Origin of the sequence: Acinetobacter sp. Ac_3412, from assembly GCF_013072675.1 — a bacterium.
GTDB classification, from domain to species: domain Bacteria; phylum Pseudomonadota; class Gammaproteobacteria; order Pseudomonadales; family Moraxellaceae; genus Acinetobacter; species Acinetobacter higginsii.
In genome coordinates, this window is record NZ_LXUJ01000009.1 from 646554 (window position 1) to 761896 (window position 115343).

Here is a 115343-nt window from a genome sequence, read left to right on the forward strand (position 1 = left end):
GTCTTCTAAAATCCATTGGGCTAAGTCACGCGCCAAAGCAGGCAGGGCAACAGCACCTTTTTCAACTGCAAAAGCTGGCGAGAACCATACTGTACTCACTTTATCTTGCAACTGGAATTGTTCAAGTTGTTGTTTCGACCACTCATAGTCCGCACGATTACAGATCACAAATTTAATCTGATCATGTGGCGTTAAATAGTCAAGATTGCTGTATAGGTTCCGATGATCTTCTTTAGAGGTCGGTGTTTTTAAATCCAGTACTTTGGAAACACGTGGATCAACTTTAGACACATCTAAGGCACCACTGGTTTCTAGAGATACTTCAAAACCGAGGTCACATAGGCGCTGTAATAAAATCAGGCAATTCGGCTGAGCAAGTGGCTCGCCTCCTGTGACGCAAATATAGGGTGTTTTATGTTGGCTTGCAGTTTCGATAATTTGTTCAAGCGATAAACGCTCACCACCTTCAAAGGAGTAGGTCGTATCACAATAACTACAGCGTAAAGGGCAACCTGTTAAACGAATAAAAACGGTCGGTAGACCAAAGGTATTCGCTTCGCCTTGCAAAGAGTAAAAGATCTCCGTGATGCGTAAACCCGCCGCAGGATCGGAGACAGGAATTGCAGAAGAACGTAAGGAAGCCATAAACAGTTACCACAAACAGTTGCTACACAAGCAGCATGCTACATAAAAAACAAAATCTCTACGACCATGACTGATCGTAGAGATGGGGAACGATCAAGTTCCGCAATAAATATTACAAATTAGTCTTCGCGTAATAAATCGTTCAAGCTGGTTTTAGCGCGAGTTTTCGCATCTACTTTTTTCACGATGATTGCAGCGTAAAGGCTGTAAGTACCGCATTTAGATGGAAGGCTACCCGCAACAACCACAGAACCTGCTGGTACGCGGCCATAATGAACTTCACCAGTCTCACGATCGAAGATCTTGGTTGATTGACCAATGAAAACGCCCATTGAGATGACAGAACCTTCTTCAACAATCACACCTTCAACGATTTCAGAACGTGCACCGATGAAGCAGTTGTCTTCAATAATGGTTGGGTTTGCTTGTAATGGTTCTAAAACACCACCGATACCAACGCCACCAGATAAGTGAACATTTTTACCGATTTGCGCACATGAACCTACAGTAGCCCATGTATCAACCATCGTACCTTCGTCTACATAAGCACCGATGTTGACATATGAAGGCATCAAAATCACATTTTTCGCTTGGAAACTACCACGACGAGCTACAGCAGGCGGTACAACACGTACACCCGCAGCTTTGAACTGTTCTTCAGTCCAACCTGCGTATTTAGTATCTACTTTGTCATAGAAACGAAGATCACAAGCTTCAATTGGCTTGTTGTCATTGAGTTTGAATGACAGTAAAACTGCTTTTTTTAACCATTGGTGAACAACCCACTCACCATCGATTTTTTCCGCTACACGAAGTGTACCGTTGTCTAAAGCAGTCAATGCTTCTTCTACAGCTTGACGGATTTCTGTTGGGCAGTCCGTTGCGCTATAGTTGGCACGGTCTTCAAATGCTTGCTCAATGATTGTAGAAAGCTGAGACATGATCTTCGTTCTTCCAAAAAAATTTTGAAGATTTTACACTAATTTTGTAGGGTCTGTTGCCATTTTATAAATAGGTTGCGTTATAAGCTAAAATTTTATCAGACGAGGCATGAAACGCAGGGAATGGCTATTCCCTTGCCAAGTTTCATAACGAAGTATGAGGAAATTTTAGCTATAACCCTTTGGGACAAGAAGTTTTTTTGTCGCTACATCGTTATGTCTTGTTCATTTAGAAAGCCTAAACTTCACAAGCCATGCCTTGTATCGCCTAAAAAATCTTGCGCCGTATACGGCTCATGTCGCAACCATAGATAAAGTGGCAGCAGACCCTCAGAATCTTTGAAAAAAGTAGTTACAATATATTGTTTTAAATTTAAGCAACAAAACTGTAATAAAAATGGAGACCATTGTTTTTTATCTATAATTTAGGAATACATAATTCATTCGAATTTGTATCAAAAAATAACAAAAAGTAATCAGTTTCTGTATAAAAAGTTAGCGATCATTCTTTTATGCTTATTCCACAAGCAACAATTATACATTTATTTAAATAAAAGCGTTTTTTTGAGGAGACTTCAATGAAAGCTTTGCGTGTTATGTTAGCAGCAGGTGCATTAACAGCGATTGCAGGTACTGCATTTGCAGCAGATGAACAAGTGGTGAAGGAATCAGTTTATGCATTCCCTTCATACTTAGATCCAGTTTCTGTTCGTGCTGAGGTAGGTACTACAGGCTACGGTGGTGCAATTTCATATAAAGTCAACCCATACGTGAGCTTAAGCCTTGGTTATAATGGTGGCGATATTTCTTGGTCAGACAGTTTGAAAATTGATGGCACGAAATATGATATGGACATGGACAATAAAACAGCATATTTAAATGCTGAAATTTATCCATGGGGTACTAACCAAAATGCATTTGCTCGTGCACTTTATGTAGCGGCAGGTGTTGGTTATCTTGATAATAGTTATGATTTGAAAAAATCTGTTTCTAATACAAACGATACAATCAAAATTGATGGTTCAAACTACTACGCTCCTGGCGGAAAGGGTTCGGTTAAAGGCCATTTAAATTATGATAACCAAATTGCTCCATACGTAGGCTTAGGTTTAAATAGTCCTGTTTATAAAAACTTTGGTGTATTTGGTGAAGTCGGTGCGTACTATACTGGTAATCCTGAAGTTGATTTAAAGTCTGAAGGTTTAATTAAAGTAGGTGGTACCGAGTCAGGTCAAGCTGCGGCTGATCGTGATGCTGATAAAATCGCGAATAAGAGCAGATATGAGTGGATGCCAGTTGCAAAAGTGGGTGTGAGCTTCAAGTTCTAATCCATGCATTCAGCATAAAAAAACGAGCTCAATGCTCGTTTTTTTATGCGCTTTAATAAGCAAAACAAAAGGCTCATATGAGCCTTTTGTTTTTTTGGATAATTTATTCTTCTGGATAAGCTACTTTTTTCAGTGCTTTAATATCTGTTTCTGGTGAGCAGAGCGAAATAAATTCATAACCATAGCCACGGAGCAGATGCCCTTTTCGTACCGCAATCCAAGTGGTATTAACACCAAATATATCTGTTTTAATTTGTTGTAAACGATAATCACGCTCCGCATCATAAGCGACATCGTTGACAATCCCGACCCCCATATTCAGTTCGACATAGGTTTTGATGACATCGGCATCGAGGGCTGACATTACAATGTCGGCATGCAATTGTGCATCTTCAAAGGCTTTGTCAATTTTAGAACGGCCTGTAAAACCGCCATGATAGGTAATCAACGGATATTCGGCTAAGACGTCCAAACTGATTTTATCTAGTTTCGCTAGAGGGTGGTCTTTTGGGGTGATTATGCTATGGTGCCATTCATAATAAGGTACGCTGGCCAAATTATCTTCTGTTGTTAATGATTCGGTTGCAATACCAATATCTGCTTCACCTTGTAGCAGCATTTCTGCAATTTCAACTGGGCTGGCCTGTTGTAAAACCAAATGGACTTTTGGAAATAATTTTTTAAACTGATTCACAATTGGTGGTAGCACATAACGTGCCTGAGTATGCGTGGTTGCGATGGTCAGAGTGCCTTCATCCACTTTATTAAAATCATCGGCTAGACGTTTAATATTGTCAGCATCGACCAACATGCGCTCTACAATGCTTAATAAGGATTGTCCTGGTTCGGTGAGGCCTAATAAGCGTTTACCTTTACGTACAAAAAGTTGTACACCTAATTCATCTTCTAAATCTTTAATGTGTTTACTGACACCAGATTGGGAGGTATAAAGTGCCGCAGATGCTTCAGTTAAATTAAAGTTTTGGCGAACAGTTTCTCGAATAATTCTGAGTTGTTGGAAGTTCATAAAAGTTTTTCCTCATAAGAGGATGGGGCGTGTTTTACCCCATCAATATTATTTTAAGCAACTTGCGTTGTTTGATCTGCGAATAAATGAAGTTGAGCTGCACTGATCCAAACGGTTTGATTTGGTTTGAATTGATGTAAGTTCGCTTCTTCTACACTTAATAAAATTTCGATAGTACGTCCACTACGATCTTGTAATTCCGCCACAACTCTACCTGCAATCCACACTTCACGTAAGAACGTTGCCTCAAGGGTATTGGCTTGAGGTTGGGTATGAATATGTAATTCATTTGGTCGTGCAAATGCAATGACTTTCCCTTGTGGCGCATCTAATAGAGTCGGTAGCTGAATACGGTCATCGCCGATACGGATAATACCGCCAGTATGCTCACCTTCAAAACGATTTGCTTGACCAAGGAAATCAAAAACAAATGGGGTAGCAGGTTTTTCATACACTTCACGTGGTGAACCAATCTGTTCAACGTCACCTTTGTTCATCACGATGATCTGGTCAGCCACTTCTAAAGCTTCTTCTTGATCGTGAGTCACGAAGATCGAAGTAATATGCAGCTCATCATGTAAGGTACGTAACCAACGGCGTAATTCTTTACGTACTTTGGCATCAAGTGCACCAAAAGGCTCATCTAAGAGTAAAACACGTGGTTCAACTGCGAGGGCACGGGCTAGTGCAATACGTTGGCGTTGACCGCCAGAAAGCTGAGCTGGATAGCGATCCGCCAAGAAACCCAGTTGTACCAAATCCAGTAAGCGAGTCACACGTTTTTTGATTTCAGCTTCTGAAGGACGTGTTGCACGTGGGCGAACGCGTAAACCAAAGGCAATATTGTCAAAAACAGTCATGTGGCGGAATAGGGCATAATGTTGGAAAACAAAACCAACCTGACGCTCACGTACATGGATGTCCGTTGCATCTTCACCTTCAAGTAAAACCTGACCACCATCTGCAGATTCTAAGCCTGCAATAATACGTAATAAGGTTGTTTTTCCACAGCCTGAAGGACCGAGTAGGGCAACCAATTCACCTTCAGGAAAGTCTAAAGAGATATTTTTTAGCGCATGGAATGCACCAAAGTGTTTTTCAATATTTTTAACTTGAATACTCATGTGTTTATTCCTTAGTGATTCGGCTGATGCTTATTTGCTTGCTCTTGACGTATTTCTAGCCATGTTTTCAAAATCAAAGTGATAATCGCTAAAAATGCCAGTAATGAAGACACAGCAAATGCAGCACTAAAGGTATATTCGTTATAAAGAATCTCGACGTGTAACGGTAAGGTATTGGTTTGACCACGAATATGACCTGAAACCACGGATACCGCACCGAACTCACCCATTGCACGGGCATTACACAGAATCACGCCGTAAATCAGACCCCATTTGATATTAGGTAACGTCACTCTCCAGAAGGTTTGCCAACCTGAAGCACCGAGTACAATCGCAGCTTCTTCTTCCTCAGTCCCTTGTGCTTCCATTAACGGAATTAACTCACGCGCAACGAATGGAACAGTAATGAAAATGGTGGCGAGTACAATGGCTGGTACGGCATACAAGATTTTGATGTCATGATCCATTAACCAACTGCCCATCCAGCCTTGTGTACCAAAAATCAGGACCAACATTAAACCTGCAATGACTGGCGATACCGAAAAAGGCATATCAATAATGGTGGTTAAAATGGCTTTTCCTCGAAACTGGAATTTTGCAACCGCCCATGCTGCTGCAACACCAAACACCACATTAATGGGTACTGCAATCGCGGCAGTGAGTAAGGTCAGTTTGACGGCAGATAAAGTATCTGAATCGGTTAAAGCATTGATATAAACGGTCAAACCTTGTTTAAATGCTTCAACAAAAACCAAAATCAGCGGTAGGATTAAGCAGCTCAGGAAAAAAATCAGAGCAACACCAATTAAGGTATAACGGACCCAAGTTGGTTCTCTGGTTGCATCTCTGGCTTGTAATTTAACTGCTAAAGCATTGCTATTGGTATTTAAGCTCATTGTGCAACTCTCCCTGTACGACGGCTAGCCCATGCTTGCACCAAGTTAATTAAAAATAAGATGCCGAAAGAGAGGACGAGCATAACCACAGCGATGGTGGTTGCGCCTGCATAATCATATTCTTCTAAACGAGAAATAATCATGAGTGGTGCGATTTCTGTTTTATATGGTTGGTTGCCTGCAATGAAAATAACAGAGCCATACTCGCCAACGCCACGTGCAAATGCTAAGGCAAAACCTGTTAGCAAAGCAGGAAACAAAATCGGCAAAATGATTTTGGTAATGGTTTGCCAGCGATTGGCACCTAGTGCAGATGCAGCTTCTTCTAGTTCAGTTTCAATGTCACTGAGTACAGGTTGTACAGTACGAACCACGAAGGGGAGACCAATGAAGATTAAAGCAAGTGTGATCCCAATCGGGGTATAAGCCACTTCAATCCCAAGTGGAGAAAGGTATTGTCCAATCCAGCCTGTTGGGGCATATAAAGAGGTTAATGCAATACCTGCAACAGCAGTCGGCAGGGCAAAGGGTAAATCCACCAAAGCATCGACAATGCGTTTGCCTGGGAAGTTATAACGCACCAGACACCAAGCCAATAACAAACCAAAAATAACGTTAACTAAAGCGGCAATCAATGCGGCACTAAAGCTAAGCTGTAAGGATTTTAAAATTCGTTCTGAGGTTAAGATTTCCCATAAGCCATCCCACCCAATCCCTAAAGATTTGATAAATACAGCAGATAAAGGAATAAGCACAATCAAAGACACGTAAGCGAGGGTGAAGCCTAATGAGAGACCAAACCCAGGCAGCACTCGGGAACGCTGCGACATGATATTTCCTCAAAGAGAAATGTTTGCTAAAACAAGCAAATAAATAATGCGAATACTAGAATTACGGAAAGCTGGGGTTAGGCAAATTTCAAATTAAAATTTGCCTGACTCATTCGGACGATAGGCTGCATCTTTTTTTCAGGTAGCAGGTAGTTCAGGATCTCAGGGAAAGGACCAAATCCAGAAACAACATTGATATGACCAACTGGACCTAAATTGATTGGTGTTAATTTCCATGCTTGCGCGAGTTGCAGTGCATCGACATAACCTAACCAAGGGTCATTTTCACTAATCAATAACGTGGTTGGCACTTCGATTTTCAGCTGCTGAAAATACTGTTTATAGTCAGTCAAGCTATGACGCGCAAAACCTGCTTCACCAAATCGTGCAGGGTTCGCAGGTGCAACCAAAATCAGATTTTTAACTTTTGCTCTGAGTTCTGGGTGTTCAGCCAGCGCAGCAACACTGGTTAAACAGCCAAAGCTATGTGCAACGATCTGAACAGGCGCTGGAGCGGCTGAAACAGTTTTAACAAATTGAGCAACCCATTCACTTAATACAGGTCGATCCCAATGTTGCTGTTGAACGCGAGAGCTAGACACGAGTTGCTGTTGTAACCAAGATTGCCAATGCTGCGTTTCGCTACCACCTACACCTGGAACAATTACGGTATGAATCATGTCCGCTCTCCCTATTTACCCGTTGAGTAAATTATTTCGTTGTGCTGTTGATCTTGACGATTTGGTCAAAGATACCGCCGTTATCAAAGTGTGTTTTTTGTACTTTGGTCCAGCCACCAAATTCTTGATCAATCGTTACCAATTTAAGTGGTTTAAACACGTTGCTGTATTTCTTTAATACCGCGGCATTACGTGGACGGTAGAAGTTACGTGCAGCAATCTCTTGTCCTGCTGGTGAATACAGGTAGTTCAAGTAACCACGAGCGATTTGCAAGTTGCCTTTTTTCTCAGCATTCTTTTCTACAACAGCCACTGGTGGTTCAGCGAGAATCGATAGAGAAGGGGTAACGATTTCGAATTTGCCCGGTTGTTCACGTACGGCTAGGTAGGCTTCATTTTCCCAAGCCAGTAATACATCACCAATACCGCGTTCAGCAAATGTTGTGGTTGCACCACGTGCACCTGAATCAAGTACTTTGGTTTGTTTATAAATTTGACGAACAAATTCTTGAGCTTTAGCGTCGTTACCACCTTTTTGATGTTTTGCCCAAGCCCAAGCACCTAAGTAGTTCCAACGTGCACCACCCGATGTTTTTGGGTTTGGTGTAATGATTTCCACACCTGGTTTAACCAGATCACCCCAATCTTTGATTTGTTTTGGGTTGCCTTTACGAACAAGGAATACAATTGTTGAGGTATATGGCGTAGAGTTGTTCGGTAATTTCTTTTGCCAGTCTGCTGGAAGTAGTTTTGCATTTTCAGCAATTTCATCGATATCTGCTGCAAGTGCAAGTGTGACTACATCTGCATTTAAGCCATCAATCACGGCGCGGGCTTGTTTACCTGAACCGCCGTGTGATTGTTTAAAGTCGATGTCTTGGCCAGTACGTTGTTTCCAGAACGTACCGAATTGTTTATTGAAATCTGTATACAGCTCACGCGTTGGGTCATAAGAAACGTTTAAGAATTCTTGTGCCGCGAATGAAGAAACTGAGAGTAATGCGGCAATGACGCCGACTTTAACTTGAGAAAAACGCATGGAAAACCCCTTAAAAACTAAATCACTGTTTGGAATATGTACGCAGCATAACGCCAGTTTTTTTGCAAAAAAAATAATTAAAATCGAATTTGTTATGAAAAAAATAGAAATAGATAAAACAGATAAGCTTTGCTGAATTATTGATATATAAGTGATTTTTAATTTTAGGTTTTAATTGTTATACTTATTTAAAATCAATGGCTTATTGGTTTTGGTGGTGCTGACTTAATAAAGTGGAAAGGTATCTAGATTATGCAGTGTTATAAAAATGGACAATTAATTGACTCCATCCCTTTATTAGACCGAGCTTTTCATTATGGCGATGGCTGCTTTACCACAGCACGTATTTTTCACGGAATTTTTGAACTAAAAGAACTACACTTTGCACGTTTAAAATTGGCATGTCAGTCATTACAGCTGGATGCAGATTTATCTTGTGTAGAAAAGTCACTTGTACAATTACAGCAGCAATATTCAAATCTCAATGGCACATTAAAAGTCGTGATTAGCCGTGGTGAAGGCGATCGTGGTTATAGTCTGCCATTACATGCGGCTGATGTGTATGTCTGGTATTACCCAAGAGTGACACAGGCTTTTCAGCCTGAGTGGATTGAAAGTGGCATGTTAAATCATGCTTTGGGTTTGAATATGCCGCATTTAGTAGGTTTAAAAACGCTGAATAGATTAGAACAGGTCTTACTCAAGCAAGAAGCTGATCAGCGTGGTTGGTTAGAAGCCCTTGTTAGTGATGTACAAGGTTATATTGTTGAAGGGGTGAGCAGTAATTGTTTTATTCGTATAAATGATCGATGGATTACGCCTGAACTTCGTTATAATGGCGTCCACGGTGTGATGAGAGCCAAAATCTTGTCGAGAATGCAGCAATATCAGATTGAATGTGAGCAGCGGTGTATCGATATGAATGAGATTGGCCATATCCAAAGTTTATTTTTTTGCAATGCGTTACATCCAATGAAAGCGGTTGTTCGATTTAATGATCAGGCCTTAGCGCAGCAACCCTATCTTGATTTATTTGAAACTTTAAAACTTAGCCAGATTGATTAATATGCCAAAGCCGCCAAATTCCAGCAAAAGTAAGAAAAAGCCCAAAGCGAAACCGAAATCTAGATTTTCTTTTTTTAAAGCCTTTTTGATCGCCATTGTTATTTTTGTATTGGCGATCTTTGGCATTGTATGGTCGAGTTTATTTAAAAATTACCCTGTAGACAGTAAAAAACAGCTTTTGGTGATTTCTTCTGGTGATACCTATTCACGCTTTATTGATCGTTTAGCCAAAGAAAATAAGGTGAATTTTCCAATAGTTTTAAAGCTGTATCAGAAGTTTATGATTCATGACACCATGAAAGCGGGCGTTTATGAAATTACAGAAGGCATGAGTATTCGTCAGGTGATGGATATGTTGTCTGATGCAGATAATGCACAGATGAACCGTATTCTAGTGATTGAAGGAACAACTTTTTCACAGTTGATTCAGAGTCTAAGAAAAGACCCAAATGTCACCAATACTTTGCTTGATCTTCCGCACAGTGAATTATTAAAACAATTAAATATCTCATATACGCACCCAGAAGGCCTATTTGCGCCTGATACTTACTTCTTTGCCAAAGGCGAGACCGATAAAAAAATCTTAACCGATTTGTATCGCCGTCAAATGAAATCGCTGGATGAGGCTTGGGCCAAGAAAGCACCGAACTTACCGTATAAAGATAAGTATGAAGCGTTGATCATGGCTTCGATTATTGAGAAAGAAACTAGCCTTGATAGCGAGTTAGAACAAGTTTCAGGTGTATTTGTCCGTCGTTTGAAAATGGGTATGCGCTTACAAACAGATCCAACTGTGATTTATGGTATGGGCGATAACTATAAAGGCAATATCACCCGTAATGACCTGCGTACGCCAACGGCTTATAACACCTATACCATTAATGGTTTGCCACCAACGCCAATTGCTTTGCCAAGTAAGAAAGCAATTCAAGCAGCGATGCATCCTGATGATGCCAAAAATATTTACTTCGTTGCCACGGGCAATGGTGGGCATAAATTTACCGCGTCTTTAGAAGACCATAATCGTGCAGTGCAAGAATATTTAACTGTGCTACGTTCAAAGAAAAAGCAGGGCGAATAATGTTTATTAGTTTTGAAGGGACGGAAGGTGTAGGAAAAACTACGCTGATTCGTAAAATTCATCAGTACTTTGAACAGCAAGGTAAAGAAGTGGTGTTGACCCGTGAACCAGGTGGAACACCATTGGCGGAACAGATTCGCTCCTTATTATTGGCGGTGAATCATGAAGAGCAAATGAGTCATGATACCGAGCTGTTATTAATTTATGCAGCGCGTGCACAGCATTTACAGCAAGTGATTTTACCTGCATTAGAGGCGGGCAAGATTGTGTTGAGTGATCGTTTTACCGATGCCAGCTTTGCTTATCAGTGTTCTGGACGTGGTTTAAGTCAGGAAAAGTTGCAACTGTTAAATCAAACCTTTGTGGCGAAAATGCCGAATATCACCTTTTGGCTGGATGCCCCAATTGAATTGGGCATGACCCGTGCGCGAGAGCGTGGAGCATTGGACCGTTTTGAGCAGGAGAAATTAAGTTTCTTTGCTAAGGTGCGTGCAGGTTATGAGACCTTATGGCAAGCAGAACCTGAAAGGATGAAGCGTTTGGATGCAACACAGAATACAGATGTTGTGTTTGAAGAAGCTTTGCAATATTTGAAATAAAAGCAGCTATATACTCAATCTGTATCATCTAAAAAGTTTGTGTGATGCTTTGGTTTTATTTCTTATGCCTTACTTTTCAGGGATGAAAAGTAACAAAAATCCTTTGTTGAGCTGACGGTACATCCTTGATACCGCAGCTCAACGGGCGACATCTCTGTCGCCTACCGCGATAGTAAATATTAACTAAGAGTCTTCTTTGAAAGTATCACTCATTCACCAACGGCTGTTCCACTTTAAAATTAGGTGGTGTTAACACTGTTTTACGAATCTCATTTGAAAGTTCAGGATAATCTAGCGTGTAATGTAAACCACGTGATTCCTTGCGTTCCATTGCACAACGTACAATCATTTCCGAAACTAGAACTAGATTACGCAATTCAATTAGATTCTTACTGACACGATAATCCTGATAATACTCAGTGATTTCACGTTTCAACATTTCAATACGGTGCAAGGCACGTTGTAAGCGTTTGGTGGTACGGACAATACCCACATAGTTCCACATGGTAGAACGAAGCTCATCCCAGTTTTGTAGGATCACGACATCTTCATCTGCATCTGTAACTTGCGTTTCATCCCATGTTGGAACATCAGGGAATTGAAACTCAGCATCAAATTTCTGTTCGATATCTTCTGCTGCACTCATGCCATAAACGAAACATTCAAGTAGTGAGTTACTCGCCATACGATTAGCGCCGTGTAGACCTGTATAAGAGGTCTCACCAATGGCATATAAACCGTCTAAATCAGTTTGGCTATGTTCATCTACCACCACACCGCCGCAGGTGTAATGTGCTGCTGGAACAACAGGGATCATATCTTTAGTGATATCAATGCCGAGTTCAAGTAAGCGCGCATATAGTGTCGGGAAGTGTTCAGTAATAAATTCGGGTGATTTATGGGTGATGTCTAACCAGACATGACGAATACCTAAGCGCTTGATTTCATGGTCGATGGTACGTGCCACAATATCACGTGGAGCAAGTTCAGCGCGTTCATCAAAACGCAGCATAAAACGTTCGCCATCTGGTAAGCGTAAATAAGCACCTTCACCACGCATCGCTTCGGTGATCAAGAACGAACGCGCTTTCGGATGATATAAACAGGTTGGATGGAATTGGTTAAATTCCATATTCGCCACGCGACAACCTGCACGATAAGCCATGGCAATACCATCACCTGTGGCAATATCAGGGTTTGATGTGTAGAGATAAGCTTTCATTGCACCGCCACAAGCCAGTGCAGTAAATGGCGCGAGGAAAGTATGCACCTGTTCATTAGCTTCATCTAAAGCATAAAGACCAATTGAACGATTGGTTTGATTTAGATGCCCAAGCTTGTGTAGGGTAATCAGATCAATTGCAATATAATTTTCAAAAATCGTAATGTTATTTCGTTCTTTAGCACGTTCAACCAAGGTGGTTGAAATGGCTTTGCCGGTTGCATCGGCAGAGTGAATGATACGACGTTGTGAATGGCCACCTTCACGGGTGAGGTGCAATTGTTCATCATCATCTAGCGTAAATTGCACGCCTTGCTTGAGCAGGAAATCAACGGAAGGTTTACCACCTTCGACGGTGTGTTTGACGGCATCTAATTCACAAAGATGACCACCTGCAATCATAGTGTCATTAATATGTTGTTGAATAGAATCTGTTTCGTCTAATACTGCAGCAACACCGCCTTGCGCATAGAAGGTACTGGCTTCCGTCAGCGCCGCCTTAGCTAAAATTGCAATGTTGTAATGACTTGGTAAAGAGAGTGCAAGACTTAAACCTGCACCGCCACTGCCCACAATAATCACATCAAAATGGTGAATTGTTTTTAAATCAGGCATGTCAATCTGCTTCAGTTTTAAACGTTCGCTAATGACACCGCTTTTTTATCAAAAAGGCAAGGGCTAATCTGCCTAGAATTGAGTGAATTTTTAGCGAATGCGATTTATTGCCGATTATTTTTTGCCTGATCTATATGAATGAGAAAATGATTACGTTTCAGTACATTGTTTTAATCTATCGTTAAGCTCTCCAAGATAAAACCATTTCTATCGGGTAAATTATGGTGTGTTTCTCCATAGTTTATTCACATTTCATCATTCTAGATCGTTGTATGCATTGAAAATATAAACATATTTTTACGAAAAGAATGATGGGTGTGTGCTAGAAATATAGACCTAAATTTCATTTTAATTATCAGTATGTAGGTTCTTGCTTCATGAAAAGTCGCTATTTACAACAAGGAATGTATGCTGCGGTATTTACGATAGCAGCATCTCAAGTCAATGCTGCATCGCCAGTAGATTTTTCAAATCTCGTTGAGCAGGTCAGTCCTGCGGTCGTGAGTGTCAATGTTGTTAAGAAAATGACTCAGGAAGAGTTATTACAGCAACAAGTCCCAGAAATTCTACGTCGTTTTTTTGGTAACCAAGTGATTATCCCTCAACAGCAGGGACCTCAAGAAAAAACGGCATATGGTAGTGCCTTCTTTATCGGGAAAGATGGCTACTTACTCACGAACCGTCATGTAATTGCAGATGCTTCACGTATCAGTATTACCTTAAATGATCGTCGTGAATTGGATGCGACACTTGTAGGAAGTGATGAGCGTACCGATATTGCATTGCTTAAAGTGAATGGCAATAATTTTCCAGAATTAAGAATTGGTAATGTAGATCAACTCCGAGTAGGCGAACCTGTACTCGCAATTGGTTCACCATTTGGTTTTGATTATTCCGCTTCGGCAGGGATCGTCAGTGCAAAATCAAGAAATATGAGTGGAGAAACTTCGGTTCCATTTATTCAAACTGATGCGGCTTTGAACCCAGGTAACTCAGGTGGTCCATTGTTCAACCAACGTGGTGAAGTGGTTGGGGTTAACTCACGTATCTTCAGTGGTACGGGGGGGTATATGGGCTTATCATTCTCGATTCCAATTGATGTAGCGATGGATGTCGTACAACAATTGAAAACGACTGGTAAAGTGACTCGCTCATATCTCGGTATTATGATGCAAGATATTGATCGTAATTTGGCAGAAGCCTATAAGCTACCGAAGCCAGAAGGCTCATTGATTACTCAAGTTGCGCCGAAATCGCCAGCTGAAAAAGCAGGTTTAAAATCAGGTGATGTGATTTTGAAAGCCAATGGTGCTCCAATTTCGCGTACCAGTGATTTATTGTATTCACTAAACCGGATTGCGCCGAACCAAACTGTTCAACTGGAAATTCTACGTGATGATAAAACACGTACAATTTCTGCAACATTGGGTACTGCACCAGATGACACTGCTGCTGATGCTGAGAAAAATAACCCAACCAGTGGTTTAGGCATGAGTATCCGTGATCTAACTGCAGCTGAGCAAGCGCGTTTAGATGTGCGTGGTGGTATCTTGATACAAGATGTGAAGCGTGGTGGTACTGCGTCGTTATCAAATCTGGTTGCGGGTGATGTGATAGTACAGGTGAATGGTACAGCGATTACCAATAGCCAACAGTTTGCAAAAACTGTTTCTGCCTTACCAAAAAATAGTGTTGCGCGTGTAACGATTATTCGCCAAGGTCAACGTGCAATCCTTGGATTACGTTTACCTTAATGATGGCATGAAGGTTATGTTGCTAAAACCACTCTAGATTAGGGTGGTTTTTATTTTGAAATACTTTCGTGTTTAGACTAGTGTAGCTAGCGGCACATTGTTTGATGAAGTATACAAAATTATGAGTACGATTTTTGATTTAAAAATACAAGTCCAGCCCAAGCATATCGATGTATTGGGTCATGTGAACAATGTGATGTACATCCAGTGGATGCAAGACGTTGCTTCAGCGCACATCGAAGCATTGGGTTTAGGTTTGGCACAATATTTAGAACTGAAACACGCTATGGTCGCGGTTGAACATCATGTTCAATACCGTAAGGCTGCACTGGAAGGTGAAGAAGTCATCTTGCGGACATGGCTAGATGATATTAATGCACTCTATTCATTCCGCCAGTATGCTTTCTATCGTCCTAAAGATCAGAGCATCTTATTTGTTGGTAATACCAAATGGGCATGTATTGAAATTGAGACAGGTCGTCCAAAGCGAATGTCGCCGAGTTTTACCCAAGCTTATCAGCCAATTGCAACCAGTTTAAATCCAATGGACTTTAGTGTGACCTATTTTGAATAGAAAGCATTAAGTTTCGACCAGATGAGAGAGTATTTGATGCAACCATTGAAGACTTTAGCAACAGAACGTTTGATTTTAAATAGCCTACATTTAGATGATACTGCATTCGTTCTCGATATGTTTTCAAATGCTCAAGTACTCGAATTTTATGATTTAGATGCTTTCTCTGAGATTGAACAGGCGGAAGCGCTGATTCATCGAATGCATCATCGTTATTGTTCAGCATCGGGCTTTCGTTATGCGATACGTTTAAAGACCGGCGAAATGATAGGTGGTTGTGGTGTTAATCGTATTGTTGAGGAGGAGGGTGATCATCGTGCGATTATTGGTTATGACTTACATCCGAACTATTGGGGAAATGGTTATATGTTTGAGGCGATTACAGCGATGTTAAATTTGATTCGAACCGAGTTGTTGTTTGATCGAAAAATTCGCCATGTAGATGCACAAGTCATGCAGCAAAACCTTAAATCACAACGACTGTTACAGAAATTAGAATTTCATCAAATTGAACCTGTGGTCGAAATGGGGCGAACTTTCTTGCAATTCCGATTGTCGTTATTTTGATATTGAGCTATTTGAGCCTAATGCTATACCGCATAAAACGTCTAGGCATAAATTTCTTTCGTCTTCATACCGAGCTTCTGTTATAATCGCGGGCAATTTTATTAAACCATTTGGCTCACTACTTTTTGAAAGTATAGGGCGTTCTATTTTGTTAAGGTAACCCATGGCGCAAGCTAAAAAATCCGTAGATATCAAAAATATACGCAATTTCTCGATCATTGCTCATATTGACCATGGTAAGTCGACTTTGGCGGACCGTTTTATTCAAATGTGCGGCGGTTTACAAGATCGTGAGATGCAGGCTCAAGTATTAGACTCTATGGAGCTTGAGCGTGAGCGTGGGATTACCATTAAAGCTGCATCGGTAACCTTGTATTACACACATCCAAATGGTCAAGAATATCAATTGAACTTCATTGATACTCCAGGGCACGTTGACTTTTCTTATGAGGTATCGCGCTCTCTAGCTGCCTGTGAAGGTGCGCTGTTGGTGGTTGATGCTGCTCAAGGTGTAGAAGCACAGTCAGTTGCAAACTGTTATACCGCGATTGAGCAGGGCTTAGAAGTTTTACCAATCTTGAACAAGATTGATTTACCCCAAGCAGAGCCTGAGCGTGTCATTCACGAGATTGAAGAAATTATCGGGATTGAAGCGACAGATGCACCTACTTGTTCTGCCAAAACTGGTTTAGGTGTTGAAGGTGTTCTAGAGCGTCTGGTTGACGTGATTCCTGCACCAGAAGGTGATCGTGATGCACCGTTACAAGCCTTAATTATTGACTCATGGTTCGATAACTACCTTGGTGTGGTATCGCTTGTTCGTATTAAACAAGGTCGTATCCGCAAGGGCGACAAGATGTTGGTGAAATCAACCGGCCAAACACATCCTGTGACTTCAGTTGGTGTGTTCAATCCAAAGCATACAGAAACTGACATCCTCGAAGCAGGTGAAGTTGGCTTTGTAATTGCAGGGATTAAAGACATTTTTGGTGCGCCAGTCGGTGATACCATTACACTTTCGAATACACCTGATGTTGCGACTTTACCAGGTTTTAAAAAGGTTAAACCACAGGTCTATGCAGGTCTGTTCCCGATTGACTCAAGTGACTTTGAACCATTCCGTGAAGCGCTGCAAAAACTACAGATCAATGACTCTGCTTTATTCTTTGAACCTGAGAGTTCAGATGCGTTAGGCTTTGGTTTTCGTTGTGGCTTCTTGGGTATGCTGCACATGGAAATCGTGCAAGAGCGTTTAGAGCGTGAGTATGATCTTGATTTGATCAGTTCTGCACCGACTGTTATTTACGAAGCATTAACCAAGAAAGGCGATATCATTTATATCGACAGCCCTTCAAAAATGCCAGATGGCTCAACAGTTGAAGATTTACGTGAACCGATTGCTGAATGTCATATCCTTGTACCGCAAGAGTATTTAGGCAATGTCATGACCTTATGTATCGAACGTCGTGGTATTCAAAAAGATATGAAATTCTTGGGTAACCAAGTATCAATCACGTTTGAAATTCCAATGGCTGAAGTGGTCATGGATTTCTTTGATAAATTAAAATCATGTTCGCGCGGTTTTGCTTCACTGGATTATAACTTCGTTCGTTTCGAGAGTTCAGCGCTGGTTAAGGTTGATGTTCTAATTAATAGCGAAAAGGTTGATGCCTTGGCAATGATCTGTCACCGTCAAGATGCACGTCATCGTGGTATTGCATTGGTTGAGAAGATGAAAGATCTGATTCCTCGCCAAATGTATGATGTTGCGATTCAAGCTGCGATTGGTGCCCAAATCATTGCACGTTCTACTGTAAAAGCGATGCGTAAAAACGTATTGGCAAAATGTTATGGTGGTGACGTTTCGCGTAAGAAGAAACTTCTTTCGAAACAAAAAGAAGGTAAGAAACGTATGAAGCAAGTGGGAAGTGTTGAGATTCCACAAGAAGCGTTCTTAGCTGTATTGAAAGTTGATCGATAAAAAAGATCAGGCTGGGGAAGCATGCCGCTTTACCCAGTCGAATGACGGGCAGTGAAACTGCAAGAGAGGGTTTGTGGATTTTGATTTTAACTTGATTCTGGTACCAGCAACACTAATTTTCTTTTTAGTGTGGTTACTGGATAAGTTGGTATTGAAACAGCGTGCAACACGTGGGCGTAATCAAGAGAACTTTGTCATTACTTGGGCATATGACTTTTGGCCTGTGTTGGCTGTTGTGCTGGTGCTACGTTCTTTCTTATATGAACCATTTAATATTCCATCAGATTCTATGGTTCCGACCTTGGAAACAGGTGATTTTATCTTGGTGAATAAGTTTGATTATGGTGTACGTTTACCAATCGTAAATACTAAAATCATTGATGTCGGTGAGCCAAAACGGGGTGAAGTGATTGTATTCCGTTATCCGCCACAACCAACCATTAGCTATATTAAACGTGTCGTTGGTGTACCAGGTGACCATGTTCAATTTAGAAATGGTCAATTAATGATTAATGGCCAGCAAGTTGCAAAGGTAGAGACTCAATACTCGCGTGAGAAAGATCAGCAAGATACGCCTACAGCGCTTTATTTCAAAGAAACTTTAGGTGAACATCAGCATTTAATCCGCTACTTGGAAGGACGCAATCCGCTTGTTGAGCAATTCCAGTTTGCGCAATTGAGAGGTGCTGAGGCTTTGGTGCCATTTGTCGCAAAAGAGAATGATGTATTTATCCAAAGTAACGGTCAAGATTGGGAAGTAACAGTGCCAAAGGGACAATACTTCGCAATGGGTGATAACCGCGATCAAAGTGCAGATAGTCGTTTTTGGGGCTTTGTACCTGAAGCGAACCTAACAGGTCGTGCTTTTTATGTATGGATGCATAAAGAACCTGGTTTTAATCTTCCAAGTTTCAACCGAAATGGTAAGATTGACTAATAAAAATATATAGGAAATAGACAGATGCGTAAATCTCAACAAGGGACTTCGTATATTGCAATTTTATTTGGGGTGGTCTTATTTGCAGTTGCTGTGAAAGCAGCAATTGCGATTTGGCCAGCATACTGGGATGACAAACTGATTAATACTCAAATTGAGGGGCTATTAAAAGATAGTCCTGCAAATATTACACCGAGTAAGTTTGCATCTCAGATGGATCAACGTTTTGATATGAACGGGATTCGCGATCTACATTTTAAAGATATTGCGCAAGTGACTTATAAAGATGATCTTGTGGTGATGAAGAAGTATGAAATACGTAAGCCTTTCATGCTGAATATCAGTTTAGTGATGACCTTTGAGAAGACTTTTGACCAAAAATCTGCAAAACAAGCTCAATGATACACGGCTGCAAGGGCGAATAGGTCACCAGTTTAAACAGTTTGACTTGTTAAAACTGGCTTTGACCCATCGCTCAGTCAGCCATAAACATAATTATGAACGCCTAGAATTTCTAGGCGATGCATTATTAGGGATGATCGTTGCAAATTATTTGTACAATGCCTACCCCCTAGAAAATGAAGGTCGCTTAACACGTATGCGTGCGACTTTGGTTCGACAGGAAGCATTGGGGAAAATTGCAAATGACTTACAATTGAGTCGGTCATTAATTTTAAGCACAGGCGAGTTAAAATCGGGTGGACATCATCGTGAATCGATTTTGGCTGATACGGTTGAAGCCATTATTGGTGCTATTTATTTAGACAGTAATGATCTCAACTTGCTAGAGCGCATTGTGTTAAAATGGTATGAACCATATCTTGATCATATCGAACCGACAGATCAACTGAAAGACCCTAAATCACGTTTGCAAGAGTATTTACAAGCACGTAAAAAACCTCTCCCAGTTTACGAGGTTGTAGATATTCAGGGTGATGCCCCGAATCAACATTTCAAAGTGGAATGTGATGTAGCGGGATTGCCAAAAATTATAGGCGAGGGCTCAAGTCGTCGTTTTGCCGAACAAACGGCAGCGGCAGAGATTTTAAAATTATTGGAGCAATAACCTGATGTCTCATTCAGAAGAAAATAAGCCAGAAGCAACTGAACAGCAAGATGGCAATAATGTAGTTGATCAATTTTTTAGTTCTCAAGGAAGCACAATTCCTTCAGATTTCAAAAGCGGTTTTGTTGCGATCGTTGGCCGTCCAAACGTGGGCAAGTCAACTTTGATGAACCATATCTTGGGTCAGAAGCTATCCATTACCTCACGTAAGCCACAAACCACACGTCATAAGATCGTGGGGATTGATTCACGTGAGAAATCACAGGCGGTATTCGTAGATACACCTGGGATGCATAAAAAAGAAGTACGTGCCATCAATAAGATGATGAACCGTGCTGCACACTCAGCATTGCGCGATGTGAATCTGGTTTTATTTGTGGTTGATGCACAAAAGTGGACTCAAAACGATGAATTGGTTTTGGAAAAGCTTAAAAATGCAGATATGCCTGTGATCCTTGTGATCAATAAGCTAGATACCTTCGAAAATAAAAATGAAGCTTTGCCGCTGATTCGAGAGCGTGCCAAGTTAATGAACTTTGCTGAGATTGTTCCAGTATCAGCGTTGCGTGGTGCGAACCTAGATCATTTACGTGACACGATTGAAAAATATCTGCCGTATCAACCACCTTTGTATTCATTAGATCAGATTACCGATCGTTCTGAACGTTTCCTTGCGAGTGAAATCATTCGTGAGAAAATTATGCGTCAGTTGGGTGAAGAGCTTCCGTACGATTTAACAGTTCAGATTGAATCATTCAAAACGGAAGAAGCGGCAGTAAATGAAAAAACAGGTCGTTTAAAGCCACCTTGTACCTATATTGATGCGACCATCTTTGTGGAACGTCAAGGCCAAAAAGCCATTGTAATTGGCGACAAAGGCGCGAAGCTGAAAAGTATTGGTATGGATGCACGCGCAGACATGGAAAAGATGTTTGAACAAAAAATTATGCTGACGCTTTGGGTGAAAGTCAAAGGTGGCTGGTCTGATGATGAGCGTGCACTTAAAAGCTTAGGTTATAGCGATATTTAACTGTCTTGTTGACAATGGAAACAGGTATGAAAATAACAATCCGTTTACTCGCAATCGTGACATGTGTATTCATGTTGCAGGGCTGTATTCATAAGCTTGTAACTGTACCTGTGAAAGTTGCCTATAAGACCACTAAAGGTGTTGTTAAAGGGACGGCTGCGGTTGTAGGTGCAGTCATTCCTGATGGCGATGATGAAGAAAAGGATGAGAAAAAGAAGGACTAGTATCGTTCTATGATGCGTAATGAAGTCCTGCATGGCTATTTGATTCATCATCGTAAATATCGTGAAAAAAGCCATATTGTGCATTTATTTACACAAGAATATGGTCGGGTGGATGGGATTTTAAGACAGGTCCCACCGCCACAATACCAACCTATTCGTCTGCAAGCTTCTGGTAAGTCAGAACTTAAAAATTTCACAAAATTAGAAATCCTGAATCAACCTGTGTTCTTTCACGGGGATGCTTTTTTTGCTGGTTTTTATTTAAATGAAATTCTATTGCGACTGTGTCCTTTAGAAGAGATGATGCCGCAAACCTTCGAACAATATCAGTTGATTCTCGCGCTGTTACAGCAATTGGCTACACATGAGCAAGCGGCTTTGTTTCTTCGACAAATTTTACGTCAATTTGAGCATGTATTATTACCTGAACTTGGTTATGCCATTGATTTCTCAGTAGATGCGAGCCAAAAAGACATTCAGGTTACTCAGCACTATCAATTTCAGCTCAATGATGGCTTTTTACCAGTTTCACAAGCTTCGCGTTCAACACTTGATGGTGCATTGATTACATCCATGCAAAGTTACGAAGATGGGCAGGATTTTTCTCACGAACAATTGCAATTATTGGGTAAACTATACCGTCAAATGATTAGCTCTTTGTTGGGTGATCGGCCGCTGAAAAGCCGGCAACTTTGGATTCAAAGTACACAAAATTGATATTCCTGATGTATTGAAAATAATGATTCAGGGCTAAACCGATAGGATATTTTTATGGCTGCAATCTTGGGTGTAAACATTGATCATGTTGCGACGTTAAGACAGGCACGTGGTACAACTTACCCTGATCCAGTTCAGGCGGCTCTGGTCTGTGAACAGGCAGGTGCTGAGGGCATTACTTTGCACTTACGTGAAGATCGCCGCCATATACAAGATGATGATGTACGTCGCATGCGTCCATTGTTAAAAACACGTATGAATCTTGAATTGGCTGTGACTGATGAAATGGTTGCATTTGCCAAAGAGATTCAGCCGCAACATGTGTGCTTTGTACCTGAACGTCGTCAAGAAGTGACAACCGAAGGTGGCTTGGATGTAGTTGGTCATTTTGAAAAAGTTAAAGCAGCGACCCAAGCACTCAAAGCCATTGGTAGTGATGTGTCTTTATTTATCGATGCAGATTTGGCACAAATTGATGCTGCTGTCGCATGTGGCGCACCCACCATTGAGATCCATACGGGTGCTTATGCAGATGCGGAAACGGATGAGCAACAGCAAGCTGAATTAGCTCGTATTATCAAAGGTGCTGAATATGCAGCGGCAAAAGGTTTGGTTGTGAATGCTGGGCATGGATTGAATTTGGATAATGTTGCCGCGATTGCAGCAATTCCACAAATTCATGAATTAAACATCGGACACTCAATTATTGCTGATAGCGTATTCGTTGGTTTGGCTCAAGCAGTAACAGATATGAAAGCAGCGATTCAGGCTGCTGCGAGATAAGTTGATGAGTAGTGTAAATTATGATGAGTTAATGCAACCTGTCATCGCATTTTTGGGTTGTACGACTCCTCAGGCGTGGTTAGATGAAGCCATTAATAATCTGGACATCTTAATGCAAGACCATGCTAACTGTGAGAAAAAAGCAGCGAGTACAGCAATGAACTTGATGTTCCGCTATAGTTTCTTTACGGACCTGCAAGTGAAATTGGCACAATTAGTGCGTGAAGAAATGCTGCATTATGAGCAGGTTTTGGAATTCATGAACAAACGCGGCCAAGAATGGAAGGGTTTGAGTGCAGGGCGCTATGCAGGCGGATTACGTAAAGAGATTCGTACTTATGAGCCTGAGGCTCTAATTGATGTGATGATTATTGGTGCATTTGTCGAAGCACGCTCGTGTGAGCGTTTCTATGCGCTAGCACCGATTGTGGACGATGAGCTGGGGCGTTACTACCGCTACTTGCTTAAGTCTGAATCTCGTCATTTTGAGGACTATCTGGCTTTAGCTTTGGATGTTGCAAAAACGGCGAAACTTAAAGATCCAGAAGAGACGATCCAGCAACGCATCGAGCATATTCGTGAAGTGGAAAAAAATCTGATTTTAAGTCCAGATGATACGTTCCGCTTTCATAGTGGCGTGCCAGCAGAAGTTGCTGCTTAGTTTAAAGTAGAAGCGGAAGGGCCTGTGTTCATCACGGGTCTTTTTTATTGGGTATTTTATTAATTACGGAATAAAAAAAAGCCCTGATCAATGATCAGGGCTTTTTAGAATCTTGGCTCTCCCACCTGGGCTCGAACCAGGGACCTGCGGATTAACAGTCCGTCGCTCTACCGACTGAGCTATGGGAGATTAGTAGATTGGCTCTCCAACCTGGGCTCGAACCAGGGACCTGCGGATTAACAGTCCGTCGCTCTACCGACTGAGCTATTGGAGAATCTGATGCGCATTTTAGGCATGAAAAGCAGATGCGTCAACAACAATGGTAAATAAAATTAATCGTTTGCTTGATTAATAATCTTTTTGGCGTATAGATAAGCGAATCTGTACATAAAAGACTTAATTTACTTAAAAATTAATCAGTTATTGTGCAACTCTTTAAATTTTGCTAGTGCTTCAATGCGATACTGAATCAGCATTTCACCAATTTCTGGACCAGTCACATGCTCAGGTAAATCCTGAGCACGAATATTGCGTACGATTTGCATCGCATCTAACATGTATTGTGCTTGTGGGTATGGGCGTTGCTCTAAGCCTAAACGGCCTTTAGCATCACACTCACAGGCTTGAACAAAAGCTTCAACTTTTTCAGGTCGACGCAATACATCTAAGCGTTGTAAAAGACGCCATAAAGTGCCTGGTTTCAGATTCTTGACTTGATGGCACTTCAAATGTTCTTTACACACAATTAAAGCTAAGCTTTTTAAATGGGTGGGTACTCTTAAACGATCACACAGATCCGTTACAGGCTGAAGACCACGTTCTTCATGCATGATATGGCGTGGTAGTTCGTCCACAGGGGTGAGTGCCTTGCCAAGATCATGCACAAGCACAGCAAAACGCACATCAAGCGCATATTTTGCTAAACAGGCTTGTTTAAGCGCCATGAGGGTGTGAATACCACAATCAATCTCAGGATGATATTCAGGACGCTGTGGTACACCAAATAACGCATCAATCTCTGGAAACAAGATTTTCAAGGCATCACACGCTTTGAGTGTTTGAAAGTAGACATCAGCATGATCTTCCAGCAATGCACGTGAAGTTTCTTTCCAGACACGTTCAGGCGTTAATGCATCAAGCTCACCAGATTTGGCAATTTCCTGCATTAATTCTAGGGTTTCATCTGCGATTTTAAAGCCATAATTTGCATAACGAGCAGCAAAACGCGCTACACGAAGTACGCGCAGAGGATCTTCGGTAAATGCATCTGAAACATGGCGTAGAATTTTTTGATCTAAATCATCCTGCCCACCATAGGGGTCATAGATGGTACCTGCATCATCCATTGCCATTGCATTAATGGTTAAATCACGGCGGATCAGATCTTCTTCTAACTTAACCGTGGTATCGGTAAAAAATTGAAACCCGTGATAACCCACACCAGATTTACGTTCAGTACGTGCAAGTGCATATTCTTCTTTTGTTATTGGATGTAGAAATACCGGGAAATCTTTTCCCACGGGTTGATAGCCTTCGGCGAGTAATTGCTCGGGCGTTGCTCCAACCACCACATAATCTTTTTCGTGATAGGGATGGCCGAGTAAATGATCTCGAACAGCACCGCCTACTAAATAAACTTGCATGAAAAAACCTCTATTCTTCACACAATCATGCTACAGAATAGAGGTTTTCTCAAGGGTTAAGCGAAGCTTTTCAAGAAAAGCAGGGCTTAAGTGAACTTAGTTTTGACTTTGCTGAATTTCGGCAACCGTTAATGCAGTCATATTCACCAAACGACGCGTCGTTGCTGTAGGTGTCAGAATATGAACAGGTTTTGCAGCACCTAATAAAATAGGACCAATGGTCACATTATTACCTGAAGTTGCTTTTAACAAGTTGAATGAAATATTGGCTGAATCTAAGTTAGGCATAATCAACAAGTTTGCTGAACCTTTGAAGCGTGAGTTCGGGAATGCAAAATGACGAATATTTTCATCCAACGCCGCATCACCATGCATTTCCCCTTCAACTTCTAGCTCAGGTGCTTGCTCTGAAAGTAGGCGATAGACTTCACGCATTTTTTGAGCGCTTGCATCGGTTTGGTCACTACCGAAGCTTGAATGAGAAAGCAGCGCTACGCGTGGCGTAATACCAAAACGACGAACTTCTTCGGCCGCTAAAATCGTCATTTCAGCAAGTTGAGTCGCAGTTGGATTGGTATTTACATAAGTATCTGCAATAAATAAATTGCGATCTTCAAGCATCAATGCATTCAGCGTAAAGAACGTGCTGCGACCTTCTTTTAAGCCAATGACGTTTTTCACGAAATCTAAATGAATGTCATAGCTTGAGTAGGTACCACATAACATACCATCGGCTTTGCCAAATTTAACCAACATTGCTGCGATGAGTGTTGAGCGGCGACGTGCTTCACGTTGTGCATATTCAACTGTTACACCTTTGCGTTGCATGATTTGATGGTATTCTTTCCAGAAATCATCATACGAAGGATTCTTTTCCTGATCGACGATCTCAATGTTCACGCCATGCTGTAAGCGTAAACCTAATTTTCGAATATTGTCTTCAATCACGGCAGTACGACCAATTAGAATTGGTTTCGCTAAGCCTTCATCAACAACAATTTGAACAGCACGTAATACACGTTGATCTTCACCTTCAGCATACGCAATACGCTTCGGATCAGTCTTCGCTTGAGAGAAGATTGGTTTCATCAAGAATGCTGAGTTATACACAAACTCAGAAAGACGTTGACGGTATGCAGAGAAATCTTCAATTGGACGTGTCGCAACGCCAGAGTCCATTGCTGCTTTGGCAACAGCTGGTGCGATTTCCAAAATCAAGCGTTGATCGAGTGGACGAGGGATCAAATAGTCGCGACCAAATGATGCAGATTTTTCACCATAGGTTGCAGCATCCGCTTCAACGTGTGCCATACGTGCAATTGCATGCACACAAGCAATCTTCATTTCTTCATTAATGGTGGTTGCACCAACATCCAATGCACCACGGAAGATATAAGGGAAGCAAAGTGCGTTGTTCACTTGGTTAGGATAGTCTGAACGACCCGTTGCCATGATTGCATCTGGACGTACTTCGTGCGCATGTTCAGGTAGAATTTCAGGATCTGGGTTTGCAAGTGCAAAAATAATTGGATTTTCAGCCATTTCCTTAACCATTTCTTTGGTTAAGATACCTGCTGCTGAAAGACCCAAGAACATGTCTGCACCAGCCATTACTTCATGTAATTGTGTTGCTTGAATGTCTTGTACATAACGCTTTTTCGATTCATCTAGACCTTCACGTGATGTAGTGAGCAGACCGCGAGAATCGGCAACAACGATATTGGCTTTATTCACGCCTAAAGCGCAAAGCAAGTCTAAGCACGAAAGTGCTGCTGCACCGGCACCTGATGCAACGATTTTAATTTCGTCAATTTTTTTATTTACCAGTTGCAAAGCATTCAGCAATGCTGAACCGACAATAATACTAGTCCCATGTTGGTCATCATGGAATACAGGAATTTTCATGCGTTCGCGAAGTTTCTTCTCGATGTAGAAACATTCTGGCGCCTTGATATCTTCTAAGTTGATACCACCAAAAGTCGGCTCTAATGCAGCAACGATATCTACGATCTTGTCTGGATCATTTTCATCAATCTCGATATCAAAGACATCAACACCAGCGAACTTTTTGAATAGAACGCCTTTACCTTCCATTACAGGTTTAGACGCGAGCGGACCAATATTTCCTAAACCAAGCACGGCTGTACCATTACTCACGACGGCAACCAGATTACCACGCGCTGTATATTTGGCAGCGGCAGAAGGGTCACGTTCGATTTCCAAACATGGCGCAGCAACACCAGGTGAGTAGGCAAGCGCTAAATCTCGTTGGTTAACGAGCTGCTTGCTAGGTGTCACACTGATTTTTCCTGGGGTTGGAAATTCATGGTAATACAAAGCGGCTTGTTTTAAAGATTGATCGTCCATCTGAGTCTCGTTTGTTCCGATAATAATCAGACATATAGCTGTCTAATTACGATATTAAGATAAGTGCACAAGAATATAGCACTAGTTCATGCTTTCGCACAGTCAAAAAAGCTTATTTTCACTGAACTGCATACCTATTGACAGTTGCTATTCCGTGAAAAATAAACAGCAAAAAAGGTTAAAATTCACGTTTAAATGGAATATCTTGCAGTTGACTGCTGCTTTTGTTTTTGCAGATATTCTGTCGCATGGGCGGCAGTAAGCGGTTGTGAAAATAAGTAACCCTGTAATATGTCGCAATTTTGTCGTTTCAAATACTCATATTGCTGTTCTGTTTCAACACCTTCTGCCACAACTTTTAGGCCAATGGTTTTGCCCATGGCAATCATGGCATTAACGATCGCATCTTGTTTGGCATTACCAATTTTCGAGATAAAAGCACGATCAATTTTTAAAATGTCAATTGGATATTCGGTGAGGTAGGCAAGAGAAGAGTAGCCTGTACCGAAGTCATCCAGTGCGATTGAAATCTGACGTTCTTTAATGGCATACAACACGGTTTTGACACTGTCGGTGTTTTCAATAAAGGCCGATTCAGTAATTTCGAGTTCGAGATTTTTTCCTGAGATCTCATACGTATTTAACACAGCATCAATATCATGCAGTAGTTGGCCGCGTAAAATTTGCTGTGCCACGATATTGACTGCAATATTGATATTGTTAAAACCAAGCTTTTGCCATGTTTGCAGTTGCTTAGCCGCTTCATGTAAAACTAGCTGTCCAATATCAGAAATCAGACTGGTACTTTCCGCTAAAGGAATGAAAATGCTAGGCATGATTAGACCTTTCGTTGGATGCTTCCAACGGATTAGGGCTTCAAAACCATTAATTTGGTGATTATGTGCATTAATTTTTGGCTGATAGTACACAACCAGCTCGTTATTCTGAATGGCTTTTCTGAGATCAAGTTCTAGATCAGTGTATTTGGCTACAAAATTGGCTCTTTCATTGGAGTAGTAGCGAATGGTGTTGCCACCTAAGCGCTTGGCTTCGGTCAATGCCTGTTCTGCATGGGTATTTAAATTATCGACTTGGCGGCCATGTTCTGGATAAATGGCGACACCGATCGAGATACTGACAAAGTATTCTTGATCTGCCAGATAAAAAGGTTTGCTAAAGGCTTCAACGATATTGTTACACAATTGATGAATCGGTGGATGTAGTGGTGAAATTTCATAAATAATCGCAAAGTCATCTGCACTTAAATGAGCGACCAGTAGGGCATCAATATTACTGATACGTAAGCGTTGTGCCACCTGTTTGAGGAGTTCATTACCTGCTTGATTGCTAATGATTTCATTCAAGGCACGGAAGCGGTCGATATTTAAACGGATGACAGCCAGATGCTGAATCGACGCTTCATTGACCAAATATTGATGCAACTGCTGTTGATAATAAAAGCGGTTAGGGAGATCGGTGAGCGTATCGTAATTGGTCAGATAGGATAAACGTTGCTCTTGATGCTTACGTTCAGTCTGATCTGAAACAATACCGATATAGTTGATGACTCGTTCTTGTTCGTCTTTCACCGCATTGATATGAATCCACAAAAAACAAGATTTTTCAGAAGTATAAGTTTCTTGAAATTCACCCTCGTATTCCTGTTCTTCACGCAGTGTATCAAGAATTGATAAATGAAAATTATGATGATGTTGTTTGTTTTGTTTGGTAATTTCAAATAACTGTTTACTTACGATTGCTTGTTTATCAAGGCCTGTGAGCTGTTCATATTTAGGATTGACTTCAACATAGTTAAAGTTTTCATCTAAAATGAAAATACCTTCTGAGGCCTGCTCAAATACGCTGGCAGCAAGCTTTAAACGTTCTTGATCTTTCTTTTCCTGATTAATATCACGGTGAATACCGACCATTCGTAAAGGGGTGTCATCTTTTGGATCCCTTAAAATCACCTGACCAACATCATGAATCCAGGTCCATTCACCATTATGGCGTTTAATTCTGAAGGTTTCTTCATAACGCTTGGTTTGGCCACATAAATGATTATATAAGGTGTTTTTTACCCGCTCGATATCATCTGGATGGATGATTTTATGCAGGAGGGTGTAATGGTTTTCAGAATTGCGCGTGACTGCTTGACTATGTGCATTGGTGACTCCAACGGTATGGCTTTCAAGATTCCAGTCCCAAGGGCGAATGCCTGCGGTTTCATGGGCAAAACTTAAGTTCTGACGATGTTCTTCTAAGCTTTCATTCATTTGCGTCAAGTCGAATGTACGCTCACGCACTTTTTGTTCTAATAGGTGATTATTGAATTGCAGTTGCGCTTCAATATCTTTGGATTTATTCACTTCACGCTGTAATTGCTGACACAATTCTTCAGTCCATTGGTTGTGCTGCTCAGCGACATCAATCAGTTGTTTATTTTTATCTAAAACCAAAGCCAAGCGTTTGTGAATTTTATAGGTAACTTGAGCACAGAGTACGGTTGCGAAAAATGAAGAGTAATATGCAAGGTAGAATAGGGTGTGATCATGATCTCGATGTAAAATTTGAGATGCGATTAAAGGTGCAATACTTGGAATAAAAAATAAGAAGAAATAGCGAATATGTTGGGTTAAAAAGGTCAGTGCAATGATATGAGATGCAGTGAGTAGTAACGCAGTTAGGGTCAAAATATGTGACCCAATCAAATGAGGAATATCGACAGCCAAGTAATGATTAATGACAATTGTATTGACTCCGATCAATAAACCAGTAAAAAAACAGATCCCTTGAAAAATGATGTTGGTCTGGTTGCTATAACGAACGGAAGAGTAGCGTTTGAGTAAAAAATGACAGATACAGGTAAAGCTAAATAAAAGGATGAGGGTAATGCTCATCCAAGTCGTGAAAATATTTGATTCAAATGAATAAAAAATACCAAATAGGGCGTAATCTAAAAGACAAATGCAGAAGACACTTAATACAAATAAGCGTACATGATTTGGATAATCGATTTGATCTGTGTAGATAAACTGTGGCAAATTTTTTTCCTGAGCCCCTAACATACAAAGAATAATCCTTTTCATTTTTTATCTATATTCACAGTCTTTGTTTTTTTGTAAACACAGCAACGTTTTATTTTAAATTAACGCTAAACATAGCAGAAAGCAATGTCACGACATTACTTCTATGCAAAGTGATAATTTAAAATAGATAAAGCAACTACTGGGGCTGTTTCAGTTCTTAGAACACGGTCTCCGATACACCAATTTTTAAATTGATGTTGATTGGCAGTATTAATTTCTGCTTCACTCAGGCCACCTTCTGGACCTATCAGTAGGGCAATGTCTGGTAGGCTGTTAAGTAGGACATTCGTTTGGTCTTTGTTTGGAGCCAGCACAAAGCGTGATGACGGTAACTCCGAGTTTAGCCACTCAGTTAAGCTGATGGGTGGCAAAACTTGAGGAACTCGATTCATGCCACATTGCTCACAGGCGGCGATTGCCACAGATTGCCAATGGTCTAATTTTTTCTGGTCACGATCGTATTTTAAACGCATTTCACAGCGTTCACTGGTCAAGAGTTGAATCGTTGTAACACCAAGTTCAGTGGCTTTTTGAATCGCATAATCCATGCGATCACCTTTACTCATCACTTGACCTAAAACAACGTTGAAAGGTGCTGTACGATCGGCTGGATCAAATTGATCAACAGAAACCAAGGCATTTTTCTTATTGATTTGAGTCAGTGTTACGATATATTCGCCACCTTTTCCATTGAAAAAGATGGCTTGTTCTTGTTCTTTTGCACGTAGCACACGTACCCAGTGATGAAATACCGATTCGGTTAATTCAACGGCGTTGCCAGTATTTAATTCGGTTTCGATATAAAAACGATTCATGCTTGGGTTGTGCTCGTACAAATTAGTTTAAACCAAGATCGACAACCAGTTGTCGAGTCGGTTCAGTTTGGTTCATTGAATAAAAATGCAGCGTTGGTGCGCCACCTGCGATCAGGCGTTCACAAAGTTTCACGATCACTTCGTGACCGAATGCTTTGATACTTGCACTGTCATCGCCATAAGCTGCGAGTTGTTTACGGATCCAACGTGGAATTTCTGCACCTGTTCCGTCAGCAAAGCGGATCAGGTTGCTTGCATTGGTAATCGGCATGATACCTGGTGCAACTGGAATATTCACGCCAGCTTTGGTAATACGTTCAATAAAATAGAAATAGGCATCTGGATTGAAGAAAAATTGGGTAATGCCTGCATTCGCGCCTGCATTTACTTTTTCAACAAAACGTTGAATATCACCATCAAAGGTATCAGCTTGTGGATGCATTTCAGGATAGGCTGCCACTTCAATGTGGAAATGATCGCCTGAATGCTCGCGAATAAAGCGGACTAAGTCCTGCGCATAAGGCAGTTCACCCAGACCAACCTGACCTGAAGGTAAATCGCCACGTAAAGCGACAATACGATCAATCCCTTGAGATTTATATAAATCTAAGAGCTCAGCAATACGTGCTTTGTCATCACCAATACAAGAGAGGTGAGGCGCAACTGGTGTACCTTTGCCGTTAAAGTCACTAATCGCAGCTAAAGTACGTTCACGCGTAGAGCCACCCGCACCATAGGTAATCGAGAAAAACTCTGGATTTAATTGTTGTAATTCTTGATGAACAGTTTTTAATTTTTCCGCGCCCGCATCAGTTTTTGGTGGGAAAAATTCAAAAGAAATAGGAACACGTTTTGTCATTTCAAATCCTTTTTAAAATCGCTTGGAATTTTAGAAAAAAGGGCAGTCCGTAAAACGTCTGCCCTGATTTTCTTAGTATTTATAAGCGTCAGATTTGAACGGACCTTCTACAGGAACGCCAAGGTAATCTGCTTGTACTTGCGTTAATTGTGTTAACACACCACCAAAGCCAAGGACCATTGCAGCAGCCACTTCTTCATCTAATTTTTTAGGAAGAACTTCTACGCGAATCGCTGCTTGTTTTTGCTCAGCAGGTAAGTCAGCAAATTTTTCAGCAAATAAATGCATTTGACCTAACACTTGGTTAGCGAAAGAACCGTCCATCACACGTGATGGGTGGCCTGTTGCATTACCAAGATTCACTAAACGACCTTCAGAAAGAAGGATGAGGTAGTTGTTTTCGTCTTCTGAACGATACACTTGGTGTACTTGTGGCTTCACTTCAACCCACTTGTAACCACGTAAGTATGCAGTGTCGATCTCTGTATCAAAGTGACCGATGTTACACACTACAGCACCCGCTTTTAAGCTATCTAACATTGCAGAATCACATACATGGTAGTTACCAGTTGTCGTGACAACAAGATCAGTATTGCCCAATAAGTCTTGGTTAATATCTTCTTTTTTGCCAGTTTGTACGCCATTTTTATATGGAGATACAACTTCGTATCCATCCATACATGCTTGCATTGCACAGATTGGATCAACTTCAGTTACACGAACGATCATGCCTTCTTGACGTAAAGATTGCGCAGAACCTTTACCAACATCGCCATAACCAATGACTAGTGCACGACGGCCAGAAAGTAACATGTCAGTTGCACGTTTGATGGCATCATTTAATGAATGGCGGCAACCGTATTTGTTGTCATTTTTCGATTTAGTGATCGAATCGTTAACGTTGATCGCTGGTACTTTAAGCGAACCGTCTTTCCACATTTCCAACAGACGTTGTACACCTGTTGTGGTTTCTTCAGTAATACCGTGGATACGTTCTAAAAGCGCAGGGTATTTGTCATGAACAAGAGCAGTTAAGTCACCGCCATCGTCCAAGATCATGTTGGCATCCCAAGGCTGACCGTTGACATTGATTTGCTGTTCTAAGCACCACACATATTCTTCTTCAGTTTCGCCTTTCCACGCGAACACAGGAACACCGCTTGCAGCAATTGCAGCAGCAGCATGGTCTTGAGTAGAGAAGATATTGCAAGAAGTCCAACGTACCTCTGCACCGAGTTCAACCAAAGTTTCGATTAAAACAGCGGTTTGGATTGTCATGTGAATACAACCCAAAATTTTTGCGCCAGCAAGTGGTTTAGCTGCTGAATAACGTTTACGTAAACCGATCAAAGCTGGCATTTCTGCTTCAGCAAGTTTGATCTCTTTACGACCATAGTCAGCAAGGGAAATATCAGCAACTTTATAATCTGTAAATGAAGCATTCACCGCGTTCATCAGGATCTCCTAGAAAAAATAGTATGGATCATTCTGTTCGCGGATGCCGTTGTTGGTTAAAACGAGTGTCTAACCGATCGTCGAGCCTGGCAAATTGATCTTTAGTGCCGATCAATTGTCGCAGCATCCCTCGACTGGGCATAATGATACTTGGAAATTGCGTTTGTTCCAATGAAATTTTGTTTGAAATGGTTAGAAAATGAAGGATTAAATGAGAGATACGTTTTAATTATTTTTATGAGCATCAATCAAGGATTCCAAATCCCTTTGAAACCCTGATATCTAGGGAAATTTGCCATTAGGCTTTTAAATGATCTTCAAACTCTTCACCCAGTTGCATTGCTAAAGCATTGCCAGATAAATCGCCTGTGACTAAACCATATTCTTTTTTGAAGCTAAATGTGAAACCGCGGTTATCTGTCAGATTTTTAACCGAATATCCTAATTTTTCTAACCAAATACGGAAAGCCAATACGTTTTTTGCTTTAACAACTCTGTTTTTCATGACAGATCTCCTTGTGAACATGCATTTATTAATAAGGGTCAGTTAAATTTTTTTAAAGGGGGATTGCATAGATTTATTTTTCCACATGTAAGTAATGTAAATTTAGCGTAATTTTTATAGAGAGAATCTTATCTGTGTTTTTGTTAGTTTATTGAATTTACTATAAAAAATATTTTTCATAAATGTGGTGAAAATCAATTTTTAGGGAAAATATTCTTGAAGCAAATGTAAAAAATAATTTCATTTTCTACTTTGCTGTGAAAGTAGAAAATGAATCAGTCGAAGCGATGGGATTTAATTAAAATTGATCTTTCAGACTACGAATTCGGGCAAACTCTTCTGCACTTTCAGTCCGCAGGAAGGGATTGGTTTCAAGCTCTAATTCGATCGTACTTGGAAGGGTAATTTGATCTGCCTCTCTTAGCGCTTTGACTTGTTGCATGCGCTCTTGTAGCGCGACATTATTTGGTTCAACAGTTAGGGCGAATTCAGCATTGGCAAGTGTGTATTCATGGGTGCAGTATACTTTGGTCTGAATAGGTAACGCAGCCAACCGATTCAATGAGTGATACATTTGCTCCGCTGTACCTTCAAATAGACGACCACAGCCCATTGCAAATAAGGTGTCACCGCTAAACAGCGTCTCAATTTTTTCAATAAAATAAGTAATATGGCCAAGGGTATGACCAGGCGTCGCAATAATTTCAACTTTGAGGTCATTAAAATGAAAATGATCGTCATTTTGCAAAGGGTTGGAGATGAGTGAAATTTTACTCAATTCATCGCGTGGACCGTAGACCATTATATTCTGATCGGCGAGTAAACCTTCAACACCGCCAGTGTGATCACGGTGCCAATGCGTCAGCCAGATTTGTTTAAGTTGAAGACCATGTTGCTCGCAGAAATCTGTAACTAAACCAGCTTCTGTTGGGTCAATGGCAACAACTTCTTGTGTATCTGTATCTTCCAATAACCAAATATAGTTTTTTAAGGCATTTTTTACGTCAATTGCATGAATCTTATAATGCATAGCCGAATCCTAAAGCTTTGTTTCGTGAGGTTATTGCGGTTTGGGTACTTATATGAGTGCCTACTTGTAGTGTAAGTGCAAATACAGTCCAGTGCAAAATTCCTACTGATTTATAGCCCTGAATAATGACTTTATCGGGCAGATTTTGACAGCCACTTTCAATAGATATCTTAATCGTTGACAAGTGTTATATTTTCAATAAAGATGAGATAAAAGTTTTATAAGTTAATGATTTATCTTTAGTCGTATAAAAATATTGAAGTAAAGCTAAATAATTTCAATGATTAAATTTAAAAAGAGAAATAAAGATCTTTTACGATGGGTGAAAAGTGATAAATCTGAAGAATAAGAGGGGGCGTTATGTCTGAGCTGATCGATCATGAAGTGGTCGTTATCTTTAAAAAGTATTTATATCCGCTCTCTGCCAAACTTACAGAAATGCTGAATGAGCATTTTAGTCATCAGACTGAACGTCGGGGGTGCGGTTATACGCAGGCGACGCGTGTTATTGCAGAGTTTGTTTCTCAAGTTCGGGATCCAATCGGGTTTCAGGATTTGCGTATTTTTGAAGAATACGAGACCAAAGCTTTGCGTAATATTCTTAATCAAAGCTCATCTTATGGTTTAGAGTTAGAAACATGGCGTAATTTGGATACCAATTTAAACGTCCAACAATGCTTGCAGCGTATAAACCCACAAGAAAGTTTTGCACAGAGCTTACAGCAGGAAGTTGAGTTTCAAGCCAAACTCAGAAATATTCATCAATATGCCCAACTTGAAGAAAGCAAACTGATTTGCCAGTTACTTAGCGATATTATCCTACCGCAAGATGCCAAAAACCTTGAAATGATTGAATGTCGAGCTTTAGAGGAAAAACCTAAAGTAGGCTCTTGCCCGATGGCAGAGAAATTCTTCTTGCGTATTGCACACCACCGTTTATTAAGACAAGGTGAAATCAATATTTTTGTGGATGAGCATGATCAACCTATCATGATGGAAAAGTTAAATATGGGGGATAATCACTCTTGCATCAGCTTAGTTCCCTTGATGATGAATGGTGTTTGTTTACCTGCGGGAAGTTTGTTTTCAACACATTATGAAATCGAGCAGCTCGAAAAACATAAAAATAAGCAATATAAAGGCTATGTGATCCCGATTGCCGAGATGAATGGTTTTTGGTTTTTACGTTTAACTACCTTGGCTGTGTCACCTGAAAATCGTGCGCGTGCCTTTGGTTATCACTTTAAACAACAGGTCGATAATGGATTATTTAGACCGGATACAACCGAATTGAGTCAGCTGATGGAAATTGCGCATGATCAGATTTACGTAGGACATCCATGCTAAAAGCCTGTTACTCTCCACGCTATTTTGCACGAACGCATACCAATAGTATGGAAAAACTCACTGCTGTTGCGGATGTATTACGTGCTCAACAGATGGCTGAATTGATAGACCCAGGCAGCATTGATGTTGAGCTGTTAAAGAAATTGCACAATCCACAGTATGTGGAGGCGTTTTTATCTGGACAGTCTGCCTTTGCCACCATACAAGGCTTTAAGCCATGGAATGAACAACTGAGAGATGCGATTTTATCGGTTCAGGCTGGACAGTTAGTTGGAGCTGAAATTGCTTTGCAAGAGGGGATTGCTGCAAATATTGCCCAAGGATTTCACCATGCCAGTTATGAATCTGGTGCAGCCTATTGTACCTTTAATGGCTTAGCGCTGGTTGCTAAGCAATATCCTGAAAAACGAATCTTTGTTTTGGATTGTGATCAACATGGTGGAGATGGCACAGCTATTTTCACCAATCGTATGACCAATCTGATTAATTTTGGAATTTTTGGAATCCGTTTTGGCTGTAAGGCCAGTGAGCGCAGTTTGACCCGTTATATTCACCCCAAGCAAGGTAATTTCGATTTATATCGTGAAGCGATCTTTGAGGCATTCCAATATGCTTCGCGGTGGGATACAGATTTAATTATTTATCAAGCAGGTATGGACTGCCATCAACATGATAAATACGGCTCTAAATGGTTTAGTACTGAATTGTTATTCGAGCGTGATCGCATTGTCTTTGAAATGGCGAAAAAAATGAAAATCCCAATGTTGTTTGTGTTGGCGGGGGGGTATCAGGCACTGGATGATTTGGTGCCTTTGCATGTAAATACCTTTAAGGCGGCGAATGAAGTTTACTTTCCATAAGCTGATTTAGTGTTGGCCCAAAACCAGAAATAGGCCCAAAGAAATAAAGATTAAACCGCCCAATATAGACATAGTTTTTTGGATACTTTGGGATTTATTCATTTTTCTCATGACGAATTCAGCCAGAAAAACGCATACAAGATCTGCAGAAATAAAAATTGTATTAACGATTAAACCTAAAAGGATAAATTGTAGCCAGACCGGTGATTGAGAAGCACTATTGATAAATTGAGGTAAAAATGCGAGATAAAAAATCGCAGTTTTAGGATTTAATACTTCGACCAAGATACTTTCTTTGAGTGTTCTTCCTGCAATTTCTTCTTGAGCAGTGTTTAGCGTGTTGGATGTTGGCGTTTCTTTAATGAGTTTAATACCTAACCAGATCAACCAACATGCACCAAGGACTTTAATGACGGTATATAGAACTGGAAATAGATGAAACAGTGTCGTGAGCCCGACTGCGGCGGCTATGATATGAGCACATCCTCCTATAAAAAGTCCTAAAGTTGCCATGAAACCAGATTTTTGCCCTTTTGCTAAAGTTTGTGCGGCGGTATATAGCATTGCTGGGCCAGGAATATAAGCAAAAATAAACGTTGTAATTAAGAAAGTAGTTAGTATTTCAAGCGATGCCATATTGTGCTCTTGCTGGATTTTTTACTATTATTTTAATAGAGCATTATTTTATATCATTTGGTCAGTTTTTGAGAAAAATAAAAGGAATATATTGAGTTTTCAATATATTCCTTAATAAGATATAGAATGAAAATTAGCGTAATTTAGCTAACCAATCTCCAAGCATTTGTACCATTTGAACCAATAGCAATAAAACAATCACGGTTAAAATCACCACGCTGGTATCGAAACGTTGGTAACCATAAGAAATCGCCAAGTCACCAATACCACCCGCACCAACAGCACCTGCCATTGCAGTCGCACCAATCAGGGAAATCGTCCCTGTGGTTAAATTAAGGATTAGAGAGCTACGTGCTTCAGGGATAATAAATTTAAAGATAATTTGCCAAGGTGATGCACCCATTGCCTGAGCGGATTCAACAATGCCTTCATTCACTTCAAGTAACGAAGTTTCAATTAAACGACCTAAATATGGGCCGACATAAATGGTTAAAGGTACAATCGCAGCCCAAGTCCCAATTGATGTTCCAACTAACATTTTGGTCAGTGGAATAACAGCAATCAGTAAGATAATGAAGGGAAGAGAACGCAGTGCATTCACAATCGGATTGAGGAAATAATAAATCGCGCGATTTTGTAAAATACCACCCGTACGGGTAACCACTAAGGTAATGCCTTGGATAAGTCCCCAAATACAGCCAAACAGCAGCGAGAAGAACACCATTTGGAAGGTTTCTTGTAGTGCTGTAACAAATTGGTCGATGGATAAGGAACTATGCCAAAATGGAGCGGTAACTTGGGTCAACCATTGTACGATTAAATCTCTCATTGGCTAACCACTCCAGACTGTTCAACTTTCACGCCTTGAAGCTCAAGAAATTTAACAGTTTCTTGAATGGTCAGCGGATCACCTAAGAGTTGGATGAACATTTGTCCAATCACGGTGCCATTAATTTCTGTCATGTTCGCGAAAAGAATATTTAGACTGATATCAAATTGCTTAATCGCAGCCTGAATCACGGTTTCTTGTGCTGATGTACCTAAGAACTGCAAGCTGTAAATACTATTATGATGCTTATGCTCAAGATTATTCAGAATATTGATCGGCAACTGTTGTTGCAATACCGTTTGAATAAAGGTCTTGGTGGTTGGATGCTGTGGCTGACTGAAAATATCCAATGTCGGACCAGTTTCAATCACATGACCAGCTTCCATCACAGCAACATAATCACAAACCGATTCAATCACATCCATTTCATGGGTCACCATGACAATGGTAATGTTTTGTTCTTGATTGATCTTTTTTAATAAAGCCAAAACTGATTTAGTGGTTTGTGGATCAAGGGCAGAGGTTGCTTCATCACAGAGTAAAATCTTAGGATGATTTGCAAGTGCACGTGCAATCCCGACACGTTGTTTTTGACCACCTGAAAGTTCATCAGGGTAGGCATCTTTTTTATGTTTGAGATCAATGAAATCAAGTAATTCAGCGAGGCGTTTTTCTCGTTCTGCTTTGCTATGACCTAATAATTTCAGCGGTATTTCAATATTTTCAGACACGGTTTTAGTCTGAAGTAAATTGAAATGCTGAAAGATCATGCCGATATTTGCACGTTCTTGACGAAGTGTACGCGCATCCATTGCGGTAAAATCTTTTTGATTAATGATCACTTGTCCCTGAGTCGGGCGCTCAAGTAAATTAATCATACGGATAAGCGTACTTTTACCTGCACCACTGTAGCCAATAATGCCAAAGATACTACCGTCGGGGATCTCTAAATTAATCTGATCCAGCGCGTTAATCGTTTGACCTTTTAACTGATAGTGTTTCGAAATGTTTTTAAATTGGATCATGTTCGTCAATACTATGCAAAAAAGAAAAAACAGGCAAAATCACTTTGCCTGTTTTATTTGAGGGTATTATATTACGAATTCGCTTCTGTGAGGTAGCTTGTTGGTTTATTTACGTCAACTTTCGTACCAGCAAAGTGTTCTTGTACATACTGCTTCACAGCTTCAGTATGGTAAAGCGCGCCAACTTTTTGGAGCACGGCATCATCTTTACGTGATTCTGCTGTTGCCAATACATTGACATTTAATTTGGTACTTTGATCAACTGGTTCATAGTAGATTGCATCTTTAAGAACGTTTAAACCACCTTCCATTGCAAGTGTATTACCCAACAAAATCGCATCAACTTCGTCTTTAACACGTACAGCTGTCGCCATTTGGATAGGTTTAATCACGATTTTCTTGCTGTTTTCGATAATGTCAGCAGGTGTGCCTTTTACAGGGTCGAAATCAGCTTTTAATTTGATTAAGCCAGCACTTTGTAAAAGTAATAAAGCACGTGATTCATTGGCACCGTCATTTGGAATCGCAATGGTTGCGCCTTCAGCAAACTCTTCAACTTTCTTTACTTTGCTTGAGTAGATACCCATTGGTTCTAAGTAAGTGGTTGAAACAGGCGCAATCTTGTCTTTATTTGCAGCATTGAATGCGACAAGGTAAGCGTAAGATTGGAATGCGTTCAAATCAACTTCTTTATTCGCGGCCGCAGTGTTCATTGCAACGTAGTCTGTGAAGTTCTTGATTTCGAGTTTAAGTCCAGCGGCTTTAGTTTCTGGTAATGTTGCGATATAACGCCAAATATCAGCGTCTGAACCTGTAGAAGCGATTACAACGGTTTGTAATGCAGCAGCATCACCTTTTTGTTCAGTAGATGCGGTATCTTGTTGTTTACTGCAGGCTGCAAGTAATAACACAGATACACTTAAAAAAAGACTAATCAGCTTTTTCATGTATAAATCCTAATCGGAAAATGTCGAGAAAATCATCATTTCTCTAGCATTAATGATTGCAATAGGTTTGTATGTTGTAAATTGACATCGCACTCAAAACAATCCCTGAATTATTCTTAAAGTTTGAACAAGTGTGATAGATCTACAACATCCGAAAAGTAGATGAATATTCATGTTCCAATTCAGTATATACAGATAGGAACCAACTGTTCATCTCATTTTCAAATCAAATTTGGATTTAGCTGCAATTTGTTTTGTTAGGTTCAATATTCTAGACATTTAAAAATAATGAAAAAGAATATACAGTTAACATAAAAACAACATCTAAAATTTCGGCAATCATAGCAACAATTTATGGGCGGTTATAGTGGAACAGCTTGTACTTTGAAACTTAACAACCTGCTTATTTGAAGAAAATCATGGTCTAAGTAAATATAAATAAATGATAGTTTTATAAATTTTTCCAAAAACATAAAGAGAGGAATCAGTTGAATAATAAATATATATTTTTCTGAATTTTATATTTAAATAATGAATATAGAATTCATATTTATGCAGTTTATGGAATAAAAAAGCCTTCCGAAGAAGGCTTTTTCTGCTCAACAAAGCTTATTCAGCTTTTTCACGAGCAATTGCGCGGTAACCGATGTCACTGCGGTATTGCATACCTGTAAAGGTTACTTGACCGCATACTTCTAAGGCATTAATTTGCGCTTCAAGTACGGTATCACCCAGTGCAGTCACACACAGTACGCGACCACCAGCAGTAATCACATGTCCATCAGCACTCATCGCCGTGCCTGCATGGAAAATCTTGGTGTCTTCTGGAGATTGACCAAGACCTGAAATCACATCACCGTTACGTACGGTTTCTGGATAACCTTCCGCTGCGAGTACGATACCAATTGACTTACGTTCATCCCATTCAGCTTCGCTTGGCAAGCTACCTGCGATACCTGCTTCAACTAAATCAACTAAAGATGATTTTAAACGCATCATAATCGGTTGAGTTTCAGGATCGCCAAAGCGGCAGTTGAACTCGATCACACGTGGCTGACCTTGTTCATCAATCATCAAGCCAGCATATAAGAAGCCAGTGTAAACATGACCATCTGCTGCCATACCGTCAACAGTAGGACGCATCACTTCGTTCATGACACGTTCAAAGACTTCTGCCGTTACCACAGGAGCAGGAGAGTAAGCACCCATACCACCAGTGTTTGGGCCTTCATCGCCTTCAAAAATACGTTTGTGATCTTGTGAAGTGGCCATTGGTAAAATGTTGTTGCCATCGATCATACAAATGAAGCTTGCTTCTTCACCAGCAAGGAACTGCTCGATGACAACACGTGAACCTGCATCACCAAACTTGTTACCCGCAAGCATATCGTCAATCGCAGCAAAAGCTTCTTCGTTGGTCATTGCCACGATTACGCCTTTACCTGCAGCTAGACCGTCTGCTTTAATCACAATAGGTGCGCCATTTTTTTCAACGTAGGCTTTCGCCGCATCCACTTCAGTGAAAACGTCATAAAAAGCGGTAGGAATGTTGTGGCGTTTTAAGAAATGTTTGGCAAATGCTTTCGAACCTTCAAGCTGTGCAGCGTACTGGGTTGGGCCCCAGATTTTTAAACCTGCTTCACGTGCTGCATCTACCACACCATTGACTAATGGTGCTTCTGGACCAACAATCACCAATGCAATATCATTTGCTTTTGCAAATGCGATGATTGCTGGATTGTCTAGAATATTAAGCTCTACGTTTGTACATTTGTCTTCTGTTGCCGTGCCTGCATTACCCGGTGCAACGAACACTTGAGTGACTTTTGCATCTTGTGCGATTTTCCATGCAAGTGCATGTTCACGGCCACCGCTACCCAAAACTAAAATATTCATTATTAAGTTATTTCCCTTTTTCAGTATCTAAGAATATACCTGTTCAGAATAAAAAAGTCCCTCTTAACCTCTCCCTTGCGGAACTACAATCGTTCCTCATCTCCTAAGAGGAGAGGGAACCCATATTGATATTGGTGTAGTCTCCCTCCTTTTAGGAGGGAGATTTAGAGGGAGGTAAATAAGACGGAATTTTTAAAGTAGTATTAGTGACGGAAGTGACGCATGCCTGTGAACACCATGGCAATACCAGCTTCATCCGCTGCTGCAATGGTTTCTTCGTCGCGCATTGAACCGCCTGGTTGGATAATACATTTAATACCAGCCTTAGCCGCATTATCAATACCATCACGGAAAGGGAAGAATGCATCGGATGCCATTACAGCTCCTTCAACCACTAAACCTGCATGTTCAGCTTTAATCGCTGCAATACGTGCTGAGTTGACGCGGCTCATTTGACCTGCACCTACACCAATGGTTTGACGATTTTTTGCATAAACAATTGCATTTGATTTCACATATTTCGCTACTTTCCAAGCAAAGATCAAATCATCAATTTCTTGTTCAGTTGGCGCACGTTTGGTCACAACTTTAAGATCATCTTTGGTGATCATGCCTAGATCTTGGTCTTGAACCAATAAGCCGCCATTCACACGCTTATAGTCAAGTTGTGCTGCACGAGCGTCAATTGCTGGGAGCTCACCACACACCAACACACGTACATTCTTTTTCGCACCTGTGATTTCAAGTACGCCATCCGCAATGCTTGGTGCAATAATCACTTCAACGAATTGACGATCTACAATCGCTTGTGCAGTCGCAGTGTCCAATTCACGGTTGAATGCAATGATGCCACCGAAAGCAGATTCAGGATCGGTTGCATAAGCAAGATCATAAGCTACTTTGATACCATCCAATGAAACAGCAACGCCACAAGGGTTCGCATGTTTAACGATCACACAGGCAGGCTTCGCAAATGATTTCACACATTCAAGTGCTGCATCGGTATCTGCAATATTGTTATAAGAAAGTTCTTTGCCTTGTAATTGCTTCGCAGTAGAAACAGATGCTTCTTGAGCTGTTGCTTCAACATAAAAAGCCGCATTTTGATGAGGGTTTTCACCATAACGTAAATCTTGTGCTTTATTCAGTTGGGTATTGAAGGTACGCGGGAACAGATCCGCTTCGCCTTCAGTTTTGCCAACGCGCGCGCCTAAATAAGAGGCGATCATGCCATCGTATTGTGCAGTGTGCTCAAATGCTTTTACCGCTAAGTCGAAACGAGTTTCGTAAGAAAGCGCACCATTTGCTTTTAATTCAGCAACGACTGTGTCGTAGTCAGCTGCATTCACGATAATGCCTACTGAAGCATGGTTCTTCGCAGCGGCACGAACCATCGTTGGACCACCGATGTCGATATTCTCGATTGCATCTGCAAGTGAACAGTTTGGTTTTGCTACTGTGGCTGCAAATGGATACAGGTTTACAATCACTAGATCAATCGGATCGATGTTGTGTTCTTGCATCACTGCTTCGTCCAGACCACGACGCGCTAAGATGCCTCCATGAATTTTAGGATGTAATGTTTTTACACGACCATCCATCATTTCAGGAAAACCTGTATGTTCAGAAACCTCTACTACGGTGATATTGTTGTCTTTAAGCAACTTATATGTACCGCCCGTAGATAAAATTTCTACCCCTAGAGCTACAAGATTTTGAGCGAATTCAACGATTCCGGTTTTATCAGATACAGAGATTAAAGCACGTTTGATAGTCATGATTTTAGTCAACAGTTTGAAGTCTACAGATTAAAAATAAAAGGCAAAAAAAATGCCCACGAGAACGTGAGCATTTTATCAATTATTCACTCATTAAACCGTGAGCTTTTAACTTTTTGCGTAAAGTTCCGCGGTTAAGGCCTAAAATCTCAGCGGCACGTGTTTGATTACCGCGAGTATATTCTAAGACCACAGATAAAAGAGGTTTCTCCATTTCTGCTAAAACCATGTCATAAACTTGAGATGGTTGCTCACCTTGCAATTGTGCAAAATAATGACGAACTGCGCGATCTACATGGATGCGAAGAGCGACATCAGATTGAGCCGTAAAAATAGGAGATTTGCTATTCATGCGTGTTAATCCGAAATATCAAAATATCACTTGGGTAAAGTGATATAAATGTGGTCTAAATTACTGAGCCCCGTTTTAGATCCTAAAACAGTGACTCTAAAACAAAAGGACTATTAGCTTGCCACAAATCCTCGAGCTGTGTAAAAAATAAGCGTAACAATAGTTAAATATTTGTTACCGCCTACTTTTAAAAACAAAAAAACCAACAATGCGCTTATTGGGTAAAAGCACAGTTCGTTTAACGATTTTATTGTCTATAAATTACGAGGAGTAAGTAGGTCAAGCATTCGTGGCGCGTATCATACCACTGTCAGCGAAAAAGTGAGCAAATTAACTGCACTTTTTTTTGTTTTTTTGTCACTTTTTTGAGCTTTTAGGGCTGTACAAATTCTAAACTATAGTCATTGAAGCTATTTTTACTTTTTGGAAGGGTAAATTCGAAGCGAAAAGGGCTGTTGGTTGGAATGCGTTGAATCGTTTTTAAACTGTCAACTAAATAATCTTGTGGTTTGAGCATTACGTTAAAAACGGCTTCGTCGTTTTGTTTGAGCACGACTTTAATAGGAGGCAGTGCCACGCTGTTCTCATTATGATTTAGAAGCACACCTGAAAAAACAGTAGCATCTTTTTCTCCACGCTTAATTTTTACTTTTTCAAAACTAAGATATTTATATTGTTCATCACTGGTTTTGCACGAAAAAATGCCGCAAGCATAATTAAACATCTGATTCAAGGCTGGGCTTTCATGCATCAGTTTTGGGTTGAACCATAAAATCTGAAAAGCAAATACTAAAATTAAAGCAATATTACCGAGCCCCCAAAGCGTGTAATACAGCCAACCATGTTGTTTATCATTATTCTCATGGTCAATTTGTAAAGTATCTTCAGACAGATTTAAATTAGGTAAGGCAGTAACAGGCTCGGTATTGAAATAATTGAGGTTGTTGAGATAGGTCAATAAATCAATATTTGAGTTTTCAATTTTCTGATCAAAGATGCTCAAAATCTGCATTTGTTTTTCTGCAAACGAGCTGTCAGGTTGAATTGAAGAAAAAAGTGAGCGATTGACAGGTGTCGGAATCGCTTCACTATCTGTTTCTAATAAGTTGGTTAATGCATTAAAGTTAATGACACATTTCGGACAACAAACCATACCCTGTGCAACACTGAGTTGTGAAAGGGTCACTTTGTACACAGTTGAACATTTAGGGCAGCGGGTTTGTTTTTCACTCATAAGTAACAATGTTCTCAAATTGTTGTTTTACGTTTTCCTGAAATGCGACACCAGTTTTCTTCACGCTTTTCGATCTCTAATATATCAAAAAACTGTGAGTAAACACTAGAAACATCAGCAACTTGCTCTTCGATTACACCTGCAAGTGCGAACTCGCCCTCATTTTTTATTAAAGTTGAGAATTCAGGCGCAAGTGCCATTAATGGTGCCGCTAAAATATTGGCGACAAGGACATCTGCTTGTTGTGGTTTAAATTCTTGATCGAACTCTTCGGGTAATCCTACAGAAAGACGATCCAGTACACCATTTAATTCTGCATTTTGTTTGGTCGCAAGTACCGCTTGTGGATCAATATCAGTCGCATAAACTTTTTTAGCGCCGAGTAATAAAGCCGCAACACCTAAGATGCCTGAGCCACAACCATAGTCGATCACAACTTTGTCTTTAACATCAGTTTTACCTAGCCATTGTAAGCATAAGAAGGTACTTGCATGGTTTCCAGTACCGAAGGCAAGGCCTGGATCTAACTTAATATTGGTTGCATCAGCTTCAGGTGGTTCTAACCATTCTGGTACGATCCAGTATTTTTCACCAATTTGAATCGGTTCATAATAATCCATCCAAGCACGTTCCCACACTTGGTTTTCCAAGTATTCATGGCGCATTGGTACATCTGGAAGTTGTGCTTTTAAAAAGGCTTCTAAAGTATCGACATCAATTGGGTCATCTTCTTCTTGTTGATAAATCCCCGTGACGATGACTTTATTCCAAAGAGGTGTTTCACCTGGCAATGGTTCAAGTAAGGCTTGGTCTTCAGCATCATCTAAAGTTACGCTCACCGCGCCTAATGACAGGAGTAATGTTTCGGTCAGTTCGACTTGGTTTTGATCAACAGTAATATGAATTTGTAGCCAGTTCACAGGAAAACCTAAATAAATGTATTTGTGCTTATTGTAATGGATTCGTGCTTGTTAAAGGGATTATAAAGTAGACAGATTACAATTTTAAGATGAAATATTTTGTCCTAATGCAGTCTATTATATTGTTTTTATATAAAAGAAGGCCTAATTAGGCCTTCTTTTATATCATTTATGCATTAAGGTGCAGTTTGTTCGACATCAGGTGCTACTGGTGGTGCAGGAGCGATAGCGGGTGCTTCCATGGGTGCAGTGCTATTGTCTACTGGTGCACTACTGACTGGGCGAGGTGCCGATTGCGTTTCTGAAAGACGACTTTGAGTCTCAACGGCAGCATTCGATGCAGGTGTTGGTGGTTGGAATGCTAACTTACCAGCTTCATTATGCTCACATGAACCATTGAAAACAACGCCTTTAAATGCAAATGAAACTGGATCACCTTGTTTTTTGCCTTTACAGACCTGTTGATATTTCTTGGCCTGTTGGTCTTGGCTTGCTTTGGTATCTGCATGCGCAGCTACGCTAAAACATAGACTACAAATTAGAGATGAAAATAAAAGCTTTGTGTTCATATCATTGTCCTAAAGTATTTTTTATACACTTTTTAGGATAAGAAACTGGGCAGATAAAACAGTGGTGTTCAAGTTAATAGTGATGAATCGCTGTGTGCAGTCTAAGAGGAAAATGCAACATAAGGTTTCTTTTTGTATGTTCTGTAGTCAGAACAGGGGCTTGCAATCCTCAACAATCTTGACTGTTTTTGGCAATTTAATGCAAAACTCCTGTATAATGCTCTGTCATTTTTTGAATACACATTTACCACTATGCACTATCCTAAAGTTTACGACGTTATCGTAATTGGCGGCGGTCACGCTGGTACGGAAGCAGCGCTTGCTGCGGCACGTATGGGAAGACAAACATTATTGTTAACGCATAACATTGAAACTTTGGGACAGATGAGCTGTAACCCAGCGATTGGTGGTATTGGTAAATCACATCTTGTCCGCGAGATTGATGCACTCGGTGGTGCAATGGCACTCGCAGCGGATAAAGGTGGTATTCAATTCCGTATTCTAAATTCTCGTAAAGGTGCAGCTGTACGCGCAACACGTGCGCAAGCGGACCGTGTACGTTATAAAGCAGCGATTCGCGATACTTTAGAAAATCAAGCAAACTTGGATATTTTCCAGCAAGCTGCAGACGACTTAATTGTTGAAGGCGATACTGTTAAAGGTGTTGTGACCCAAATGGGGATCCGTTTTGATACCAAGACGGTGGTATTGACGACAGGAACTTTCTTGGGTGGGGTGATTCATGTCGGCTTACAAAATTCAAGTGGTGGTCGTGCAGGTGATCCACCATCGATTGCTTTAGCACATCGTTTACGTGAACTTAAATTACCCGTTGGACGTTTAAAGACGGGTACTCCGCCTCGTATTGATGCACGCACAGTTGATTTTTCTGTCATGACGCCACAACCGGGTGATTTCCCATCGCCAGTGATGTCGTTTATGGGTGATGCATCTATGCACCCTGAACAAGTCAATTGCTATATCACGCATACCAGTGAAAAAACCCATGAAATTATTCGTGGCGGTTTAGATCGCTCACCAATGTATACTGGTGTGATCGAAGGTGTTGGTCCACGTTATTGCCCATCAATCGAAGATAAGATCCACCGCTTTGCTGATAAAGATTCACATCAAGTGTTCTTGGAGCCTGAAGGCTTAGATACCCATGAGCTTTATCCAAACGGCATTTCGACTTCATTGCCATTTGACGTACAGTTCAATTTGGTTCGTTCGATCCGTGGTATGGAAAATGCGCATATCTTGCGTCCAGGCTATGCGATTGAATATGATTATTTCAATCCACAAGCGTTGAAATTCACACTTGAAACCAAGGCGATTCAAAATCTGTACTTTGCGGGTCAAATCAACGGTACCACGGGTTATGAAGAGGCGGGTGCACAGGGCTTGCTCGCAGGTTTGAATGCTGCACGCCGTGCGTGGGAACAAGAAGAATGGACACCAAAACGTGACCAAGCTTATATGGGTGTTTTGGTCGATGACTTGATTACACTCGGTACCAAAGAACCGTATCGTATGTTTACTTCACGTGCGGAATACCGTTTGATGTTACGTGAAGACAATGCCGATCAGCGTTTAACATCAATTGGTCGTGAACTTGGTTTAGTTGACGATGAGCGTTGGGCTGCATATAGCGAAAAAATGGAAGCGGTTGAGCGTGAAACTTCTCGTTTACAACATTTGTGGGCTGCACCAAATAACCCAATGGGTAAAAAGTTCGTTGAAATGACAGGTGCAGATCTCAGTAAAGAATGTAGTGCGATCGATTTACTGAAACGTCCAAATATCAATTTTAGCCAAATTGCTGAATTAACAGGTTCAGAAGTGTCTGAGCATGTGGGTGAGCAGATTGAAATCGCGGTGAAATACGAAGGCTATATTAATCGTCAGCATGAAGATGTTGCACAATTAAAACGTCTTGAAGAAACCCGAATCCCTGCTGATTTTGAATATGAGGGTATTTCAGGTTTGTCACGTGAGATCACATTAAAGCTAAACACGGTTCGCCCTGAAACATTAGCACAAGCAAGTCGTATCCCAGGGGTAACACCAGCTGCGGTACAGTTACTGATGATTACGATCCGTAAAAACAATATGGCGAAGAAATCGGCTTAATTGCCTGCTTCGTCTATTGTCGTAAATGTTAAAAACACCCTTCTACAAAGGGTGTTTTTTTCTGCTAAGCAAATTCTGTTTAATTGAAGGGGATGAGTAAATGAACAATTGGATAATTTTATTCATTGCGATTACTGCGGAAGTGATTGCAACCTCTGCCTTAAAAAGTAGTGAAGGTTTTACCAAACCAGTTGCTTCCATCGTGGTTGTAGTGGGTTATCTGATTGCATTCTATTGCTTGTCTCTAACCTTAAAAACGATTCCTGTAGGCGTTGCTTATGCGATTTGGTCTGGTGTTGGGATCGTTTTGATTACGACCGTGGCTTGGTTTGTATTTGACCAAAAACTAGATATTTGGGGAATTATTGGGATTGTCTTGATTATGAGTGGTGTGTTGATTCTCAATTTACTGTCTAAAACCAGCTCGCATTAACTTTGTCACAAAAAAACCGAGTCATGTATATACTCGGTTTCTTGTCTGATCTGCACGCTAGCTATAAGCTAATTTCAATCCCTTGTTTTAAATTCTGCTGATCAAATTGCGTATTGATATCAATTTGAGCATAAGCTTTCGGTAATAAACGACGTGCTGTTTGATTTACTCTTTTTTCCAACCACTTCGGCATGTTAATCGCCAATGGATTAGTTTCTGTGACCGATACATTGGTCATCACACGAGTTCCCATAATGTAATCAAACCATGGTTTAGTCACACACCAATTGGCATTTTGATTGCTGGTCATGTGATGATCATAATGCCAAGGAATTCGTTTTTTAGCGAACTCTGGATCGAGGTGTGATTTGGCATGCACCTTCCAATAATTCCAAATGCCATAGTACAAACCTGCGGTAAAGAACGGTGCAACCGGTAGAAAAATAGTGGATGCAGCCGCTAGGCCGATAAGTGCTGATTTTTCATTGTACATCTCAGAATTTTTAAACATCGACTCCGCATAGCCTTCATCATGAAAGCCATTTAAGCGAGCACGCTTGTGATGCGCAATATGAGTAAAGAACGGACTGTTTCTATTCTTGCTTGGGAATTCGTGTAACCAGACTTTGTGGAAATACCACTCCATACCATTTGCGACAAAAACGCCTACTGGAAAACCGATCATGCTTGGATTACCTCGTTTAACATAGATCGGATTTTAAAAAGAGAAGAGTAAAAAGTTTTGACTGATCTGACAGTTTTAAGCTGCCTATCCAATCAATTTAAGTCTGCTTACGTTGTCGATATGCAGTAGGTGTCTCTCCAGTCCAGCGTTTAAATGCTCTGGAAAATGCTGAAGGTTCAGAAAAACCCGTCAGATAAACAATCTGGTCGATGCTTTCTTCGGTTTGAGAAAGTAAGCGACGCGCAAGACGTTCACGGTAATGGGCAATGACTTTTTCGTAGCTGGTATTTAACAGTTGTAAATCCGCTCTTAAACTCCGAGCGCTACGTCCTAAATGCTCGGCAATGATGTTCTGGTCAAATTCACCAGACTCTAATAAACCACTGGCCAAGATTTTTTCGATTTCGTTTATAAGCTGGTGTTTGTTTAATAGCTCAAGCTGTGAGGCAGCATGATGTTCATGTACTTTTAACAGTTCAGGTTCATGAGCAGCAGAGGGTGTCGTTAATTGTGCTGAATCAAAGCAAATATAGCCATTTTCTTGCCCGAGTTTGACAGGACATCCCCAGATTTTCTGATATTCCTCTTGATCTGCTCCATCTGGATATGGCAAGCCGATTTCAAGTGCTATAAATGTTTCATCACTAATGTATTTAAAGAAATTAAGCAAAATACCAATCGCACATTCCAAATAGTGTCGAACAGGATGATTGAGCCCTGAAATCATCACCCTATGTTCATTTATCATTTCTAAGTTAAATGACATGGCATCAGTGAGTAAGGCCTGATATCGAATGGTTCGTTTGAGGCCTTCACCAAATGTTGCACTACTGAGAAAAAGATATTCAATCACTTGTCCACGAAAGGGGGGAACATTGTGACCGACATGTAAACCAATATCGGGATCATGACTAATTTGTTCTGCGGCTTGCCAAAAGCGTTGCTGTGTGGCGTTGTCACGACGGACAAATTTATCAGGTGGCTGATCGGGTAAATGAACACGAGCAAATATGGCAGCGGCATCTAAATTCATCTTTTGCATGGTTTGATAAACCATCCATAAAAAGATGCCTGCATCACTGGTTTTTTTTGAAGTCATAAAACAGGGCAAATACGAGTTTTAAAACAATATACGCTGTTATTTTTTAGATAGAAATGGATTGCAACTAAATCAAAAGGGGAAAGGTACTTATACGCTGATAAGTACCTTAGTCAAAAGGTTTATTCAGTCACTTCAACGGTCACGCTGTAAGTATAAGATTGCGCGATGGGTGGTTTGGTGTTGTCAGTATTCGCTTCAGGATAAGCGGTGGTAATCAGGTAAATACCAGCTTCACTAAATTTCACTTCAACCTCACCTTTGGTGTTGGTTTTTACATGCGGTTGTTCGCGTTTGGCATTGGGTTGATAACTGCTAGCGCCTTTAAACACATCCACTTCCAGATTTGGAACAGGCTTACCATCCATGAGCACTTGTGCTTTAAAAGATTCACCAGCAAACAACTCATTTGGATGAGTGAGGAACTTAAACTCGAAACCTTTGTTGCTCACAGCAGGCACAGCACTTGGTTTGCCTTTAGTGATAAAACTTTCAGCAATATAGGTATTGCTAGTTTGTGCTGTTTTTGCGTTGGCAGGAATTTGGTCTTCAGCAATAAAACGTGGCGGTTGATTGGCTGGTGCTTGGGGCGCTTTTTGCTCTGCATTATTACCTTGTGGCTGCATCGGGTTTGCATTAGCAGGGCGTTGAGGGCGAACACGTAACCAACGACCATCAATCAATGCATATTTGGTTGGGTTGCCTGCCGCATTTTCAGTACGAAGACGATAGGTGCCATCCGTGGTTAAATTGACTTCAGCGATATTGAATTTTTTTAATTCTGCTGCTGCTTTAATGGTTTCGGTTTTTCCTTCTGGTGTTGTCACCTGATAATCAGTTTTAAAGTTACGACTTGCTACAAAGAATTTTTCAACGGTAATTCCACTTTGGAAGCTAACGCTATCCGCTTTACTGTCGAACACTTCTGGCAATAAAAAAGGGCTTGCTGTATGAGCAAAGCTCAGAGTTGGAAGCGCAGAAAATAGAGCAACAGTGAGTAGGTGACGCATGAAGAATTCCTTAAAAGAGAAATAAACAAAAATGCAAAAGATTTGCTACAATCTACTTGATAACGAGTATCAGTTGCAATATTATTTCGATAAATTTTTAATCGTTTTTATGCCATTGGGCAGACAAAGATTAAGAAGCTTTTTATCTCCCAAATGCGTGTCGCAAATGAATCAAATGTTTTTGATTTTATTCAGAATAAAATCATTTCATTTTCATGTTCTTTTGGCTGTAATTCATGTGAGAGGCCGAGCGATTGACTGTGCATAAAGTCAGTAGGTTGGCCGAGTTAAATCTTAGAAAATGGAAGCTTAACGATGTCATCAACGCAACAAATTTTTCGCCCCGTTCAACTCATATTTCGTTTATCGCCGTTGATGGCAGCTATCGCTGTATTCATGTCGCCAATTACAGCAACTCAGGCCAATGAAAATGCTATAAAAGACCCTCAGACATTACAAGCACCCGTTCAGACGCCAAGTTATAGTTTTCACCAAGATCATATTTTGGGTACTTCTTTAGATGTTGTTGTAACTACTGCACATCAAAAAGATGCAGAAAAGGCATTACAGACAATCCAGAATGAAGTGGCACGTTTGGACAAGATTTTATCGGTATGGCGTGATGACAGTGAAATCAGTCAACTCAATCGTGAGCAACAGATCGAAGCTTCTTCTGAACTTTATGAGGTAATTGCTGCTTGTGAACAATGGCGCAGTGCGACCTGTGGTGGCTTTGATGCACGGTTAGGCCAATTGATTCAGCTATGGGAACAAAGTCATCAGGTAAAAAATTTGGATGATCAAACGCAAGAAGCTTTGCTAAGCCAATTAAAAACCCAAAGTATTGAGTTAAATCCAAAAACCAAACAGATTAAGCTTGATTCAGCCGTCAAAATTGCACCAGATGCCTATGCAAAAGGTTATGTAATTGATCGGGCGTTGATTGCAGCTAAACAAGCCGTGCCACATTTACAGGGGATTTTGATCGATATTGGTGGCGATATGCGGGTGTGGGGTCAATCACCACAACAAGCAAGCTGGAAGATCGGTATTCAAGATCCAAATGAACGCTTTGATAATACAGTGCCAACACAAGTTTTAAATATTAAAGATCAAGCTGTTGCTTTTAGTGGGCAAGGCTATCGTTCGTTGGCAGGCCAATCGCATTTGCTTAATCCGCAAACAGGTATGCCAATTCAAACCGTAGAGCAATGTGTCGTGGTCGGGCAGTGCGCTGCAGATGCGGATGCTTTGGCAACTGCTTTAACCGCAATGTCACCCTATGAAGGCATGCAGCTGATTGAACAATTGGTTGGTTTTGAAGCCCAGTTGGTTGCGAGTGATGGCAGCAGCTATCAAAGTTCAGGTTGGTCTACGCTTTTAGATGCCAATCAACCTGCGATCATGCGACATGTGGCTGCTAATGGTGCAGCAACGGCTTGGCCTAAAGGTTATCAGGCTCAAATTGAAGTGAATATTCCAAAACTTGCCGTTGATAATTATCGTGCACCTTATGTTTCCGTTTGGGTGACAGACAGCGAGAAAAAATTAGTTCGTACGCTTGCTGTTTGGGGCAAAGATGAGAAGTGGCTGAACTCAAACTACGTATGGTGGCGCCGTTATGGTCGTCAAATGCCAAACTTGGATGCAGTAGCTAAGCCATCACGTCAACCAGGGCAGTACCGTTTAGCTTGGGATGGTAAGGATGAAGCTGGTAAAGCTGTCGATGCAGGTAAATATTTAATCCATATTGAAACCTCTCGCGAGCATGGCGATCATTCTTATCAAAGCTTCGAGTTAGAAGTAGGGCCAAAAGCGGTAACAAAAACACTTCCTGCACAGGCAGAAATTGGTACGCTGAAATTAAACTTCCAACGTGGTGCTTAATTAAAAGCCCTACTTATTTACGAGGCTTGTCACTTGTATCAACGTCGTGATTTTTACCGCCATGCACGCTATGTGCATGGCTGGCTCTCTGCATTTGCTTTCATCGCACTGATTTTTTTTGCTGCAACAGGATTGCTACTCAATAACCCAGATTGGTTTAAATCATCCAATGATGAGCAAATCGTAAAACTCACTTTGCCAACTGCTTTTGTGAGTGCTATCCAAAAACAAGAGAATCCAACTCAGGCGATTCTGGATTTTGTTCGCGATAAGCAGCCACTGATTGGACGCTATAAAAGCAGCGAAGTCATGGATGGGGAGGTGATGATCCGTTTGGAGAGTCCAGCAGGTTCAACAGATCTATGGGTGTTGATGGATCAAGGCGAAGTCGAAATTACTCAAAAACCAGCAACTACCGTTTCATTGCTCAATGATCTACATCGCGGTAAAAATGTCGGTGAAACATGGCATTGGCTTATTGATATCAGTGCGATCATTATTATTGTATTGTCCTTGGCGGGCTATATTTTATTTCTCACCATTAAAACCCGTTTAATTACGCATTTGCTGCTCACAGCAACTAGTTTAGCGGCAATTATTTTACTCATTTGGTTTGCCATTTAAGGTGACATCATGACTCAGGCTGTGCTGATCGTTATTGCTATATTGGCAATATTATTGAGTCTGCATCTTTTTGTGATTGTGTGGCTATATTGGCAGCAAAGAAATTCAAAATCATCCCCGCAATCTCATCCTTCATATTTGGTGGTCTATGCCAGTCAGTCTGGACATGCCGAAATATGGGGGAGACATACGGCTGAGCAATTGCGTTTAGTTGATGATCAGATTGTGGTCAGAAATATTCAAGATCTGAGTATCAATGATTTAACTGGGCAACAGCGAATTCTATGGGTGGTCAGTACCTATGGTGAAGGGGATGCACCGGATAGTGCACAATCTTTTATCAATAAAGCTTTTACTCAAGGCTTGGATTTATCTCATTTATCTTTTGCAATATTGGCATTGGGGGATCGACGCTATGCTAATTTCTGTCAGTTTGGGCAGCGATTAGAACAATGGTTAGTTCAACAACAGGCACATGCTCTATTTGATACTGTTTTGGTAGACCAGCTGAATAGCCGTGATTTGGAGCAATGGTTGAATGGATTAGAACAGCTGACTTCAATGCAGTTCAGTGATTTAGCCCATTCACAACAAATGCTGCAATTAAAGTTTGCGCATCGGCAGTGTTTAAATAAAGGCAGTATCGGTGAACCCATTTATAAAGTTCAATTGATTGGCGATGAAGACTTGGTTTGGTCATCAGGTGATATTTTAGAGATTCAATGCGAAAACAATTTGGATGATATCGAGGCGTTTTTGCAATCACAGCAACAGCCCATCAATGCTAAGTTGATCGCTCAATTAAGCACGCTGAATTTAAGAAAATTACCGAGCAAAGCAGAGCAGTCTTTTCAGCAATGGTTAACACAATTTGAGCGCTTACCTAAGCGTGAGTATTCGATAGCCAGCTTGGCTGAAAACGGCTTTATTGAATTGGTGGTCAGACAGCAACGTACGGCAACAGGTTTAGGCTTGGGTTCGGGCTGGTTGACACAAGGCTTGCAGCAAGACCAAATCTTACAAGCTCATATTCGTCATAATCCAAGTTTTCATTTGCCGCATGATGCACGACCTTTGATCTTGATTGGCAATGGTACTGGGATTGCGGGTTTGCTGGTACATCTACGTCAGAGAGAGCATTGGGGTTATAAGCAAAACTGGCTGATTTTTGGTGAAAGACAGCAGCAATTCGATCATCTTTATCAGATGGAAATTTACTATTGGCAGCAACATGGCTTTCTCGATCAGGTTGATTATGCATTTTCCCGTGATCAAGCCGAAAAAATCTATGTACAAGATTGTTTAAAAGCACAATCCACTCGATTACAGACTTGGGTTGCGCAAGGTGCAGCAATTTATGTTTGTGGTAGCCTTAAGGGTATGGCGGGTGGCGTTGATCATGCCTTAAAAGAGATTTTAGGTCTTGATTTGCTGGAGCAGCTTAAACAACAACAGCGTTATCAACGCGATGTGTATTAATCGGATTCAGCTAAAACCAGTGCTTTAATCTTGCTGGCTTTTTCAAAATGATCCAGTCGATGCTCCATGATCCACCATTCAGCAGCCTCCATGAGAAGTTCAGGATCATCATTTTTATTGGCAAAGAAAGCATAAAATGAAAGTCCTACATTGTTGCCTTTCTTGGCTATTTTTTCATCGCAGATATGAACGATCTTCGCTTTTAATTCGGTTTTCATTTTGTTTTAAGTGGTTAATCATAGTTAGGTGCAGATCATAGCACTCTAAACCTAAGTGGTTGCCATCATTTAGTCTTAATATTTGTTTTGAAATTAAAAAAGTCAGCTTGAGATAAGCTGACTTTTGGTGCTTCAATCATTTAAAAGCGGAAGCGAATTAGAATTTTTTCTCAAGACTAAATTGTAATGAAGGAATGCTTTCATTGGTTCTCGCTTGATATAAGCTGCCATCTGTTTGGTTGGTGAGGCGTTCCTTGTAATTGGTACTCAAGACGTTATTGAGATTAAGACTGGCTGCCCAGCCATGACTAAAGCGTTTGGTTGCGCTCAAATCTAAGCTAAAACGCTCATTGGTGGTGCGATCATAGGGTTGAGCGTCTAAGGAGCGGGTAAATTCAGGCGTGTAACTGATGTTCACGCTGGTTGAGAGTTGCCATGGTTTATAGCTATAGGATAAGCCCGCACTGGTATTATAAGGCGCAACATCACTGGCTAAGCGTTCACGGTGTTGCCCATCTTCAATTTTAGCGCGAACTGTTGATAGCTGCCCATTGAGCATAAATGAATGCCCAGCTTCGGTTTGTTTGAGTGCATAGCGTCCAGACAACTCAACGCCATAGGTGGTCGCTTGATCTTGGTTTTGTGGGCGCTCCACATAACGTGTGCCTTCAAGTGCGATGACTTTCTCGATGTAATCTTTAATTTCACGATGATACGCTGTGACACTCACACCACCACTAGCAGAATCATAGGCAAGGGTGGATTCAGCTGCACGGATTTTTTCTGGTTTTAAATTTGGATTGCCGCCACGATCGGGATTATTCAAGCTACCTGCATCACTGTCTGTAGAGACAGTCACATTCGGAACCAGTCGATCGGTATTTGGGCTTTTAAATGCTTGGCTCAAGTTAGTTTGAATCGACCATTGCTCAGTGAGGTCAAAGCGATAAGCCAAAACAGGGCTTAAATGTTGGTCTTGATAATCAACCAAGCCTGAACGATTCAGCCATTCCTGACGCGCACCTAAAGTCACCGTTTGGCGGTCTGTAAAACGCCAGCTACCCTCACCATAAACAGCATAACGTTGCTCATCCAGACTTTTGCTCACATTGCTATCGAGTTCATTACTGCGAGTATCAAAACCAAATTTAATTTGACGGTCTTTATCTAATTTACGGACCCCATCATAGGCAAGCCCGTATTCATTTACTGTTTCATCGGTATAAATTGTATTTTGTGGCGAGCGGGTGAGCTGTGTTTCTGTCTGACGTTCGACTGATAGGCGGATTTTATCACTCAGGTCTTTGTCTTTACGTTCATAACGCGTGTTTAAGCGAATACTATCGTTCTTGTCATCTTGAGTTTGATTGGATGAATAGCCATCCATTTTGATATTTCGGTAGAACAATTCTGCGATCAACTTTTGCTGATCATCCAGATCGTATTGCAAACGTGGGGAGAACATCTGCATGGTACGGTTGGTGGTACGAAGTTGTTCGCGTGTTCCCGTTGCTGTTTCAGTTTTTGTGATTGAGGTGTTGTCTATCCACATTTGATTGGCTGAAACGCTATATGACCACTGGTTTTCACGACCGTCTGCTTGAATGTTGATTTGCTTGCGTTCAGATTGTTGTTCACCGCTATCGCGTAAGCCATAGCCGAGCTTCACTGAGCCATTTAAGCGGGTATCTAGAGGTTCTTTTAAAATGATATTGATTACCGCTGAGGATGCAACAGAGGCTTGGGCAACGCTGGGTTGTTTGACCACTTCAATACGTTCAATCATTTCAGGTGTAATGGTATCAATAACCGACATACCACCACGTGGGCCACCTTGCACGGGCTCGCCATTGACCAAAAATGTGGGTGCGCCGCCACCACGAAAACGCATGCCCGAAGCGCCACCACCGCCGCGTGGTCCTTGGCCAAAACTTGGTATCTGGAAACCAGCAGCACGACGCAAAGCATCCATAACCGACTGGTCGCCATATTGCAGCATTTCTTCTTGAGTAATGATGGTTTTAGGTACAGCACTAATATCATCATCTTTGGCTTTTTGAGGTTCTGCTGAAGCTTTGAATGAAAGGGTAGGTAGAACCTGAGTACTTGATTCAGATACCGTGGAAGCGGGAGTCTCACTTTGGGGTTCGGCAGCATAAATTGATGCACTTATACTGAGTAAAGCTGAGCTGAGTACACTCAGTTTTCCATAACACGTAGAAATTTTCATTATCAAACCCCAAAAATGATCAAATTATTTTCTGTGTAGCCTAATGTAAAATTGTGTAGAAAAATGGAATTTATTCCTAAGAACTCAAAGATTTAAAAAATATTTTTAGGATTGGATTTAAGATGAAAATGAAGCATAAATTTTAAATGAATAATAAATGGCCTGTTTAGTCAAAAATTAATGCAAAAAATGATGAAAATGAGAATGATTTTTATTAAAATTGTAGCGTTTTTTTGTTTTTAATATTTTTTTAATTTTTGTCTGAGTTTTTTTGAGAAATTTTATGCGTTCTTTACCCTTAAATATGCATCACAAGCCTATTTTCAAATTTAGCTTGTTAACCATGATGCTGTTGCAAGCACAGTATGCTTTTGCCAATGAGGCTCCAGCACCAACAGCAGTGATGCCAACTATTAAGATCGAAGCAATGAGCGAGCTTGATCCGATCAAAAGTTATATCGATTATGATCAGGCAAGTGTGACCCGAAATGGTCTTAAGAAAAAAGATATTCCACAGACCATCGATACCATTGATGTGCAAAAATATAAAATTTATGGCGCCAATGATCTGAGTGTCATGCTACAGGGGACACCAGGTGTATCAACCAGTTATGACATGCGCGGTGACGGGATTAACTTAAGAGGATTTAATGCAGATACAGGCGATATTTATCGTGATGGTATTCGTGAAAGCGGTCAGGTTCGCCGTAGCACAGCAAATATCGAACGTATTGAAATCTTAAAAGGCCCTGCGTCGGTTCTATATGGTCGTAGTTCGGGTGGTGGAGTGATCAATATGGTGAGTAAATTCGCCAATTTTGATTCAAAAAGCTCGGTGGGTATCTACGGTGGTTCATATGATAACTATGGAACAACAGTAGATTTCAATCAAGTGCTCACAGATAACGTTGCTGTACGTTTAACTGGAGAATATGGAGAGTCAGATAGTTTCCGTTCAGGCATTGAAAATAAAATCGAAATGCTTTCACCAAGTTTTACTTATAAAAATGATGAGGGTTTAACTTGGACCATGCAATATACCTACGATAAATTACATCGTGTGCCGGATCGTGGACCATCTTATACAGCACTTCCGAAGGGAACCTCGATTAAAACAGGTTTTGCCCAAGATGGAGACTATGTAAATGATGTTTTACAAGTTGCGCGTTCTGACCTGAATTACGAGTTTGCACCAAATTGGAATTTTCATTGGGCACTAAGTTATCGTCAAGCAGAGCAAAACTTTGATCACTTTTATGCGGGTGGATTATGTGCGACAGAAAGTACAACGGTAACTAATGCTGGAACATGTAAAGGCCATGTCGGTGATATCTCACAAATTTATTATTGGCAGAAAACCGATAATAAAACCACTAGCAATACTTTTGATATCCGTGGTGAGTTTGATACAGGCAGTATTAAACATAATTTATTGGTTGGTGCAGACTGGACTTATGAACAACGTGAGCCGCTTTTAGCCAATAAGAAAGATGGTGGTGCTATCTATGGCTATGTAAATCCGTTAACTGGTGAGCGCAGCAGTTCTAGAGGTTCGGGTAACTTAATATTAAATACACATAACTATAACCAAGGTGAAGGTTATGGTGTATTCATCCAAGACCTCATTAGTTTTAATGATTATTTTAAAGTCATGTTGGGTGGTCGTTATGACTATTATCAATCTGAAACCACCAACCGTTTAAAATCACGTGAGTCTCTGGACTATCATCGTCGTATTGATGGTGAGAGCTTTAGCCCAAATATAGGTTTTATTTGGCAACCTGTAGAAAGTCAGAGCTTTTATGCCTCTTATAGTAAAAGCTTCGCGCCATTTGGTGGGCGAGTGGGAGTAAGTGTTGTTTCAGCAAATACAGATGTAGATACATTTGATGCTAAACCACAATACAATGAACAATACGAAGTTGGTATAAAAAGTGATTGGCTGAATGATCGTTTAAATACCCAGCTTTCTGTATTTGACATCCGTAAGAACAATATCCGTTACCAGCCAAACCCAGATGAGCCAGAAAAGTGGGCTGTTGGTGCGCAGCACCAGTCCAAGGGGATTGAATTTAGCTTTATTGGACGTGCTTTAGATAATCTGTTTGTACGTGGTGGTTATAGCTATATGGACACGGAGGTTTCTAAAGATCCCAAGCCACAAAATGTTGGAAAAGAGTTAAATAATACGCCTCACCATACTGGTAATCTCTTTGTTCGTTATCTACCAACAGATAAGATTTATGGTGAAGTGGGGGCAACTTATGTCGGTGATGCCAAAATTTATCCAAACGGAAACCTAGATAGAGAACCAACTGACTTTGCTGGGTTTACTCGACTAGATGCTGCGATTGGCTATAGTGCAGATCCTTGGAACATTACATTCGCTGTCAATAATGTGACCAATAAAGAATATTGGCGTTCAGAGTCAATGCCAGGTACACCACGCAACTTCTTGGTGCGTTTGAACTACCAGTTCTAATCTAAACACGTTAATGTGACTTTAAGCACTTTTGTCTAGACAAAAGTGCTTTCTTGTTTTTAGCTGCTGAAAATGAACAGTTTTTTCTGTTATAAAGATATAGTTTATATCTATCTTATTGAATTATATAAAATGTCATTGCTAAAAAAACTGGAATATTCTAATATTTGATTGAGTGAAAATTAAGCAAAAAACTTATTAGAATAACTGTATAATTGTGATGTGGTTATCATTTGTGATTTTAATATGCGTTTTTGTTCTCCTTTTCAGTCTTTTTTGTTAGCATTAAAGAAAACTTTATAATAGAGATAATAATAATGAAGATTAAGATTGCGATCGCTTTGGCTTTTTCTGTATTTATTTTGGGTTATGTCACCTATGTTGATGCCCAAACCAAGAAACGCCAAGAGCTAATGAAAATTGTTCAAGATGCCGAAAACAGCTTGAATACGATACAGCATAATCAACATACGCATTTATCCTCTTATCAGCGTAATCAGTAGTTTTATGTGCCAATAAAGAGCATTGCTGATTCAATCATCTGAGTTTGATCGTGAAATACGCTTTTTTTGTATTGTGATACTCAAGTTTTGAGTAGAATCTGTTAAAATATTTACCATTAAATAAAAAGCTGCATGTTGATATGCGGCTTTTTACGTTTTGATATCGGAATCGAATTTATACATATCTTCTGTGTAACAAGCGCAAAGCTGGCATATAGATTGCTTTTAGCCTTGTATACCTTTTTGTGTACATTCAAAAAAGATTGCAAACACAAACGTATAGATTTCATATTCTACGATCTTAGATTTCAACAGGTGCTATGTTATGACAACGCCTAATGCTTCGGCTGGTTTGTTAGAACGCTTATTTAAGCTGAGCGAAAACAAAACCAACTTTAGAACGGAAGTTCTAGCAGGTGTAACTACATTCTTGACGATGTGTTACATCATCATTGTAAACCCACTCATTCTTTCTGAAACTGGCATGGATCATGGTGCTGTGTTTGTTGCAACCTGTTTGGCTGCGGCAATTGGGTGTTTGGTCATGGGGATTATTGCGAACTATCCAATCGCACTTGCACCTGGAATGGGCTTAAATGCTTATTTTACCTATTCTGTTTGTTTAGGCATGGGCGTGCCTTGGCAAACTGCTTTAGCTGCAGTTTTTGTGTCAGGGTTGGTTTTCCTTGCAATTAGCTTCTTTAAAATTCGTGAAGCAATTGTCAATGCAATTCCAATGTCTCTGAAATTTGCAATTGGTGGTGGTATTGGTTTATTCCTTGCTTTAATTGCACTGAAAAATGCAGGCATTATTGTTGATAATCCAGCGACCTTGGTTGGTCTAGGCGATATCAAACAGCCAACAGTCTTATTGGCCTTATTTGGTTTTTTAATGATTGTAGTTTTGCATCAGTTTAAAGTACGTGGTGCGATCATTCTTAGTATTCTGGTTGTGACTGCGATTGCAACTGCAATGGGCTTGAATGAGTTCAAGGGTGTTGTCGGTCAAGTTCCTTCTCTAGCACCTACCTTTATGCAAATGGACTTCGAAGGTCTATTTACTGCCAGTATGGTTGGGGTGATTTTCGTCTTCTTTATTGTCGATTTATTTGACAGTACAGGTACCTTAGTTGGTGTGTCACATCGCGCAGGCCTGCTTCAAGATGGTAAATTACCACGTTTGAAGAAGGCATTATTTGCAGATTCAACTGCAATCGTAGCGGGTGCTGCTTTAGGTACATCGTCAACTACACCTTATATTGAATCAGCTTCAGGTGTTGCGGCAGGTGGACGTACGGGTTTAACCGCAGTCGTTGTTGCATTCCTATTCATTGGTTGCTTGTTCTTGGCACCATTGGCTCAATCAGTTCCAGGTTTTGCAACAGCACCCGCATTGTTATTTATTGGTGTGTTGATGATCCAAGGGATCACACATATCGATTGGGATGATATTACTGAAGCTGTTCCTGCCTTTTTAACCATCGTATTTATGCCATTTACCTATTCAATTGCAGATGGTATCGCGATGGGCTTTATCAGCTATGCATTGGTGAAACTACTGACAGGAAAAGCAAAGACAGTTCCTTATATGGTTTGGATTATTGCGGCACTGTGGGTGTTTAAATTTGTTGCATTTGGCGGCTAAGCAAATCGTTATTATTATTTTATCATTCTCTTTGTGAGCTGTTTGAATAACAGCTCTTTCTGTGAAGAGAGCCTAAAAGGGCGTTATTTCGATAACACCCTTTTTTCTTTAGACGTGGAGTTAATATGAATCAAATCGAGCTGATTCGTGCTTTACCCAAAGCCGAATTGCATGTGCATATTGAAGGGACTTTTGAACCAGAACTGATGTTTGCAATTGCACAGCGTAATCAGATTCAGATTCCCTATCAGTCGGTTGAAGAAGTGAAGCAAGCGTATAACTTCCATAATCTTCAATCTTTCTTAGATATTTATTATGCGGGCGCAAATGTGCTGGTGCTTGAACAAGATTTTTATGATCTTGCTTGGGCATATTTCGAGAAATGTGCTGAAGATCGTGTGGTACATACCGAAATGTTCTTCGACCCACAAACGCATACTGAACGTGGGGTTGAATTTGCAACTGTGTTGGCTGGCTTAAAACGTGCCTGTGCAGATGCAAAAGAAAAGTTAGGAATTAGTTCTCAGTTGATCATGTGTTTCTTGCGTCATTTAAGTGAAGAAAAAGCATTTGAAACGCTTGAGCAAGCATTGCCATTCAAAGATGACATTATTGCGATCGGTTTAGACTCAAGCGAAGTTGGACATCCTCCAGCAAAATTTGAGCGTGTATTTGCTAAAGCCCGTGAAGCTGGTTTCTTGATCGTGGCACATGCGGGTGAAGAAGGCCCACCAGAATATATTTGGGAAGCTTTAGACTTGTTAAAAGTAAACCGTATTGATCATGGTGTGCGTTCTGAAGAAGATGAGCGCTTAATGGCGCGTTTAATCGCTGAGAAAATGCCTTTAACAGTTTGTCCTTTAAGTAACTTAAAGCTTTGTGTTGTAAAAGACATGGGTGAGCACAACATCCGCCGTTTATTGCAGCAGGGCGTACATGTTACTGTGAACTCAGATGATCCTTCATATTTCGGTGGTTATATGAATGATAACTTTGTGGCGATTCAGCAAGCTTTGGATTTAAGCAATGATGAATTAAAGCAACTGGCAATCAACTCTTTTGAAGCTTCATTCATTTCGGATGAAGAAAAGCAAAAGTGGATTGCAGAAGTGAAAAAGATCTAAATTAAAAAACCGCGTAAAGCGGTTTTTTTATATCTGAAGAATTATTTGGGCTGACGTAGCATACTGAGCAAGACATTATCTTTATCAATCAGATGATGTTTAATTGCAGCCAAAGCATGTCCAGCAACGAGTAGGCCAGCGAACCATGAAAGATAAATATGTAGCGGTTTAACAATTGCCAGTAATTCTGGATTGTCTTGTACCAAGCGTGGAATTTCGAATAAATATAAAACTGGTGCAGGGTGTCCAGCACTCCAACTAAATAAGCAGCCAGTAATTGGCAGCGCTAATAGCATTAAATAAAGGAATAAATGTCCAACATGCGCCAACATTTTCATTGTTGGTGACATGGTGTCTGGTAATTCTGGTGCAGGGTGGGTATAGCGCCAAAAAATACGGATAACCACTAAGAAAATAATAGTGGTGGCTATATTTTTATGTAGGGTAATCACAGTTCCCTTGAAGCTTCCATCAACCTCATAGCTGAGAAAGTTGCCACTATAGAAACCAATCAACCAGGCAGCAATGAAGATCGCAGCCATGAGCCAATGAATAACTTGTGCCGTACGCGTGTAATATTGTGCTGAGGTTGACATTGCAACATCCTGGCTTTGTTATAGGTAATTATTTTTAATAATAGATAGCGCTTTTTCATTCTCCTACAGTGTAAATGTAACAGAGCGTTTTATGAGTAGAACGGTGTAGTGCTTATAAGTGCCGTGTGATTGTTATATTATGTAAGTATGGCGCTGAGTCATATCATAACGCGTGTCATTTAGGCACAATACGCCTGCCAAAAATTAGATACAGGTTAGAAATCATGAAAAAGTTGGTACTTATTGTAGCTCCTGCTGTTTTAGCTTTAACAGGCTGTGTTACTCCAGATGGAAATAACTCAGTGGGTACAACTTCACAACAGTTAGGCATGGCTGCATTGAAAGTTGCTGTAAATGCGAAATGTATTAATGAAATTAATACGCTGCCAGCGTGGAAAACAGCGACACGTGTAATGACCGCAGAACAACGTGAAAATATTCAAACTGAAGTTTGTGGCTGTGTTAGTGAAAAAGCACCAAATAGCGTAACAGCAGTAGAATTGGCTACCGCAGCTATTGATCCAACAGCACGCGCGACGATTGTGACTCAAGTGGTTTCTCAAACTGTAAATGCATGTGTGGCTGAAACTTTCAAGAAAGCGGGTTAATAAGATAAGGCTGAGTAATCGGCCTTTAGAGATTTTATATGAGAGTTGCTGGTGTAGATGAGGCAGGGCGAGGACCTTTAGTGGGTTCTGTTGTTGCTGCCGCAGTCATTTTAGATCCAAATAATCCGATTAAGGGTTTAAATGATTCTAAAAAGTTAACCGAAAAAAAACGAGAAAAGCTGTTCTTGGAGATTCAAGAAAAAGCTTTAGCTTGGTCAATTGCTGAAGCAAGCCATGCTGAAATTGATGAATTGAATATTTTGCAAGCCACTTTTCTTGCAATGCGTCGTGCAGTAGAGGGATTAGCGGCTTCTCCTGCAAAAGTAATTGTGGATGGTAACCAGATTCCAAAAGGAATTACGATTCCGTGTGAGGCGATTGTGGGGGGGGATGCTAGCCATGCAGAAATTAGTGCGGCAAGTATTCTAGCGAAAGTGACCCGTGACCGTCAGATGCATGAGTTAGATCAGCAATATCCTGACTATGGCTTTGCTAAACACAAAGGTTATCCAACTAAAGCACATTTTGAAGCGATTGCGGCTCATGGTGTCATTGATCAACACCGCCGTAGTTATGCGCCTGTCAAGAAAGTTTTAGGGCTGTAAAAACAATTAAAGCGACTAATTTTAGTCGCTTTAATCATTCGAGAAGAATGCGGCATATTAACGATTGAAGTTATTATGTTGAGAAAAATCATTATTCTCTTCTTCATAAGAATGTTGATAATCTTGATCAAGATGTTGCAGATGCTCATGCATGGCACGTTCATGTTGGATACGTTGGTAAATTTCCTCACGATGCACAGAAACTTCTTTTGGAGCATTTACACCAATACGCACCTGATTGCCTTTTACGCCAAGCACAGTAACACTGACTTGATCCCCAATCATTAATGTTTCTCCGACACGACGGGTCAGAATCAGCATGTTTATCTCCTTGCTAAACGCTTAAACTTGCGACAGGGAATTCATTGTTTGAAAGCACAGCCTAATATACAGAAAACTCTAACAGAAATATGTAAAAAACATTTTTTTTCGTAAGTTCTGTGAGAGTCTTTTTAAAAACCTCAAGGCTAATATAACAGAGCCACTATAAGAAAAACTATAGTGGCTCTGTTTTTTTTCTTATTTACTTGCGAGTAAATATGTTTAAGCAGCTATTAATTAAGCACGTGCACTGCTTTCGCCGTGTTCACGATCTAGGCCAAAAGCTGTATGTAAACAACGAACTGCCAATTCTAAATAGTTTTCTTCGATGATCACAGAAACTTTGATTTCTGATGTAGAAATCATGAGAATATTAATGCTTTCTTCAGCTAATGCAGTAAACATTTTGCTCGCTACACCTGCGTGAGAACGCATACCAACACCTACGATTGACACTTTTACGATGTCATCACGCGTCACAACTTCACAACCTTCGATGCTGTTTGCAGTTTGTTCTAAAATTGCTTTTGCTTTCGCCAAGTCGTTACGATTCACGGTAAAAGTAAAATCTGTTGTACCGTCTTCTTCAACATTCTGGATAATCATATCCACTTCGATGTTGGCATTGCTGATCGGTGATAAGATTTTAGATGCGATACCTGGTTCGTCAGGAACACCTAAAATAGTGAGTTTTGCTTCGTCACGGTTAAATGCAATACCTGCGATGATTGGTTGTTCCATATCGTCTTCCGCCTCAGTCGTAATTAGTGTACCTACGTTTTGTTTGAAATCTTCATCAAATGCGCCATCATTATCGTTATCAAAGCTTGATAATACACGTAATGGCACCTGATATTTGCCTGCGAATTCAACAGAGCGAATTTGTAAAACTTTCGAACCTAAAGATGCCATTTCTAGCATTTCTTCAAAAGAAATACGGTCAACTTTCTTCGCTTTAGGCGCTACACGAGGGTCAGTGGTATAAACACCATCTACATCGGTATAAATCTGACATTCATCTGCTTTTAGTGCTGCTGCAAGTGCAACGCCTGAAGTATCTGAACCACCACGACCTAAAGTTGTGATATTGCCATTGGCATCATAACCTTGGAAACCGGCAACGACGATGACACGACCAGCATCTAGATCAGCGGTCATTACATCAGTATCAATGGATTCAATACGTGCTTTGGTAAACGCGCTGTCAGTTTTGATACCAACTTGACGACCTGTATATGATTTAGCTTCTACACCAATTGAATTAAGTGCCATAGCTAACATGGAAATCGTTACTTGTTCACCCGTTGACACCATTTGATCTAATTCGCGTGGGTCAGGGGTGCTAGTAATGGCTTTGGCAAGCGCAAGTAAGCGGTTAGTTTCACCACTCATTGCTGATACAACCACGACCACCTTGTGACCATGATCATGCCAACGCTTGACACGATGAGCAACATTTAAAATGCGCTCAGGAGTACCCATAGAGGTACCGCCATATTTTTGAACGATTAAAGCCATAGTTGTTCCATATAAGCCATGACCCTGAGAGGCATCAGGGTCAGTTACACAAAAGTGAAGTCTTTATTATTGCGCAAGCCAAGCAGGTAATGCTGCGATGACTTGATCAAACTTCTCGTTAAGTGGCGCGCCACCTTGTGCTAAGTCAGGTTTACCACCACCTTTACCACCCAGCTCTTGAGCCAAGTGTTTGATGATGTCACCTGCTTTTAGAGTTGCAGCGTATTGTTTAGCGACGGAAGCGATTAAACTCACTTTATCACCTTCAACACCAGCTAAAATAATGACTGCATCTTCTAATTTTGATTTTACGCTGTCATGAAGATTGCGTAATGATTTGGCATCTAAACCTTTTACCGATGTGATAAGCGTTTGACGACCCGCAATTTCTTTCACTTGATCTAAAAGCTCAGCCGCTTGGAAGCTGGCTAACTTTTGATTCAATTGTTCGATTTGCTTTTGTAGGCTAGAAGCAGTTTCAACAATTGCTTCAACTTTCTCTACAGTTTGGTCTTTTTGCGCTTTCAATAAACCGTTAATGATTTGGATATCTGTTTCTGCTTTTTGAACCACTTCAAGCGCTTTGGTGCCAGTCACGGCTTCAATACGACGAACGCCAGCAGCAACACCACCTTCAGAAGTGATTTTAAATAGACCAATATCACCTGTACGCTTAACGTGAATACCACCACAAAGTTCGATAGAGAAGTTTTTCTCTTCAATAATAGAACCCATAGACAGCACGCGAACTTCTTCGCCATACTTCTCACCGAATAGCATCATTGCGCCTTTGGCTTTTGCTGATTCAATATCAAGTAATTCAGTTGTTACAGGACTGTTCGCAATGACTTCAGCATTGACTAAACGCTCAATCTGTTGCAATTGTTCAAACGAAACAGGTTGGTCATTGGCAAAGTCAAAACGTAAAATATCGCTGGCAACCAAAGAACCTTTTTGTTGTACATGCTCACCAAGAATCTGACGTAAAGCCGCATGTAGAAGGTGAGTCGCTGAGTGATTACGCGCTGTTGCTGCACGAATGTCTGCTTTAACCGTTGCTTCAACATTTTGAGTGGCTTTGAGGCTACCCATGGTCACGATACCTTGATGGACAAATGCGCCACCAGATTTTTTGGTATCTTGAACTTCGAAAATACCTGTATCGTTTTTGAAGATACCTGTGTCACCGATTTGACCACCGCTTTCTGCATAGAAAGGGGTTTGGTTCAATACGATAAGCGCTTCATCACCTTCGTTGATTTCATCAACTTGAATGCCATCTTTATAGATTGCAACAATTTGACCTTGGCCTTGAGTTGCATCATAGCCGTCAAATTGAGTTTCACCTTCAACTTTAACAATGCTGTTGTAGTCAACTGCAAACTTACCTGCATCACGTGCACGTTGACGCTGAGCAGCCATTTCAACTTCGAAGCCAGCTTCGTCAATAGTAAGATCACGTTCACGTGCGATATCAGCTGTTAAATCTGTTGGGAAGCCGTAAGTATCGTAAAGTTTAAATACGGTTTCACCAGCAATCACATTGCCTTTCAGTTGTGCTAATTCACCTTCTAACAACTTCAAGCCTTGCTCAAGTGTTTTCGCGAATTGCTCTTCTTCTTTAAGAAGCTGTGCTTCGATGCGTGCTTGCTGCGCTGCAAGTTCAGGATAGGCATCGCCCATCACTTCAATTAGCGGTTGTAACATCTTATAGAAGAATGAACCTGTTGCACCTAACTTGTTACCATGACGCACGGCACGACGAATAATACGACGTAGCACATAACCACGACCTTCATTTGAAGGGTTAACACCGTCAGCAATCAAGAATGAACATGAACGCGCATGGTCAGCAATCACTTTTAACGATGCAGGATATTCAACTGGTTTATTTTGTGCTTTTGCTTCAGCCTCAATTGCAGTGGTATCTAAACCAATGATTTCAGCAGCTGCTTTTAATAAGTGTTGGAACAGGTCAATTTCATAGTTTGAATTGACATGTTGCAGTACAGCCGAAATACGCTCCAAGCCCATACCTGTATCAACAGAAGGTGCTGGAAGAGGGTGCATGACACCATCCGCAGTACGGTTGAACTGCATGAAAACGTTGTTCCAGATTTCGATGAAACGGTCACCATCTTCTTCTGGAGTACCTGGTAAGCCACCCCAGATATGGTCACCATGGTCATAGAAAATTTCAGAACATGGACCACAAGGACCTGTGTCACCCATTGCCCAGAAGTTATCTGATGCGTATTGGCCACCTTTGTTATCGCCAATACGGATAATACGTTCAGCATCGATACCGATTTCTTTGTTCCAGATATCAAATGCTTCATCATCGGTATGATAAACCGTGACATATAAACGATCTTTCGGTAAGCCTAACCACTGTTCGCTGGTCAAAAATTCCCAAGCAAATTTCAGTGCATTTTGTTTGAAATAATCACCGAAAGAGAAGTTGCCTAACATTTCAAAGAACGTGTGGTGACGCGCTGTATAACCTACGTTGTCGAGGTCATTATGTTTACCGCCGGCACGGACACATTTTTGAGATGAAACAGCACGAACATAGTCGCGCTTTTCTAAACCTAAGAAACAATCTTTAAACTGGTTCATACCAGCATTGGTAAACAGCAAAGTTGGGTCGTTGGCGGGAACGAGAGAACTCGAAGCGACACGTGTATGCCCTTGCGATTCGAAATAACGCAAAAATGCTTCACGGATTTCAGCTGATGTCATAAAGCGAGTACTCACAACCAAGACACTCCATAATTTTGAATTTGGCTATATGCAACAAGGTACGTTGTGTCTAACGATTCTACAATCGAACCCAGTGCGTGGCATAGATTTTAAAAGTGCTAAATTATAACGGAAAATACCTGCCTCACCAACGATTTTACAAGCAATATCATATAAAACTGTGTTTAAGCTAAAAATCTATATTCAACAATGCGCTTGATGTTTTACCATATAGCATAGAAAAGATGATGTTTTGATGAATAAGGACGCTACATGCAACGTATCGCTATCAATGGATTTGGTCGAATTGGTCGGAATGTATTACGTGCGTGGTTTGAGAGTCCTAAGCAATTTCAGTTTGATATTGTTGCCATTAATGACATCGCAGATGTGCAGACCTTGGTGCATTTGTTCAAATACGATACCACGCATGGTCGTTTTGCAGGTCAAGTTGAAATTCAAATTGAAAATCAACATATTTTTTTGAATATCCAGTCCAATCAACGTCAGTTAAAACTACAAGTCTTTAAGCAGGCTCAGCCAGAATTATTGCCTTGGGCCGACTTAGATATTGATGTGGTGCTTGAATGTACCGGTTTATTCCGTTCACGTGCTGATGCCACACGTCATGTTGAGGCAGGTGCGAAGCGTGTGATTATTGGTGCTGCGCCTTTTGATTCTGTGGACGCGGCGATTGTCTATGGTGTCAATCACAATGACGTAAAGGCCACAGATCAAATCATTTCCAGTGTCTCATGTACCACACAGGCCTTAGTCCCGTTGGTCAAAATTATTGATGATGCCTTTGGTATTAATACCGCATTAATGACAGAAATCCATGCGGTCACAGCAGATCAATCGGTATTAGATCATGCCCATCGGGATTTACGTCGCGCACGTGCATCTGGGCAAAATATTATTCCAACCACATCGAGTGCCTTGGGTGCATTGAAACAGGTCATGCCGAAAATGGAAGATCGGATTAATGGTTATTCGATTCGTGTACCGACCATTAATGTGGCTGCCATTGACCTCACTTTTGTTTCGCATTCACCGATTACTGTGCATAAAATCAATGAAGTTTTGAGCAAAGCGGCGCAATATGATTATGCGCAGATCATGCAAGTGACAGATGAAGATCTGGTTTCAAGTGATTTTAATCATTCGCCTTATTCTCTGATTGTGGATTTAACCCAAACCATGGTGGTGGGGCATCAAGCAAAAGTTTTTGCGTGGTATGATAATGAATGGGGATATGCAAATCGCTTGCTGGATTTGTGTGAAACTTTTTGTGATTAATGATTTAAATAATATAAAAATTAATTCGGAGTAGTGAATGACATTGATGTTGATTTGGGGATTTATTGCTATTTTATTAGCGGCGGTTGTATTTTTATTCTGGCTGCAGTTTAAAAATGTAGATGTACCAAACCAAGATGTTCAAGTTTTGCAACTTGAAGAGAAAGTGGTGCATCTAGAGTTACATCTGAAAAAGAGTTTGGAAATCATGCAAGATCTGGCCAAGAAGATGCATGTGCAACAAGAGGTTCTAGATCGAACTGTGGCAAATATTGCTGCCTTAGAAAAACAAAATGTTGAAATGGTGAATTTGCTAGAAATCGTAGTAAAAGGCGGCAAAGGAACTGAATAAATATTAAGCTAATTCTAAGAGTCTTTTATAAAAATTCAGATTCGCGATAAGTTCGAGGTATTGAATGAGTTCAAACTTGGATGAATTGGTGGTGCGTCTCACAGCCGAGGAGGATTGGGAAATCCTTAAAACCGTTCGTTTAGAGTCGCTGCTTGATAGTCCAGATGTTTTCGCTGCTAATTATGCGACTACAGAGAAATATAGTGAATCAGAATGGCGTGACCGTGCCTCACAAAAGGCTAAATTTCAATATATTTTAGCAATTAAAGGGGGTCGGGCAATTGGGATTATTGGTGGAACTCAAAACGTTGTACATGAATTTAATGTGATCGCGATGTGGGTTAATCCTGTGTTTCGTGGCAGTGGAATAGCCGATCTGCTGATTTCTGCGATTAAGGATTTAGCAGTTGCTAAAGGTCATTCTAGGATTGTATTAAGCGTATCTCCAAAAAATCAGCGAGCAGTCAGTTTATATTCTAGACACGATTTTGTGTTTATACCTGAATGGGAATCTTTAGCCCTGAGTTCTGGTGAAAGAAGTCAAAAAATGGAATGTGTGATTTTTTAATATGAGCGAACAACAAGACCTTAAGGCGTTTCATTTATTTGGGGTAATCGCTGCTTAAAAGGTTCGGAATTTTAGACAGGCTGTTTTGCATTTAACTCCCAAGCAATCAATGTTGTAAAAATCAAACTTGATTAATTGCAAGCAGGGCAATAGTTCAGATGTTAGGCAGTTCTTAGGGACAAGAACATGGACTTATACTCTCAGTGATTAGTTTCAATCTATTGAATCTACTCGTTAATTTTTCTTACTTAGTGAAGTTGGTTGATCAATAAACCCGAAAGATTTATTCAAATTCGAAGGTGCATCACATAAATCTTCGTGCTACACTACGCTGAATCGGGCATTCACCCGATTTTTTTATGTGGTTGCTTTTTGTGTGGATGCTTCCACATTGAACAGATTTTAGGTTTGGAACATGGCCATTTCAGAGACATGGTTGCTCCCTGACGGGGTAGCAGATGTATTGCCAGAACAAGCGCAAGTTGTTGAAACCTTGCGTCGAGAAGCGTTAGATTTCCTCGCAGTTCGAGGTTATCAATTGGTGTATACGCCATTTATTGAATACATCGAATCGCTCTCGCTACTTTCAGAATCTAATCAAGATTTAGATTTAGTTACCTTCAAAGTTATTGATCAACTATCTGGTCGTTTACTCGGTGTGCGTGCGGATATGACGCCGCAAGTTGCGCGTATAGATGCTCATGTTCGACCAATTGAAGGTGTAGCACGTTATTGCTATGCAGGTTCAGTCTTGCATACCAAACCACAGAATTTCAATGCAACCCGTGCACCTTTGCAGTTAGGTGCAGAGTTGTATGGTCATGACAGCATCGAAGCAGATGTTGAAATGATCAACGTTATGTTGGCGTTAATTGAGCATACTCATACTTTAGAGGGCGCTCATTTAGATTTAGGTCATGTTGGTTTATTCCGTAGTCTGGTTAAACGCGCTGGCTTAAATAAAAATACCGAAAGTGAACTTTCTGATTTATATCAGCGTAAAGCTTTCCCAGAGTTAGAAGAATTCACGCAAGATTTAGCGATGGGTGCGGACTTTTATGCTTTAGGGCGTTATGCAAGCGACCTTGATGCATTAGAAACGCATTTAAGCCAAGATATTTTAAATGATGCGGATTTCAAAAATGCATTAGCTGCATTGAAATCTACATTAGCGCAAATTCAGTCACGTTGGTCGAATCTGAACATTGGGATAGATGTCGTTGAGTTACGCAGCTATCACTATCATACAGGTTTGATGTATGCCATTTATGCACCGAATCGTGCCGCACCACTGGCTCAAGGTGGTCGTTATGATGGTATTGGTGAGCATTTTGGGCGTGCGCGTCCAGCAACTGGATTTAGTTGTGACTTATATGCTTTAGGCGCGACACAGTTTGTAGAAATTGAAACTGTGGTTGCACCGAAAGGCAATGATCAAGATTTATTAAATGCAATTGCAGATGTACGTGGCAAAGGTTCACGTGTGGTGCAGTTGTTGGGTAATGATGATTTAAGCTCAGTGCCTTATGCGACCCATCAGTTGGTGTCTCAAAACGGGCAGTGGGTGATTGAAAAAATTTAATTGCCAAGTTTTTAAGACTTGGTTTCCAATTTTAACAGCATGATGTAATGAGGCTATTATGGGCAAAAATGTTGTGGTACTTGGTACCCAATGGGGCGACGAAGGAAAAGGTAAAATCGTCGACCTGCTCACAGATCAAGCGGCTGCGGTAGTTCGCTATCAAGGCGGACACAACGCAGGCCATACGCTTGTGGTAGGTGGTAAGAAGACTGTATTACACCTCATTCCATCAGGTATTTTACGTGAAAACGTATTGTGCTTAATCGGGAATGGTGTTGTTCTTTCTCCTGAAGCCTTGATTAAAGAAATGGCGATTTTGGAACAAGAAGGCGTACCTGTTAAAGAGCGTTTACGTATTTCTCCAAACTGTCCACTTATTTTGCCAAACCACATCGCGCTTGACCAAGCACGTGAGAAAAAACGTGGTAACGCGAAAATTGGTACAACTGGTCGCGGTATTGGCCCAGCTTACGAAGACAAAGTTGCACGTCGTGCTGTACGCGTAGCAGATTTGATTCGTGGTGGTGCTTTACTTGAAGAAAAACTCAAGGAAATGCTTGAGCTGCATAACTTCCAACTTTCTCAATTCTATGGCGTTGAAGAAGTTAAGTTTGAAGATGTACTTGCTCTTTGTGATGCATGGCGCGAAGTTCTTGCTCCATTAGTGATTGATGTAACGACTGTATTACATAATTACCGCAAAGAAGGTAAGGCAATCATGTTCGAAGGTGCGCAAGGTTCATTGCTTGACATCGATCATGGTACTTATCCATTTGTAACAAGCTCGAATACAACTGCTGGTGGCGTAAGCTCTGGTTCAGGTATGGGTCCATTGCATTTAGACTATGTATTGGGTATTACCAAAGCATATACAACACGTGTAGGTGCAGGTCCGTTCCCAACTGAGTTGCATTATGATGCAGCAACAGATACAGGTGATGCGATTGGTCGTCACTTAGGTACAGTTGGTCATGAGTTTGGCGCGTCTACTGGCCGTCAACGTCGTTGTGGTTGGTTTGATGCTGAGATTTTACGTCGTTCGGTTGATGTGAACTCGTTATCTGGTATTTGCCTAACTAAGCTTGATGTATTAGATGGTTTAGAAGAAGTAAAAATCTGTGTGGGTTATGAAGATGTAGATTCTGGCTGTGCAGGTTCTTCTGATGCGATTTCATTCGAAAGCTTGAAACCGATCTATGAAACCATGCCGGGTTGGAGCGAGTCTACTGTCGGTTTGACTCAAATTGATCAACTTCCTGCAAATGCATTGGCCTATGTACGTCGTATTGAAACTTTAATTGGTTGCCCAATTGATATCGTTTCAACAGGTCCTGACCGTGCAGAAACAATCGTATTACGTCATCCATTTTCAGCATAAGCTGAATTGATGACAAAAAAGCTCTCATGAATTTGAGAGCTTTTTTTATGGGAAATATTTAGGGAGAGCGAGGTAAATGACCTTAAAACTGATTGCTGAAGACTATATCCAGCCAGACAAAATTGATGAGGTGTTAGCGCTTTATCAAGAGTTGGTAGAGAAAACTAAAGCCGAGGCAGGATGCATTGCTTATGATCTTTATCATGACCATAAACAAAAAGGGCATTTTGTTTTTATCGAAGAATGGGTTGATCGTGAAGCACTGGATTTACATGTACAGTCGGAGCATTTCCAGCAATTAGTGCCTCAGATTGATCAATATCAAATACAGGCTGGGCGTTTTACCCATTTGCATCGCTTCGAAGTTTTATTATCTGATAAAAAAGAAGATGGATAAGTTGATCTTGACGTAAAGATCAGTGATAGCAAAAAATTAGATTTTGATTCCAATCTTTGTTATTTCACAGTCTAAAAAATCCTCGTTATAGTGATTCTACGTTCAAACAAAGAGGGTTTTACCATGACTAAAAAGAGAATCCGCTACAATGGCTATGAATTAGCGTGCCGATGTTAATTTAAATCTAAGCGCTTAAAAAGGTACAAACCAATTTTGATCAAGGCGGGGAGAGAGGTTGGTTTGAACATTTAAAGAATAAAAATAATACTGAGTGTTTGATAATAAAATTTATAAAAAAGAGAACCTAAAGGTTCTCTTTTTTATTGGGGTTGTTCTTCAATCTCTTTCACTGCGTTATAAACGGCAGCGGGTTCAATATTCAGCATTTTTTTACCAAAACTTCTCAGCCACCACACCAGTTGAGAGGTAAATGGGACTGTTGCAGAGACTTCGACAATATTTTCTTCCAGATGTTGGATGATTTGATCCTTACTCAGCTGGCTTTCATAGAAACTCTTGGCCGTACTCTCGGTCATGGTTAGTTTTAAATGAATTTGTTCGGTTGGCTTGCTGTAGTCAACCCGGAAACCCAATGCACCTGATTCAATATAATTATCAATTTCAAAGTTCACAGGATGTAAGGCACGACTTTCCAATACCGTTGCTGCTTTAAAGCGGTGCAAGGCGAAGGTTTGTACTTCGGTTTTATCATTTCGGGTACAGATTAAATAAATCACTGCACCTTTTTGAACCAAAGCCAGAGGATTGAGGATATAGGTCTTATCTTCGCCTTGATGGGTACGGGCGCGATAAATACATTCGATCTGTTTGTCTTGTAATAAACCTTCATAAATCGCTTGTTGTGCATGTTTGTCGACAACAGGCGGAATCAAGGGTTGTGTCGCCGGTACAATACGAACACGGTTGATCCATTGTCGAACATTATTTTGTGTCGATAGGCTACGTTTGGCCAAATCAAACCAAGGTGTCATTTCTTCTAATAAACTTGGTGGAAGCAAGTGACGTAAATGCTCTTCGACCATCATAAACGTAACTGCTTGCGAGCTGGTCATGTGGGGCAAGCTTTGAATTGGTGCATCTGAACGCCAACGCCAGCCTTGTGGTACGGTTTTATTGCTCTCGATTGGGAAACGCTGTGCAATTTGATTTAAATCACGCTGAATGGTACGCAGACTGATATCAATGCCTTCGCGTTCTAGTATTTCTTGTAATTCGCGGGTGCCCATCCATTTCCCTGTAGAAAGGCGGGATAAGATTTGCCATTGGCGATAAAGGCTATTGGATGTTTCTTTTTCTTGTATGGATGACATAAGCGAAATACATAATTCAATGGTCTAAAGCAGACACAATAAAAAAACTATACTTAATTATCAAGTCCATCCTATCTAGATTACGTATTTACGACTGAAATGACCCTAGTTTTGCTTAAATATTCTAAGTCTGGTTGAAAATTGATCATTTTGTATAAGTGGCATTGAAATTGCTTCCTTTAGATATAAATAAATGATGAGACGAGGTTTCTATGTCAGAACAAGAACACAACCTACATATCAGCACAGATTATTACGCACCAGAACCCAATCCAGCGGCGTCCGTTGATACCTCTACATTTATTTCACAGCTCAATGTGACTACCAATTTATTTGAGCAACTTAAATCACAATTTTTCAATGAAATGTTAGATGACAAAAGTTTTAACGGTGAAGCGTCCAAAAAAATTGAGCAATGGTTGAGTATTCGTAGTCTTGACGATTTAAAAACACTAGAAGCACAAGCAAAACAGCATTTCTTATATCAAGGCATTACTTTTAATGTTTATGGTGATCAGGAGGGTGCTGAGCGTACCATTCCTTATGATCTGATACCGCGTGTGATTGAAAAGAAGCAATGGGAAAAGATCGCGACGGGCTGCGCACAACGAGTCAAAGCATTAAATTTATTTCTAGATGATATTTATCATGGACAGCATATTTTAAAAGAAGGTTTGATTCCCGCAGAACAAGTGATTGCGCACGAAGCATTTCAACCCCATATGTTAAAGCACCAGTTGAAAGGCAAGGTTTATTCACAAATTAGTGGCATCGATATCATCCGTGACGGGCAAGGCGATTTCTTTGTGTTGGAAGATAACCTACGTACACCATCAGGTGTGTCTTATATGCTGGAAAGTCGCAAAATCAGTCAGAAATTGATGCCAGATCTGTGTAGCAGTAATAATTTACAGGGGATTGAGCAATATCCAAGTCTGTTAAGAGCAATTCTCGAAGAAAATGCTTATGTCGATCAGCCATTAATTGTGGTGCTAACACCTGGGCGTTTTAACAGTGCCTATTATGAACATTCATTTCTAGCGCGTGAAATGGATGTACCACTGGTAAGCAGTCGAGATCTGTATGTAGAAGATGATAAGGTTTTCGTCAAAACTATTCGTGGTCGCCAACAGGTAGACGTCATCTATCGCCGTGTTGATGATGAATTCTTAGATCCTCTTAGTTTCAGACCTGACAGCACTTTGGGTGTACCTGGCCTGATGTCTGCCTATCTACAGCATAATGTTGTGATTGCCAATGCACCGGGAACAGGAGTGGCAGATGACAAGTCGATTTATCCCTATGTCGATCAAATGATTCAGTTTTATTTAGGTGAAGTACCTATTTTGAATAATGTGCCAACTTATCAATGTCGAGAGGCGGAACAACTGGACTATGTGCTCAGTAACTTAGAAAAATTAGTGGTGAAAGAAGCACAAGGCTCAGGTGGTTATGGCATGTTGATTGGTCCTCAAGCAGATCAACAACAGATCGATTGCTTTAGACAGAAATTAATCGAGACACCACATTTATATATTGCACAACCGACTTTGGCACTTTCCGTCGCTCCAACCATGACAGCAGAAGGTGTTGCTGAGCGACATATTGATTTAAGACCTTTTGTACTCAGCTCACCTTATCGCACTGAAATTGTGCCGGGTGGCTTAACACGTGTTGCCATGCAAGCAGGCTCTCTCGTGGTGAACTCTTCTCAAGGTGGTGGAATTAAAGATACATGGGTGGTTGAAACATTACGTTCCTGAATCATATCCACAGCCCGAAGATGATAACAACGCGGGCTGTGAGATTGAATATTAAGAAAAGGGAGGAGATTTATGCTTTTACTTAGCTCAAGTGCTCAACATATTTATTGGTTAGGACGTTATTTATTCCGTATTGGTCATGTGGCAGGACATTTACCTTTTGATGATAATTTTCAGGCATCAGAATTTGCACAGGCACTTTGTTTGCATATTGATGATGCAGAAAATTTGAATCAATTTATGTTAGATCGTCAGCAGCCTTATTCTTTATTGAGTCAGCTTGAGATTGCACGGGACAATATTCAGGAGTTGAGGGGATTATTAACCGCACAGGCGTATGCAGAACTTAATTATCTGATCAAAAATGTGGCAGCAGATGGGTTGGCTATTCAGGATGTAGTGCAAAGCTGTTGCGACATTCTGAAAGCTGAGCAAGAAGATATTTTTCTATTTTTTCATATTGGGCAATGTATTGAGCAAATTGATACCTATTTCAGATTTCAACACAATACCCATGCTGTTTTTGATGCAATTGATCCAACCATTGAGCGGCTATATCATTTGGGATGGCAAGACTTACAACCGTGTTGGGAGACATTAAAAGAACAGCCATATTTAAATCAGTTTTATGCATTTACCTATAAATTGGAAAATCAATTTGAGGCATCCTCATGAAACTCATGGTGAATCACCAAACGCATTATCAATATACTGAGATTGCGCGGAACAGTGTCCAATCCATCAAAATGATGCCACAAAGTTCACGGCATCAGAGTGTAGAGAATTGGCATATTAGTGTGCCAGGACAGTATTCGTGTCAACGTGATGCGTTTAATAACCTATGGATTACCGCAACGCAACGCCATGATTATCGTTATTTGACCATCATGGCACAGGGTGTAGTGGATTTGCATGCGACTGAGTTAGGTTATTTTGAGACAGATGTTTCAGCATTACTGTTTTTACAACGCACGACAATGACCTGCTGTGACCTGACCATGACGGATTTTGCGCATTCGATTGTTACTGTAAAAGACCGCCATCATTTGATTGTTTTATCAGAAAAAATCTTACAACAAGTTCCATATCAACCTGAAAGCACCTCGGTTACGACCTCAGCTATTGATGCCTTTTATGCGGGTCAAGGAGTGTGCCAAGACCACGCACATATATTAATTGCCATGTGTCGTGCGTTACAATTACCTGCACGTTACGTTTCGGGCTATATCTACGATGAAAATCAGCCACACCTCGCCAGTCATGCATGGGCAGAAGTTTTTGTGGATAATGAGTGGTATTGTTTCGATGTAAGTAACCAGATATTTACACCCCAAAACCATATATACGTTGCAGTTGGACGTGATTATTTAGATGTGGCGCCTGTTCGTGGTATTCGTGAGCAAGGCGGGGTAGAAAGTATGATGTCTGTGGTGCAGGTTTTGGCGTGTTGAAAGTAAAGAGAGAAAGATGACCTATTGTTGCGCATTAAGATTAGAGCAGGGTTTGGTATTGATTAGTGATACCCGAACCAATGCAGGGGTCGATCATATTTCTGTATTTCGTAAGTTGCATACCTTTGGTGTTGAAGGTGAACGTTTTATTGCTTTGCAAACAGCGGGTAATTTGGCGACGACTCAAGCCGTGATTGGGCATTTGCAGAATGCATTGGCTTTGCATCAAGAGCCGAATTTGTATAGTGCCAATACCATGTTTGAAGTGGCTGAATTGGTAGGGAAAACCTTACGTAAAGTGCTTGAAGATATTACCAGTGACACCCAAGAACAGATGAATTATTCGTGTAGCATCTTGGTCGGTGGGCAAATTCAAGGCGAAGAGATGCAGCTTTATAATGTTTATCCGCAAGGGAACTTTATTTGTGCAACGACTGATACACCGTATTTCCAAATTGGTGAAAGCAAATACGGCAAACCTATTTTAGACCGTGCTTTACACTACGATATGCCTTTGGATGATGCACTGCGCTGTTCACTCATTTCTTTTGATTCGACTTTGCGTTCCAACGTGTCAGTGGGTTTGCCTTTGGATGCTTTGGTTTATCATAAAGACAGTTTTAAAATTCCAGAAGGTAAGCGTATTGGTGAAGATGATCCTTACTTCACCCAGATCAGTAAACAATGGTCAGAGACTTTGCGCCGTGGTTTGCAAGAATTGCCAAAACCAACTGCTGACTATGGTTTATAACTTACGTTAAGCCTCTCTCAAAAGCACGTATAGATGTTTTTGAGAGAGCGTTATTCTAAGGTATCGGTCTGTTTTTACTTAGAATGCGATCCAGCGACAGCATGCTTGGTCGAGATGTAATCAGTATTGCAAGAATCAGCATATACAACAGGTCATGGATGTAGAAGAACCAACTGAGCCAGCTTATCGGATCTAAGCCACTTGGAATCGTATGAATCCCAAGCGTGTATAGTGCTGTCAGGCAGATCATAAACAAGAAAATACTACTGATCTGAGTAAATAATCCCAAAATCAGAAATAAACCTGCAAGCATTTCAGTCGCTGAAACAAAAGTACTCATGATTGCTGGAAATGGAATACCTGCATCGATGATTGTTTCCAGCATAATCAGTTTATTTTTTTCAACGAAAAGTTTATTGAAGCCTGTGGTGAAGAAAAAAATGCCGATCGAAATTCGGATCAAAAAGAGCACGAATTGCTGGATCGGCATTTTATACAGCGGATTATCATAAATCAGTTTGAGCATTCTGGATCTGAATGGTTAAAACCTTATTAGAGATAAAACACAAAAATTGATCAAGTAATGTTTAGTTATCTAATTGACGTATTGGGCGTTGGGTGAGGCGGCAAAGTAGCTCGTAGCCGATAGTTCCGTTTGCTGCTGCAACATCATCAACTAGGCGAGATTGGCCCCAAAGCTCAACTTTTGTGCCAATTTCTGCTTTAACATTGCTGATATCAATGGCGATCATATCCATGCTGACACGGCCGACTACAGGAACAAGTTGCTGATCGATGGCAACAAAGTTTTGCTCGATATACGCGCGTGGATAGCCGTCACCATAGCCAATCGAAACAATGGCAATTTGTGACGTACATGACGCTGAGTAGGTCGAGCCATAACCGACAAACTCACCTTGTTGAATCTGATTGAGGGCAATAATTTCGGCACTAAAAGTCATTACTGGCTTTAGATCGAGTTCATGTACATTGCGATCCGCGAAGGGTGATGCGCCGTAAAGCATGATGCCCGGACGAACAAAATCAAAATGCAGTTCAGGGTATTTATAAATCGCAGCAGAATTACAGCAAGATACCAAGATCGGTTCACAGGCTTGTTTTACCTGTAAGAATTGTTGCTTTTGTTGCTCATTTAAGGGGTGGTCTACGTCAGCATTGGCAAAATGCATGGCAAGTACACAGGTAAAACCTTCAGTTTTTAAACGTTGAATCACGTTAATGATTTCATCGACTTTGAAACCTAAACGGTTCATGCCGCTATTTAGTTTAACCCAAACCTTTAAACCCAACGCATTATAAGCAGCTTTATGTTGAATCAACCATTCTACTTGTTGTTTGTGATGTACGATGCATTCAAGTTTCTGCTCGATGACTTGCGTCATTTCATCTTCAGAAAATACACCTTCAATCAATGTAATCGGCTGAGTGTATCCAAGTTGCCTGATCTCCAGTGCTTCTTCTAAACAGGCGACACCAAAAGCGTCCGTGGCCTCTAAGGCGGCTAAACAGTTTTTGACTCCATGTCCATAAGCATTGGCTTTGACCATACTGACGATTTTTGAATGTGGAGCAAGTTGTTTAACACGGTTTAAATTATATTGCAGTGCTGTACTGTCAATATAAACTGTTGCTTGGCGCACCCTGAGTTCTCCTTTGGGTCGACTTGGATTGTATATAAAATAGAAATAGTTTGAATGTTATTCGTCATCTTCATACTGAGCATAGAACTCAGGTGAGAGATTACTAAAACGCGTATATTGACCTTCAAATGCGAGACGTACGCTACCAATTGGACCGTTACGTTGCTTACCGATAATGATTTCAGCAGTACCAGCTTCTTTAGATTCTTTGTTATAGACTTCATCACGGTAAATAAACATGATCAAGTCGGCATCCTGCTCGATCGCACCCGATTCACGTAAGTCTGACATTACTGGGCGTTTGTTTGGTCGGTTCTCCAAACTACGGTTAAGCTGAGACAGTGCAATTACAGGGCATTGCATTTCTTTGGCCAAAGCTTTTAAGCTTCGTGAAATTTCCGAGATCTCGCCGACACGGTTATCGCCCATACCAGGGACTTTCATCAACTGTAAGTAATCGACCATGATACAGCCGATTTTACCGTCATGCATTTTAGCCACACGGCGCGCACGTGCACGTAGTTCGGTTGGCGGCAGGGCAGATGAGTCATCGATATAGAGATGCATTTCTTGTAGCTGAAGAATGGTCCCAGTGACTTTGGTCCATTCGTCTGCATCGAGATTACCTGAACGTAGATGACCCTGATGGACTTTACCCATTGCTGAAATCAAACGCATGGCAATCGAGTCTGCTGGCATCTCCATCGAGAATACGAGAGCCGGTAGGCGGTTGTATTGCAGTACACTTTCAACCAAGTTCATGGCGAACGTGGTTTTACCCATCGATGGACGTGCTGCAACAATAATCAAATCTCCCGCCTGCATCCCTGATGTTTTATTATCAAGCTCTAAGAAGCCTGTGGTTAAACCAGTAATGTTGCCATCTAGTTTAGACAGTTCATCTAATTTGGTGATAACGTCAGCAGTCACAGAGCTGATTGATTTTGGCCCAGAATCTTTTTTATTGTTGTTGTGCTGTTCTGCCAAAGAGAAAATACTGGTTTCTGCTAAATCAAGAATTTCGCTGACTGGACGACCTTTGGTGTCATAGGCATTTTGTAAAATATCACTGCTGATCTTGATCATGTTACGCAGAGTTGAGAACTCCTTGATTTTATTTGCATAAATTTCAAGATTGTAGAAGCTTGAAGGTGAATCTGCCATCAATTGCATCAGATATTCTTCACCACCAATTGCATCTAACAGGTTTTGTTTGAGCAACCAGTCATTGACCAAAACAGCATCATACGGTGAGTTTTCCTGTGCCAGTTTTTCAATGGCACGATAAATATATTTGTGACGTGTCGCATAAAAATCATTTTCTTTAAGCAAGTCGCTGACTTGTTCAAATGATTCAGCAACCGTCATTAACGCTGCCAATACCGCTTGCTCAATTGCAAGATTGTGCGGTGGGGTACGGAATTCTTTTAGCTGACCTGAGTCACTCACTTTACTCTCTGTGTTTGGAGAATTTTTTGTAAAATTGGCATTCGCCTGTGACATAACAAGACCTAATAAAAAGATGAAACGATACCGAGTGACTATCTTAATCCAAATGGAGCGCATCGGCACAATTTAATTCAGTGAAAATTGTGTAAGTGGCGAAAAAGTGTGGTTTAGCAGTTAGAGCCGATTGGATGCACCCCATTGGCACATCATGTCTAATAATGGAATTAAGGACAGCCCACGTTCAGATAAACTGTATTCGACTTTGGGTGGAATTTGTGGATATTCCTTACGAATAATTAATTGGTCTCGTTCCATTTCTTTTAAAGTCAGACTTAAGGTTTTAAAAGAAACATTACCGATGGAGCGTTTTAACTCATTGAATCACATGATGGATTTATGCTGATAAAGCCAATACATGATAATCATTTTGTATTTGCCATTGATTAGGGAAAGCGTATATCCAAAATCTGTTTGCTCTAAGTCAATCTGGGGTGGGGCACAAGTTTCCATAATTTTTCCGACACTAACTTTTAGTCTAGTATATAACCATAATGACCGTACTTATATTATTTCTAGCATACTTCTATAATCTATTTCATATTGATTGCAGAAAGACACAGATGTCCGATGGGATGCTTTGAAATGAAGAAAACACTCGTGATTGTTGCTCACCCAGATATTGATAATGCTGTTATTAATAAACGTTGGATTGAGGAATTGAGTCAATATCCAGATGAATTCACGATTCATCAACTTTATCAGCACTACCCAGATGGTGTTATTGATGTCACAAGAGAACAAGCTTTGGTAGAAGCACATCAAAATCTGGTCTTTCAATTCCCGATCTATTGGTTTAACTGCCCACCGTTATTAAAGCAATGGTTAGATGATGTGCTGACTTATGGTTGGGCCTATGGTTCCGCAGGAAATCAATTAAGAGACAAGAAAATTACGCTTGCGGTCTCGGCGGGGATCAAAGAGAAAGACTATTCAACTGATGGACGATATCAATTTAGTTTAAAAGAATTGTGTTTACCATTTGAATTGACAGCCCGTTATGTAAAGGCAGATTACCAACCAATGTATGCTTTTTATGGAATGGATACCAATCCAGAACAAGGAGAGGCTCAACCTACGGGGAATGAAATCAATCAGAGTGCAGTGAATTATGTGAAATATTTATTAGAGATGCGCTAACTGCATTTTCAATGAATAGGAGTATTTAAGAAAACAAAAACAATAGACATAAAAAAAGAGCATGTAAAACATGCTCTTTTTCTTTGCAGAAATTACTCAGATACGATAGTAACGAGAACTTCAGCAACAACATCATGGTGCAATTGGATTGCGATGTTGAATTCACCAGTGTGACGAAGCGCACCGTTTGGTAAACGAACTTCTGCACGGTCTACAACAAGACCAGCATTAGTTAAAGCATCAGCGATGTCACGAGTACCGATAGAACCGAATAGTTTACCTTCGTCACCAGCTTTCGCAGTGATTACGATGTTAACTTCGTTCAATTGTTCAGCACGTGCATTCGCAGCAGCTAATACTTCAGCTTCTTGCTTCTCAAGTTCAGCACGACGAGCTTCAAAAGCAGCAGTGTTTGCTTCTGTTGCAGCTACAGCTTTACCTTGAGGGATCAAGAAGTTACGACCGTAGCCAGCTTTAACTGATACTTTGTCGCCTAATTTACCAAGGTTTTTAATGCGTTGTAATAAGATAACGTCCACAGCTCACCTCACTTACTTATGGTTGTCAGTGTACGGAATCAAAGACAAATAGCGAGCTTGTTTAATAGCTAACGCTAATTGACGTTGATAACGAGCTTTAGTACCTGTAATACGGCTAGGAACAATCTTGCCGTTTTCAGTGATGTACTGTTTTAATGTGTCGATATCTTTGTAGTCGATGTACGCAACATTCTCAGCTGTAAAGCGGCAGAACTTGCGACGACGGTAAAAACGTGCCATTGATGTTCTCCTTATTCAGCTTCTGGAACTGCTTGTTGTGCTTCTTCACGTTGAGCTTTACGCGCACGTTTTTCTTCAGCACTTTTAGCAAGCAAAGATTCTTCAGTAATTGCGTTTTCACGACGGATAATGATGTTACGAATAATTGCATCGTTATAACGGAACAATTCTTCTAACTCATCAAGAGTCGTTTGACCACATTCAACATTCATAAGAATGTAGTGTGCTTTGTGAATTTTGTTAATCGGGTAAGCCAATTGGCGGCGGCCCCAATCTTCTAAACGGTGAATTTGACCTTCAGCTTCTTTGATCTGAGAGATATAGCGTTCAACCATACCTACAACTTGATCGCTTTGGTCTGGATGTACCAATAGTACGATTTCGTAGTGACGCATTGTCAGCTCCTTACGGTTTAAGCAGCCCCTAATTAAAAAATTAGAAGCAAGGAGTCATAACTAAAAAGTTATGTCGCAAATTGCGAAGCGGGGATTATATGCAAATTGACGCTATAAAGCAAATTTGCCATAGTCTTTGTGATATATTTTTTAAATAAAAATAGGCAATAAAAATGGAACCACAATTTATAAAGACAGTTGCCCTACTTGAGTCGATTTTGCAGTTGAATACTGAGGAGGCATATTTAGACGCTTTTGAGCAATACCAAGGTAATATTTACCAAATCTTAATGATTGTCGATTGGCGTGAAGAGGATGAGGTGATTATTGAGTATTGTGAAAATATTTTACAAACGGGGAGTTTGCGGGCTGAGATACAAAATGCGGATAACCTGCAAGGATTTACCATTACTGTTTATTATCAGAATCAAACTTTGATTATTCCTTATCAAGGTGAGGGTGCAGATCGAGATACCACCTTAAAAGCACTCAATCAAATTTTGCAGCCTGATTATGAAATCCGTTTTTGTGTGGCTTCCGATGGGTCCGATACCTTGGAGTTCATTCCGTTACCTCAAGAGGTATGGCAAAAATTAGATCAAAAATATCCACATAATATTGATCAATTTTTTAGACGTTTTGAGCCAGACAGTGAGTTTTTTGGCTAGAGTCGTGTTGCAGGTTAATCTTTAAAGATTGTATGTGTAACGACTGGTTTGGAATTTAGTCTAGGCTTGTTTCATTTAGGCAATAAAGAACGAAATGTTTTTATTGCACGAAATGATAAAAATTGGGAGAGCATAAAAAGATAGAGCATTCTCTATCTTTTTAAAAAATAGGAAAGAATGGTGCAGGGCTTTTAAAGGTGAAGCTAAAGCTTAAACTGATAACAGTAATGAGGATTACTGAGAAAAGGAAAAAGCGTTTGGCCCAAAGCTGATCATCTTCGGCCTTGAATCCTAAAATAGCAATGTAGAACCAGTAAATGCAAAGTATATTACAGATGACCAAGAATACGATATTGGTGTATCCATATACATATAAAGCATTCATCGCTAGAGTAAATAAAACCACATAAATCAGTGATTCGATTTTTGTCCTAAGGATTGAACGGGCTACAGGTAAAATAGGAACGCCTGCATTTTTATAGTCGTCAAAACGATAAATTGCGATCGCCCATGAATGCGGCATTTGCCATAAAGCATATGCAACAAAGATCAATAGGGCCGCCATATCGAACTGATGACTTACAGCCACATAACCAATAACAGGTGGACTCGCTCCAGAAATACTACCGATCACGGTTTGATGGATTGTGGTGCGTTTGCTCCACAAACTATAAAAACCGACATAGACGACAAAACCAATGACAGCGAATAAAAAAGCATAAGCATTAACATAAAACCAGAGCATGCTAAAGCCAATCACACCTAAAACCAGCGCATAGCACATGGCAACAGTAGGGGAAATGGTTTTTGTCACAAGTGCACGGTTCATGGTGCGTTGCATTTTCTGATCGATGTCTTGATCAATTACGTTATTGACTACACAACCAGAAGCAACCACTAATGTTGTTCCGAGAAGAGTAAGTAATAATAAGAGGCAGTCTATAGAGCCTTGGGCGGCTAAGAAGAAGCCGCCCAAGGTGGTAATAAAATTACCGAAGAGAATTCCTGGTTTAGTCAGGAATAAGTACTTTTTCCACATGACGATCAGTTTAGATCATCATGTTGTAGTGTAGGTAATTCATAATCCACACAGAGCCGACTAACAGTACAGCGATACATAAGATTGTGTAGATAAATGCAATAAGGTTCCAACGTTGGTCAGATGATGTATTCATGTGCAAGAAATACACAAGTTGTACAAGTACCTGAGCAACAGCAGTGATTGCAATTACTGTAACTAAAATGCCACGACTAAAACCGCCAGCCATCACCATCCCGAAAGGGATGATGGTAAGGATGACAGATAGGATAAATCCAATCGTGTATTGTTTAAAGTTACCGTGTGACGCACCTGCAGCATTATGGTCATGACTACTCATTAGAGAACTCCCAGTAAGTAAACGACGCTGAATACACAGATCCAAACGATGTCAAGGAAGTGCCAGAACAAGCTTAAGCAAGCAAGACGACGTGTATTCGGTAAAGTCAAACCATTCTTTTTAATTTGGTAGATTAATACCAGCATCCACACTAAACCAGAAGTTACGTGGATACCGTGTGTACCAACCAAAGTAAAGAATGCAGATAAGAATGCACTGTGAGTTGGACCATGGCCTTCGTGTACAAGGTGATGGAACTCATAGATTTCCATACCAATGAACGATGCACCAAAAAGGAATGTCACAAACAACCAAGTGATCACTTGATTTACATTCTTTTTATAAGATGCAAGTACAGCAAAACCAAATGTTACCGATGAAATCAATAAGGCAAATGTTTCAGTTAACACGAAGCCTAATGAATCATGGAACAGGTCATATGCACTTGGGGTTCCTGGCGGGATATGACTGCTTAATACAGCGAACGCAATGAAGAGTGATCCGAAAAGAATCAAGTCACTCATCAAGTATGTCCAGAAACCAAAGACCGTTAAGTCAGTATCATCATGTTCATGATGACCATCGTGGCCGTGGTTGTCGTGATGAAGTACTTCAGCCATTTCCTTAGTCCTTCTTCAAGTGTTTTTCAAGTAAAGCATAGCGTTCGTTTTCAATACGCTCAACTTCAGCAGCAGGAACGTAGTAATCAACATTCTTAGTGAATGAGCTTACGATCAAGCTAACAATAGCTGAAACGAATGAAACAACAGCGAGCCACCAAATATGCCAGATGAGTGCAAAGCCAAGAATTGTAATGAACATTGCAATGACAAAACCAGCAGCACGATCAGTCGGCATGTGGATGTCTTCATATTTAGTGTTACGTGCGTATGCTACACCATTTTCTTTGTCAGTCCAGAAACGGTCTACACCGCTAGCATCTGGTTCATGCGCAAAGTTATAGAACGGAGCAGGAGATGACGTTGCCCATTCAAGGGTACGGCTATCCCATGGATCGCCTGTATGGTCCATGTTGTCCTTACGTTGTAAGAAACCAACGATGATTTGCATTAAGAAACATGCAATACCGATCGCGATAAGAACAGCACCAAACAATGCAATCGCTAAGTATGGATCCCACTCAGGGTTGTCATATGTATTCAAACGACGCGTCATACCCATGAAACCAAGGATATAAAGTGGCATGAATGCAAAATAGAAACCAATGAACCAGAACCAGAATGCAGCTTTACCCCATGCTTCGTTGAGCTTCCAACCAAACATTTTCGGCCAGTAGAAGATGATGCCGGCAAACATACCAAACACCACACCACCGATAATTACGTTATGGAAGTGAGCGATCAAGAATAATGAGTTGTGTACAAGGAAGTCCGCAGGTGGAACAGCCATAAGTACACCAGTTAAACCACCGATACCGAATGTTACAAGGAAGCCAAGCGTCCATAACATAGGAGTAGTATAGGTGATGCGACCTTTATACATTGTGAATAACCAAGAGAAGATTTTCACACCTGTAGGAATCGCAATAACCATGGTCATGATACCGAAGAACGCGTTAACGTTCGCACCAGCACCCATGGTGAAGAAGTGGTGAAGCCATACAACGAATGCAAGTACAGTAATCGCAATCGTCGCATACACCATAGACTTATAACCGAACAACGCTTTACGAGAGAAGGTTGCAACGATTTCTGAGTATAAACCAAATGCTGGTAATACTAAGATATATACTTCAGGGTGACCCCATGTCCAAATCAAGTTCACATAAAGCATTGGGCTACCGCCAAGCTCATTTGTGAAGAAATGGAAGCCGAAGTAACGGTCTAAAGTAAGCATTGCAAGCGTACCTGTTAATACAGGGAATGATGCAATGATTAATACAGCCGTACAAAGTGAAGTCCACGTGAAAATAGGCATGTCCATTAATTTCATGCCAGGTGCACGCATTTTGATGATGGTAACAAAGAAGTTAACACCAGATAAAAGCGTACCTAGACCAGAAACCTGAAGTGCCCAGATATAGTAGTCAACACCAACACCAGGAGAATATTGAATGCCAGATAGAGGAGGGTAAGCCATCCAACCAGTCGCAGCAAATTCACCTAATACAAGTGAAAGCATCATTAAACCAGCAGCACCAGCGAATAACCAGAAGCTTAAAGAGTTTAATAATGGGAAAGCAACGTCACGAGCACCAATCTGTAAAGGTACAGAGATGTTCATCATACCAACAACAAGACCCATTGCTACGAAGAAGATCATGATTACACCGTGCGCGGTGAAGATCTGGTCGTAGTGGTCAGGGTGTAAGTAACCTTCGCCGCCGCCTTTCGCGAGGAAAAGTTGTAGACGCATCATGATCGCATCGGCGAAGCCACGCAACAGCATGACCACAGATACGATGATATACATGATACCAATCTTTTTATGGTCTACAGTGATAAACCATTCGTTCCACAAATATCCCCATTTCTTGAAATAGGTGATACCGCCCAATACAGCAATTGCACCAAGTGCCATAAAGACCATGGTGACAAGTACAAGGGGTTCAGTCGGGATAGAATCCCACCCCAATTTACCAAAAATCATATCCATGTCTTATTCCCCTTGAGCAGCGTGTTCTGCTGCAGCATGAGTTTCTGCTGTTGCATCATGTCCAGCAGAATGGTCAGCACCGTGATAGTTACTCATGTAGTGGTTGATGATTGTTTCAAACAATTTTGGCTCAACTGATGAGTAATAAGTCACTGGGTGTGGCTTAGTCGGGAACGGTTTCATCGCTTCAGCTTTTGCAAGTGCTTCTTCATCACCAGCAGCTTTAGCACGATTCACTAAATGCTCGATCTGATGCTTAGAACGATCGCCATCTTTAAGCGTTGCTAACTCAGCTTGGTCAAGTGTGCCTTTTTGAATTGCTTCAGGGTTAATACTTGTACCATTGCCAGCTTTCACTGCTTCTACCCATTGTGCAAATTCTGGTTCAGTCACGCTATGTGCTTTAAAGCGCATTTGTGAGAAACCGTAACCTGAATAGTTTGCTGAGAAACCACGGAAAATACCTGGTTCGTCGGCTAATAGGTGAAGGTGAGTTTGCATACCAGCCATTGCGTAAATCTGACCGCCTAACTGTGGGATGAAGAACGAGTTCATCGTGAAGTTAGAAGTGATCTTAAAGCTTACTGGTGTTTGTTCTGGGAAGCGTACTTCGTTTACCGTTGCAATGTTTTGCTCAGGATAGATAAAAATCCACTTGAACTGTTCAGCGACAGCTTGAATAGTCAATGGTGCTTTATCTGATTCTAACGGACGGTAAGGGTCGTACTTGTGGGAACCCCACCAAGTTAACCAAGCTAAAATACCAATAATAATGACAGGTACACCCCATACAACGATCTCAATTGTCGTTGAGTGTGCCCAAGTAGGTTTATAGTCTGCATCTTTATTCGATGCGCGATATTTCCAACCAAACCATAATGCCATAATGATTGATGGAATCACCACCAATAGCATTAAATAGATCGCAGTCATCATCAGGTTACTTTGACCTTGACCAACTGGACCTTTATTGTTTAGAAGTACCATATCACCGCCGCACCCAGTCAAGAGCGCAGCCATCGTTGATAAAGACAATACAGCTAAAATCGTTTGTCTCATTTTACAACCTCGGTGAAGAGTCCCATTCCCTAATTAAAATTATGGGATAGCGATTAAAGTGTCGCGTGATTGATAAGGATTGGTTAAAAAATGCTTAGCAATCACGCGACACCGCAACGTTGTTGGGCATTATGCCTTATATTGAAAAACTAAGCTACTCATAAAGTCGTGTGAAATACTTGTTTTAAAACCCGATTTATTTTGTAGGGATTGTTATTTGCATCTGTGTTTTTTATATAGATATCAGCTTAATACATAAAAAAAGAGGAATAAATCCTCTTTTGTTTATCGATTTGTGATTACTGCTTAATGACCTTAGTTTTTGCCATTTTATCGTGCAAAGTTTGACGATTTTTGGTAAATGCGAATAAAGCATAATCAATCACGGTAATGATTGGGACAAGGATCAAATTGAGAATGATAAAGAACACGCTTCTCAACCAAAAGGCCCGAATTGTGCTGACTTTTCCTGATGTTTCGACATCCACAATTTTAATCTTGGCGATTTTTTTACCAATACTCTGGCCTGATTTTGCAATAAAGAACGCCTGAATCATGAGCATGATAATGAGGTAAGCAAAGATCATTATCCATGCTTCATTTGGAATTAGCTGCATCAATTGATGCTGTAATTCTACTGCTTTATCAGATGCAATTTGGGTGGCTTGCATCTGTTTTTGAATTTCAAACAACTCTTGGTATTGGCTTTCATTAAAAAAGAAAGATGGGATAGAAGCCATCGGTAGCCAAAGGATGAGATCAAAAACTTTCGCTAGCGCACGTGAATGAAAAGGTGCGAGTTCAGGTGCTTTTTGTTCGACTTTGATTTTGTAAGTTGGTTCGTTCGTTTCAGTTTTAATTTGAGCACTAAAAGGAGAGTAACCTACAGGTTCGTAGACAAGTTTACCTTGTGTCAGTTCACCAAGTGTTTTCCATTCAGCCATACCTTCATGCCAAGCTAAATCGGTCAATAAAACTTGTTGACTGGCAAGCATTTGGTTTACTTGTTCTAAACTGTAAGGTCCTGCTTGTTGATTATTACGAGCCAAGTAAATTTGCATAATTTTAAAATCTCAATTACAAGGGTGTGTTGACATTTCAGACATGTCTGGCGTTATAGGCTAAAACAACCCAAACAAGGCATGAAACGTAGACAATGGCAGTTCCCTTGTCAAGGTTTTATAACGAAGTTTGGGGAGGTTTTAGCCATAACCCTACGGGACAAGGACATTTTTGCCACTACTGCGTTATCTTACGCAGCTGCAATCGCTGCTCATTATTTAGAATGGCTAAATTGCGTAAGCCATGCCTTGTATTGTCTAAAAATGTCCGTTGTCGCAAGTATCTCTGAAATCTCAACAGACCCTACGATGAAAAAAGACCCTGCGAAAGAGGGTCTTTTTCTAAAAAAGACTAGGCTTTCTTGATTTGTTCTTCAGCAAGGAAGAACCAAGTATCAAGTACTGAGTCAGGGTTAAGTGACACAGATTCAATACCTTGTTCCATGAGCCACTTCGCAAGGTCAGGGTGATCCGAAGGACCTTGACCACAAATACCAACGTATTTTCCTGCTTTGCGGCAAGCATGAATTGCCATAGAAAGGAGCGCTTTAACTGCTGGATCACGCTCATCGAATAAGTGAGATACGATACCAGAGTCACGGTCAAGACCGAGTGTTAATTGTGTTAAGTCGTTTGAACCGATAGAGAAACCATCGAAGTGCTCAAGGAATTGCTCAGCCAATAGGGCATTGGTTGGTAATTCACACATCATGATGACTTTGAGGCCATTCTCACCACGTTTTAAACCATTCTGAGCAAGAAGTTCGATCACACGTTTCGCTTCAGAAACTGTACGCACGAATGGGATCATGATTTGGATATTGGTTAAACCCATTTCATCACGTGCTTTTTTCAAGGCACGACATTCAAGTTCAAAACAATCACGGAAGTTATCAGATACATAACGACTCGCACCACGGAAGCCCAACATTGGGTTTTCTTCTTCCGGCTCGTAGAGCTTGCCGCCGATCAAGTTTGCATATTCATTCGATTTAAAATCAGACATACGAACAATCACTGGCTTTTCTGCAAATGCAGCAGCAAGTGTTGAAATACCTTCAACTAACTTCTCGACATAAAATTCGATTGGAGAAGAGTAGCCAGAAGTACGCGCCATAACGGCAGCACGTGTTTCGCGTGGCAAGCTGTCAATGTTTAATAATGCTTTAGGATGCACACCGATCATACGGTTAATGATGAACTCAAGACGTGCAAGGCCAATCCCTTCATTCGGGATTTGAGCGAAGTCAAAAGCACGGTCAGGGTTACCAACGTTCATCATGATTTTGAACGGTAGTGATGGCATTGAATTAATCGAATTACGTTGTACTTCGAAATCTAATGCACCTTCATAGATGAAGCCAGTATCACCTTCAGCACATGAAACAGTTACTTCTTGACCATCAGTCAGTACTTCTGTTGCATTACCACAACCCACGATTGCTGGAACACCTAATTCACGTGCAATAATTGCTGCGTGACAAGTACGACCACCACGGTTGGTAACGATTGCAGCAGCTCGCTTCATCACTGGTTCCCAATCTGGGTCAGTCATGTCAGATACAAGTACGTCACCGTCCTGAACCTTATCCATTTCTTTAATAGACGTTACGACACGCACTTTACCTGAACCAATGCGTTGACCGATTGAACGACCTTCACAGATGACAGTACCGCGTTGTTTTAACAAATAACGTTCCATGGTACCGACATTTTGACGGCTTTTTACTGTTTCAGGACGTGCTTGAACGATATAGATTTGACCATCATCGCCATCTTTTGCCCATTCGATATCCATCGGCGAGCCGTAGTGTTGTTCGATGATTAAAGCTTGCTTTGCTAATTCGTGTAATTCGTGATCATTTAATGCGAATTGTTGGCGTTCTGGTTTTTCAACGTCAACCACAACCACTGATTTACCCGCAGAACCTTCTTCACCATAAATCATTTTCTGGTGTTTAGAACCGAGGTTACGACGTAAAACAGAGTGTTTACCTGCATTTAAAAGCGGTTTAGATAAATAGAATTCATCTGGGTTTACAGCACCTTGAACGACCATTTCGCCTAAACCGTAAGATGCAGTAATAAAGACCACATCACGGAAACCTGATTCTGTATCAAGCGTAAACATAACGCCCGCAGCACCAGTTTCAGAGCGAACCATACGTTGTACACCAGCAGAAAGGGCAACAACACTATGTTCAAAGCCTTGGTGTACACGGTAAGCAATCGCACGGTCATTATAAAGTGATGCAAAAACTTCTTTAATCGCGATAAGAATATTATCAATACCGCGAATGTTGAGGAATGTTTCTTGTTGACCTGCGAAAGACGCATCTGGTAAGTCTTCAGCCGTTGCAGAAGAACGTACCGCAACAGCAATGTCTGGGTTGCCGTTTGAAAGTGCAGCAAAAGCTTCACGAATTTCTTGTTCTAATGTCGCAGTAAGCGGAGTTTCAACAATCCAGTTACGGATTTTTGCACCAGTTTCAGCAAGTGCATTTACATCTTCTACATTTAGCTGAACAAGTTCAGCCTGAATACGAGCGTTTAAGCCGCTTTGATCCAAGAACTCACGATAGGCAGCAGCAGTAGTTGCAAAGCCACCAGGTACCGATACACCAGCATTGGATAAATGGCTGATCATTTCACCCAAAGATGAGTTTTTCCCACCTACGAGTTCGACATCGTGTTTTCCTAATTTTTCCAGACCGATTACGCGCGCTTCCAAAGTATTTACTCCACTTTTTTTGCAGTATGAATGACCATCATTGGTATGAAATTATACAAAAGTGCTTAGATTTAGTGTTTTACTAAGCGACAGTCATGTTAGATGAGTTTACTATAAAGATTATAGAGCACTAAGACAAATGTTTAAGGAGAATTTTGATGCCCGTAAGTAAAGAAATTAAACGGAGCGTTTTTTTTATTTCAGATGGTACCGCAATTACCGCAGAAACCCTTGGACATTCACTACTTGCGCAATTTCCAAACGTTGATTTTGACATCCATATTATACCTTATATTACGACTGAAGAGGCGGCTATGAATGTCGCTGTAGAGATCAATGCATGTCAAAGTCGTGATGGTTCTTTGCCGCTAGTTTTTGATACTTTAGTTGACCCGCATGTCCGTGAAATTATCAATACTGCTAAGGCAGTCAACTTAGACGTTTTTGAAGGCTTGATTAGTAAATTAGAACAAGAACTAGGTACGCCACCGACCACTTTGGTTGGACAAACTCATGCGGTGACTGATTCTGAATATTATAAAGCACGTATCGATGCGGTACATTTCGCACTGGACAATGATGATGGGGCGAGAACACGCCATTATGACAAAGCCGACATTATTTTAATTGGCGTATCACGTTCAGGAAAAACCCCGACCTCAATTTATTTGTCATTACAATTTGGTATTCGTGTAGCGAACTATCCATTGACTGAAGAAGATTTGGATGACAATCGTTTGCCAAAAGTACTGCGCGAACATAAAAACAAGCTATTTGGTTTGATGATTGATGCCGAACGTTTGGTGGCAATCCGTAACGAACGTAAAGCGAATAGCCGCTATTCAAGTTTCAGCCAGTGCCAGATGGAATTACGTGCGATTGAAGGGATTTATATTTCTGAAGGGATTAAATATTTAAATGTCACGGAAATGTCGATTGAGGAAATCTCAACACGTGTCTTACAAATGACGGGTTTAAAACGTCGTATTGGCTAATTATGCCTGACTACCTCAGTCCTCAAGATGAGGTAGTCTGTAATTTTTTAGATCATTTTCTTAAAGAAAGTTTGACAAATATCGTGAATTTAAAATAAATAATTGATATTAAATAATAAAGTGAATCTAACTGATCGGTCTGTAATTGGTGATAATTTTATTGCATTTCTGCTACAATACTGTGATTTAAATCTCACTTTTATTGTTGGTGGTCTATGGCTTTTATTGCAACTGAATATCTTGATAGAGAGAGTTCTGTTTGGAACAGAAGTCTGTGAACTTGGCTATTCCTTTTCACTCTAACCATCAACTGAGTGAGGCCCAACAAAATATTTTTAACCGTATTCCGAGTCTGGTCTGGCTGCTCTCTGAGTATGGAGATGCGTATTTTTTTAATAGTTTAAGCCAAGAGTATATTGGTTTTAACGACCTAGAACATTTTGCAAAAGACTGGGTCGATTTAATCCATTCTGAGGATAGAGCAATCTTCCAAAGTGAGTGGCAGCAGGCATTTATCTATAAGTCCCCATTTCAAATTGAATGCCGATTAAAACATCAGTCTGGTGCATATCGCTGGTTTTTATTGTCAGCAAAATTTATAGCGGCGAATTCAGAAGAAAAAGCACATTGGTTTATCAATAGCGTTGATATCCATGAAACCAAGCAGTATCAACAAAACTTAGTTCAGTGTATTAATGCACAAACCAACATGCTGGATAATAGTATTGATTGCATAAAATTATTAGAAGCAGATGGCTCTTTACTGCATGTCAATAAAACGGGATGTATCGCACTTAATCTTCCTCAAAGCCAAAATAGCTTTGGCATGAAGTGGGCCGAGCTGTTACCTGTGGAAATAAGAACTAAGGCGAGTTATGCCTTAAAAACGGCACTTAAAGGGAAGGCTGCACGTTTCCGTGGGATGAGTGGAGAAGGGACTGAAAGACAGTATTGGGATAATTTACTCACGCCGATATTAAATGATAAGGGCCAGATCGTGCAGGTTTTGTGTCTGTCTCGCGATGTGACCACACAACGACAAACTGAAATCCAATTACAGCTTTCAAGTGAGTTAGACGATTTAACAGGATTATATAACCGTCGTTTCTTCAAATTACAACTTAAGCGTGCATTACATCGACATAAAAAAGGCAAGAAGTTACTCGGCTTGATGTTGCTGGATTTAGATTACTTTAAACATGTCAATGATACGCTTGGCCATGCAGCTGGAGATCATCTACTCCGTGTTCTGTCTAAGCGAATAGAAAACATTTTGCCTGAAAACACTTTTGTCGCTCGTTTAGGCGGTGATGAGTTTGCTATTGTCGTCAATGGAATTGAGACACAAGTAGAGCTTGAAAAAATAGCTGTGGATGTGAGTCGACAGTTAGAAGCCCCGATTACTTATGCTGGCAATTTGATTAATGGCAGTATGAGTATCGGTTGTGCGATTTATCCACGAGATGCAAAAGACTCAGCTAATTTAATGAAATGCGCAGATACTGCGCTCAATGATTTGAAAGCGACGGGACGTGGTGGTTTTCGTATGTTTAACCAGCAGATGCAAGTTGCGGCTCAAAACATTGCAATTCAATTAAATGATGCGCGCCATATTATTCGTGATGATCTTATCGTCCCATTTTACCAGCCGAAAGTGCGTTTAGCAGATGCGAAGGTGGTTGGTTTCGAGGCATTATTACGTTGGCAGACGGAAGATCAGCATATCCATTCACCTTGTAATATTGAACAAGCATTTCAAGACTATATTCTGGCGACAAAAATTAGTGATGCAATGCAGAATAAAGTTTTTAAAAATATTGCAGCGTGGATAGCGCGAGGATTAGATGTTGTTCCTGTTTCAATCAATGCAGCACCAGTCGAGTTTCTGAAAGACAATTATGCTGAGCGTTTACTCCACCGTTTAAATGCCTACAACATTCCACATCATTTAGTAGAAATAGAAATTACTGAACATATCTTGGATGATCGTGGTTCTGACTATGTGATTCGAGCATTAAATTTATTGAAACAACAAGGCGTTAAAATATCATTGGATGACTTCGGCACAGGACATTCCTCTTTAACCCGTTTACGGGATTACCCAGTAGATTGTTTAAAAATTGACTGTGATTTTATTCGTCAAATGAATGATGATGAGGCGATTTTAGCCATTGTACAGGCGATCATCGCTTTGGGGCCAAAACTATCATTGGATATTGTTGCAGAAGGTATTGAGAACACCGAACAATTAGAACTCTTAAAATCTTCTGGATGCTCAATCGGACAGGGCTATTTATTTAGTCGGGCTGTGAATGTAGAACAAGCAACAGAGATGCTCCAAGCTGGAATTTAAATGGATGGTGAATCTACAAGATTGATTGGGGAATGAACCTTGTAGACTCAAGCCAAAGATTTAGTTGTTTTTAATATCCATCAATAAACTGAAGTTATCTAAGCGTTTTTGCGTATCGTAAATATCACAAGTAAAGATGAATTCATCGACATTATATTGTGCTGCAATTTTATTTAAGCCGGCTTTAACGGTTTCTTGAGAACCAATTTGTGCCATAGCATAAAAATTCTGAATTGCCATTTGTTCAGCACTCGATGCTAGACCTTCAGTTGAATCAATCGGTGGTTTAAGCTTTAAGCTATGGCCGCGGATTAGATTCAAAATACGCTGATATGAACTGGTTGCCAGATATTGAGCTTCTTCATCGCTTGCAGCAACGACTGTTGGGACCCCCATTGAAACATAAGGTTTATCGAGATATTCCGAAGCTTGGAAGTTATCACGATAGATTTCGATGGCTTGACCTAACATTCGTGGTGCAAAATGAGACGCAAAAGAATAAGGCAGTCCAAGTTTTGCGGCCAATTGTGCGCTAAATAAACTTGAGCCGAGTAACCAAACAGGCACATGGGTATTTTGACCTGGTGTTGCGATAATTCTCTGATTTGGTTGCGGTGCTTTAAAATATTGCAGAATCTCCATCACATCTTGAGGGAATTGATCTTCAGTTTCCTGACGGCCACGACGTAAGGCACGCATGGTCATTTGATCTGTACCTGGTGCACGACCCAAACCGAGTTCAAAACGATCTGGATAGAGTGTGGCTAGTGTTCCAAACTGTTCTGCAACCACCAATGGTGCATGGTTTGGCAACATGATACCGCCTGAACCCAAACGGATGTGCTGCGTATTTGCAGCAATGAATCCTAATAAAACTGCAGTCGCTGAACTAGCAATCCCATCCATATTATGATGCTCAGCCAACCAAAAACGCTCATAACCTAAATTTTCCGCATGTTGCGCGAGTTCTAATGCATGACGGAGAGAAAACTCGATACTCTTGTCATCTCGAACAGGAGCGAGTTCTAGGATAGAGAATTTTATATCTTGTAGTGATTTCATTGTGGTGTCTCAAAACTATATATCGAAATAATACGATATAAGTTTGGTTTTGTATATCGTTTTAGATCGATATATAGTTTTGATCAAACAAAAAAAAGCGCCCGAGGGCGCTAAAGGGGTAAAACGTTTTGATCTGATTAACGGTGTTTGTACCAGCCACGATGGCGGCCATTGTCATGACGGTAGCTTTCACGAGAATTGTAATAGCGACGGTCATCGTAAGAACGACGATTATCATAACGGCGGTCATAGCGACGATCATCATAACGTCGATCCGCATCACGGTCTTGACCAACCTTTTGACCTAATGCCGAACCACCAGCTGCGCCTAGGGCTGCACCAATATAACCACCATTGCTTCCGCCCATATTACGGCCAACGGTATAACCACCCACACCACCTAAACCACCACCAATGGCAGCTTCAGTACGGTCGCGTCGATTACTCGATGCAGCTGCACCGCCAGCACCACCGATTGCAGAGCCAATCATTGCACCAGTGTCACCACCAAGTTGTTTGCCCAAGGCGGTACCAACTACACTTCCTAGGGCAGAGGTTGCGGCAACACGAGTGGTATTATCTGCATGTGCAACGGTCATCATTGAAGATGCTGCTAAGATAACGCTACATAACCACATATTCGATTTCATGGTGAAACTCCTTATCCATTCTTTTGGACAATATTCTTTTTGCTTGTGACAAATGTAACAAGAGTTGTGGCTGAAAATATGGAGCGCAATATCTAGATTGAGAGTGTTTGACGAGGGTTTTGTTAGTGTTCTATAACAAATGAAGAGATTGTGAATAAATTATAAAAATAAAGAATGAATAGGCAACGAGCAACAGCCTGCGTTGTAATCGAGTACAATGGCCGCAGTTTAGCTTAGGATTTATTTATGCTGCTGGAAAAAATTTTGCAATCACAAGGCTTTGGTTCACGTAAGTATTGTCAGCAGTTAATTAAAAATGGTTCTGTTCAGATTGAAAATCAAGTCTGTGATAACCCGAAACAGAATATCAATACCGATCAACTGGTCTTTGAAGTATTTGGTGAAGAATACCAATATCGAGAGCACGTCTATATTGTTTTAAATAAACCGCAAGGCTATGAATGTTCGCATCAGACGACACATCATAAAAGTGTATTTAGTCTTTTTCCTGAAATTCTGTTGCATCGTGGGATTCAATGCGTGGGCCGTCTAGATCAAGATACCACAGGTCTATTATTGCTGACCGATGATGGACAATATCTACAGGCATTAACACATCCACGAAAACATGTACCCAAAGTTTATCATGTCACCACAGCAGATCCTGTTACAGCTGAACAGCAACATGGCTTAGAGCAGGGAGTCGAACTGCGTAATGAGAAAGGTACCTATGCAGCCACCGATGTGCGATTATTCTCAGAACATCAAATTGCAATGACCATTCACCAAGGTGTTTACCATCAAGTGAAACGCATGCTGGCAGCTGTTGGAAATAAAGTTGAAGTTTTGCATCGGCATCAAGTGGGGTTACTTGAATTACCTGAATTAAAAGAAGGTGAGTGGATCTACTTAACCCCTTCGCAAAAACAGTTAAGTCAGAACATCGCCTTAGATGCATGATTACTTTAAAAAACAATGGAAGGTTTTGAACTCACTGTCTTGAATAAAGCCCATTTGTTCGTATAGACGGTGAGATTGATAATTATTTTTTTGGGTTTCTAGGCTGATACGTTGTGCATTTTCATGCCGTGCGAATAAGATTGCGGTATCAATCAGTTGTTTAGCGGAACCTTGTTTTCGATAAGAAGGAGTGACATAGACATCATCGAGAATATAGTAGGTTTCGCAAGCCACAGAAGAAAAAGCAAGGTAGAGTAGTACAAAGCCTGTAAATACGTCATCTTTAACATGAATGAAAATGACACTGTCTTTGTTGTCAAAGCGATGTTTTAAAAATTGATAAGATTGATCAATATTTGATGATGCACCGTAGAACTGACGGTATTCGTCAAACAAGACAGCAAGTTGATGAAGATCTTCCTTAGTTGCTCGCTTAACAATCATTCCTGCCTATCCTTACACTTATAATTTTATTAGGACTGTCAGAATAGCGAAAAAAATTCAGCTTAAAAAATAAAAACTTGTTTATAAATGCAACATTGTTAAGTTTTGTCACTTTCACCAAGAAGGGCGTTCAACTCTTCAAATAAGTCTTCATGATCATCTTCAATTTCGACAGAAGATGGGTTTTCAGTACTGGCGGCTGCTTTTGATTTACGCAGTTTTAATAACTGTTCCATGTTGATGTTCTGATTTTCAATTGCAAATGGAATCGACTTGGTGAGTACCACTTGTTTAAAGAAAAGGCGAACGGCTTGAGCAGGGGAGATACCCAACTGTTTAAACACGGCAAAAGCTTGCTTCTTTTCCTGTGAATCGAGGCGAACCTGATAAACTTCTGTTTTTCGCATGAAGAATGAGACCAAATATTTTTAGTTATCGTCATGTATTTTAAACCATTGCAATGTAATTTCAATATTTTTGAAGTGAAAAAATAGAATTTTTGTCATTACGGTGTATTTACAATGTGAGTTCAAGCTTGGAGCTAAACTGCATTTCTTGATTTAGAATCGGATCAATAAACCAAATTTCTTTGGCAAGTAGCTGCAATGGCTGACTAAAATCATCCTCTGCTTTATGCTCAATATAAGGGTAAAAAGAATCGTTAAGTATAGGAATATTCAAATAATTTAAATGGACGCGTAATTGGTGCTGCTTTCCTGTTTTGGGACTAAGTTTATATTTGGCATGCTGCTGATCATGCATTAACAGTTCAATTAAAGTTTCAGTATTATTGGGTTTTTCAGGATTAATTTGCATCGTATAAAAAGGCTGACCTTTTTCTAAATGTAGTTGCAAAATTTGCGGAAAATCCAGTTCAGGTCGATATTTTGCAATAGCATGATAGGTTTTTTGCACTTTTCGTTCGGCAAAAAGCTGCTGATATGCACCTCTTGAGGCGACTTTTTTACAGAATAAAACCACACCAGCTGTTTCTCTATCCAGTCGATGGATGGGGGTCAGATCTTCGTAGCCTGTTTGTTTTTTCAGTCTGACCAATAGCGTTTCTTGTACATATTGCCCAGTTGGTGTCATGGTCAAAAAGTGCGGTTTATCGACTACAAGTAAATCATCATTTTCAAATAGGATTTCATGCTGAAATGGCACATGTACTTCATGCGCAAGAAAACGATAATAAAAAATATGAGTATTGGCTGTATATCGGCTTTCTACTGTAAGCTTGGTGCCATCCGCCGCATAAATCAGCTCATTTGCAAAACGCTGTTGCCATTCGCTGATCTGAATATGTGGGAAGTGCTGGCAGAGATAATCAAAAATGGTCGATGCAGAAACGTCATGAGGCAAAAAAACTTTACTGGCACTGACACCATTAATGAGCGGAGGCGTAAATTCAATGATTGATGACATACAGCGATATCGACTCGGTATAAACGATGTAAAAAAAGCCAGTTTAAAAGGAGTTTATTAGGCTTTAAAGCAGGGCAATGTTATCATAGCTGCCATCCCAATTATGTTTTATTTGCCATGTCGTATTCAGTGAAATTTACTTTAAATCATGAACAAGACACTCAGCGTTTTGCACATATCCTTTCTGAACAGGTGCGCTCTGGCATTATTTATTTAATTGGTGATTTAGGCGCTGGAAAGACCACTTTTACTCGTTATTTCTTGCAACATCTAGGACATCAAGGTTCAGTAAAAAGTCCAACCTATACCTTGGTTGAGCCTTATTCAATCCAAGGTAAAGAAATTTTTCACTTCGATTTATATCGTCTGGATGATCCTTATGAATTAGAGCTAATGGGCATCCGTGATTATTTAGAAACACCCGATGCTTTATTTTTGTTTGAATGGCCATCGAAAGGTGGAGATGAAATTCCAAAACCTGATGTGGTGATTGATATTCAAAAATCGGATGATGAGTTGACACGCTTTGTCACGCTAAGTACTGAATCCGAATCTTTATCTCAAACTTTGCAGGAACAATTGAATGGCGCATGATTCAACTCGTCGTATTCATACCCTTGATGCTGCCTTAGCCAACCAGATTGCGGCGGGTGAGGTAATTGAACGTCCATCATCTGTGGTCAAAGAATTATTAGAAAACTCAATTGATGCGGGTGCAACTGAACTGATTATCCGAGTTGCGCAGGGCGGTTCTACGCTGATTGAAATCATTGATAATGGTAATGGTATTCATGCAGAAGATTTACCTTTAGCGGTGATGCGTCATGCCACTAGTAAAATTCAAACTGCTGATGACTTACATGCGATTGTGAGTCTGGGATTCCGTGGAGAGGCTTTAGCGTCAATTGCAGCTGTATCACGCTTAACTCTGACCAGTAGTCAAGATGAGCAAGGTGTCGGCTATCAAGTTGAAGTGAATGGTACAGCTTTTGATCATCAACAAATTCAAGCGGTCGCTGCACAAAAAGGCACACACATTCGTGTACAGGATTTATTTTTTAATGTGCCTGCACGTCGTAAATTTTTAAAAAAACCAACAACTGAATTTAATCATATTGAAGAAATTGTTCGCCGTCTGGCTTTAACTCATTTCGATATTCGTTTTGTACTAGAACATAACGATAATATTCGTTTAAACCTGCCTGTCGCTGACAGTGGTGAATTACGCTATCAGCGTGTACAACAGTTATTAGGCCAGCAATTTATCCAAAATGCGTACTGGATCGATTCAGATAGTATCAATATGCGCTTATCTGGCTGGCTGGGACATCCTTCCGATGCGCGTGCACAAGCTGACATGCAATATGTGTATGTGAATGGTCGTATTGTCAAAGATAAAACCATTTCACACGCTTTACGTATGGCCTATGACGGAATTTTGCATGGTCATCAACATTCATCCTATTTGTTATTTTTAGAAGTCGATCCTGAAAATATCGATGTCAATGTGCATCCGACCAAGCATGAAATCCGCTTTTTAAACCAGCGTGAAGTGCATGAATTTGTACGTCACTATGCCAAAGCAACCTTGTCTCAATTTCAGACTGCAAGTGCAGATTTAGCACAGGCAATGAAAACAGATGCGGCGGATGATAATTTTAATTATCAACCACAGCCAAAATACCAAGAACAATTCAATTTACATCGTGCGGCGATAGAAGCAGAACCGCAATTAAATCAACCTGCTGAAGTATCGACAGATTTGTTGACTGAATTTAATCAAAGTCGACCACAAGCTGTGCAATACAATTCATCGCAAGCTCAGCAGCCTCGATATAATGGTTCTGCACAACTGAATAATGCATTAAAAAGCTATTTAGCGCCTTTACGCGAAGATGCAGAAGATGGAAACGATCAAGCTCCATCACGTGTAGATGAGTTTCCTTTAGGGATTGCGATCGCACAACTACATGGGATTTATATTCTAGCGCAAAATACTGAAGGCCTGATTATTGTCGATATGCATGCGGCACATGAACGTATCTTGTTGCAACAAATGAAGTCAGCATGGGATAAACCTGAGTTTTGGACGTCTCAGCAGTTATTGATTCCAAAAATTGTATCTATCACACGCATGCAAGCGACACGTATCGAAGATTTACAATCACAATTGCAACGGCTCGGTTTAGAAGTCGATCAATATGGTGATGATCAAGTGATTGTGCGTGGTGTCCCTGCGATTTTGCATAAGGCTGATTTTAGCAACCTCATCCCAGAACTACTGAATGATCTTGATCCAAATGATGAAGCGAGAGGTTTATTGCAAAAACGTGATGAATTGCTCGCTGGGATGGCTTGCCATGGCGCTGTGCGTGCGCATCGCCAGTTAAGTTTATCGGAAATGAATGCTTTATTACGTCAAATGGAACAAACCGAGTTTGCCAGCCAATGTAATCATGGGCGTCCAACTTGGCGTGCGTTTCCACTCCATCAATTAGATAAATTATTTGCTCGAGGAGAGTAGTTTTACATGTCAAATCAATTGCCCGTCATCAATTTAATGGGGCCTACCGCAAGCGGTAAAACAGCATTGGCATGTGAACTTTATGAGCGTGGAAATTGCGAACTGATTTCAGTCGATTCAGCTTTAGTTTATAAAGATATGGATATCGGCACAGCGAAACCAACCAAAGCAGAACAAGAGCAATATCCACATCATTTGATTGATATTATTACGCCTTTAGAGGTGTATTCGGCGGCACAATTTGTTGAAGATGTTTGCCCATTGATTGATGATATGCATGCCCGTGGTAAGACCCCGATCTTGGTGGGTGGAACCATGTTGTACTTCAAAGCCTTGCTTGAAGGTCTGGCAAGTAATTTACCCAATGCGGATCAAACGATACGTGATGCCATTCTTCAGAAAGCTGAACAACAGGGGTGGCAATCTGTCTACGAAGAGTTGGTTGAGGTAGATCCTGTTGCAGGAGAAAAGTTTAAAGTATCGGATAAGCAGCGCATCATTCGTGCGCTTGAAGTGTTTCGAATCACGGGTGAACCGATAACAAAACTACAAGCTGAACAACCTAAAAATCAACCATATCGTTACATATTTCATAACTACGCATTAATGCCAGATCGTTTAGAATTACATCAACGCATTGAGCAAAGATTGAGCAAAATGTGGAATATTGGTTTTTTGAATGAAGTAGAGGAATTGATTAAAAAATACGATTTAAATGATGATTTACCGTCTATGCGGTCTGTTGGTTATCGTCAAGCTTTAGATTTTTTACTAAAAAGTGACTTAAGTCTCAAAAATAAAGTAGAAATGGAGAACAAAGCCCTTTTTGCGACGAGGCAATTAGCTAAACGTCAATACACATGGTTACGTTCTTTGCAAGAAATACACGATTTTAAAACTTACGTGACGATAAAGCAGGCGAAAGAAGACTTGCGAAACTTCTTTGGATAAAGCAAAATTCGCAGGCTGTCTTTTTATAATTTTTAGTTGAAAAATAAAGATAGTTTTTTTGCGCTGATTTAAAAATTTTTTGGAGTTAAAAATGTCTAAAGGTCAAACTTTACAAGATCCGTTCTTAAATTCTCTCCGTAAAGAACGTATTCCAGTTTCTATTTTCCTTGTAAACGGTATCAAATTGCAGGGTCATATTGAGTCATTTGACCAATATGTTGTTTTGTTGAAAAACACTGTAAGTCAAATGGTTTATAAACACGCGATTTCTACAGTTGTTCCTGCGCGTAACCCACGTCCTGCTGGTGCTCAAGGTACTGCTGGTGGCTTCCCTGCACAAGGTGCTACTGGTGGCTTCGGTGGTCAAGGCGCTGCTGGTGGCTTCGGTGGTCAAGGTGGCGGCTTCGGCGGTCAAGGTGGCTTCGGCGGTCAAGGTGGTGGCTTCGGCGGTCAAGGCGGCTTCGGTGGTCAAGGTGGCGGCTTCGGTGGTCAAGGTGGCTTCGGTGGTCAAGGCGGCTTCGGTGGTCAAGGTGGCTTTGGTCATCAAGGTGGCTTCGATGGCGAAACTAAATTCGAAGATGGTCAAGAAGACGAAAACAATCGTTAATTGATCGATGATCTTTAAGAAAATGCCAGTCTCACGCTAGACTGGCATTTTTTTGTCTATTAGAAAGCTAGAATAAATACTATGGAAATGATTGTTGCTGCGGCATGTTGTAGTGTATTGGTCTCAATTTTGCTGAAATACCTAAAAGCAAAGGGATTTGATGTTTTTCAAATGATTGCGTGGAATTATTTGAGCGCAAGCCTTTTATGTTTTTATTGGTTTAAAACCGATATTACGCATATCTCTTTGAATCATACCCCTTGGTGGTTAATTCTTATTTTAGCAGTGTTATTACCCAGCATATTTTTATGTTTGGCGAAGTCTTTGCAATTTGCAGGTATCCTGAAAACGGAAATTGCTCAGCGGCTTGCAGTCATACTGTCGTTATTAGCTGCCTATTTTATTTTTGGGGAGCAGTTTAGCCAATTAAAACTAATTGGCGTCGTACTGGGCATCATTGCGATTTTAGCGATTATTATCGGACAGGCCACAGAGCAGGCAAGTAAAGGCATGAATTTAAAATCAGCCTTGTTTTTGTTTAGTGTTTGGGCGGGTTATGCTGCTGTAGATATATTACTTAAATATAGTAGTAGTTTAGGTTTACAGTTTGCAGTTACATTGAATTTAACGTTTATTGCCGCCTTTATTTTATCCATCGCTTATATCGCAATTACTCAACCGAATTGGCAGCCTAAAAATATTTTTACAGGTTTATTTTTAGGTGTACTCAATTTTGCCAATATCGCCTTATATGTCAAAGCACATATGATTTTCAAAGAAACGCCTGCCATTGTTTTTGCTGGGATGAATATTCTTGTCGTAGTACTTGGCGTTCTCAGTGGCGTCGTATTATTTAAAGAACGCTTAAAAGCTTATACCTGGATTGGATTGATCTGTGGTGTGGTTGCAGTCCTGTGTTTAGCCAAAGCAATGATGTAAAGCGTTTTGGTTAAATTTGATGGAAGTAAAATTATGACTGGTAAGAGACTAAGTAAGGAAGAGCGCAGACAGCAATTGTTGCAGGTGGCCCGTTCAATTATTCGAACTCAGGGTGTAGAAGCCTTAACTCTGGGATATTTAGCAGAGCAAGCTGGTATTACTAAGCCAATTGCATATCGACATTTTATTGACCGTGAAGGGTTACTGATTGCGATTTATCAGGAGTTTGATGATAAACAGACTGCTGAGCTTAATCGGTCTTTAGCCGCAGAAGCAAAAACCTTACAGCAAACCATTCATATTTTTTGCGACGCTTATTTAAGTTGTTTTATCTCAACGGGTCCAGAGGTTGGATTGGTGATTGCGGCTTTGTCTGGTAGTGATATCTTGCAAAACTATTTTCAGCAATGTCAGCAAAAATTCACAGAAATTTTTAAACAAAGCATCCATCCATTTATTCAATTGGATGGAAAAGAGGGTGAGGCGATCGTGATCGCGATCATGGGCTTGATTGAAACGGTATCGACAGCAGCAAGTAAAAATCAAATTGATGCACTGACTGCACAGCAGGTGATGGAAAATTCACTTTTAGTTATTTTACAAGATTATTCAGCGATCTAAATATAAGCAGCAAAAACCGAGTTGACAGTATAAGTTACTATTGGTAACTTGAGAAAATCATCTATTCGGAATGGATCTATGTCTAATTCAAATAAACTCCAGCATGCTTTGATTGTTATAACACATCCAGATACACAATCACTGTCTCATCAGATTGCACAGCATATTTCTCATGATTTAACTGAAAAGGGAGTTTCAGTAGAAATTGCCGATTTATATAAGGAAGGTTTTCAAGCAGTGATGACGCTTTCTGATATTGAAGCTTATCGTGGTCGTCAATCTTTGGATGCCGATGTTCAATTTGAACAGGCGCGCTTTGATCGTGCGGATGTTGTCTATTTTATTTTTCCTGTGTATTGGTGGTCGGTTCCTGCTTTCTTAAAGGGCTGGTTTGAACGTGTATTTAGTCAGGACTGGGCCTACAAATACGATGAACAGGGGAATCTATTGGGTACTCTAAAAAATATTCCAGTTAAACTGATTGGGACTGCAACAGGGACGCAATCTGGGTATGATCGGCACGGTTATACACAAGCGATTCACAAACAAATCGTGGAAGGTATTTTTGCCTATTGTGGGATCGATGATGTTCAAACCTCAATGCTGTTTAAAGCAGATTTTATTCAGGCCGATGATCTGAAGGTCTTTTTTGAAGAATTAGACCAGACGGTTTTAAGTCAATCTCAAATCAATACGAATGCGTAATGCTAAGCCCTAATAATAAGGTGTAATTGGTTATTATTAGGGCAACTATTCAATAAATGTTGTTATAGACGAGTAAAAACCACTTCATCGGGTAGTCGTGATTTTGGCAGTTTGGCATTGAAATCACTGTCACTGCGATATCCGAGTGCAACAATTACAGAGGCTTTTAAGCCTTTTTCAGCCAAATCAAATTCTTTATTAAGAAGTTCTCTATCAAACCCTTCCATAGGTGTTGCGTCGATTCCTTCTAGACCCGCAGCAAAAAGCAGTTGTCCAAGTGCAAGGTAGGTCTGGTTTTCCATCCATGCAGGAAGATTTTTCAGTTCATTACGATAGAATTCAACATAACCAGAACGTGTGGCACGTTGTCCTTGTTTGGCAGTTTCATCTTTAAAGCGACCACTGGCATCATCTTGCTGTAATAATTGTTCTAAGTATTCAGCAGAAATATCGGTACGCGTGCAAAATACTAAGGTATGTGAAGAATTAAGAACTTTGGCCGCGTTATACACATAGTTGCCAGTCAATGCCGATGCAATACGCTGCTTTGCTTGATCAGATTCAGCAACCAAGAAGTGCCAAGGTTGAATATTTACCGAAGAAGGGCTGAAACGTAAAATTTCGAGTAGTTTTTCAAATTGTGCTTGAGGAATTTTCTTCTCTGCATCATAAGCTTTTGTGGCGTAACGTGTTTTTGCTGTAGCTAAAGTATCCATCCGTCATTTACTCGATTTTAAAATTTAATTTATTTTACTTGATCTAAATTTCACGAAAAGTAGCTAAATGTGATTTCTATATAGATTTAAGTCGTATATAAGCTTTATCAGAGCGATTAAAGTACTGATCAAGTGTAAGTAGATGACAGATTGAAGGTTTAGCGAAGTGCAAGAGGCTTAAAACGACTAAAGTTCTTATCCAAGTGTAAGGCAATAATTTATTAATGAATGGCTGGGATAAAAATATGAAGAGATAAAAGAAGTAATTAAGATAAGTTAAAGCGTGATTAATTAATAGAGCCACTGTTTAAAATCTAATTGATAATTTTCTTGTGGGCTGAGTTCTAAAATCCAAGCTGAATCTGCTCGCCAATCTCCTAAAACAATACGTTGTTTGTTAAGGACATGGTGGATTTCTGGACGATGGGTATGACCGTGAATTAAATAATCAACGTGTTCAATCACGGATTCTACTGCTTGAGCATTAACATCCATAATGTCATAACTTTTCAGTTGTTTGGTTTCGCTACTTTTTTTACGGAAACCATTGGCAAGTTTTTGTCTAAAGCTCAATGGGGTGCGTTTTATTAGCCCCAATAATACGGGGTTACGAATCACTTTGCGAAAACGTTGGTAGGCAACATCATCGGTACAGAGCGCATCGCCATGTTCCAGTCGGAACGTATGTCGCTGAATATTTAAGGTATAAACGTCAGGCAGTAAAATGCCATCGAATTGTTTTAAGAATTTTTGACCTAAGGCAAAATCACGATTCCCCACTTGGAAATAAACTTGGTTATTCGCTGCGGTGAATTTTTGCAAAGCGCTGACAATTTCATCTAACCACGGGGCGGTGTAATCATCCCCAATCCAAGCATTAAACCAATCACCCAAAATATAGAGTTGTGTGTTTTTATCCTGGTATTGTTTCAATAAAGCTAAAAACCCTCGAACGAGTCGAGGGTGATCAGGTGACAAATGTAGATCTGAGATAAACAGGTAGGTCACACTTTTATCCTATTTTATAATCCCTCCCAACCTCCCTTTGTAAAGGGAGGAGTTTCCCCTCTTTTAAAAGAGGGGTTAGGGGAGATTCTTATTCAGAGATAATTTTAGCAGATTCAATTACAACGTTCTCTAAAGGAACGTCTGCGTGATAACCACGGTTACCCGTACGTACGCCTTTGATCGCTTCTACGATATCAAGACCTTCAACCACTTTACCAAATACTGCATAACCCCAGCCTTGTGCTGTTTTACCCGTGTGGTTTAAGAAAGAGTTGTTTTTAACATTGATAAAGAATTGAGCAGATGCAGAGTGCGGAGCTTGGGTACGCGCCATTGCAATTGTGCCTTCATCGTTGCTTAAGCCGTTGTCAGCTTCGTTTTCGATTGAATCACGCGTTGCTTTTTCTTTGAAGTTTTCGTCCATGCCACCGCCTTGGATCATAAAACCATCAATCACGCGGTGGAAAATTACGCCGTCATAGAAACCGTCACGTACATATTCTAAGAAATTTGCAACCGTTTTTGGTGCTTTTTCAGCGTTAAGCTCAAGAACAATACGACCTTTGTTGGTGTTTAATTCGACTTGAGGAAAACTCATTACATTAATCTCCTAAACATGGGCAAATTGACCATGGGTTTTTGGTTGAGAGAAGCATAAGCAAACTGTAAACTACAAGGCAAGTAAAAAACGTTAAAATCTTTCATAAATAGCAAAGATTGCGTTTTTATTTCCCATTTTTAACTGTAAGAAGTGATTTACACCCTATGAAGCCAAATGATGTTGTTTCTGAACTGCCAAAGACCCCGACGCCGAATACCCATGCCTCTGTCGATGCCGTGCAGCAAGAACAACAGGCAGGCTTAGACTTTGTACGTCAAGTCATTACCGATGATTTAAAAGAAGGTCGTACCCAAAAAGTTGTAACTCGTTTCCCGCCTGAGCCAAATGGTTACCTACATATTGGTCATGTCAAAGCAATTTGTTTGAATTTTGGTATTGCCGAAGAATTTGAAGGTTTATGTAATTTACGTTTTGACGATACAAACCCAGATGCCGAAGAACAAGAATATGTTGATGGTATTGCCAAGGATGTGAAATGGTTAGGTTTTAACTGGAATGGCGAGCCTCGCTATGCTTCTGGTTATTTTGATCAACTTTATGCATGGGCTGTTCAGTTAATTGAACAAGGTGATGCTTATGTTGATCTACAAACCCCAGAAGAAATTAAGTTGAACCGTGGTAATTTTGTTGAGCCGGGTAAAAACTCGCCGTATCGTGATGCGACTGTTGCAGAAAATCTTGCGCGTTTTGAACAAATGCGTAATGGTGAAATCCAAGAAGGCGGTGCTGTACTTCGTGCCAAAATCGACATGGCTAGCCCGAATGTGCATATGCGTGATCCGATTCTTTATCGCGTATTGCATTCAGAACATCACCAAACCGGTGATAAATGGAAAATGTACCCAATGTATGACTACGCTCATCCATTGTCTGATGCGATTGAAGGTATTACCCATTCACTCTGTACTTTAGAATTCCAAGATCATCGTCCATTCTATGACTGGATTGTAGAAAAAGTTCACTCGCAAGCTGTACCACGTCAGTACGAGTCTTCTCGTTTAAACATCGATTACACCATTACGTCTAAACGTAAATTACGTAAATTGGTTGAAGGTCATCATGTACAGGGCTGGGACGATCCACGTATGCCAACAGTCGTAGGGATGCGTCGCCGTGGTTTTACCGCAGAAGGTTTACGCGATTTCTGTAAGCGTGTTGGTGTATCGAAAACGGATGGTATTGTTGATGTGGCAATGCTTGAGTTCTGTATTCGCCAGTCTTTGGAAAATACCGCAGCACGTGGCATGGCAGTACTGAATCCATTGAAAGTGACATTGACCAATTTGCCTGAAGAATTGGATCTCACTCATGCACGTCATCCAAACGTGGATATGGGCGAACGTATTATTCCGTTAACGCGTGAACTTTATATTGATCGTAAAGATTTTGAAGAAGTACCACCGAAAGGCT

The 115343-nt window shown here is 40.6% G+C and carries 110 protein-coding genes, 2 tRNA genes and 1 pseudogene (2 of these 113 cut by a window edge); 52 read left to right on the forward strand and 61 right to left on the reverse strand.

Features of this window, described 5'->3' with window-relative positions; genetic code table 11:
- Positions 1-645: the 5' portion of a 7-carboxy-7-deazaguanine synthase QueE gene (gene queE, locus A7P54_RS11230; protein WP_005204859.1), read on the reverse strand. The gene continues 66 nt to the left of window position 1, outside the view; the window shows 645 of its 711 coding nt (coding positions 1-645); the start codon lies at positions 643-645; the stop codon falls past the left edge of the window.
- A 119-nt stretch (positions 646-764) separates the two neighbouring features.
- Positions 765-1586, reverse strand: coding sequence for a 2,3,4,5-tetrahydropyridine-2,6-dicarboxylate N-succinyltransferase (dapD, locus tag A7P54_RS11235; RefSeq protein ID WP_005204857.1), 822 nt, complete (start codon positions 1584-1586; stop codon positions 765-767).
- A 578-nt stretch (positions 1587-2164) separates the two neighbouring features.
- On the opposite strand from dapD, the gene carO reads away from it, so the two are divergent.
- Complete coding sequence (gene carO / locus A7P54_RS11240) at positions 2165-2914, forward strand: ornithine uptake porin CarO (protein ID WP_004805726.1); 750 nt, start codon at positions 2165-2167, stop codon at positions 2912-2914.
- A gap of 103 nt (positions 2915-3017) precedes the next feature.
- Here the strand turns inward: carO and A7P54_RS11245 are convergent, their stop codons facing one another.
- The 6 genes from A7P54_RS11245 to A7P54_RS11270 form a co-directional block, all read right to left on the reverse strand.
- Positions 3018-3941, reverse strand: coding sequence for a CysB family HTH-type transcriptional regulator (locus A7P54_RS11245; RefSeq protein ID WP_005189937.1), 924 nt, complete (start codon positions 3939-3941; stop codon positions 3018-3020).
- A gap of 53 nt (positions 3942-3994) precedes the next feature.
- Positions 3995-5065, reverse strand: coding sequence for a TOBE-like domain-containing protein (locus tag A7P54_RS11250; protein ID WP_005322077.1), 1071 nt, complete (start codon positions 5063-5065; stop codon positions 3995-3997).
- Between the two features lie 11 nt (positions 5066-5076).
- The gene (gene cysW / locus A7P54_RS11255; protein WP_005211524.1) at positions 5077-5961 is read right to left on the reverse strand and encodes a sulfate ABC transporter permease subunit CysW; all 885 of its coding nucleotides are present in this window, start codon (positions 5959-5961) and stop codon (positions 5077-5079) included.
- A complete protein-coding gene (cysT, locus tag A7P54_RS11260) occupies positions 5958-6791 on the reverse strand; it encodes a sulfate ABC transporter permease subunit CysT (protein WP_016164234.1) in 834 nt (277 codons plus the stop codon). The genes cysW and cysT overlap by 4 nt, the downstream gene beginning before the upstream one ends.
- Before the next feature lie 77 nt (positions 6792-6868).
- A complete protein-coding gene (locus tag A7P54_RS11265) occupies positions 6869-7471 on the reverse strand; it encodes an alpha/beta hydrolase (RefSeq protein WP_171549619.1) in 603 nt (200 codons plus the stop codon).
- 31 nt (positions 7472-7502) lie between these two features.
- Positions 7503-8510 carry a sulfate ABC transporter substrate-binding protein gene (locus tag A7P54_RS11270; protein ID WP_004805737.1) on the reverse strand — a complete coding sequence of 336 codons (1008 nt, stop codon included), beginning with the start codon at positions 8508-8510 and terminating at the stop codon, positions 7503-7505.
- A gap of 252 nt (positions 8511-8762) precedes the next feature.
- On the opposite strand from A7P54_RS11270, the gene pabC reads away from it, so the two are divergent.
- From pabC to tmk, 3 genes are read left to right on the forward strand one after another with little or no spacing between them, the layout of a single operon-like run.
- Positions 8763-9575: an aminodeoxychorismate lyase gene (gene pabC, locus A7P54_RS11275; protein ID WP_005204850.1), complete on the forward strand. Its 813-nt coding sequence runs from the start codon at positions 8763-8765 to the stop codon at positions 9573-9575.
- A gap of 1 nt (position 9576) precedes the next feature.
- Complete coding sequence (gene mltG / locus A7P54_RS11280) at positions 9577-10656, forward strand: endolytic transglycosylase MltG (RefSeq protein ID WP_171549620.1); 1080 nt, start codon at positions 9577-9579, stop codon at positions 10654-10656.
- Positions 10656-11255, forward strand: coding sequence for a dTMP kinase (gene tmk / locus A7P54_RS11285; RefSeq protein WP_171549621.1), 600 nt, complete (start codon positions 10656-10658; stop codon positions 11253-11255). The genes mltG and tmk overlap by 1 nt, the downstream gene beginning before the upstream one ends.
- 205 nt (positions 11256-11460) lie before the next feature.
- On the opposite strand, the gene nadB is transcribed toward tmk, so the two are convergent.
- Positions 11461-13098 carry an L-aspartate oxidase gene (nadB, locus tag A7P54_RS11290; RefSeq protein WP_171067759.1) on the reverse strand — a complete coding sequence of 546 codons (1638 nt, stop codon included), beginning with the start codon at positions 13096-13098 and terminating at the stop codon, positions 11461-11463.
- A 371-nt stretch (positions 13099-13469) separates the two neighbouring features.
- On the opposite strand from nadB, the gene A7P54_RS11295 reads away from it, so the two are divergent.
- From A7P54_RS11295 to A7P54_RS11350, 12 genes are all read left to right on the forward strand, one after another.
- The gene (locus A7P54_RS11295; protein ID WP_004805748.1) at positions 13470-14846 is read left to right on the forward strand and encodes a Do family serine endopeptidase; all 1377 of its coding nucleotides are present in this window, start codon (positions 13470-13472) and stop codon (positions 14844-14846) included.
- A gap of 121 nt (positions 14847-14967) precedes the next feature.
- Positions 14968-15420, forward strand: a complete 453-nt coding sequence (locus tag A7P54_RS11300) for a thioesterase family protein (protein WP_005204830.1) — start codon at positions 14968-14970, stop codon at positions 15418-15420.
- Between the two features lie 36 nt (positions 15421-15456).
- A complete protein-coding gene (locus tag A7P54_RS11305) occupies positions 15457-15987 on the forward strand; it encodes a GNAT family N-acetyltransferase (protein WP_005204828.1) in 531 nt (176 codons plus the stop codon).
- Between the two features lie 163 nt (positions 15988-16150).
- Positions 16151-17968: a translation elongation factor 4 gene (gene lepA / locus A7P54_RS11310; protein WP_005189899.1), complete on the forward strand. Its 1818-nt coding sequence runs from the start codon at positions 16151-16153 to the stop codon at positions 17966-17968.
- Positions 17969-18041: 73 nt separating this feature from the next.
- Entirely contained in the window at positions 18042-18905 is an 864-nt protein-coding gene (gene lepB / locus A7P54_RS11315; RefSeq protein WP_005322098.1) for a signal peptidase I, read from the forward strand.
- Positions 18906-18929: 24 nt separating this feature from the next.
- Positions 18930-19307, forward strand: a complete 378-nt coding sequence (locus A7P54_RS11320) for a DUF4845 domain-containing protein (RefSeq protein WP_004654518.1) — start codon at positions 18930-18932, stop codon at positions 19305-19307.
- Positions 19276-19971 carry a ribonuclease III gene (rnc, locus tag A7P54_RS11325; protein ID WP_004805889.1) on the forward strand — a complete coding sequence of 232 codons (696 nt, stop codon included), beginning with the start codon at positions 19276-19278 and terminating at the stop codon, positions 19969-19971. The genes A7P54_RS11320 and rnc overlap by 32 nt, the downstream gene beginning before the upstream one ends.
- A 4-nt stretch (positions 19972-19975) precedes the next feature.
- Positions 19976-21001: a GTPase Era gene (era, locus tag A7P54_RS11330; protein WP_005189893.1), complete on the forward strand. Its 1026-nt coding sequence runs from the start codon at positions 19976-19978 to the stop codon at positions 20999-21001.
- A 26-nt stretch (positions 21002-21027) separates the two neighbouring features.
- Positions 21028-21225 (forward strand): NF038104 family lipoprotein, encoded by a 198-nt coding sequence (locus A7P54_RS11335; RefSeq protein ID WP_171549622.1) that lies wholly within the window; start codon positions 21028-21030, stop codon positions 21223-21225.
- A 9-nt stretch (positions 21226-21234) separates the two neighbouring features.
- Positions 21235-21942: a DNA repair protein RecO C-terminal domain-containing protein gene (locus A7P54_RS11340; RefSeq protein WP_005204819.1), complete on the forward strand. Its 708-nt coding sequence runs from the start codon at positions 21235-21237 to the stop codon at positions 21940-21942.
- A gap of 54 nt (positions 21943-21996) precedes the next feature.
- Positions 21997-22725, forward strand: a complete 729-nt coding sequence (gene pdxJ / locus A7P54_RS11345; RefSeq protein WP_005189881.1) for a pyridoxine 5'-phosphate synthase — start codon at positions 21997-21999, stop codon at positions 22723-22725.
- Positions 22726-22729: 4 nt separating this feature from the next.
- Positions 22730-23386: a tRNA-(ms[2]io[6]A)-hydroxylase gene (locus A7P54_RS11350; protein ID WP_005204817.1), complete on the forward strand. Its 657-nt coding sequence runs from the start codon at positions 22730-22732 to the stop codon at positions 23384-23386.
- 113 nt (positions 23387-23499) lie between these two features.
- Here A7P54_RS11350 and A7P54_RS11355 read toward each other — a convergent pair.
- The 10 genes from A7P54_RS11355 to gloB all read right to left on the reverse strand — a co-directional run bounded on the left by A7P54_RS11355 (position 23500) and on the right by gloB (position 35149).
- Positions 23500-23575: transfer RNA gene (locus A7P54_RS11355), tRNA-Asn, on the reverse strand.
- Positions 23576-23584: 9 nt separating this feature from the next.
- Positions 23585-23660 (reverse strand) — tRNA-Asn (locus A7P54_RS11360).
- A gap of 142 nt (positions 23661-23802) precedes the next feature.
- On the reverse strand, positions 23803-25029 hold the full coding sequence (locus tag A7P54_RS11365) for a multifunctional CCA addition/repair protein (protein WP_005204813.1): 1227 nt from the start codon (positions 25027-25029) through the stop codon (positions 23803-23805).
- A 96-nt stretch (positions 25030-25125) separates the two neighbouring features.
- A complete protein-coding gene (locus A7P54_RS11370) occupies positions 25126-27396 on the reverse strand; it encodes an NADP-dependent malic enzyme (protein WP_005204811.1) in 2271 nt (756 codons plus the stop codon).
- Positions 27397-27587: 191 nt separating this feature from the next.
- Positions 27588-30464, reverse strand: a complete 2877-nt coding sequence (locus A7P54_RS11375; protein ID WP_171549623.1) for an EAL domain-containing protein — start codon at positions 30462-30464, stop codon at positions 27588-27590.
- Positions 30465-30586: 122 nt separating this feature from the next.
- Positions 30587-31300: a 16S rRNA (uracil(1498)-N(3))-methyltransferase gene (locus tag A7P54_RS11380; protein ID WP_171549624.1), complete on the reverse strand. Its 714-nt coding sequence runs from the start codon at positions 31298-31300 to the stop codon at positions 30587-30589.
- A 22-nt stretch (positions 31301-31322) separates the two neighbouring features.
- Positions 31323-32159, reverse strand: coding sequence for a methylenetetrahydrofolate reductase [NAD(P)H] (metF, locus tag A7P54_RS11385; RefSeq protein WP_004805906.1), 837 nt, complete (start codon positions 32157-32159; stop codon positions 31323-31325).
- A gap of 72 nt (positions 32160-32231) precedes the next feature.
- Positions 32232-33614 carry an adenosylhomocysteinase gene (gene ahcY, locus A7P54_RS11390; protein WP_005189859.1) on the reverse strand — a complete coding sequence of 461 codons (1383 nt, stop codon included), beginning with the start codon at positions 33612-33614 and terminating at the stop codon, positions 32232-32234.
- A gap of 298 nt (positions 33615-33912) precedes the next feature.
- Positions 33913-34119: a hypothetical protein gene (locus A7P54_RS11395; RefSeq protein ID WP_004771531.1), complete on the reverse strand. Its 207-nt coding sequence runs from the start codon at positions 34117-34119 to the stop codon at positions 33913-33915.
- A 298-nt stretch (positions 34120-34417) separates the two neighbouring features.
- Positions 34418-35149 carry a hydroxyacylglutathione hydrolase gene (gene gloB / locus A7P54_RS11400; protein ID WP_005204804.1) on the reverse strand — a complete coding sequence of 244 codons (732 nt, stop codon included), beginning with the start codon at positions 35147-35149 and terminating at the stop codon, positions 34418-34420.
- 360 nt (positions 35150-35509) lie between these two features.
- Between gloB and A7P54_RS11405 the strand changes: the two genes are divergently transcribed.
- A complete protein-coding gene (locus tag A7P54_RS11405) occupies positions 35510-36496 on the forward strand; it encodes a hypothetical protein (protein WP_171549625.1) in 987 nt (328 codons plus the stop codon).
- A complete protein-coding gene (locus A7P54_RS11410; RefSeq protein WP_171549626.1) occupies positions 36490-37356 on the forward strand; it encodes a histone deacetylase in 867 nt (288 codons plus the stop codon). The genes A7P54_RS11405 and A7P54_RS11410 overlap by 7 nt, the downstream gene beginning before the upstream one ends.
- Before the next feature lie 6 nt (positions 37357-37362).
- On the opposite strand, the gene A7P54_RS11415 is transcribed toward A7P54_RS11410, so the two are convergent.
- The 10 genes from A7P54_RS11415 to A7P54_RS11460 all read right to left on the reverse strand — a co-directional run bounded on the left by A7P54_RS11415 (position 37363) and on the right by A7P54_RS11460 (position 47542).
- Positions 37363-37992 (reverse strand): LysE family translocator, encoded by a 630-nt coding sequence (locus tag A7P54_RS11415; RefSeq protein ID WP_171549627.1) that lies wholly within the window; start codon positions 37990-37992, stop codon positions 37363-37365.
- 133 nt (positions 37993-38125) lie between these two features.
- Positions 38126-38821: a methionine ABC transporter permease gene (locus tag A7P54_RS11420; protein ID WP_004654491.1), complete on the reverse strand. Its 696-nt coding sequence runs from the start codon at positions 38819-38821 to the stop codon at positions 38126-38128.
- On the reverse strand, positions 38818-39846 hold the full coding sequence (locus A7P54_RS11425) for an ATP-binding cassette domain-containing protein (protein ID WP_016164210.1): 1029 nt from the start codon (positions 39844-39846) through the stop codon (positions 38818-38820). Before A7P54_RS11425 ends, A7P54_RS11420 begins: the two co-directional genes overlap by 4 nt.
- Before the next feature lie 71 nt (positions 39847-39917).
- Positions 39918-40793 (reverse strand): MetQ/NlpA family ABC transporter substrate-binding protein, encoded by an 876-nt coding sequence (locus A7P54_RS11430; protein WP_171549628.1) that lies wholly within the window; start codon positions 40791-40793, stop codon positions 39918-39920.
- 609 nt (positions 40794-41402) lie between these two features.
- The gene (gene purD, locus A7P54_RS11435) at positions 41403-42689 is read right to left on the reverse strand and encodes a phosphoribosylamine--glycine ligase (RefSeq protein WP_171549629.1); all 1287 of its coding nucleotides are present in this window, start codon (positions 42687-42689) and stop codon (positions 41403-41405) included.
- 203 nt (positions 42690-42892) lie between these two features.
- Positions 42893-44467 carry a bifunctional phosphoribosylaminoimidazolecarboxamide formyltransferase/IMP cyclohydrolase gene (purH, locus tag A7P54_RS11440; RefSeq protein WP_171549630.1) on the reverse strand — a complete coding sequence of 525 codons (1575 nt, stop codon included), beginning with the start codon at positions 44465-44467 and terminating at the stop codon, positions 42893-42895.
- Positions 44468-44549: 82 nt separating this feature from the next.
- Positions 44550-44819, reverse strand: a complete 270-nt coding sequence (fis, locus tag A7P54_RS11445) for a DNA-binding transcriptional regulator Fis (protein WP_001086304.1) — start codon at positions 44817-44819, stop codon at positions 44550-44552.
- A gap of 373 nt (positions 44820-45192) precedes the next feature.
- The gene (locus tag A7P54_RS11450) at positions 45193-46053 is read right to left on the reverse strand and encodes a DUF3426 domain-containing protein (RefSeq protein WP_005204788.1); all 861 of its coding nucleotides are present in this window, start codon (positions 46051-46053) and stop codon (positions 45193-45195) included.
- 14 nt (positions 46054-46067) lie between these two features.
- Complete coding sequence (gene prmA / locus A7P54_RS11455; protein WP_005204784.1) at positions 46068-46973, reverse strand: 50S ribosomal protein L11 methyltransferase; 906 nt, start codon at positions 46971-46973, stop codon at positions 46068-46070.
- A gap of 176 nt (positions 46974-47149) precedes the next feature.
- On the reverse strand, positions 47150-47542 hold the full coding sequence (locus A7P54_RS11460; protein WP_171549631.1) for a hypothetical protein: 393 nt from the start codon (positions 47540-47542) through the stop codon (positions 47150-47152).
- A gap of 252 nt (positions 47543-47794) precedes the next feature.
- Between A7P54_RS11460 and mnmG the strand changes: the two genes are divergently transcribed.
- Both mnmG and A7P54_RS11470 read left to right on the forward strand, forming a co-directional pair.
- Positions 47795-49675: a tRNA uridine-5-carboxymethylaminomethyl(34) synthesis enzyme MnmG gene (gene mnmG / locus A7P54_RS11465; RefSeq protein WP_033133654.1), complete on the forward strand. Its 1881-nt coding sequence runs from the start codon at positions 47795-47797 to the stop codon at positions 49673-49675.
- A gap of 100 nt (positions 49676-49775) precedes the next feature.
- Positions 49776-50108: a multidrug efflux SMR transporter gene (locus tag A7P54_RS11470; RefSeq protein WP_171549632.1), complete on the forward strand. Its 333-nt coding sequence runs from the start codon at positions 49776-49778 to the stop codon at positions 50106-50108.
- 61 nt (positions 50109-50169) lie between these two features.
- Here A7P54_RS11470 and A7P54_RS11475 read toward each other — a convergent pair whose 3' ends face one another.
- The 3 genes from A7P54_RS11475 to A7P54_RS11485 all read right to left on the reverse strand — a co-directional run bounded on the left by A7P54_RS11475 (position 50170) and on the right by A7P54_RS11485 (position 52902).
- On the reverse strand, positions 50170-50793 hold the full coding sequence (locus A7P54_RS11475) for a sterol desaturase family protein (RefSeq protein WP_171549633.1): 624 nt from the start codon (positions 50791-50793) through the stop codon (positions 50170-50172).
- 97 nt (positions 50794-50890) lie between these two features.
- Positions 50891-51892, reverse strand: a complete 1002-nt coding sequence (locus A7P54_RS11480) for an AraC family transcriptional regulator (RefSeq protein WP_171549634.1) — start codon at positions 51890-51892, stop codon at positions 50891-50893.
- Between the two features lie 122 nt (positions 51893-52014).
- On the reverse strand, positions 52015-52902 hold the full coding sequence (locus tag A7P54_RS11485) for a DUF4198 domain-containing protein (RefSeq protein ID WP_171549635.1): 888 nt from the start codon (positions 52900-52902) through the stop codon (positions 52015-52017).
- A 315-nt stretch (positions 52903-53217) separates the two neighbouring features.
- On the opposite strand from A7P54_RS11485, the gene A7P54_RS11490 reads away from it, so the two are divergent.
- The 3 genes from A7P54_RS11490 to A7P54_RS11500 are packed head-to-tail and all read left to right on the forward strand — an operon-like array spanning position 53218 to position 56892.
- Positions 53218-54789, forward strand: coding sequence for a DUF2271 domain-containing protein (locus A7P54_RS11490; protein ID WP_171549636.1), 1572 nt, complete (start codon positions 53218-53220; stop codon positions 54787-54789).
- A gap of 33 nt (positions 54790-54822) precedes the next feature.
- Positions 54823-55413, forward strand: coding sequence for a PepSY-associated TM helix domain-containing protein (locus A7P54_RS11495; protein ID WP_171549637.1), 591 nt, complete (start codon positions 54823-54825; stop codon positions 55411-55413).
- Between the two features lie 9 nt (positions 55414-55422).
- Positions 55423-56892 (forward strand): sulfite reductase subunit alpha, encoded by a 1470-nt coding sequence (locus A7P54_RS11500; RefSeq protein ID WP_171549638.1) that lies wholly within the window; start codon positions 55423-55425, stop codon positions 56890-56892.
- Here A7P54_RS11500 and A7P54_RS11505 read toward each other — a convergent pair.
- Both A7P54_RS11505 and A7P54_RS11510 read right to left on the reverse strand, forming a co-directional pair.
- Positions 56889-57110, reverse strand: a complete 222-nt coding sequence (locus A7P54_RS11505) for a DUF6500 family protein (RefSeq protein WP_171549639.1) — start codon at positions 57108-57110, stop codon at positions 56889-56891. The two genes, A7P54_RS11500 and A7P54_RS11505, sit on opposite strands and share 4 nt — an antisense overlap.
- 157 nt (positions 57111-57267) lie before the next feature.
- The gene (locus tag A7P54_RS11510; RefSeq protein ID WP_171549640.1) at positions 57268-59340 is read right to left on the reverse strand and encodes a TonB-dependent receptor; all 2073 of its coding nucleotides are present in this window, start codon (positions 59338-59340) and stop codon (positions 57268-57270) included.
- 283 nt (positions 59341-59623) lie between these two features.
- Between A7P54_RS11510 and A7P54_RS11515 the strand changes: the two genes are divergently transcribed.
- The 4 genes from A7P54_RS11515 (at position 59624) to A7P54_RS11530 (ending at position 65094) form a co-directional block, all read left to right on the forward strand.
- Complete coding sequence (locus A7P54_RS11515; RefSeq protein WP_171549641.1) at positions 59624-61822, forward strand: TonB-dependent siderophore receptor; 2199 nt, start codon at positions 59624-59626, stop codon at positions 61820-61822.
- 317 nt (positions 61823-62139) lie between these two features.
- Positions 62140-62325, forward strand: coding sequence for a hypothetical protein (locus tag A7P54_RS11520; RefSeq protein WP_004805957.1), 186 nt, complete (start codon positions 62140-62142; stop codon positions 62323-62325).
- Between the two features lie 325 nt (positions 62326-62650).
- Positions 62651-63970, forward strand: coding sequence for an NCS2 family permease (locus tag A7P54_RS11525; protein ID WP_004805960.1), 1320 nt, complete (start codon positions 62651-62653; stop codon positions 63968-63970).
- Between the two features lie 125 nt (positions 63971-64095).
- Positions 64096-65094: an adenosine deaminase gene (locus A7P54_RS11530; protein WP_171549642.1), complete on the forward strand. Its 999-nt coding sequence runs from the start codon at positions 64096-64098 to the stop codon at positions 65092-65094.
- A gap of 41 nt (positions 65095-65135) precedes the next feature.
- Here the strand turns inward: A7P54_RS11530 and A7P54_RS11535 are convergent, their stop codons facing one another.
- The gene (locus tag A7P54_RS11535) at positions 65136-65690 is read right to left on the reverse strand and encodes a cytochrome b (protein ID WP_005322154.1); all 555 of its coding nucleotides are present in this window, start codon (positions 65688-65690) and stop codon (positions 65136-65138) included.
- A gap of 224 nt (positions 65691-65914) precedes the next feature.
- On the opposite strand from A7P54_RS11535, the gene A7P54_RS11540 reads away from it, so the two are divergent.
- Both A7P54_RS11540 and rnhB read left to right on the forward strand, forming a co-directional pair.
- Entirely contained in the window at positions 65915-66298 is a 384-nt protein-coding gene (locus tag A7P54_RS11540; protein ID WP_004805966.1) for a hypothetical protein, read from the forward strand.
- Between the two features lie 38 nt (positions 66299-66336).
- The gene (gene rnhB, locus A7P54_RS11545; RefSeq protein WP_171549643.1) at positions 66337-66903 is read left to right on the forward strand and encodes a ribonuclease HII; all 567 of its coding nucleotides are present in this window, start codon (positions 66337-66339) and stop codon (positions 66901-66903) included.
- Between the two features lie 57 nt (positions 66904-66960).
- On the opposite strand, the gene csrA is transcribed toward rnhB, so the two are convergent.
- From csrA to alaS, 3 genes are all read right to left on the reverse strand, one after another.
- A complete protein-coding gene (gene csrA / locus A7P54_RS11550) occupies positions 66961-67224 on the reverse strand; it encodes a carbon storage regulator CsrA (RefSeq protein ID WP_004805969.1) in 264 nt (87 codons plus the stop codon).
- 237 nt (positions 67225-67461) lie between these two features.
- Positions 67462-68742: an aspartate kinase gene (locus A7P54_RS11555; RefSeq protein ID WP_004805971.1), complete on the reverse strand. Its 1281-nt coding sequence runs from the start codon at positions 68740-68742 to the stop codon at positions 67462-67464.
- A 66-nt stretch (positions 68743-68808) separates the two neighbouring features.
- Positions 68809-71499 (reverse strand): alanine--tRNA ligase, encoded by a 2691-nt coding sequence (gene alaS / locus A7P54_RS11560; RefSeq protein ID WP_171549644.1) that lies wholly within the window; start codon positions 71497-71499, stop codon positions 68809-68811.
- A gap of 258 nt (positions 71500-71757) precedes the next feature.
- Between alaS and A7P54_RS11565 the strand changes: the two genes are divergently transcribed.
- The 6 genes from A7P54_RS11565 (at position 71758) to A7P54_RS11590 (ending at position 77060) form a co-directional block, all read left to right on the forward strand.
- Entirely contained in the window at positions 71758-72783 is a 1026-nt protein-coding gene (locus tag A7P54_RS11565; protein WP_171549645.1) for a type I glyceraldehyde-3-phosphate dehydrogenase, read from the forward strand.
- Between the two features lie 37 nt (positions 72784-72820).
- Positions 72821-73135, forward strand: a complete 315-nt coding sequence (locus A7P54_RS11570; RefSeq protein ID WP_171549646.1) for a hypothetical protein — start codon at positions 72821-72823, stop codon at positions 73133-73135.
- 64 nt (positions 73136-73199) lie between these two features.
- A complete protein-coding gene (locus A7P54_RS11575; RefSeq protein WP_171549647.1) occupies positions 73200-73703 on the forward strand; it encodes a GNAT family N-acetyltransferase in 504 nt (167 codons plus the stop codon).
- 415 nt (positions 73704-74118) lie between these two features.
- Complete coding sequence (locus A7P54_RS11580; protein ID WP_005211638.1) at positions 74119-75285, forward strand: ATP phosphoribosyltransferase regulatory subunit; 1167 nt, start codon at positions 74119-74121, stop codon at positions 75283-75285.
- A gap of 58 nt (positions 75286-75343) precedes the next feature.
- A complete protein-coding gene (locus A7P54_RS11585; RefSeq protein WP_004805984.1) occupies positions 75344-76663 on the forward strand; it encodes an adenylosuccinate synthase in 1320 nt (439 codons plus the stop codon).
- A gap of 76 nt (positions 76664-76739) precedes the next feature.
- The gene (locus tag A7P54_RS11590; protein ID WP_171549648.1) at positions 76740-77060 is read left to right on the forward strand and encodes a putative quinol monooxygenase; all 321 of its coding nucleotides are present in this window, start codon (positions 76740-76742) and stop codon (positions 77058-77060) included.
- A 320-nt stretch (positions 77061-77380) separates the two neighbouring features.
- Here A7P54_RS11590 and A7P54_RS18845 read toward each other — a convergent pair whose 3' ends face one another.
- Positions 77381-78391 (reverse strand): WYL domain-containing protein, encoded by a 1011-nt coding sequence (locus A7P54_RS18845; RefSeq protein WP_151715747.1) that lies wholly within the window; start codon positions 78389-78391, stop codon positions 77381-77383.
- Between the two features lie 212 nt (positions 78392-78603).
- Here A7P54_RS18845 and A7P54_RS11600 point away from each other — a divergent pair, with 212 nt between their 5' ends.
- The 4 genes from A7P54_RS11600 to A7P54_RS11615 all read left to right on the forward strand — a co-directional run bounded on the left by A7P54_RS11600 (position 78604) and on the right by A7P54_RS11615 (position 82356).
- Positions 78604-80154: a circularly permuted type 2 ATP-grasp protein gene (locus A7P54_RS11600; protein ID WP_171549649.1), complete on the forward strand. Its 1551-nt coding sequence runs from the start codon at positions 78604-78606 to the stop codon at positions 80152-80154.
- A 72-nt stretch (positions 80155-80226) separates the two neighbouring features.
- Positions 80227-80829 carry an alpha-E domain-containing protein gene (locus A7P54_RS11605; protein WP_171549650.1) on the forward strand — a complete coding sequence of 201 codons (603 nt, stop codon included), beginning with the start codon at positions 80227-80229 and terminating at the stop codon, positions 80827-80829.
- Complete coding sequence (locus tag A7P54_RS11610; protein ID WP_171549651.1) at positions 80826-81605, forward strand: transglutaminase family protein; 780 nt, start codon at positions 80826-80828, stop codon at positions 81603-81605. Before A7P54_RS11605 ends, A7P54_RS11610 begins: the two co-directional genes overlap by 4 nt.
- Positions 81606-81621: 16 nt before the next feature.
- A complete protein-coding gene (locus A7P54_RS11615) occupies positions 81622-82356 on the forward strand; it encodes a proteasome-type protease (RefSeq protein ID WP_171549652.1) in 735 nt (244 codons plus the stop codon).
- A gap of 55 nt (positions 82357-82411) precedes the next feature.
- Here the strand turns inward: A7P54_RS11615 and A7P54_RS11620 are convergent, their stop codons facing one another.
- The 4 genes and pseudogenes from A7P54_RS11620 to A7P54_RS11635 all read right to left on the reverse strand — a co-directional run bounded on the left by A7P54_RS11620 (position 82412) and on the right by A7P54_RS11635 (position 85976).
- Positions 82412-82882: a DoxX family protein gene (locus tag A7P54_RS11620; RefSeq protein ID WP_171549653.1), complete on the reverse strand. Its 471-nt coding sequence runs from the start codon at positions 82880-82882 to the stop codon at positions 82412-82414.
- Between the two features lie 61 nt (positions 82883-82943).
- Entirely contained in the window at positions 82944-84017 is a 1074-nt protein-coding gene (gene alr, locus A7P54_RS11625; RefSeq protein WP_171549654.1) for an alanine racemase, read from the reverse strand.
- Between the two features lie 57 nt (positions 84018-84074).
- Entirely contained in the window at positions 84075-85520 is a 1446-nt protein-coding gene (gene dnaB / locus A7P54_RS11630) for a replicative DNA helicase (RefSeq protein ID WP_004806002.1), read from the reverse strand.
- A gap of 120 nt (positions 85521-85640) precedes the next feature.
- Positions 85641-85976 (reverse strand): annotated as a pseudogene (locus tag A7P54_RS11635) (helix-turn-helix domain-containing protein).
- 132 nt (positions 85977-86108) lie between these two features.
- On the opposite strand from A7P54_RS11635, the gene A7P54_RS11640 reads away from it, so the two are divergent.
- Positions 86109-86663 carry an NAD(P)H-dependent oxidoreductase gene (locus A7P54_RS11640; protein WP_005204713.1) on the forward strand — a complete coding sequence of 185 codons (555 nt, stop codon included), beginning with the start codon at positions 86109-86111 and terminating at the stop codon, positions 86661-86663.
- A gap of 92 nt (positions 86664-86755) precedes the next feature.
- Here A7P54_RS11640 and rplI read toward each other — a convergent pair whose 3' ends face one another.
- Genes rplI through rpsF form a run of 3 tightly spaced genes read right to left on the reverse strand, consistent with a single transcriptional unit; the run spans position 86756 to position 87837 of the window.
- Positions 86756-87202, reverse strand: a complete 447-nt coding sequence (gene rplI / locus A7P54_RS11645; protein WP_004654410.1) for a 50S ribosomal protein L9 — start codon at positions 87200-87202, stop codon at positions 86756-86758.
- A 12-nt stretch (positions 87203-87214) separates the two neighbouring features.
- Positions 87215-87442: a 30S ribosomal protein S18 gene (gene rpsR / locus A7P54_RS11650; protein WP_000090661.1), complete on the reverse strand. Its 228-nt coding sequence runs from the start codon at positions 87440-87442 to the stop codon at positions 87215-87217.
- Between the two features lie 11 nt (positions 87443-87453).
- Positions 87454-87837: a 30S ribosomal protein S6 gene (gene rpsF / locus A7P54_RS11655; RefSeq protein ID WP_004806006.1), complete on the reverse strand. Its 384-nt coding sequence runs from the start codon at positions 87835-87837 to the stop codon at positions 87454-87456.
- Positions 87838-88010: 173 nt separating this feature from the next.
- Between rpsF and A7P54_RS11660 the strand changes: the two genes are divergently transcribed.
- Positions 88011-88505: a hypothetical protein gene (locus A7P54_RS11660; protein ID WP_171549655.1), complete on the forward strand. Its 495-nt coding sequence runs from the start codon at positions 88011-88013 to the stop codon at positions 88503-88505.
- 160 nt (positions 88506-88665) lie between these two features.
- Here A7P54_RS11660 and cyoE read toward each other — a convergent pair whose 3' ends face one another.
- The 7 genes from cyoE to ppsA form a co-directional block, all read right to left on the reverse strand.
- Positions 88666-89544, reverse strand: coding sequence for a heme o synthase (gene cyoE / locus A7P54_RS11665; RefSeq protein ID WP_004806012.1), 879 nt, complete (start codon positions 89542-89544; stop codon positions 88666-88668).
- Between the two features lie 10 nt (positions 89545-89554).
- The gene (locus A7P54_RS11670) at positions 89555-89884 is read right to left on the reverse strand and encodes a cytochrome o ubiquinol oxidase subunit IV (protein WP_004806013.1); all 330 of its coding nucleotides are present in this window, start codon (positions 89882-89884) and stop codon (positions 89555-89557) included.
- Positions 89884-90504, reverse strand: coding sequence for a cytochrome o ubiquinol oxidase subunit III (gene cyoC / locus A7P54_RS11675; protein ID WP_004806016.1), 621 nt, complete (start codon positions 90502-90504; stop codon positions 89884-89886). Before cyoC ends, A7P54_RS11670 begins: the two co-directional genes overlap by 1 nt.
- 4 nt (positions 90505-90508) lie before the next feature.
- A complete protein-coding gene (gene cyoB / locus A7P54_RS11680; protein WP_004806017.1) occupies positions 90509-92500 on the reverse strand; it encodes a cytochrome o ubiquinol oxidase subunit I in 1992 nt (663 codons plus the stop codon).
- A 3-nt stretch (positions 92501-92503) separates the two neighbouring features.
- On the reverse strand, positions 92504-93559 hold the full coding sequence (cyoA, locus tag A7P54_RS11685) for a ubiquinol oxidase subunit II (protein WP_004654397.1): 1056 nt from the start codon (positions 93557-93559) through the stop codon (positions 92504-92506).
- 299 nt (positions 93560-93858) lie between these two features.
- A complete protein-coding gene (locus tag A7P54_RS11690; RefSeq protein WP_171549656.1) occupies positions 93859-94620 on the reverse strand; it encodes an RDD family protein in 762 nt (253 codons plus the stop codon).
- Positions 94621-94972: 352 nt separating this feature from the next.
- Positions 94973-97351, reverse strand: coding sequence for a phosphoenolpyruvate synthase (gene ppsA, locus A7P54_RS11695; protein WP_004806022.1), 2379 nt, complete (start codon positions 97349-97351; stop codon positions 94973-94975).
- A 158-nt stretch (positions 97352-97509) separates the two neighbouring features.
- Here ppsA and A7P54_RS11700 point away from each other — a divergent pair, with 158 nt between their 5' ends.
- Together A7P54_RS11700 and A7P54_RS11705 are read left to right on the forward strand one after the other, a co-directional pair.
- Positions 97510-98346, forward strand: coding sequence for a pyruvate, water dikinase regulatory protein (locus tag A7P54_RS11700; protein ID WP_004806023.1), 837 nt, complete (start codon positions 97510-97512; stop codon positions 98344-98346).
- A gap of 274 nt (positions 98347-98620) precedes the next feature.
- Positions 98621-100699, forward strand: coding sequence for an EAL domain-containing protein (locus tag A7P54_RS11705; RefSeq protein WP_171549698.1), 2079 nt, complete (start codon positions 98621-98623; stop codon positions 100697-100699).
- A 60-nt stretch (positions 100700-100759) separates the two neighbouring features.
- Here the strand turns inward: A7P54_RS11705 and A7P54_RS11710 are convergent, their stop codons facing one another.
- Entirely contained in the window at positions 100760-101761 is a 1002-nt protein-coding gene (locus A7P54_RS11710) for an LLM class flavin-dependent oxidoreductase (RefSeq protein WP_171549657.1), read from the reverse strand.
- A gap of 137 nt (positions 101762-101898) precedes the next feature.
- Positions 101899-102411 carry a glycine zipper 2TM domain-containing protein gene (locus A7P54_RS11715; protein WP_004806031.1) on the reverse strand — a complete coding sequence of 171 codons (513 nt, stop codon included), beginning with the start codon at positions 102409-102411 and terminating at the stop codon, positions 101899-101901.
- A gap of 246 nt (positions 102412-102657) precedes the next feature.
- Here A7P54_RS11715 and A7P54_RS11720 point away from each other — a divergent pair, with 246 nt between their 5' ends.
- Positions 102658-103371: a pseudouridine synthase gene (locus A7P54_RS11720; protein WP_171549658.1), complete on the forward strand. Its 714-nt coding sequence runs from the start codon at positions 102658-102660 to the stop codon at positions 103369-103371.
- Here the strand turns inward: A7P54_RS11720 and A7P54_RS11725 are convergent, their stop codons facing one another.
- The 3 genes from A7P54_RS11725 to A7P54_RS11735 all read right to left on the reverse strand — a co-directional run bounded on the left by A7P54_RS11725 (position 103372) and on the right by A7P54_RS11735 (position 105240).
- Positions 103372-103815, reverse strand: coding sequence for a GNAT family N-acetyltransferase (locus A7P54_RS11725; protein WP_005204693.1), 444 nt, complete (start codon positions 103813-103815; stop codon positions 103372-103374).
- Positions 103816-103913: 98 nt separating this feature from the next.
- Positions 103914-104222: a type II toxin-antitoxin system RelB/DinJ family antitoxin gene (locus tag A7P54_RS11730; RefSeq protein ID WP_005152044.1), complete on the reverse strand. Its 309-nt coding sequence runs from the start codon at positions 104220-104222 to the stop codon at positions 103914-103916.
- 109 nt (positions 104223-104331) lie between these two features.
- Positions 104332-105240, reverse strand: a complete 909-nt coding sequence (locus A7P54_RS11735; protein ID WP_171549659.1) for a pseudouridine synthase — start codon at positions 105238-105240, stop codon at positions 104332-104334.
- A 117-nt stretch (positions 105241-105357) separates the two neighbouring features.
- On the opposite strand from A7P54_RS11735, the gene tsaE reads away from it, so the two are divergent.
- The 7 genes from tsaE to A7P54_RS11770 all read left to right on the forward strand — a co-directional run bounded on the left by tsaE (position 105358) and on the right by A7P54_RS11770 (position 111587).
- Positions 105358-105834 carry a tRNA (adenosine(37)-N6)-threonylcarbamoyltransferase complex ATPase subunit type 1 TsaE gene (gene tsaE, locus A7P54_RS11740; protein WP_005189732.1) on the forward strand — a complete coding sequence of 159 codons (477 nt, stop codon included), beginning with the start codon at positions 105358-105360 and terminating at the stop codon, positions 105832-105834.
- Positions 105824-107764: a DNA mismatch repair endonuclease MutL gene (gene mutL, locus A7P54_RS11745; protein ID WP_171549660.1), complete on the forward strand. Its 1941-nt coding sequence runs from the start codon at positions 105824-105826 to the stop codon at positions 107762-107764. Before tsaE ends, mutL begins: the two co-directional genes overlap by 11 nt.
- Positions 107765-107770: 6 nt before the next feature.
- Positions 107771-108715 (forward strand): tRNA (adenosine(37)-N6)-dimethylallyltransferase MiaA, encoded by a 945-nt coding sequence (miaA, locus tag A7P54_RS11750; protein WP_004806046.1) that lies wholly within the window; start codon positions 107771-107773, stop codon positions 108713-108715.
- Between the two features lie 91 nt (positions 108716-108806).
- Positions 108807-109322 carry an RNA chaperone Hfq gene (gene hfq / locus A7P54_RS11755; RefSeq protein WP_004806048.1) on the forward strand — a complete coding sequence of 172 codons (516 nt, stop codon included), beginning with the start codon at positions 108807-108809 and terminating at the stop codon, positions 109320-109322.
- Between the two features lie 81 nt (positions 109323-109403).
- Positions 109404-110261, forward strand: coding sequence for an EamA family transporter (locus A7P54_RS11760; RefSeq protein ID WP_004806050.1), 858 nt, complete (start codon positions 109404-109406; stop codon positions 110259-110261).
- Positions 110262-110294: 33 nt separating this feature from the next.
- On the forward strand, positions 110295-110882 hold the full coding sequence (locus A7P54_RS11765) for a TetR/AcrR family transcriptional regulator (RefSeq protein ID WP_159884296.1): 588 nt from the start codon (positions 110295-110297) through the stop codon (positions 110880-110882).
- A gap of 78 nt (positions 110883-110960) precedes the next feature.
- Complete coding sequence (locus A7P54_RS11770) at positions 110961-111587, forward strand: NAD(P)H-dependent oxidoreductase (RefSeq protein ID WP_171549661.1); 627 nt, start codon at positions 110961-110963, stop codon at positions 111585-111587.
- Between the two features lie 62 nt (positions 111588-111649).
- Here the strand turns inward: A7P54_RS11770 and nfsB are convergent, their stop codons facing one another.
- From nfsB to A7P54_RS11785, 3 genes are all read right to left on the reverse strand, one after another.
- The gene (gene nfsB / locus A7P54_RS11775; protein ID WP_171549662.1) at positions 111650-112303 is read right to left on the reverse strand and encodes an oxygen-insensitive NAD(P)H nitroreductase; all 654 of its coding nucleotides are present in this window, start codon (positions 112301-112303) and stop codon (positions 111650-111652) included.
- Positions 112304-112594: 291 nt separating this feature from the next.
- The gene (locus A7P54_RS11780) at positions 112595-113311 is read right to left on the reverse strand and encodes a UDP-2,3-diacylglucosamine diphosphatase (RefSeq protein WP_171549663.1); all 717 of its coding nucleotides are present in this window, start codon (positions 113309-113311) and stop codon (positions 112595-112597) included.
- An 88-nt stretch (positions 113312-113399) separates the two neighbouring features.
- Positions 113400-113909: a peptidylprolyl isomerase gene (locus A7P54_RS11785; RefSeq protein WP_004661403.1), complete on the reverse strand. Its 510-nt coding sequence runs from the start codon at positions 113907-113909 to the stop codon at positions 113400-113402.
- Positions 113910-114076: 167 nt separating this feature from the next.
- On the opposite strand from A7P54_RS11785, the gene A7P54_RS11790 reads away from it, so the two are divergent.
- Positions 114077-115343: the 5' portion of a glutamine--tRNA ligase/YqeY domain fusion protein gene (locus A7P54_RS11790; RefSeq protein ID WP_171549664.1), read on the forward strand. 461 nt of this gene lie beyond the right edge of the window; only the first 1267 of its 1728 coding nucleotides appear in the window; it begins with the start codon at positions 114077-114079; its stop codon lies beyond the right edge, outside the window.

Bases quoted from the DNA above. Each gene is read 5' to 3' on its own strand.
- dapD (WP_005204857.1), bottom strand. From the start codon at position 1,586: ATGTCTCAGCTTTCTACAATCATTGAGCAAGCATTTGAAGACCGTGCC.
- carO (WP_004805726.1), top strand. From the start codon at position 2,165: ATGAAAGCTTTGCGTGTTATGTTAGCAGCAGGTGCATTAACAGCGATT.
- A7P54_RS11245 (WP_005189937.1), bottom strand. From the start codon at position 3,941: ATGAACTTCCAACAACTCAGAATTATTCGAGAAACTGTTCGCCAAAAC.
- A7P54_RS11250 (WP_005322077.1), bottom strand. From the start codon at position 5,065: ATGAGTATTCAAGTTAAAAATATTGAAAAACACTTTGGTGCATTCCAT.
- cysW (WP_005211524.1), bottom strand. From the start codon at position 5,961: ATGAGCTTAAATACCAATAGCAATGCTTTAGCAGTTAAATTACAAGCC.
- cysT (WP_016164234.1), bottom strand. From the start codon at position 6,791: ATGTCGCAGCGTTCCCGAGTGCTGCCTGGGTTTGGTCTCTCATTAGGC.
- A7P54_RS11265 (WP_171549619.1), bottom strand. From the start codon at position 7,471: ATGATTCATACCGTAATTGTTCCAGGTGTAGGTGGTAGCGAAACGCAG.
- A7P54_RS11270 (WP_004805737.1), bottom strand. From the start codon at position 8,510: ATGCGTTTTTCTCAAGTTAAAGTCGGCGTCATTGCCGCATTACTCTCA.
- pabC (WP_005204850.1), top strand. From the start codon at position 8,763: ATGCAGTGTTATAAAAATGGACAATTAATTGACTCCATCCCTTTATTA.
- mltG (WP_171549620.1), top strand. From the start codon at position 9,577: ATGCCAAAGCCGCCAAATTCCAGCAAAAGTAAGAAAAAGCCCAAAGCG.
- tmk (WP_171549621.1), top strand. From the start codon at position 10,656: ATGTTTATTAGTTTTGAAGGGACGGAAGGTGTAGGAAAAACTACGCTG.
- A7P54_RS11295 (WP_004805748.1), top strand. From the start codon at position 13,470: ATGAAAAGTCGCTATTTACAACAAGGAATGTATGCTGCGGTATTTACG.
- A7P54_RS11300 (WP_005204830.1), top strand. From the start codon at position 14,968: ATGAGTACGATTTTTGATTTAAAAATACAAGTCCAGCCCAAGCATATC.
- A7P54_RS11305 (WP_005204828.1), top strand. From the start codon at position 15,457: ATGCAACCATTGAAGACTTTAGCAACAGAACGTTTGATTTTAAATAGC.
- lepA (WP_005189899.1), top strand. From the start codon at position 16,151: ATGGCGCAAGCTAAAAAATCCGTAGATATCAAAAATATACGCAATTTC.
- A7P54_RS11320 (WP_004654518.1), top strand. From the start codon at position 18,930: ATGCGTAAATCTCAACAAGGGACTTCGTATATTGCAATTTTATTTGGG.
- era (WP_005189893.1), top strand. From the start codon at position 19,976: ATGTCTCATTCAGAAGAAAATAAGCCAGAAGCAACTGAACAGCAAGAT.
- A7P54_RS11335 (WP_171549622.1), top strand. From the start codon at position 21,028: ATGAAAATAACAATCCGTTTACTCGCAATCGTGACATGTGTATTCATG.
- A7P54_RS11340 (WP_005204819.1), top strand. From the start codon at position 21,235: ATGATGCGTAATGAAGTCCTGCATGGCTATTTGATTCATCATCGTAAA.
- pdxJ (WP_005189881.1), top strand. From the start codon at position 21,997: ATGGCTGCAATCTTGGGTGTAAACATTGATCATGTTGCGACGTTAAGA.
- A7P54_RS11350 (WP_005204817.1), top strand. From the start codon at position 22,730: ATGAGTAGTGTAAATTATGATGAGTTAATGCAACCTGTCATCGCATTT.
- A7P54_RS11365 (WP_005204813.1), bottom strand. From the start codon at position 25,029: ATGCAAGTTTATTTAGTAGGCGGTGCTGTTCGAGATCATTTACTCGGC.
- A7P54_RS11370 (WP_005204811.1), bottom strand. From the start codon at position 27,396: ATGGACGATCAATCTTTAAAACAAGCCGCTTTGTATTACCATGAATTT.
- A7P54_RS11375 (WP_171549623.1), bottom strand. From the start codon at position 30,464: ATGTTAGGGGCTCAGGAAAAAAATTTGCCACAGTTTATCTACACAGAT.
- A7P54_RS11380 (WP_171549624.1), bottom strand. From the start codon at position 31,300: ATGAATCGTTTTTATATCGAAACCGAATTAAATACTGGCAACGCCGTT.
- metF (WP_004805906.1), bottom strand. From the start codon at position 32,159: ATGACAAAACGTGTTCCTATTTCTTTTGAATTTTTCCCACCAAAAACT.
- ahcY (WP_005189859.1), bottom strand. From the start codon at position 33,614: ATGAACGCGGTGAATGCTTCATTTACAGATTATAAAGTTGCTGATATT.
- A7P54_RS11395 (WP_004771531.1), bottom strand. From the start codon at position 34,119: ATGAAAAACAGAGTTGTTAAAGCAAAAAACGTATTGGCTTTCCGTATT.
- gloB (WP_005204804.1), bottom strand. From the start codon at position 35,149: ATGCATTATAAGATTCATGCAATTGACGTAAAAAATGCCTTAAAAAAC.
- A7P54_RS11405 (WP_171549625.1), top strand. From the start codon at position 35,510: ATGTCTGAGCTGATCGATCATGAAGTGGTCGTTATCTTTAAAAAGTAT.
- A7P54_RS11410 (WP_171549626.1), top strand. From the start codon at position 36,490: ATGCTAAAAGCCTGTTACTCTCCACGCTATTTTGCACGAACGCATACC.
- A7P54_RS11415 (WP_171549627.1), bottom strand. From the start codon at position 37,992: ATGGCATCGCTTGAAATACTAACTACTTTCTTAATTACAACGTTTATT.
- A7P54_RS11420 (WP_004654491.1), bottom strand. From the start codon at position 38,821: ATGAGAGATTTAATCGTACAATGGTTGACCCAAGTTACCGCTCCATTT.
- A7P54_RS11425 (WP_016164210.1), bottom strand. From the start codon at position 39,846: ATGATCCAATTTAAAAACATTTCGAAACACTATCAGTTAAAAGGTCAA.
- A7P54_RS11430 (WP_171549628.1), bottom strand. From the start codon at position 40,793: ATGAAAAAGCTGATTAGTCTTTTTTTAAGTGTATCTGTGTTATTACTT.
- purD (WP_171549629.1), bottom strand. From the start codon at position 42,689: ATGAATATTTTAGTTTTGGGTAGCGGTGGCCGTGAACATGCACTTGCA.
- purH (WP_171549630.1), bottom strand. From the start codon at position 44,467: ATGACTATCAAACGTGCTTTAATCTCTGTATCTGATAAAACCGGAATC.
- fis (WP_001086304.1), bottom strand. From the start codon at position 44,819: ATGAATAGCAAATCTCCTATTTTTACGGCTCAATCTGATGTCGCTCTT.
- A7P54_RS11450 (WP_005204788.1), bottom strand. From the start codon at position 46,053: ATGAGTGAAAAACAAACCCGCTGCCCTAAATGTTCAACTGTGTACAAA.
- A7P54_RS11460 (WP_171549631.1), bottom strand. From the start codon at position 47,542: ATGAACACAAAGCTTTTATTTTCATCTCTAATTTGTAGTCTATGTTTT.
- mnmG (WP_033133654.1), top strand. From the start codon at position 47,795: ATGCACTATCCTAAAGTTTACGACGTTATCGTAATTGGCGGCGGTCAC.
- A7P54_RS11470 (WP_171549632.1), top strand. From the start codon at position 49,776: ATGAACAATTGGATAATTTTATTCATTGCGATTACTGCGGAAGTGATT.
- A7P54_RS11475 (WP_171549633.1), bottom strand. From the start codon at position 50,793: ATGATCGGTTTTCCAGTAGGCGTTTTTGTCGCAAATGGTATGGAGTGG.
- A7P54_RS11480 (WP_171549634.1), bottom strand. From the start codon at position 51,892: ATGACTTCAAAAAAAACCAGTGATGCAGGCATCTTTTTATGGATGGTT.
- A7P54_RS11485 (WP_171549635.1), bottom strand. From the start codon at position 52,902: ATGCGTCACCTACTCACTGTTGCTCTATTTTCTGCGCTTCCAACTCTG.
- A7P54_RS11490 (WP_171549636.1), top strand. From the start codon at position 53,218: ATGTCATCAACGCAACAAATTTTTCGCCCCGTTCAACTCATATTTCGT.
- A7P54_RS11500 (WP_171549638.1), top strand. From the start codon at position 55,423: ATGACTCAGGCTGTGCTGATCGTTATTGCTATATTGGCAATATTATTG.
- A7P54_RS11505 (WP_171549639.1), bottom strand. From the start codon at position 57,110: ATGAAAACCGAATTAAAAGCGAAGATCGTTCATATCTGCGATGAAAAA.
- A7P54_RS11510 (WP_171549640.1), bottom strand. From the start codon at position 59,340: ATGAAAATTTCTACGTGTTATGGAAAACTGAGTGTACTCAGCTCAGCT.
- A7P54_RS11515 (WP_171549641.1), top strand. From the start codon at position 59,624: ATGCGTTCTTTACCCTTAAATATGCATCACAAGCCTATTTTCAAATTT.
- A7P54_RS11520 (WP_004805957.1), top strand. From the start codon at position 62,140: ATGAAGATTAAGATTGCGATCGCTTTGGCTTTTTCTGTATTTATTTTG.
- A7P54_RS11525 (WP_004805960.1), top strand. From the start codon at position 62,651: ATGACAACGCCTAATGCTTCGGCTGGTTTGTTAGAACGCTTATTTAAG.
- A7P54_RS11530 (WP_171549642.1), top strand. From the start codon at position 64,096: ATGAATCAAATCGAGCTGATTCGTGCTTTACCCAAAGCCGAATTGCAT.
- A7P54_RS11535 (WP_005322154.1), bottom strand. From the start codon at position 65,690: ATGTCAACCTCAGCACAATATTACACGCGTACGGCACAAGTTATTCAT.
- A7P54_RS11540 (WP_004805966.1), top strand. From the start codon at position 65,915: ATGAAAAAGTTGGTACTTATTGTAGCTCCTGCTGTTTTAGCTTTAACA.
- rnhB (WP_171549643.1), top strand. From the start codon at position 66,337: ATGAGAGTTGCTGGTGTAGATGAGGCAGGGCGAGGACCTTTAGTGGGT.
- csrA (WP_004805969.1), bottom strand. From the start codon at position 67,224: ATGCTGATTCTGACCCGTCGTGTCGGAGAAACATTAATGATTGGGGAT.
- A7P54_RS11555 (WP_004805971.1), bottom strand. From the start codon at position 68,742: ATGGCTTTAATCGTTCAAAAATATGGCGGTACCTCTATGGGTACTCCT.
- A7P54_RS11565 (WP_171549645.1), top strand. From the start codon at position 71,758: ATGCAACGTATCGCTATCAATGGATTTGGTCGAATTGGTCGGAATGTA.
- A7P54_RS11570 (WP_171549646.1), top strand. From the start codon at position 72,821: ATGACATTGATGTTGATTTGGGGATTTATTGCTATTTTATTAGCGGCG.
- A7P54_RS11575 (WP_171549647.1), top strand. From the start codon at position 73,200: ATGAGTTCAAACTTGGATGAATTGGTGGTGCGTCTCACAGCCGAGGAG.
- A7P54_RS11580 (WP_005211638.1), top strand. From the start codon at position 74,119: ATGGCCATTTCAGAGACATGGTTGCTCCCTGACGGGGTAGCAGATGTA.
- A7P54_RS11585 (WP_004805984.1), top strand. From the start codon at position 75,344: ATGGGCAAAAATGTTGTGGTACTTGGTACCCAATGGGGCGACGAAGGA.
- A7P54_RS11590 (WP_171549648.1), top strand. From the start codon at position 76,740: ATGACCTTAAAACTGATTGCTGAAGACTATATCCAGCCAGACAAAATT.
- A7P54_RS18845 (WP_151715747.1), bottom strand. From the start codon at position 78,391: ATGTCATCCATACAAGAAAAAGAAACATCCAATAGCCTTTATCGCCAA.
- A7P54_RS11600 (WP_171549649.1), top strand. From the start codon at position 78,604: ATGTCAGAACAAGAACACAACCTACATATCAGCACAGATTATTACGCA.
- A7P54_RS11605 (WP_171549650.1), top strand. From the start codon at position 80,227: ATGCTTTTACTTAGCTCAAGTGCTCAACATATTTATTGGTTAGGACGT.
- A7P54_RS11610 (WP_171549651.1), top strand. From the start codon at position 80,826: ATGAAACTCATGGTGAATCACCAAACGCATTATCAATATACTGAGATT.
- A7P54_RS11615 (WP_171549652.1), top strand. From the start codon at position 81,622: ATGACCTATTGTTGCGCATTAAGATTAGAGCAGGGTTTGGTATTGATT.
- A7P54_RS11620 (WP_171549653.1), bottom strand. From the start codon at position 82,882: ATGCTCAAACTGATTTATGATAATCCGCTGTATAAAATGCCGATCCAG.
- dnaB (WP_004806002.1), bottom strand. From the start codon at position 85,520: ATGTCACAGGCGAATGCCAATTTTACAAAAAATTCTCCAAACACAGAG.
- A7P54_RS11640 (WP_005204713.1), top strand. From the start codon at position 86,109: ATGAAGAAAACACTCGTGATTGTTGCTCACCCAGATATTGATAATGCT.
- rpsR (WP_000090661.1), bottom strand. From the start codon at position 87,442: ATGGCACGTTTTTACCGTCGTCGCAAGTTCTGCCGCTTTACAGCTGAG.
- rpsF (WP_004806006.1), bottom strand. From the start codon at position 87,837: ATGCGTCACTACGAAATCGTACTATTGGTACATCCAGACCAAAGCGAT.
- A7P54_RS11660 (WP_171549655.1), top strand. From the start codon at position 88,011: ATGGAACCACAATTTATAAAGACAGTTGCCCTACTTGAGTCGATTTTG.
- cyoE (WP_004806012.1), bottom strand. From the start codon at position 89,544: ATGTGGAAAAAGTACTTATTCCTGACTAAACCAGGAATTCTCTTCGGT.
- A7P54_RS11670 (WP_004806013.1), bottom strand. From the start codon at position 89,884: ATGAGTAGTCATGACCATAATGCTGCAGGTGCGTCACACGGTAACTTT.
- cyoC (WP_004806016.1), bottom strand. From the start codon at position 90,504: ATGGCTGAAGTACTTCATCACGACAACCACGGCCACGATGGTCATCAT.
- cyoB (WP_004806017.1), bottom strand. From the start codon at position 92,500: ATGGATATGATTTTTGGTAAATTGGGGTGGGATTCTATCCCGACTGAA.
- cyoA (WP_004654397.1), bottom strand. From the start codon at position 93,559: ATGAGACAAACGATTTTAGCTGTATTGTCTTTATCAACGATGGCTGCG.
- A7P54_RS11690 (WP_171549656.1), bottom strand. From the start codon at position 94,620: ATGCAAATTTACTTGGCTCGTAATAATCAACAAGCAGGACCTTACAGT.
- A7P54_RS11700 (WP_004806023.1), top strand. From the start codon at position 97,510: ATGCCCGTAAGTAAAGAAATTAAACGGAGCGTTTTTTTTATTTCAGAT.
- A7P54_RS11710 (WP_171549657.1), bottom strand. From the start codon at position 101,761: ATGAAATCACTACAAGATATAAAATTCTCTATCCTAGAACTCGCTCCT.
- A7P54_RS11715 (WP_004806031.1), bottom strand. From the start codon at position 102,411: ATGAAATCGAATATGTGGTTATGTAGCGTTATCTTAGCAGCATCTTCA.
- A7P54_RS11720 (WP_171549658.1), top strand. From the start codon at position 102,658: ATGCTGCTGGAAAAAATTTTGCAATCACAAGGCTTTGGTTCACGTAAG.
- A7P54_RS11725 (WP_005204693.1), bottom strand. From the start codon at position 103,815: ATGATTGTTAAGCGAGCAACTAAGGAAGATCTTCATCAACTTGCTGTC.
- A7P54_RS11730 (WP_005152044.1), bottom strand. From the start codon at position 104,222: ATGCGAAAAACAGAAGTTTATCAGGTTCGCCTCGATTCACAGGAAAAG.
- A7P54_RS11735 (WP_171549659.1), bottom strand. From the start codon at position 105,240: ATGTCATCAATCATTGAATTTACGCCTCCGCTCATTAATGGTGTCAGT.
- tsaE (WP_005189732.1), top strand. From the start codon at position 105,358: ATGTCGTATTCAGTGAAATTTACTTTAAATCATGAACAAGACACTCAG.
- mutL (WP_171549660.1), top strand. From the start codon at position 105,824: ATGGCGCATGATTCAACTCGTCGTATTCATACCCTTGATGCTGCCTTA.
- miaA (WP_004806046.1), top strand. From the start codon at position 107,771: ATGTCAAATCAATTGCCCGTCATCAATTTAATGGGGCCTACCGCAAGC.
- hfq (WP_004806048.1), top strand. From the start codon at position 108,807: ATGTCTAAAGGTCAAACTTTACAAGATCCGTTCTTAAATTCTCTCCGT.
- A7P54_RS11760 (WP_004806050.1), top strand. From the start codon at position 109,404: ATGGAAATGATTGTTGCTGCGGCATGTTGTAGTGTATTGGTCTCAATT.
- A7P54_RS11765 (WP_159884296.1), top strand. From the start codon at position 110,295: ATGACTGGTAAGAGACTAAGTAAGGAAGAGCGCAGACAGCAATTGTTG.
- A7P54_RS11770 (WP_171549661.1), top strand. From the start codon at position 110,961: ATGTCTAATTCAAATAAACTCCAGCATGCTTTGATTGTTATAACACAT.
- nfsB (WP_171549662.1), bottom strand. From the start codon at position 112,303: ATGGATACTTTAGCTACAGCAAAAACACGTTACGCCACAAAAGCTTAT.
- A7P54_RS11785 (WP_004661403.1), bottom strand. From the start codon at position 113,909: ATGAGTTTTCCTCAAGTCGAATTAAACACCAACAAAGGTCGTATTGTT.